This is a genomic window from Arthrobacter sp. R1-13 (assembly GCF_054161475.1).
Map to the genome: position 1 here is coordinate 4349820 of NZ_CP096420.1, position 113229 is coordinate 4463048.

Annotated in this window: 108 protein-coding genes and 2 pseudogenes (1 of these 110 cut by a window edge); 47 read left to right on the plus strand and 63 right to left on the minus strand. The window is 62.3% G+C overall.

Annotated features, from left to right (window positions below; all coding sequences use genetic code 11):
- The first annotated feature begins 59 nt into the window (after positions 1-59).
- From M1D88_RS20095 to M1D88_RS20105, 3 genes are all read left to right on the plus strand, one after another.
- A complete protein-coding gene (locus M1D88_RS20095; protein WP_458112466.1) occupies positions 60-1730 on the plus strand; it encodes an MDR family MFS transporter in 1671 nt (556 codons plus the stop codon).
- Positions 1731-1857: 127 nt separating this feature from the next.
- A complete protein-coding gene (locus M1D88_RS20100; RefSeq protein ID WP_458112467.1) occupies positions 1858-2847 on the plus strand; it encodes an IS481 family transposase in 990 nt (329 codons plus the stop codon).
- A 396-nt stretch (positions 2848-3243) separates the two neighbouring features.
- Positions 3244-4674, plus strand: coding sequence for a sugar porter family MFS transporter (locus M1D88_RS20105; protein ID WP_458112468.1), 1431 nt, complete (start codon positions 3244-3246; stop codon positions 4672-4674).
- A gap of 136 nt (positions 4675-4810) precedes the next feature.
- On the opposite strand, the gene M1D88_RS20110 is transcribed toward M1D88_RS20105, so the two are convergent.
- From M1D88_RS20110 to M1D88_RS20120, 3 genes are read right to left on the minus strand one after another with little or no spacing between them, the layout of a single operon-like run.
- A complete protein-coding gene (locus M1D88_RS20110; RefSeq protein ID WP_458112469.1) occupies positions 4811-5974 on the minus strand; it encodes a mannitol-1-phosphate 5-dehydrogenase in 1164 nt (387 codons plus the stop codon).
- Positions 5974-8004: a PTS mannitol transporter subunit IICBA gene (locus M1D88_RS20115; RefSeq protein WP_458112470.1), complete on the minus strand. Its 2031-nt coding sequence runs from the start codon at positions 8002-8004 to the stop codon at positions 5974-5976. The genes M1D88_RS20110 and M1D88_RS20115 overlap by 1 nt, the downstream gene beginning before the upstream one ends.
- Positions 8005-8061: 57 nt before the next feature.
- Positions 8062-8781 (minus strand): TetR/AcrR family transcriptional regulator, encoded by a 720-nt coding sequence (locus M1D88_RS20120; protein ID WP_458112471.1) that lies wholly within the window; start codon positions 8779-8781, stop codon positions 8062-8064.
- 160 nt (positions 8782-8941) lie between these two features.
- Here M1D88_RS20120 and ptsP point away from each other — a divergent pair, with 160 nt between their 5' ends.
- The 3 genes from ptsP to M1D88_RS20135 all read left to right on the plus strand — a co-directional run bounded on the left by ptsP (position 8942) and on the right by M1D88_RS20135 (position 12525).
- A complete protein-coding gene (ptsP, locus tag M1D88_RS20125) occupies positions 8942-10627 on the plus strand; it encodes a phosphoenolpyruvate--protein phosphotransferase (protein ID WP_458112472.1) in 1686 nt (561 codons plus the stop codon).
- Positions 10628-10730: 103 nt separating this feature from the next.
- Entirely contained in the window at positions 10731-11150 is a 420-nt protein-coding gene (locus tag M1D88_RS20130) for a helix-turn-helix domain-containing protein (RefSeq protein WP_458112473.1), read from the plus strand.
- Positions 11151-11250: 100 nt separating this feature from the next.
- A complete protein-coding gene (locus M1D88_RS20135; RefSeq protein ID WP_458112474.1) occupies positions 11251-12525 on the plus strand; it encodes an FAD-binding protein in 1275 nt (424 codons plus the stop codon).
- Between the two features lie 36 nt (positions 12526-12561).
- Here the strand turns inward: M1D88_RS20135 and M1D88_RS20140 are convergent, their stop codons facing one another.
- Positions 12562-13782 carry a PucR family transcriptional regulator gene (locus M1D88_RS20140; RefSeq protein WP_458112475.1) on the minus strand — a complete coding sequence of 407 codons (1221 nt, stop codon included), beginning with the start codon at positions 13780-13782 and terminating at the stop codon, positions 12562-12564.
- A gap of 246 nt (positions 13783-14028) precedes the next feature.
- On the opposite strand from M1D88_RS20140, the gene ald reads away from it, so the two are divergent.
- Positions 14029-15147 carry an alanine dehydrogenase gene (gene ald, locus M1D88_RS20145; protein ID WP_458112476.1) on the plus strand — a complete coding sequence of 373 codons (1119 nt, stop codon included), beginning with the start codon at positions 14029-14031 and terminating at the stop codon, positions 15145-15147.
- 92 nt (positions 15148-15239) lie between these two features.
- On the opposite strand, the gene M1D88_RS20150 is transcribed toward ald, so the two are convergent.
- Together M1D88_RS20150 and M1D88_RS20155 are read right to left on the minus strand one after the other, a co-directional pair.
- The gene (locus M1D88_RS20150) at positions 15240-16325 is read right to left on the minus strand and encodes a Gfo/Idh/MocA family protein (RefSeq protein WP_458112477.1); all 1086 of its coding nucleotides are present in this window, start codon (positions 16323-16325) and stop codon (positions 15240-15242) included.
- Positions 16326-16541: 216 nt separating this feature from the next.
- The gene (locus M1D88_RS20155) at positions 16542-17147 is read right to left on the minus strand and encodes a TetR/AcrR family transcriptional regulator (protein WP_458112478.1); all 606 of its coding nucleotides are present in this window, start codon (positions 17145-17147) and stop codon (positions 16542-16544) included.
- Between the two features lie 123 nt (positions 17148-17270).
- Between M1D88_RS20155 and M1D88_RS20160 the strand changes: the two genes are divergently transcribed.
- The 4 genes from M1D88_RS20160 (at position 17271) to M1D88_RS20175 (ending at position 20729) form a co-directional block, all read left to right on the plus strand.
- Complete coding sequence (locus tag M1D88_RS20160; RefSeq protein WP_458112479.1) at positions 17271-17834, plus strand: NAD(P)H-dependent oxidoreductase; 564 nt, start codon at positions 17271-17273, stop codon at positions 17832-17834.
- A gap of 207 nt (positions 17835-18041) precedes the next feature.
- The gene (locus tag M1D88_RS20165) at positions 18042-18857 is read left to right on the plus strand and encodes a GerMN domain-containing protein (protein ID WP_458112480.1); all 816 of its coding nucleotides are present in this window, start codon (positions 18042-18044) and stop codon (positions 18855-18857) included.
- 92 nt (positions 18858-18949) lie between these two features.
- Entirely contained in the window at positions 18950-20242 is a 1293-nt protein-coding gene (locus M1D88_RS20170) for an aminotransferase-like domain-containing protein (RefSeq protein WP_458112481.1), read from the plus strand.
- A gap of 55 nt (positions 20243-20297) precedes the next feature.
- The gene (locus tag M1D88_RS20175; RefSeq protein WP_458112482.1) at positions 20298-20729 is read left to right on the plus strand and encodes a universal stress protein; all 432 of its coding nucleotides are present in this window, start codon (positions 20298-20300) and stop codon (positions 20727-20729) included.
- A 50-nt stretch (positions 20730-20779) separates the two neighbouring features.
- On the opposite strand, the pseudogene M1D88_RS20180 reads toward M1D88_RS20175, so the two are convergent.
- The 5 genes and pseudogenes from M1D88_RS20180 to hisC form a co-directional block, all read right to left on the minus strand.
- Positions 20780-20908 (minus strand): annotated as a pseudogene (locus M1D88_RS20180) (phosphatase PAP2 family protein); the annotation flags it as partial.
- Between the two features lie 105 nt (positions 20909-21013).
- A complete protein-coding gene (locus M1D88_RS20185) occupies positions 21014-22540 on the minus strand; it encodes a 2-oxo acid dehydrogenase subunit E2 (RefSeq protein ID WP_458114589.1) in 1527 nt (508 codons plus the stop codon).
- A gap of 61 nt (positions 22541-22601) precedes the next feature.
- A complete protein-coding gene (locus tag M1D88_RS20190; RefSeq protein ID WP_458112483.1) occupies positions 22602-23582 on the minus strand; it encodes an alpha-ketoacid dehydrogenase subunit beta in 981 nt (326 codons plus the stop codon).
- A complete protein-coding gene (pdhA, locus tag M1D88_RS20195; protein WP_458112484.1) occupies positions 23582-24799 on the minus strand; it encodes a pyruvate dehydrogenase (acetyl-transferring) E1 component subunit alpha in 1218 nt (405 codons plus the stop codon). The genes M1D88_RS20190 and pdhA overlap by 1 nt, the downstream gene beginning before the upstream one ends.
- A 149-nt stretch (positions 24800-24948) precedes the next feature.
- A complete protein-coding gene (gene hisC / locus M1D88_RS20200) occupies positions 24949-26067 on the minus strand; it encodes a histidinol-phosphate transaminase (RefSeq protein ID WP_458112485.1) in 1119 nt (372 codons plus the stop codon).
- A gap of 56 nt (positions 26068-26123) precedes the next feature.
- Between hisC and M1D88_RS20205 the strand changes: the two genes are divergently transcribed.
- Positions 26124-26552, plus strand: coding sequence for a phage holin family protein (locus M1D88_RS20205; RefSeq protein WP_458112486.1), 429 nt, complete (start codon positions 26124-26126; stop codon positions 26550-26552).
- 36 nt (positions 26553-26588) lie between these two features.
- Here the strand turns inward: M1D88_RS20205 and M1D88_RS20210 are convergent, their stop codons facing one another.
- Complete coding sequence (locus tag M1D88_RS20210) at positions 26589-28031, minus strand: hypothetical protein (RefSeq protein WP_458112487.1); 1443 nt, start codon at positions 28029-28031, stop codon at positions 26589-26591.
- Complete coding sequence (locus tag M1D88_RS20215) at positions 28031-28336, minus strand: hypothetical protein (protein WP_458112488.1); 306 nt, start codon at positions 28334-28336, stop codon at positions 28031-28033. Before M1D88_RS20215 ends, M1D88_RS20210 begins: the two co-directional genes overlap by 1 nt.
- A gap of 232 nt (positions 28337-28568) precedes the next feature.
- Here M1D88_RS20215 and purB point away from each other — a divergent pair, with 232 nt between their 5' ends.
- The 3 genes from purB to M1D88_RS20230 all read left to right on the plus strand — a co-directional run bounded on the left by purB (position 28569) and on the right by M1D88_RS20230 (position 31322).
- Positions 28569-30011, plus strand: a complete 1443-nt coding sequence (gene purB, locus M1D88_RS20220; protein ID WP_458112489.1) for an adenylosuccinate lyase — start codon at positions 28569-28571, stop codon at positions 30009-30011.
- Complete coding sequence (locus M1D88_RS20225) at positions 30008-30685, plus strand: histidine phosphatase family protein (RefSeq protein WP_458112490.1); 678 nt, start codon at positions 30008-30010, stop codon at positions 30683-30685. The genes purB and M1D88_RS20225 overlap by 4 nt, the downstream gene beginning before the upstream one ends.
- A gap of 133 nt (positions 30686-30818) precedes the next feature.
- Complete coding sequence (locus tag M1D88_RS20230) at positions 30819-31322, plus strand: GNAT family N-acetyltransferase (RefSeq protein ID WP_458114590.1); 504 nt, start codon at positions 30819-30821, stop codon at positions 31320-31322.
- A 5-nt stretch (positions 31323-31327) separates the two neighbouring features.
- Here M1D88_RS20230 and M1D88_RS20235 read toward each other — a convergent pair whose 3' ends face one another.
- Positions 31328-32404 (minus strand): FAD-dependent monooxygenase, encoded by a 1077-nt coding sequence (locus M1D88_RS20235; RefSeq protein ID WP_458112491.1) that lies wholly within the window; start codon positions 32402-32404, stop codon positions 31328-31330.
- 230 nt (positions 32405-32634) lie between these two features.
- Between M1D88_RS20235 and M1D88_RS20240 the strand changes: the two genes are divergently transcribed.
- The 3 genes from M1D88_RS20240 (at position 32635) to M1D88_RS20250 (ending at position 36729) form a co-directional block, all read left to right on the plus strand.
- Positions 32635-33720, plus strand: coding sequence for an extracellular solute-binding protein (locus M1D88_RS20240; protein ID WP_458112492.1), 1086 nt, complete (start codon positions 32635-32637; stop codon positions 33718-33720).
- A gap of 85 nt (positions 33721-33805) precedes the next feature.
- Positions 33806-34945, plus strand: coding sequence for an ABC transporter ATP-binding protein (locus tag M1D88_RS20245; RefSeq protein WP_458112493.1), 1140 nt, complete (start codon positions 33806-33808; stop codon positions 34943-34945).
- Positions 34942-36729 carry an ABC transporter permease gene (locus M1D88_RS20250; RefSeq protein ID WP_458112494.1) on the plus strand — a complete coding sequence of 596 codons (1788 nt, stop codon included), beginning with the start codon at positions 34942-34944 and terminating at the stop codon, positions 36727-36729. The genes M1D88_RS20245 and M1D88_RS20250 overlap by 4 nt, the downstream gene beginning before the upstream one ends.
- 54 nt (positions 36730-36783) lie before the next feature.
- On the opposite strand, the pseudogene M1D88_RS20255 reads toward M1D88_RS20250, so the two are convergent.
- From M1D88_RS20255 to M1D88_RS20270, 4 genes and pseudogenes are all read right to left on the minus strand, one after another.
- Positions 36784-37341 (minus strand): annotated as a pseudogene (locus M1D88_RS20255) (FAD-dependent monooxygenase); the annotation flags it as partial.
- An 18-nt stretch (positions 37342-37359) separates the two neighbouring features.
- Complete coding sequence (locus tag M1D88_RS20260) at positions 37360-38538, minus strand: ABC transporter permease (RefSeq protein ID WP_458112495.1); 1179 nt, start codon at positions 38536-38538, stop codon at positions 37360-37362.
- Entirely contained in the window at positions 38535-39689 is a 1155-nt protein-coding gene (locus M1D88_RS20265) for an ABC transporter permease (protein WP_458112496.1), read from the minus strand. The genes M1D88_RS20260 and M1D88_RS20265 overlap by 4 nt, the downstream gene beginning before the upstream one ends.
- A gap of 19 nt (positions 39690-39708) precedes the next feature.
- Positions 39709-40692: an ABC transporter ATP-binding protein gene (locus M1D88_RS20270; RefSeq protein WP_458112497.1), complete on the minus strand. Its 984-nt coding sequence runs from the start codon at positions 40690-40692 to the stop codon at positions 39709-39711.
- 125 nt (positions 40693-40817) lie between these two features.
- Between M1D88_RS20270 and M1D88_RS20275 the strand changes: the two genes are divergently transcribed.
- The 4 genes from M1D88_RS20275 to M1D88_RS20290 all read left to right on the plus strand — a co-directional run bounded on the left by M1D88_RS20275 (position 40818) and on the right by M1D88_RS20290 (position 43497).
- Positions 40818-41330: a glutathione peroxidase gene (locus tag M1D88_RS20275; protein ID WP_458112498.1), complete on the plus strand. Its 513-nt coding sequence runs from the start codon at positions 40818-40820 to the stop codon at positions 41328-41330.
- Between the two features lie 136 nt (positions 41331-41466).
- Entirely contained in the window at positions 41467-41898 is a 432-nt protein-coding gene (mscL, locus tag M1D88_RS20280) for a large conductance mechanosensitive channel protein MscL (RefSeq protein WP_458112499.1), read from the plus strand.
- A gap of 105 nt (positions 41899-42003) precedes the next feature.
- A complete protein-coding gene (locus tag M1D88_RS20285; RefSeq protein WP_458112500.1) occupies positions 42004-42888 on the plus strand; it encodes an ACT domain-containing protein in 885 nt (294 codons plus the stop codon).
- 150 nt (positions 42889-43038) lie between these two features.
- A complete protein-coding gene (locus M1D88_RS20290; RefSeq protein ID WP_458112501.1) occupies positions 43039-43497 on the plus strand; it encodes a DUF4383 domain-containing protein in 459 nt (152 codons plus the stop codon).
- A 93-nt stretch (positions 43498-43590) separates the two neighbouring features.
- Here the strand turns inward: M1D88_RS20290 and M1D88_RS20295 are convergent, their stop codons facing one another.
- Together M1D88_RS20295 and M1D88_RS20300 are read right to left on the minus strand one after the other, a co-directional pair.
- Complete coding sequence (locus tag M1D88_RS20295) at positions 43591-44970, minus strand: EAL domain-containing protein (RefSeq protein WP_458112502.1); 1380 nt, start codon at positions 44968-44970, stop codon at positions 43591-43593.
- Positions 44971-45219: 249 nt separating this feature from the next.
- Positions 45220-46146, minus strand: coding sequence for a diacylglycerol/lipid kinase family protein (locus M1D88_RS20300; RefSeq protein WP_458112503.1), 927 nt, complete (start codon positions 46144-46146; stop codon positions 45220-45222).
- A gap of 211 nt (positions 46147-46357) precedes the next feature.
- Between M1D88_RS20300 and M1D88_RS20305 the strand changes: the two genes are divergently transcribed.
- Positions 46358-46603 (plus strand): hypothetical protein, encoded by a 246-nt coding sequence (locus M1D88_RS20305; RefSeq protein ID WP_458112504.1) that lies wholly within the window; start codon positions 46358-46360, stop codon positions 46601-46603.
- A gap of 43 nt (positions 46604-46646) precedes the next feature.
- Here M1D88_RS20305 and M1D88_RS20310 read toward each other — a convergent pair whose 3' ends face one another.
- From M1D88_RS20310 to M1D88_RS20320, 3 genes are read right to left on the minus strand one after another with little or no spacing between them, the layout of a single operon-like run.
- Positions 46647-48020, minus strand: a complete 1374-nt coding sequence (locus M1D88_RS20310; protein ID WP_458112505.1) for an NAD(P)(+) transhydrogenase (Re/Si-specific) subunit beta — start codon at positions 48018-48020, stop codon at positions 46647-46649.
- A complete protein-coding gene (locus M1D88_RS20315) occupies positions 48017-48343 on the minus strand; it encodes an NAD(P) transhydrogenase subunit alpha (RefSeq protein WP_458112506.1) in 327 nt (108 codons plus the stop codon). Before M1D88_RS20315 ends, M1D88_RS20310 begins: the two co-directional genes overlap by 4 nt.
- Positions 48343-49584: a Re/Si-specific NAD(P)(+) transhydrogenase subunit alpha gene (locus tag M1D88_RS20320; RefSeq protein WP_458112507.1), complete on the minus strand. Its 1242-nt coding sequence runs from the start codon at positions 49582-49584 to the stop codon at positions 48343-48345. The genes M1D88_RS20315 and M1D88_RS20320 overlap by 1 nt, the downstream gene beginning before the upstream one ends.
- A gap of 358 nt (positions 49585-49942) precedes the next feature.
- On the opposite strand from M1D88_RS20320, the gene M1D88_RS20325 reads away from it, so the two are divergent.
- The 7 genes from M1D88_RS20325 (at position 49943) to M1D88_RS20355 (ending at position 57909) form a co-directional block, all read left to right on the plus strand.
- A complete protein-coding gene (locus tag M1D88_RS20325; protein WP_458112508.1) occupies positions 49943-51220 on the plus strand; it encodes an ABC transporter substrate-binding protein in 1278 nt (425 codons plus the stop codon).
- A 67-nt stretch (positions 51221-51287) separates the two neighbouring features.
- On the plus strand, positions 51288-52175 hold the full coding sequence (locus M1D88_RS20330; protein ID WP_458112509.1) for a carbohydrate ABC transporter permease: 888 nt from the start codon (positions 51288-51290) through the stop codon (positions 52173-52175).
- Positions 52175-53152: a carbohydrate ABC transporter permease gene (locus M1D88_RS20335; RefSeq protein ID WP_458112510.1), complete on the plus strand. Its 978-nt coding sequence runs from the start codon at positions 52175-52177 to the stop codon at positions 53150-53152. Before M1D88_RS20330 ends, M1D88_RS20335 begins: the two co-directional genes overlap by 1 nt.
- Before the next feature lie 27 nt (positions 53153-53179).
- Entirely contained in the window at positions 53180-54568 is a 1389-nt protein-coding gene (locus M1D88_RS20340; RefSeq protein WP_458112511.1) for a right-handed parallel beta-helix repeat-containing protein, read from the plus strand.
- Positions 54569-54583: 15 nt separating this feature from the next.
- Positions 54584-55630, plus strand: coding sequence for a LacI family DNA-binding transcriptional regulator (locus M1D88_RS20345; RefSeq protein ID WP_458112512.1), 1047 nt, complete (start codon positions 54584-54586; stop codon positions 55628-55630).
- 126 nt (positions 55631-55756) lie between these two features.
- Positions 55757-57193, plus strand: a complete 1437-nt coding sequence (locus M1D88_RS20350; protein WP_458112513.1) for a glycoside hydrolase family 32 protein — start codon at positions 55757-55759, stop codon at positions 57191-57193.
- A 56-nt stretch (positions 57194-57249) separates the two neighbouring features.
- On the plus strand, positions 57250-57909 hold the full coding sequence (locus M1D88_RS20355) for a hypothetical protein (RefSeq protein WP_458112514.1): 660 nt from the start codon (positions 57250-57252) through the stop codon (positions 57907-57909).
- 35 nt (positions 57910-57944) lie between these two features.
- Here M1D88_RS20355 and M1D88_RS20360 read toward each other — a convergent pair whose 3' ends face one another.
- From M1D88_RS20360 to M1D88_RS20415, 12 genes are all read right to left on the minus strand, one after another.
- The gene (locus M1D88_RS20360) at positions 57945-58745 is read right to left on the minus strand and encodes an IclR family transcriptional regulator domain-containing protein (RefSeq protein ID WP_458112515.1); all 801 of its coding nucleotides are present in this window, start codon (positions 58743-58745) and stop codon (positions 57945-57947) included.
- A gap of 28 nt (positions 58746-58773) precedes the next feature.
- Entirely contained in the window at positions 58774-59469 is a 696-nt protein-coding gene (locus tag M1D88_RS20365) for a 3-oxoacid CoA-transferase subunit B (protein WP_458112516.1), read from the minus strand.
- 1 nt (position 59470) lies between these two features.
- Entirely contained in the window at positions 59471-60130 is a 660-nt protein-coding gene (locus tag M1D88_RS20370) for a 3-oxoacid CoA-transferase subunit A (RefSeq protein WP_458112517.1), read from the minus strand.
- A 3-nt stretch (positions 60131-60133) separates the two neighbouring features.
- On the minus strand, positions 60134-61348 hold the full coding sequence (locus M1D88_RS20375; RefSeq protein WP_458112518.1) for a thiolase family protein: 1215 nt from the start codon (positions 61346-61348) through the stop codon (positions 60134-60136).
- Positions 61345-61815: a 4-carboxymuconolactone decarboxylase gene (gene pcaC, locus M1D88_RS20380; RefSeq protein WP_458112519.1), complete on the minus strand. Its 471-nt coding sequence runs from the start codon at positions 61813-61815 to the stop codon at positions 61345-61347. Before pcaC ends, M1D88_RS20375 begins: the two co-directional genes overlap by 4 nt.
- Positions 61808-62617, minus strand: a complete 810-nt coding sequence (locus M1D88_RS20385; protein WP_458112520.1) for an alpha/beta fold hydrolase — start codon at positions 62615-62617, stop codon at positions 61808-61810. Before M1D88_RS20385 ends, pcaC begins: the two co-directional genes overlap by 8 nt.
- The gene (locus tag M1D88_RS20390; RefSeq protein ID WP_458112521.1) at positions 62614-64107 is read right to left on the minus strand and encodes a class-II fumarase/aspartase family protein; all 1494 of its coding nucleotides are present in this window, start codon (positions 64105-64107) and stop codon (positions 62614-62616) included. Before M1D88_RS20390 ends, M1D88_RS20385 begins: the two co-directional genes overlap by 4 nt.
- Entirely contained in the window at positions 64104-64694 is a 591-nt protein-coding gene (gene pcaG / locus M1D88_RS20395; RefSeq protein WP_458112522.1) for a protocatechuate 3,4-dioxygenase subunit alpha, read from the minus strand. Before pcaG ends, M1D88_RS20390 begins: the two co-directional genes overlap by 4 nt.
- The gene (gene pcaH / locus M1D88_RS20400) at positions 64687-65517 is read right to left on the minus strand and encodes a protocatechuate 3,4-dioxygenase subunit beta (protein ID WP_458114591.1); all 831 of its coding nucleotides are present in this window, start codon (positions 65515-65517) and stop codon (positions 64687-64689) included. The genes pcaG and pcaH overlap by 8 nt, the downstream gene beginning before the upstream one ends.
- Positions 65518-65615: 98 nt before the next feature.
- Complete coding sequence (locus M1D88_RS20405; protein ID WP_458112523.1) at positions 65616-67610, minus strand: bifunctional sugar phosphate isomerase/epimerase/4-hydroxyphenylpyruvate dioxygenase family protein; 1995 nt, start codon at positions 67608-67610, stop codon at positions 65616-65618.
- Positions 67610-68491 (minus strand): shikimate dehydrogenase, encoded by an 882-nt coding sequence (locus M1D88_RS20410; RefSeq protein ID WP_458112524.1) that lies wholly within the window; start codon positions 68489-68491, stop codon positions 67610-67612. Before M1D88_RS20410 ends, M1D88_RS20405 begins: the two co-directional genes overlap by 1 nt.
- Positions 68492-68618: 127 nt before the next feature.
- Positions 68619-69470 (minus strand): IclR family transcriptional regulator, encoded by an 852-nt coding sequence (locus tag M1D88_RS20415; protein ID WP_458112525.1) that lies wholly within the window; start codon positions 69468-69470, stop codon positions 68619-68621.
- Positions 69471-69687: 217 nt separating this feature from the next.
- Here M1D88_RS20415 and M1D88_RS20420 point away from each other — a divergent pair, with 217 nt between their 5' ends.
- On the plus strand, positions 69688-71007 hold the full coding sequence (locus M1D88_RS20420; protein WP_458112526.1) for an MFS transporter: 1320 nt from the start codon (positions 69688-69690) through the stop codon (positions 71005-71007).
- A 73-nt stretch (positions 71008-71080) separates the two neighbouring features.
- On the opposite strand, the gene M1D88_RS20425 is transcribed toward M1D88_RS20420, so the two are convergent.
- A complete protein-coding gene (locus M1D88_RS20425; protein WP_458112527.1) occupies positions 71081-72154 on the minus strand; it encodes an ATP-dependent DNA ligase in 1074 nt (357 codons plus the stop codon).
- A 128-nt stretch (positions 72155-72282) separates the two neighbouring features.
- Here M1D88_RS20425 and M1D88_RS20430 point away from each other — a divergent pair, with 128 nt between their 5' ends.
- Together M1D88_RS20430 and M1D88_RS20435 are read left to right on the plus strand one after the other, a co-directional pair.
- Complete coding sequence (locus M1D88_RS20430) at positions 72283-73311, plus strand: TIGR03885 family FMN-dependent LLM class oxidoreductase (RefSeq protein ID WP_458112528.1); 1029 nt, start codon at positions 72283-72285, stop codon at positions 73309-73311.
- Positions 73308-75002: an alpha-amylase family protein gene (locus M1D88_RS20435; protein ID WP_458112529.1), complete on the plus strand. Its 1695-nt coding sequence runs from the start codon at positions 73308-73310 to the stop codon at positions 75000-75002. Before M1D88_RS20430 ends, M1D88_RS20435 begins: the two co-directional genes overlap by 4 nt.
- A 13-nt stretch (positions 75003-75015) precedes the next feature.
- On the opposite strand, the gene M1D88_RS20440 is transcribed toward M1D88_RS20435, so the two are convergent.
- Complete coding sequence (locus M1D88_RS20440) at positions 75016-75753, minus strand: hypothetical protein (RefSeq protein WP_458112530.1); 738 nt, start codon at positions 75751-75753, stop codon at positions 75016-75018.
- A 175-nt stretch (positions 75754-75928) separates the two neighbouring features.
- Between M1D88_RS20440 and M1D88_RS20445 the strand changes: the two genes are divergently transcribed.
- A complete protein-coding gene (locus tag M1D88_RS20445; protein ID WP_458112531.1) occupies positions 75929-76165 on the plus strand; it encodes a hypothetical protein in 237 nt (78 codons plus the stop codon).
- A 46-nt stretch (positions 76166-76211) separates the two neighbouring features.
- Here M1D88_RS20445 and M1D88_RS20450 read toward each other — a convergent pair whose 3' ends face one another.
- Genes M1D88_RS20450 through M1D88_RS20460 form a run of 3 tightly spaced genes read right to left on the minus strand, consistent with a single transcriptional unit; the run spans position 76212 to position 77894 of the window.
- Entirely contained in the window at positions 76212-76499 is a 288-nt protein-coding gene (locus tag M1D88_RS20450) for a MoaD/ThiS family protein (protein WP_458112532.1), read from the minus strand.
- A gap of 30 nt (positions 76500-76529) precedes the next feature.
- The gene (locus tag M1D88_RS20455) at positions 76530-77639 is read right to left on the minus strand and encodes a WD40/YVTN/BNR-like repeat-containing protein (RefSeq protein WP_458112533.1); all 1110 of its coding nucleotides are present in this window, start codon (positions 77637-77639) and stop codon (positions 76530-76532) included.
- A 54-nt stretch (positions 77640-77693) separates the two neighbouring features.
- Positions 77694-77894, minus strand: coding sequence for a hypothetical protein (locus M1D88_RS20460; protein WP_247048544.1), 201 nt, complete (start codon positions 77892-77894; stop codon positions 77694-77696).
- Positions 77895-78314: 420 nt separating this feature from the next.
- Here M1D88_RS20460 and M1D88_RS20465 point away from each other — a divergent pair, with 420 nt between their 5' ends.
- The 4 genes from M1D88_RS20465 (at position 78315) to M1D88_RS20480 (ending at position 82209) form a co-directional block, all read left to right on the plus strand.
- Entirely contained in the window at positions 78315-78821 is a 507-nt protein-coding gene (locus tag M1D88_RS20465; RefSeq protein ID WP_458112534.1) for a universal stress protein, read from the plus strand.
- Positions 78822-79122: 301 nt separating this feature from the next.
- Positions 79123-79470, plus strand: coding sequence for a metal-sensitive transcriptional regulator (locus M1D88_RS20470; protein WP_458112535.1), 348 nt, complete (start codon positions 79123-79125; stop codon positions 79468-79470).
- A gap of 76 nt (positions 79471-79546) precedes the next feature.
- Positions 79547-79777, plus strand: coding sequence for a heavy-metal-associated domain-containing protein (locus M1D88_RS20475; RefSeq protein WP_458112536.1), 231 nt, complete (start codon positions 79547-79549; stop codon positions 79775-79777).
- Positions 79778-79845: 68 nt separating this feature from the next.
- Entirely contained in the window at positions 79846-82209 is a 2364-nt protein-coding gene (locus M1D88_RS20480; protein WP_458112537.1) for a heavy metal translocating P-type ATPase, read from the plus strand.
- A gap of 18 nt (positions 82210-82227) precedes the next feature.
- Here M1D88_RS20480 and M1D88_RS20485 read toward each other — a convergent pair whose 3' ends face one another.
- Positions 82228-82500 (minus strand): DUF2277 domain-containing protein, encoded by a 273-nt coding sequence (locus M1D88_RS20485; protein ID WP_247048560.1) that lies wholly within the window; start codon positions 82498-82500, stop codon positions 82228-82230.
- Between the two features lie 245 nt (positions 82501-82745).
- On the opposite strand from M1D88_RS20485, the gene M1D88_RS20490 reads away from it, so the two are divergent.
- A complete protein-coding gene (locus tag M1D88_RS20490; protein WP_458112538.1) occupies positions 82746-83015 on the plus strand; it encodes a WXG100 family type VII secretion target in 270 nt (89 codons plus the stop codon).
- 54 nt (positions 83016-83069) lie between these two features.
- Here M1D88_RS20490 and M1D88_RS20495 read toward each other — a convergent pair whose 3' ends face one another.
- A complete protein-coding gene (locus M1D88_RS20495) occupies positions 83070-84155 on the minus strand; it encodes an EamA family transporter (protein ID WP_458112539.1) in 1086 nt (361 codons plus the stop codon).
- A gap of 72 nt (positions 84156-84227) precedes the next feature.
- On the opposite strand from M1D88_RS20495, the gene M1D88_RS20500 reads away from it, so the two are divergent.
- The gene (locus tag M1D88_RS20500; protein WP_458112540.1) at positions 84228-84776 is read left to right on the plus strand and encodes a CGNR zinc finger domain-containing protein; all 549 of its coding nucleotides are present in this window, start codon (positions 84228-84230) and stop codon (positions 84774-84776) included.
- Positions 84777-84798: 22 nt separating this feature from the next.
- Here M1D88_RS20500 and M1D88_RS20505 read toward each other — a convergent pair whose 3' ends face one another.
- From M1D88_RS20505 to M1D88_RS20515, 3 genes are all read right to left on the minus strand, one after another.
- Complete coding sequence (locus M1D88_RS20505; protein WP_458112541.1) at positions 84799-85173, minus strand: hypothetical protein; 375 nt, start codon at positions 85171-85173, stop codon at positions 84799-84801.
- 68 nt (positions 85174-85241) lie between these two features.
- Positions 85242-85832 (minus strand): hypothetical protein, encoded by a 591-nt coding sequence (locus M1D88_RS20510; protein ID WP_458112542.1) that lies wholly within the window; start codon positions 85830-85832, stop codon positions 85242-85244.
- A gap of 55 nt (positions 85833-85887) precedes the next feature.
- Positions 85888-87240 carry an MATE family efflux transporter gene (locus M1D88_RS20515; RefSeq protein ID WP_458112543.1) on the minus strand — a complete coding sequence of 451 codons (1353 nt, stop codon included), beginning with the start codon at positions 87238-87240 and terminating at the stop codon, positions 85888-85890.
- Between the two features lie 152 nt (positions 87241-87392).
- Between M1D88_RS20515 and M1D88_RS20520 the strand changes: the two genes are divergently transcribed.
- Together M1D88_RS20520 and M1D88_RS20525 are read left to right on the plus strand one after the other, a co-directional pair.
- Positions 87393-87827: a DoxX family protein gene (locus M1D88_RS20520; protein WP_458112544.1), complete on the plus strand. Its 435-nt coding sequence runs from the start codon at positions 87393-87395 to the stop codon at positions 87825-87827.
- 397 nt (positions 87828-88224) lie between these two features.
- The gene (locus M1D88_RS20525) at positions 88225-92700 is read left to right on the plus strand and encodes a rhamnogalacturonan lyase family protein (protein ID WP_458112545.1); all 4476 of its coding nucleotides are present in this window, start codon (positions 88225-88227) and stop codon (positions 92698-92700) included.
- A 122-nt stretch (positions 92701-92822) separates the two neighbouring features.
- On the opposite strand, the gene dnaB is transcribed toward M1D88_RS20525, so the two are convergent.
- Positions 92823-94202: a replicative DNA helicase gene (gene dnaB, locus M1D88_RS20530; RefSeq protein WP_247041818.1), complete on the minus strand. Its 1380-nt coding sequence runs from the start codon at positions 94200-94202 to the stop codon at positions 92823-92825.
- A 705-nt stretch (positions 94203-94907) separates the two neighbouring features.
- On the opposite strand from dnaB, the gene M1D88_RS20535 reads away from it, so the two are divergent.
- Both M1D88_RS20535 and M1D88_RS20540 read left to right on the plus strand, forming a co-directional pair.
- Positions 94908-95363: a hypothetical protein gene (locus M1D88_RS20535; protein ID WP_458112546.1), complete on the plus strand. Its 456-nt coding sequence runs from the start codon at positions 94908-94910 to the stop codon at positions 95361-95363.
- Between the two features lie 3 nt (positions 95364-95366).
- Positions 95367-95936 carry a hypothetical protein gene (locus M1D88_RS20540; protein WP_458112547.1) on the plus strand — a complete coding sequence of 190 codons (570 nt, stop codon included), beginning with the start codon at positions 95367-95369 and terminating at the stop codon, positions 95934-95936.
- 2 nt (positions 95937-95938) lie between these two features.
- Here the strand turns inward: M1D88_RS20540 and M1D88_RS20545 are convergent, their stop codons facing one another.
- Together M1D88_RS20545 and M1D88_RS20550 are read right to left on the minus strand one after the other, a co-directional pair.
- Positions 95939-96283, minus strand: coding sequence for a TFIIB-type zinc ribbon-containing protein (locus M1D88_RS20545; protein ID WP_458112548.1), 345 nt, complete (start codon positions 96281-96283; stop codon positions 95939-95941).
- A gap of 101 nt (positions 96284-96384) precedes the next feature.
- Positions 96385-97032 carry a CE1759 family FMN reductase gene (locus M1D88_RS20550; protein WP_458112549.1) on the minus strand — a complete coding sequence of 216 codons (648 nt, stop codon included), beginning with the start codon at positions 97030-97032 and terminating at the stop codon, positions 96385-96387.
- A gap of 166 nt (positions 97033-97198) precedes the next feature.
- Between M1D88_RS20550 and M1D88_RS20555 the strand changes: the two genes are divergently transcribed.
- Positions 97199-97621: a DUF1801 domain-containing protein gene (locus M1D88_RS20555; protein WP_458112550.1), complete on the plus strand. Its 423-nt coding sequence runs from the start codon at positions 97199-97201 to the stop codon at positions 97619-97621.
- 180 nt (positions 97622-97801) lie between these two features.
- Here the strand turns inward: M1D88_RS20555 and rplI are convergent, their stop codons facing one another.
- The 4 genes from rplI to rpsF form a co-directional block, all read right to left on the minus strand.
- On the minus strand, positions 97802-98254 hold the full coding sequence (rplI, locus tag M1D88_RS20560; RefSeq protein ID WP_066288679.1) for a 50S ribosomal protein L9: 453 nt from the start codon (positions 98252-98254) through the stop codon (positions 97802-97804).
- A gap of 18 nt (positions 98255-98272) precedes the next feature.
- Entirely contained in the window at positions 98273-98512 is a 240-nt protein-coding gene (rpsR, locus tag M1D88_RS20565; RefSeq protein ID WP_003800144.1) for a 30S ribosomal protein S18, read from the minus strand.
- A gap of 126 nt (positions 98513-98638) precedes the next feature.
- The gene (locus M1D88_RS20570) at positions 98639-99211 is read right to left on the minus strand and encodes a single-stranded DNA-binding protein (RefSeq protein WP_309106433.1); all 573 of its coding nucleotides are present in this window, start codon (positions 99209-99211) and stop codon (positions 98639-98641) included.
- 53 nt (positions 99212-99264) lie between these two features.
- Positions 99265-99570 carry a 30S ribosomal protein S6 gene (rpsF, locus tag M1D88_RS20575; protein ID WP_050683795.1) on the minus strand — a complete coding sequence of 102 codons (306 nt, stop codon included), beginning with the start codon at positions 99568-99570 and terminating at the stop codon, positions 99265-99267.
- 286 nt (positions 99571-99856) lie between these two features.
- Here rpsF and M1D88_RS20580 point away from each other — a divergent pair, with 286 nt between their 5' ends.
- Positions 99857-100540, plus strand: coding sequence for a DUF1345 domain-containing protein (locus tag M1D88_RS20580; protein WP_458112551.1), 684 nt, complete (start codon positions 99857-99859; stop codon positions 100538-100540).
- Between the two features lie 47 nt (positions 100541-100587).
- On the opposite strand, the gene M1D88_RS20585 is transcribed toward M1D88_RS20580, so the two are convergent.
- The 9 genes from M1D88_RS20585 to M1D88_RS20625 form a co-directional block, all read right to left on the minus strand.
- Positions 100588-101448: a prephenate dehydratase gene (locus M1D88_RS20585; RefSeq protein WP_458112552.1), complete on the minus strand. Its 861-nt coding sequence runs from the start codon at positions 101446-101448 to the stop codon at positions 100588-100590.
- 121 nt (positions 101449-101569) lie between these two features.
- Positions 101570-102994, minus strand: a complete 1425-nt coding sequence (locus M1D88_RS20590) for an amino acid permease (RefSeq protein ID WP_458112553.1) — start codon at positions 102992-102994, stop codon at positions 101570-101572.
- Between the two features lie 256 nt (positions 102995-103250).
- Entirely contained in the window at positions 103251-104594 is a 1344-nt protein-coding gene (locus M1D88_RS20595; protein WP_458112554.1) for a M18 family aminopeptidase, read from the minus strand.
- Positions 104595-104626: 32 nt separating this feature from the next.
- Positions 104627-105520 carry an intradiol ring-cleavage dioxygenase gene (locus tag M1D88_RS20600; protein WP_458112555.1) on the minus strand — a complete coding sequence of 298 codons (894 nt, stop codon included), beginning with the start codon at positions 105518-105520 and terminating at the stop codon, positions 104627-104629.
- Between the two features lie 103 nt (positions 105521-105623).
- A complete protein-coding gene (locus tag M1D88_RS20605) occupies positions 105624-106331 on the minus strand; it encodes a response regulator (RefSeq protein WP_458114592.1) in 708 nt (235 codons plus the stop codon).
- Positions 106332-106336: 5 nt separating this feature from the next.
- Entirely contained in the window at positions 106337-107659 is a 1323-nt protein-coding gene (locus M1D88_RS20610) for a sensor histidine kinase (RefSeq protein WP_458112556.1), read from the minus strand.
- An 18-nt stretch (positions 107660-107677) separates the two neighbouring features.
- Positions 107678-108574, minus strand: a complete 897-nt coding sequence (locus M1D88_RS20615; protein WP_458112557.1) for an ABC transporter permease — start codon at positions 108572-108574, stop codon at positions 107678-107680.
- A 3-nt stretch (positions 108575-108577) separates the two neighbouring features.
- A complete protein-coding gene (locus M1D88_RS20620) occupies positions 108578-109522 on the minus strand; it encodes an ABC transporter ATP-binding protein (protein ID WP_458112558.1) in 945 nt (314 codons plus the stop codon).
- Positions 109523-109658: 136 nt separating this feature from the next.
- Positions 109659-111155, minus strand: coding sequence for a phosphatase PAP2 family protein (locus M1D88_RS20625; protein WP_458112559.1), 1497 nt, complete (start codon positions 111153-111155; stop codon positions 109659-109661).
- Positions 111156-111291: 136 nt separating this feature from the next.
- On the opposite strand from M1D88_RS20625, the gene M1D88_RS20630 reads away from it, so the two are divergent.
- Complete coding sequence (locus tag M1D88_RS20630; RefSeq protein ID WP_458112560.1) at positions 111292-112008, plus strand: phosphatase PAP2 family protein; 717 nt, start codon at positions 111292-111294, stop codon at positions 112006-112008.
- Here the strand turns inward: M1D88_RS20630 and M1D88_RS20635 are convergent.
- Both M1D88_RS20635 and M1D88_RS20640 read right to left on the minus strand, forming a co-directional pair.
- Positions 111941-113131, minus strand: a complete 1191-nt coding sequence (locus M1D88_RS20635; RefSeq protein ID WP_458112561.1) for an MFS transporter — start codon at positions 113129-113131, stop codon at positions 111941-111943. The two genes, M1D88_RS20630 and M1D88_RS20635, sit on opposite strands and share 68 nt — an antisense overlap.
- Positions 113128-113229, minus strand: partial view of a DeoR/GlpR family DNA-binding transcription regulator gene (locus M1D88_RS20640; protein ID WP_458112562.1) — the 3' end only. 672 nt of this gene lie beyond the right edge of the window; the window shows 102 of its 774 coding nt (coding positions 673-774); its start codon lies beyond the right edge, outside the window; the stop codon is at positions 113128-113130. Before M1D88_RS20640 ends, M1D88_RS20635 begins: the two co-directional genes overlap by 4 nt.

The window sequence follows — 113229 nt, forward strand, 5'->3', positions numbered from 1 at the left end:
TAAGATAGTTACTGAAAGCAACTATCCTGCTTAATTCCAGTCGTCCCCTTGGAGAAACCATGTCCAAAAGCACTGCCGTGCGGGCACCGGGTGAAACCCTTACTCACCGCCAAACCCTGACAGTCATGGTGGGACTCATGCTTGGCATGTTCCTGTCGTCGCTGGACCAGACCATCGTCTCGACCTCTATCTACACCATCGCCAATGACCTCGACGGCTTGTCATTGCAGGCCTGGGCCACCACCGCTTACCTGATCACCTCCACTGTGAGCACTCCGCTTTACGGCAAGCTCAGCGACATCTTCGGCCGCCGTCCGTTGTATCTCGCCGCCATTGTGATCTTCCTGTTGGGATCCCTGTACGCCGGGTCTGTGCATTCGATGATGGAGCTGGCCATTGCCCGCGGCATCCAGGGCCTCGGTGCCGGTGGCCTGCTGGCGTTGGCCCTGACCATCATCGGTGACATCGTTGCGCTCAAGGACCGGGCCAAGTACCAGGGCTACTTCATGTCGGTTTTCGGCATCTCCTCGGTCCTTGGACCTGTGATCGGCGGTGCCTTCGCCGGGTCTGCCAACATCCTGGGCTTCGACGGCTGGCGCTGGGTGTTCTTCATCAACCTTCCCATCGGCCTGGCTGCCCTCGCCGTCGTCTTCCTCTACCTTCACCTGCCCGTGAAGCACGTCCGGCAAAAAATCGACTACTGGGGAGCGGCGGCCATCACCCTGGCGATCGTTCCCCTGCTCCTTGTGGCTGAACAAGGCCGCGTCTGGGGCTGGACGTCGGTCAGCTCGTTCCTCTGCTACGGACTGGGTGTTGTGGGAATCGTCGCTTTCCTGCTCGCCGAAAAGCGCGCCGGCGACTACGCCCTGATCCCCCTGCGCCTTTTCCAGAACATCACGTTCGGCCTGTCCTCGATGCTGAACTTCATCATCGGCATCGGAATGTTCGGCGCCATCGCGATGCTGCCCATGTACCTGCAGCTGGTCAAGGGGCTCACTCCCACCCAGGCCGGGCTCATGATGATCACGTTCACGCTGGGCATCCTCACGGGTTCCATTACTGCCGGCCGCACCATCTCGGCGTCGGGAACCTACCGGATTTTTCCGATCCTCGGCACAGCGATCCTGACGGGGGCCGCCGTCGTGATGGGCCTTTCGCTGGGTGTCGACACGGAACTTTGGGTCCCGGGCCTGATTGCGGTGTTCTTCGGCATGGGGCTGGGCTTCTGCATGCAACCACTGACCTTGGCCATGCAGGTTTCCGTCCCGCCCAGGGACATGGGGGTGGGAACCTCCTCCGCGGCCTTCTTCCGTTCCATGGGCGGTGCTGTGGGCACTGCCGTCTTCATCTCGATGCTGTTCAGCATGGCTGCGGACAGGATCGCCAGTGGCATGAAAGCTGCCATGCAGAACGCCGACTACCTGGCCGTCCTTAACGATCCCGCAGTAGCCGCGGATCCCGCCAACACCAAGCTCTACGAGTTCTTCAAACAGGGCGCCACCAACGATTCCCTCAACGACACCAGTTGGCTGCACACCGCCAATGCCACGCTCACCAGGCCCATCACCGAGGGCTTCGCCCAATCAATCGACATCGTGATGCTCACTGCTGCAGCCCTGACCGGCATCGCCTTCCTGATCAGCTTCGCCCTCCCGAACAAGAAGCTCACGGACGCCAAGCCTGCTGCTGCCAAGGAGCCAATCGGCGCAGAGGCAGTACCGGCCCACTAGTTGTACTGCCCAGGGACGTTGGTTGGGTGAATGTGATGACTTGCTGGAGTCGTTGACTCATGGGTGAGGACCTCCGGTTGCACAGTGGAGTTGCTTAGACAACCGCTGAAGCGACCAGGAGGTCCTCGTGTCCCACGCTAATGCTGCTTTGACGCCACGCCAACGGTTACGCGTCGCGCGTTTGATCATTGACCACGGATGGCCGGTGTCCCGGGCTGCCGAACAGTTCAATTGCTCCTGGCCCACGGCCAGGCGGTGGGCTGAGCGGTACGCCGCGATGGGTGAGGCGGGCATGATTGACCGGTCCTCACGCCCGCACCGGGTGGCGAACCGTACCCCGCAGCATCTGGTTCGCAAGGTCGTGCACCTGCGCTGGAAGCAAAGGCTGGGGCCCATCGCGATTGGAGCGAAGCTGGCTATGCCTGCCTCCACGGTCCACGCGGTCCTGGTCCGTTGCCGGCTGAACCGGTTGCATCACGTGGATAAGCGCACCGGAGAGGTCATCCGCCGCTACGAGCACGACAAACCGGGCGCGATGATCCACGTCGACGTAAAGAAACTCGGAAATATCCCGGACGGGGGCGGCTGGCGCTACGTCGGCAAGCAGCGGGGCCATCGGAACCGTGCAGCGACACCAGTCAGAACCGGCAGCCGCCGCCACCCCATCATCGGCACAGCCTACGTGCACACGGTGATCGATGACCATTCCCGGGTCGCCTACGCCGAGATCCACGGTGACGAAACAGCTGCCACCGCAGTCGAAGTGCTGAGACGGGCCGTATCCTGGTTCGCCCTCCGCGGCGTCACCGTCGAGCGGGTCCTCTCCGACAACGGCTCAGCCTACAAATCGAACCTCTGGCGGGACACCTGCCGGGAACTGAACATTAAGGCCAAGAAAACCCGCCCTTACCGCCCGCAAACAAACGGCAAGATCGAGCGGTTCCACCGAACCCTCGCTGATGGATGGGCATTCAAACGCTTCTACGCGACCGAATCAGCCCGCAGAAACGCCCTCCCGGCATGGCTGCACCATTACAATCACCACAGGCCCCACACCGCAATCGGAGGCCGACCGCCCATCAGCCGCTTAACCAACGTCCCTGGGCAGTACAACTAGTGGGCCCGGAGTGCCTGCGGGTGCTCCTTGCGCAGGGTACTTTCGACGACGGCGGGAGCCTCCCGCCGTCGTCTTCCCGCCAACAGACCCTCCTGCACCTTTCGCCGGTATTTTGGCAACCCTCCTTCACCTTCCGCAGGTATTTTGGCAACCCTCCTTCACCTTCCGCAGGTATTTTGGGGAACCCTCTCTCACCTTCCGCAGGTTTTTGGGGAACCCTCCTTCACCTTCCGCCCGCTTCCCCCAAAAGGATGGGCCTTCCGGGTAGGGCAAACTGGAACCTCCCAGCGGGGCATGGCACACTGTTGAGCGCGCATGCGCCGGCCTGTAGGGCTGGATCCGGAGCCAACGATGTCTGCAGCGCTTAAATCCGATGCCAGATCCAAGGGGAGATCCATGTCCACATCCAGTACTGAAGTGCGCCCTGGCGTCCCGCGCAAGGTGATCGGCCTTGCGGTCGCGGGCGCAGTGGGGGGATTCCTCTTCGGCTTCGATTCGTCTGTGGTCAACGGGGCAGTTGACGCCATCAAGGACGAGTTCGCTTTGTCCGAAGCCGTCACCGGATTCGCCGTGGCCGTGGCTCTCCTTGGGTGTGCGGCAGGCGCCTACCTGGCCGGAAAAGTGGCCGACAAGTACGGGCGTATTCCCGCCATGAAGCTGGGCGCACTCCTGTTCCTCGTCAGCGCGGCCGGGACGGGCTTCGCTATTGGCGTCTGGGACCTGATCTTCTGGCGACTGGTGGGTGGACTCGGCATTGGCCTGGCGTCTGTCATCGCCCCGGCGTACATCTCTGAGATTTCTCCCCGCCATGTCCGGGGACGCCTCGCGTCGCTCCAGCAACTGGCCATCACTACCGGCATTTTCGCGGCTCTCCTGTCCGACGCAATCTTTGCAACGAGCGCCGGCGGTGCGGACCAGCAGCTATGGCTCGGGATAGAAGCCTGGCGATGGATGTTCCTCGCCGCCGCCCTACCTGCCGTCGTTTATGGTTGGATCGCCTACAGACTGCCCGAATCGCCCCGCTTCCTGGTCTTTAGAGGCAAGGAGGACGAGGCCCGCAGGGTGTTCGAGACCATCGCCCCGGGCGAGGATACTGACCGCAGCATCCGCGAGATCCAGTCGGCCATCGAGGAAGACAAGCTGGCAGGGCAGAAGGGCTCCCTCCGCGGAAAAGTCTTCGGACTGCAGGCAGTGGTGTGGATCGGCATCACGCTCTCGGTGCTGCAGCAGTTCGTCGGCATCAACGTGATCTTCTACTACTCCACCACTCTTTGGAAGGCCGTGGGCTTTCAGGAGAAGGATTCGCTCACCATCTCAGTAGCCACTTCCATCACCAACATCCTGGTCACGCTGGTGGCGATCGCACTGGTGGACCGCATTGGCCGGCGGCCCATCCTGCTGGCTGGCTCGATCGGCATGGCTGTATCCCTGGGCGCTATGGCCGTGGCCTTCTCTTCCGCTACTGGCTCCGGATCGGAAATCTCCCTGCCGGGCGGCTGGGGACCGGTTGCCCTGGTGGCGGCGAACGTCTTCGTGGTGAGCTTCGGCGCCTCTTGGGGGCCACTGGTGTGGGTGCTGCTGGGCGAGATTTTCCCTTCAAGGATCCGTGCCCGTGCTTTGGGTTTGGCAGCGGCGGCCCAGTGGATTGCCAACTTCGCCATCACCTTGAGTTTTCCGGTCATGGCTGCGGCTTCATTGCCGCTGACGTACGCCATGTACGCGCTGTTCGCGGCGGCGTCGTTCTTCTTTGTCATGTTCAAGGTGCCGGAAACCAACGGCATGTCCCTTGAGCAGGCCGAAACCCTGTTCGTCTCCCCACCGAAATAGCGGGGGCCTGAAAAACCCTCCCTCACCTTTGGCGCTACCTGCGCAAACCCTCCCTCAGGAACTGAAGGAGGGTTCGCCAAAAACCTGCGAAAGGTGAGAGAGGGTTTGCGAAAAACCCGCGAAAGGTGAGGGAGCGTCAGGCGGGGGCAGGGACCTCCCCGGCTTTGGCCTCCTCCACCAACGCAGCGACGCCCGGGAAGAGGGGGTGGTCGGGTCCCAGCCCGGTGATCCGTTCAGTGGCCGCTTCGGGTGTAGAAGTGGCGATGATCTCTGCGAGTTCGAGCGATTCTGCATCAGCCGGATCGCGGAACTGCAGGGCAGCCCCGATTGCTCCTAGAAGTGCTTCGGGCACGATTCCACGTTCAGCCAACTCCGCAGCCGGACCGATGAAGCGCTCGTTGCGGCTGAGCTTGCGGAGCGGTGCCCTGCCAACCCTCGTCACGGTATCGGGCAGATGCGGGTTGGAGAAGCGCTTGAGGATCTTCTGGACATAGGCTTCCTGTTCGTCGTGGTTGAAGCCGTGCTTCGCCACCAGCAACTGCTTTGTCTCCTCAAGGACTGCCCGTACGTCCTCGGCCACATCCTGGTCAGCCATCGCATCGGAGATCTTTTCCAGACCTGCCTCGTAGCCGAAATATGCGGCGGAGGCATGCCCTGTGTTCACGGTAAAGAGTTTCCGTTCGATGTACGGCGCCAGATTATCCACAAATGTGGCCCTCGGAATGGCAGGCTCGGATCCAGCGAAAGGTGTGCGGTCAATAACCCACTCGTAGAAGGTTTCGACCGTCACATCCAGGCCTTGGCCTGGTTCCTGGTTGGGCACAATCCTGTCCACGGCGGTGTTGGCAAACACGGCGGAGGCGTCCAGGCCTCCTTGAGCGGAATCCCAAACACGCGCCACCTCATCCCTGAGAACATCCGTGGCATTGATCGCGTTCTCGCACGCCATCACCTGCAGCGGAGCCAGCCCGTCAGCGCGGGCGGCTATTCCCTTGGCAATCACCGGAGCAACAAACTTCAGGATGTGCGGCCCTACTGCCGTGGTGACGATGTCTGCCGTCGCGATCTCGGCAATGACGTCCTGTTCCTGGGTCCCCGAGTCGAGTGCACGGAAGTTATCCACTGTCCGTACGGTTGGGTTCTCCCCTACTTCGTGGACGTCGTAACTCCCGGCCGCGGCCAGTTGGGATATGAGGTCCCCGGCAACGTCCGCAAATACCACTTCATAGCCTGCTTCGTGAAGCAGCAGCCCCACGAAGCCCCTGCCGATATTCCCCGCGCCGAAATGGACAGCTTTCACTAGGAGTTAACCTTCCCGAAGAGTTCCAGCACTTCATCCACGGTGGTGGCCGCTTCCAGCTGCGCCACCTGGGCCTTGCTGGTGAACACCTTCGCAATGGAGGACAGAATGTGCAGGTGCTCATTGTTGAGGCCTGCAACGCCGACGACGAACTTCACCTGCTTGCCGTTCCAGTCAATGCCGTTGGGGTAGCGGATCACTGACACTGCAGACTTCCGGATGTGGTCCTTGGCCGCGTTGGTGCCGTGCGGAATTGCCAGGTAACTGCCCATGTAGGTGGAAACGGACTCCTCACGCTCATGCATGGCCGTGATGTAGCCTTCGTCCACCGCGCCGCGCTCCAACAACAACCTGCCGGCCTCGTCAATCGCAGCGTCACGGGTGGTCGCCGTTCCGTTAAGGATCACGCTGTCAGGTACCAGAATGTCCGACGGCGGCGCCGTGGCGGCTTTCGCTTCGGCGGCCTGTCCCGTTCCGGCCCCCTGCGCCGTCCCGGCCACTGGTGTTTCGCCGTCGTCCGTTGCTTGCGCGTTGCTGCTCTTGACCAGCTCCACAATCTCTTCATACCGGGGGCTGCTCATGAAGTTGTCCACTGAGAAGTGAGCAGCGCTCGAGGTGACGGGTTTGGCGCGTTCGGTGAGGTCCTGGTGTGTGATGACTACATCGTAGTTGTCGGTGAGATTGGCGATCGAAGCGTTGGTTACCTTTACATCGGGGAACCCTGCCGCCTTGATTTTGTTGCGCAACACAGAGGCTCCCATGGCGCTTGAGCCCATACCGGCGTCGCACGCGAAAACGATGTTCTTGATGGGCCCGGCCATGACGGCAGTGCCACCGCCCGCAGCCGCTGCGCCGCCTGTCAGGACGGAGGACACGGAGCTCTTTTTGCCCTTCATGGTTTCCATGCGGGACGTGGCTGCGCTCAGGCTGTCCTCCTCGGTTTCGCCCACGGGTGTCTTGCTCGCCTTGAGGATCACCGAGGCGATGAGGAAGGACACCGTTGCTGCCAGGACAACCGAGAGGATCACGCCAAAGTAGCTGTCACGGGACGTCTGGGCGATCACTGCGATGATGGAACCTGGAGCCGCAGGAGCTACCAGGCCTGAGTTAGTGAGGGCCAGCGTCGCGATCCCGGTCATGCCGCCACCGATCGCGGCGAGGATGAGAATCGGCTTCATCAAAACATACGGGAAGTAGATCTCGTGGATGCCACCGAAAAAGTGGATGATGGCTGCACCCGGAGCGGATGCTTTGGCCAGGCCCTTGCCGAAGAACATGTAAGCCAGGAGGATTCCTAGGCCCGGCCCAGGATTGGCCTCCAGCAGGAACAGGATGGACTTGCCCTGTTCAAGCGACTGCTGGACGCCAAGCGGGGTCAGCACACCGTGGTTGATGGCGTTGTTCAGGAACAGGACCTTCGCGGGTTCAATAAAAATGCTGGTGAGCGGCAGCAACCCGTTGTTGACCAGGAACTGGACAACATTGCCCGCCCCGGTACTGAAGGCCTGAACCAGCGGGGAGATGCCGTAGAAGCCAAGCATGGCCAGCAGTGCACCCCAGATGCCGGCGGAGAAGTTGTTCACCAGCATTTCGAAGCCGGGCCGGATCTTCCCCTCCCAGATCGAATCGAGCTTCTTCATGGTCCAGCCACCGAGGGGACCCATGATCATTGCCCCGATAAACATGGGAATGCCGGCACCTACGATCACGCCCATTGTGCCGATCGCACCGACGACGCCGCCGCGGACGTCGTGGACCATCTTGCCACCGGTATAACCGATAAGGAGCGGCAGCAGGTAGGTGATCATTGGGCCAACAAGACCCACGTTCGGCTTACCCTCGGCGTTGGTGCCGAAGCCGCCGAGCTCAGCGACGGGAAACCAGCCCTTCTCGATGAAGAGCGCTGTGATGAGGCCCCAGGCAATAAAGGCGCCGATGTTCGGCATGATCATCCCGGAAAGGAATGTTCCAAACTTCTGGACGCCTACGCGCATGCTTGTGCGAGGTTTTGCAACTGACTGTGTTGCCATGTGATTTCCTAACCGTGATTCCTGCAGCATTGCAGGATGGTCCGATAGTGCGACGAGTTAGCTGTTAGAGATGCGGTGAAGCCATTCGAGAAAGAGCTTGAGTTCTGAGCTTGAGAGCTGATCCGAGTGCGAGGCCTGGAGCGCGGCATTAAGGGCAATGGCGGCCACTACCACTGATGATTTGCCGGAATCATCCGGTGCCGCCTCTTTGGCCTCATCCGTGGACACCGCGAAGATCATTGCGTCCCGGGTCATGGTGGAAAGTTCCAGGTTGCGATCTGCAACCGGCTCCGCAATGAGCATGAGAGTGACACCGACGTTGGCGGCCAGAATGCTTCTGGCCGCTTCCCGCGGAGGCACGTTGAGCTGGCCCGCTACGGCCGCCTTGTTCAGCATCTCCTCCATCAAAGCTTCGGCATCGGCCACAATGGAGGGCCGTCTTTCCGGCCGGATGTTGCCGAACATAACGAGGTACAGCTCAGGTTGGTTGAGCCCGAACTCGACGTGGTTGTCCCACATCCGCCGGATATCCTCCAGCGGTTTGCCGGATGGGGCAAAGTCGCGTTCACCCTTTACGTATTCTTCAAAGCCAGCTGTAACAACCGCGTCGAACAACCCTTCCTTATCACCAAAGTGGTGATACAGCGTGGGTGCCGTAACCCCTGCCAGTTGGGTGATCTGCCGGGTGGATACGGGCGCGCCCGCTGATTTGGCGAGCAGCTCAGCCGCCGCACGCAGCAGTCTCGCCTTAGGCGGTAACTGGCCATAGAAACTCATAGCCGCTACCCTAGCACCTATAGCGTTGCTATATGAAGTGCATCACATACAATTTTTTCAGAACTTTTTTCAGACAAAGCAGCTACCGTCGGACGTAGCAGTACCGACCTCCAGCATCCGACGACGCAGCCTGGTTACCGGCAGAGAATGAGGACCTTCAGTGCAGAACTTCCCAGGAGTAGGCGTAAGCCCCGGCCGCATTATTGGCACCATCCGCCAAATGCCCAAACCGATCAGCGAACCCCCTGCCGGCGAGCGGCTGCCGGAGGCGATCTCCGCAGAGGACGCGACGGCGCAACTCAAAGCGGCGGCCAAGGCGGTCCATGATGAGCTCAAGGAGCGAGCCGTCAAAGCCACCGGGGATGGCAAGGCCGTCCTGGAAGCCACTGCGCTTATGGCTACGGATACCATGCTCATCAAGGGCGCCGGCAAACTCATAGCCCGGGGAACGTCAGCTGAACGCGCCATCTGGGAATCAGGGGCGTCTGTCTCGGAAATGCTGCTCAATCTGGGCGGCTACATGGCCGAGCGCGCCACCGACGTCCTGGATGTCCGGGCCAGGATCGTGGCTGAACTGCGCGGAGTACCCGCGCCCGGCATCCCGGAATCGGACACTGCGTTCATCCTGGTCGCCGAGGACCTGGCACCTGCCGATACCGCAACGCTGGACCCCAACAAGATCCTGGCGCTGGTCACTGCAGGCGGCGGACCCCAGTCCCACACAGCCATCATTGCCCGTTCCCTCGGATTGCCGGCCGTCGTTGCCGCCGTTGGCGTCGATGAGCTGCCGGATGGCACCGAAGTATTTGTCGACGGTGCAGCTGGAGCCATCACCGCAGACCCCGATGAGTCGCTGCGTTCTTCCGCCGAGGCCTGGGCGGCAACCGCTTCACTTCTGGCAGAGTTCAGCGGTACGGGCTCGACGGCGGACGGCCACCTGGTCCCGCTTCTCGCCAATGTGGGAGGCGCCAAGGATGCTGTGGCTGCTGCTGCCTTGGGCGCCGAGGGAGTGGGGCTCTTCCGCACAGAATTCTGCTTCCTCGAACGCGATACCGAGCCCAGCGTTGAAGAGCAGGCGGCGGCCTACAAGGGCGTTTTTGATGCGTTCCCGGGCAAGAAGGTTGTGCTCAGGACCCTCGACGCCGGCGCCGACAAGCCCCTCCCGTTCCTCACCGACGCAACAGAGCCGAACCCGGCCCTCGGTGTCCGCGGCTACCGGACTGACTTCACCACTCCCGGCGTCCTGGACCGCCAGCTTGAGGCCATCGGTTTGGCGGCCAAGGATTCCGCAGCCGATGTGTGGGTGATGGCACCCATGATCTCGACGGCAGAAGAGGCTGCGCGTTTCGCCTCCATGTGCGCCGACGCGGGAATCAGCACACCTGGCGTGATGGTGGAGGTTCCGTCGGCCGCGCTGACGGCAGAAGCGATCCTGCGGGAAGTTGGGTTTGCCAGCCTTGGCACCAACGACCTTACGCAGTACGCAATGGCGGCCGACCGGCAGCTTGGCCCGCTCGCAGGCCTCAACACACCCTGGCAGCCGGCAGTCCTGCGGCTGGTAGGACTTACCGTTGAAGGGTCGGTGGCAGAAGGCCACAACAAACCCGTTGGCGTCTGCGGCGAAGCGGCAGCGGACCCCGCCCTGGCCGTTGTCCTCACAGGCCTGGGTGTCTCCACACTCTCCATGACTGCCCGTTCCCTGGCCGCAGTCGCCGCTGTGCTGAAGACCGTCACCCTGGCAGAGGCCCAGGAACTGGCCAAGCTGGCCCTTTCCGCTCCCAGCGCTACCGAAGCCAGGGCATGGGTCCGCGCCAAGCTGCCTGTACTGGAGGAACTGGGGCTGTAGGCCCATCCCGTGTGGGGCGGGGCGGGCTGCGGGGCACGCGCGGCTGTCCCCGCGTGGGTGGATTCGGGCTGGGGTTGGGATTCAGCCGGGTTAGTATTCAGCCATGGCACTGATAGCCCCACGGGTCACCGGCGCACTGCCCGCTGACGATGCCCGCAAGCTCAAGCGAGCCCTCGAGGGCAGCCACGACATCACAGTCTTTGTTGACGGCACAGTCCACCGGCTGCCCCCGCAGGCGAGGGACGCCGTCGTCGACCTCCTGACGCGTTTCGGCGCAGGCGACGCCGTGACCGTCAGCAGCGTGGAGGAAATGCTCACCACCTCCCGGGCCGCCGAGCTGGCAGGAATCTCGCACACGTATCTGCGCAACATGACAGACCGTGGAGAGATCCCGGTGCAGTACAGGGGCACCCACCGGCGGATCCGGCTCACGGATATCATGACCTGGCTGGAGACGCAGAAGAAGTCAGCGGCACCGCAGGAATCGGACGCGGCGAAAGACCCGGGAAACTCCGAGGCCTGACTGCACCTTGGTCTGCCATTGACAGCCTGCTCGATGCCTGACAAGTATTGTGAGCGATAACATTTTGTCGGAGCCAGAAGCTCCGGCGCGAAGGGGAGCTATGCGCACGGAGCTTGATGAACTGAACTGGGCCGGCAACTACCGCTATGGAGCCCCCGTGATCCACCGGCCTGGTTCGTTGCAGGAAGCGCAGGAGCTCGTCGCCAGTGCCCGGAAGATCAGAGCTCTCGGCTCCCGCCACTCCTTTAACTCCATCGCCGATTCCTACGGGGCCCTGCTCTCACTGGAGGCCTTGGACCCCGCCATCAGTATTGACCCTGCAGCACGGACGGTAAGGGTTTCCGGCGGAACGCGGTATGGAACCCTTGCTGAGGAGCTCGAGCGGAACGGCTTTGCGCTGCCCAACCTCGCCTCGCTGCCGCACATCTCCATAGCAGGGGCCATTTCCACGGCCACCCACGGGTCCGGCGATGCCAACGGCAATCTCGCGACGTCCGTGGCTGAACTCGAGCTGATTGGAGCCGATGGGGCCCTTCGTACCCTGCGCCGCGGAGACCCGGACTTCGACGGCTCCGTGGTGGCACTCGGCGCCTTGGGTATCGTCACGCGGGTGACCCTGGACATCGAGCCCACCTTTTCTGTTCGACAGGACGTTTTCGAAGCACTCTCCTGGGAGCAGGTGCTCGTGGATTTCGACGCCGTCACCGCCAGCGCCTACAGCGTCAGCCTGTTCACGGACTGGCAGGGGGAGATGGTGGCCCAGTCCTGGTTGAAGACCCGCGGCTACGACGGCAGCGTGCCACCGGCCGCTGTCCGGGAGAGCTTTTACGGCGGAGCCCCGGCCCTTCGAGCCATGCACCCCTTGCCTGGCTTCTCCGGGGAGGACTGCACCCAGCAACTGGGCGTTCCCGGGCCCTGGTCCGAGCGCCTGGCACACTTTCGGATGGCCTTCACGCCAAGCAGCGGCGCCGAGCTGCAAAGCGAATTCTTTGTGCCACGCGAGTATGCCACGGAGGCCATCGCTGCAATCCGGGGACTCTCTGAGCACATCACTCCCCTGCTGCAGGTCTCGGAAATCCGCACCATCGCCGCTGATCACCTATGGCTCAGCCCCGCCTACGGTCAGTCCTCGGTAGGCCTCCACTTCACCTGGAAACCTGAGCAGGCGGCTGTTGAGAAGGTCCTTCCACTGTTGGAGGAGAGGCTGGCTCCGCTGGGCGCCCGGCCGCATTGGGGCAAGCTCTTCCAGGCAGATGCATCTGCCCTCGCACCCCTGTATCCCCGCTTCGCAGACTTCATTTCGCTGGCCGAGCGGGTTGACCCTGAGCACAAATTCCGCAACAGCTTCCTGGAGAACAAGGTGTTCGGCGGCTAGCTGCGCTCCAGGCCGGATTCACGCCGCAGGCCGGGCTCAGATGCGTGGGCGGGAAGCCCAGCGCCGCGCCTTGAGCGCCGCGTGGAGTTCCAGCCGCACCATTCCCTTGAGCGGATCAACCCCCAGCACCTGCCGGATCCTGCCCAGCCTGTTGTAGATACTGCTCCGGTGAAGATGCAGTTTGTCAGCAACGTCCTGAACCGAGCCGTCATTGTCGTAGAGCAGCTCAAGCACGGGGAGAAGCTCGCCGTTGCGGTCGTGGTCCTCCAGGAGATGGAAGTACACGGAACCTGCATCTGCCCATGCTCCTGTCCCGCCGCCGGCTGAGGCCAGCAGCTGGTACATTCCGGTATCACGGCAGTCCACCAGCTCGCCGAGCTGCGGATCAACTGCTGCTGCCTGCGCCGCCTGCTTCGACTGACTGTAGGCATGGCTCAGCTCCCGCGGCTTGCTGAAACCTTCACTGCATCCAAGGATGATGCGCTGAACGGGCCGCCCGGAACGCTTGGCCAGCTCCAACTGGTAATGCACCAGGACCTGGGCGTGGCTGGCCCGGCCAATGGACTCCCGGAACAGCACCACCGCGTGGGTTTCGGTGCCGGCACTGAACAGGGTGGAATCCACTCCGATGGTTGCCTGCAGCGCGGCAGACCTGTGGATGAGCGTGGAGGCGATGGGATCCGGGCCTTCAGTCCAGCCATCGGCATCGATGATGGTCACGAGCTGCCAAGGCCCCTTGCCCTGAACTTCCTTCCAACCGGCGACGGCCGCCACAGCGTTGCTTTCCCCGGCACACGCCTTAAGGAACTCCTGCTCGCGGCGGCGGCGGAACTCCGATTCTGCTGTGTTGGACTCGAGCAGGAGGCCGGACAGCACCTCCAACTCCTCCCGGACGCCTGGCAGCTGACTCAGGATCGCCGTCGCGCTTTCGTCTTCAAGATCCTGTTGGACCCATAGGTACCCCACGCGGAAACCGCGCACCAGCAGCGGGACGCAGACGCGGCCCAGCATCCCCAGGTCCTCGTTGGCAGGCACGACGACGGGACGCACCGCCGTCGCGATCCCGTGCGAAAGCTGCCAGGCGCTGACATCCGCCGGGACCCGCTTGCTCAGCAGGAAGTTCACCCGCACGCGGTCGGCATGGGATTGGTTGGAGCTGTAGGCGAGCAGGACGCCGTCGAGGTCCTCAAGCGAAAGCCCCCGCCCCAACTTGAGTGCCACGTGCTCGACGAGCTGTTCCACATCCTGTTGTTGCATGCTGCAACAGTACTGCTCATGCGGCCGGCGTTGACCTCACCTTTCCGTACCAACACCAGGCGACAGTTGACGCTAGAGAATTCGACAAATGTCGAGGCCAATCTGGGGAAAACCGCGAAAACAGGCGGAAGTTGGATTCTGTTCTGAGGGCCTTGATGTCGTGTGCCTCACAACCGGATTTATTCTGGAATCACACCCGCACTTCCACCCTGGCCCTTACAAAGCCGCCGAACCTGGAGCCCAACAATGATCATCGGTATCCCCAAAGAGATCAAGAACAACGAATTCCGCGTAGCTATCACCGCTGCCGGTGTTCACGAATTCCTCATGCACGGCCACACAGTCCTGGTGGAGCGCGGTGCAGGGCTGGGCTCGGGAATCACCGACGAGGAATACTCCATTGCCGGCGCCGAGATCGTGGCTGATCCCGACGATGTCTGGGGCCGCGCAGACATGGTGATGAAGGTCAAGGAACCCATCAAGGCCGAATACCACCGCTTCCGCAAGGGCCTCATTCTGTTCACTTACCTGCACCTCGCAGCGGAACCGGAGCTGACCCACGAACTGATCAACTCCGGCGTCACTGCCATCGCCTACGAAACAGTGCAGGAAGGCCGCACACTTCCGCTCCTGGCCCCGATGTCTGAGGTGGCAGGCCGCTTGTCGGTCCAGGTAGGAGCCGCTTCGCTGATGGCCCCGGCCGGAGGCAAGGGTGTGCTGTTGGGCGGCGTACCAGGAGTCCGTCCCGCCAAGGTTGTGGTGCTCGGCGCCGGAGTAGCCGGAACCAACGCCGCGGCGATGGCGCTAGGGCTTGGCGCGGACGTCACCATCCTGGACATCAACATTCCCCGCCTGCGGGAACTGGACGCCCAGTACCAGGGCCGCCTCAAGACGGTCACGTCCAACAAGTACGAGATTGAAAAGTCAGTGGTGGACGCTGACCTGGTGATCGGATCCGTGCTGATTCCGGGCGCCAAGGCCCCCAAGCTGGTGACGAACGAGCTCGTTGCACGGATGAAGCCGGGCTCGGTCCTGGTGGACATCGCGGTGGACCAGGGCGGCTGCTTTGAGGACACCCACCCCACAACTCACCAGGAGCCCACGTACAAGGTCCACAACACCATCTTCTACTGCGTGGCCAACATGCCCGGCGCCGTTCCCAACACCTCCACCTATGCGCTCACCAACGTCACCCTGCGCTACGGTGTCGCGTTGGCGAACCTGGGCGTCAAGGCGGCCTTCGAGAAGGATCCCGCGCTGGCCGCTGGCCTCAACATCGCTGCCGGCCATGTGGCCCACCATTCGGTGTCGGAGGCACACAACCTGCCGCTCGTCGCCGATTGGCACCAGTTGGTTAGCGCCTAATCCCCTGGCTGCCAACTGAATGGCAGTCATCCAACGCGTGCTGCTCCTTCGTCGCTTTGACGCACGCTTTCTGGATGGCTGCCATTCAGTCGTTAGGCCCCGTCCCATGCCAACCTCCTAGCCTGCTCTATTAATTTGAGGACGGCGACTGCGTCCTGGGGGTTGACTGGGAGCGGACGCCCCGAGGAGGCCCCGCCGTCGTGGATCTTTTCCCCCAGGAGCCGGTAAAACTCCGGGTAAGCGCCCCGTTCCGTTGGCAGCTTGTCCAGGTGGCCGTTGCGGCCGAGGGTCCCGGCCCACTCAGGGGCTTCGAGGCCGTAGTCGAGGTCCAGCGGGCTTCCACCGGCCACGATGTAGGGTTCCTGGGGGTCCACGCCATGCTTGGTGAACCCGCCCTCGCTACCCAAAAGCCGGAAGCGGGGACCCTGCTGGGCGCACAACATGTTCATCCAGAGGTGGCTGATAACACCCGACTCGTGACGCAAGGCCAGGAAGGCGTCGTCGTCCACGTTTTCGCCGGGCCGCCTGATCTGGAGTTCGGCGTGGGTGACCGTGGCCGGGCCAAAAAGCTGAAGCGCCTGGTCCAGAAGGTGGGTGCCCAGATCAAACAGAACCCCTCCTCCTTGCTCGGCCGTTGCTTCCGCTTTCCAAGCTTTGGATACTTGGGGCGACCAACGCTCGAACCGTGATTCGAACCGGGCCACACCTCCAAGGGCGCTGTCGGCGAGGATGTTCCTGAGAGTAAGGAAATCGCCGTCCCAACGGCGATTATGGAAAACCGTGAGTACGCGCCCAAGGCGTGCGGCCAGTCCGACGAGCTCTTCACCTTCACTGCTGGTCACTACAAAAGGCTTATCGACGACGACGTCGAGGCCCGCTTCCAGCGCGGCCTTCGCAAGCTGAAAGTGGGTTGCCGGAGGGGTGCCCAGGACCAGCAGGTCGAGCTCCCCTGCCAGCCCGAGAATGCCTTCGGGGGTGTCCACGAGCCTCGTCACCGGGTAGCGCTCGGACGCGGCGGACTTCCGGCCGGCGTCGGACGTTGAAATGACCTCGAGGGAGAAAGCAGGATTAGCCGCGATCAGCGGGGCGTGGAAAACGCTGCCCGACAACCCATACCCGGCCACCGCGGTTCGGATGGGGGCTGGCCTGCTGGCATGAACGGAAGAGTCTGTAGTCATGGGGCAACGCTACCCCCGGACCCTCCCTCACATCCCGACCAATTTTCCCCAACCCTCCCTCACATCCCGACGGGTAGCCGCTCCAGGCGGGCCATAGCTGAGGGAGCGTTCCCCAAAAACCCCCGAAACATGAGCGAGCGTTCCCCAAAAACCCGCGAAACGTGAAGGAGCGTCCCCCAAAAACCCGCTAAACGTGAAGGAGCGTCCGTGGGCGGGCTAATCCCGGCGGACCACCCGGGTGGCCAGCTCGCTCCATGCTTCCGCCAGACGTTCCGGTGTCACGCCCTGCACACGCACTGCATAGAGCAGCCGCTCGGGGTCCAGGGCTGCCCCCAGGAATAACGCCATGAGCCAGGGATCCGCCTGCATTCCGGCCGCGCGGAGGAGTAATTCGACGTGGCGGTGCCAGAGCAGCGTGGCGGGAACCTCCAGCTTGGTATAGACCGACTGGTCAGCAGCCCGTGCCAGGTCTCCGAATTCCAGAAGGTAACCAATGCGCGCGTGGCCGAAGGCCACCAACCTCTCCAGTGGCGGCGCACCCGGTCCAAGCGGAGGAGGGCCGAACATAAAACGCCCTTGGAATTCCGCCTCTGCGTCGCTCAGGAGCGTGATCATGAGGCCTGCCTTGCTGCCAAACCGACGGAAGACCGTTCCCTTGCCGACCCCTGCGCGTTTGGCGAGCTTGTCCATTGTGAGAGAGTCAACTCCGCACTCGTCCAGGAGTTCACGTGCCGCCACGAGCAGGCGTTCCCGGTTCCGGGCGGCGTCGCTGCGCTCTGAATCCTCACCCGGGGATCCGGAGCGGATTGGGATAAGGCTCACAAAAAACATTCTAGACCCGGGAATAAGAACCGGACCGCAGTCCGTTTAGATCAGTGAAGGGCCCACAAAGCCTCCCAACCAACCGGCCGCCGCCTTCCGGTGGCCAGACAGAAGGAGTTTTTCATGTCAAAGAGCACCGTACTCGCCCTCGTCGGCAGCCTGCGCGCGGAGTCCACCAACCAGAAGCTTGCCGAGGCCATCCAGGTCAATGCGCCGGAGCAGGTCGATGTCATCATCCACGAAAGCCTGGGAAACATCCCCTTCTACAACGAGGACATCGACGTCGAAGGCCAGGTTCCCGCTGCGGCAGCAGCACTGCGGGCAGCCGCGTCCGACGCCGACGCCCTGCTGCTGGTGACCCCCGAGCACAACGGCACGATCCCCGCCTCCCTTAAGAACGCCATCGACTGGCTGTCCCGTCCGTTCGGTGCAGGCGCTCTCACCGGAAAGCCCACCGGCGTTGTCGGAACCGCTTACGGTCAGTTCGGCGGAGTCTGGGCCCAGGATGAGACCCGCAAGGCTGTCGGCATCGCCGGCGCCCAGGTCATTGAGGGCGTCAAGCTCGCCGTGCCGGGTTCCGTGGTGCGCTTTGCTGAAATCCACCCGAAGGACGACGCCGAGATCGTCGGGCAGATCAAGGATGTCTTCGATGCCATTGCTGAGAGCAGCCCTGTCGCCGCTGCCTGATCTTTCCAGCTGATGTACGACGCCTCCCGGCCGCCGATTCAGGCAGCCGGGAGGCGTTCTGCATTTCGACCCTGATCCCTGAGGGCCGCACGTATCAAACCGTGACACAGCTGTCGCCGAACCGTCATCTGAAACATATTCCGCCCTTCCCCGCTGAGCCGTAACGTTGATATACGGATTGCAGCGGGGCTGGAGGTGCGGGTTGTCATGAGGACCTCGCAGGGTTTCACGAGGGTAGCGGGATTGGCCTGCTGCCTGGCAATTCCCCTGTGGCTGGGAGGCTGCACAACGTCCGACGCGCGCTCCACCAGCGACGCCACGGAAGGTTCAGCGGCGAGCCAACTGACACCGGGACCCGCGCTTGCCGCACCCGAGCCGGAAGCCCAACGGGCACCAACGCCTGCAACGGAGCCTGCTGAAGCGGGCAAGGCTCAGTTGGCACCCCGCGGAACCAGTGAGCCTTACCAGGAGCCTGCAGCTGAAACGCCGCCGCCGGACGCCATGCCAGGAGAGTCTCCGTCGACCGCTTCGTCGCCAGTCCCGGCACTTACGCCTGATCCCTCCCCCGCACAAGGGGCCGCGCTTCCTGCGGGTAATCCTCCAGCTCCCAGTGCCCAGCAGTCCGGAACGGCCTACTTCGTTATGCTCGACGACGGCGGCAGTGGCGGAGTCCGCTTCGGCTGCAACGACAGTCTGGTGTCCGTACCTCTTGCCGCCCCGCTCGCAAACGAACCACTTCAATCTGCTCTTCAGGCCCTGCTGCCCGGGAGCAGCGGCGGCGGATCCGCCCCTGACGGGCTCTACAACTCCCTGGCCTCTTCCACTCTCAGCTTCGTCTCGGGCTACTTCGACGGATCCACAGTGGTGGTGAACCTGAGTGGCACTGTGAGTCCTGGGGGCACCTGCGACATTCCCAGGATTGAGGCCCAGCTGACCCAGACGGCCGTCACGGCAGTAGGGGCAACCCGGGCGGAAATCTACATTAACGGACGGCGACTGGCGGAGGTCCTCAGCCTTCGCTAGATCTGGGCAGGCGGAGGAGCTGGCATCCGAGTCCGCGCCCATGGGCAACAGAGGTTGCATAATCAGCAACTGATGGTTGTATCCTGAGGAATGTGAGCCACGAGACACTGGATGCCGCAGCACAGTTGCTGCCCGCTGAAGCCGTTGAAGCAATCGAACGAGCGGCTACGTCCGCCCACCGCCACGAGGAACTCTTCTCGGAGCGGGCCGCCAACATCAAGCAATCAGCCGTACGCGATGTTTTTGACATTTCCATGCGCCCGGGGCTCGTGTCGTTGGCGGGAGGCAACCCGTACCTGCAGTCACTACCGCTGGACCGGCTCGCAGAAACAGCTGCCGCGATCATCGCCGAACAGGGAATGATCGCGCTGCAGTACGGCAGCGGCCAGGGCACGCTGGAGTTACGGACACAGATCTGTGAGGTCATGGCCGAGGAGGGAATCCTTGACGCCCTGCCGGAGAACGTCGTGGTCACGGCCGGTTCGCAGTCGGCCCAGGACATCGCAGCAAAGGTCTTCTGCAATCCCGGTGACGTCGTCCTCGTGGAGAATCCAACATATGTGGGTGCCCTGAATGCCTTTGAGGCGTACCAGGTGCAGGTGGAGACCGTTCCCATGGACGAAGATGGCCTCGTCCCTGAATTGCTGGAAGCGAAAATCGCTGCTCTCCAAGGTGCTGGGAAGAAGATCAAATTCCTCTACACCATCCCCAGCTTCAACAACCCTTCAGGCATTACTCTTGCCCAGGAGCGCCGCCAAGAGATAGTTGATATATGCCGCGACGCAAATATCTTGATCCTGGAAGATAACCCCTACGGTCTTCTTCGCTTCGACGGGCAGCCCCTGGCCCCGCTGAGGACGGACAACCCCGACGACGTAATTTACCTCGGCTCGTTCTCCAAGATCTTCGCCCCAGGGTTGCGGGTGGGTTGGGCACTGGTCCCGGCACACCTTCAGCGCCGCTACTATCTGGCCTCCGAATCCGTAATGCTGTGCCCCCCTGCCTTCAACCAGATGCTGGTTTCTGCCTACCTGCGGGACTTTGACTGGAAGGGGCAGATCCGCACGTACCGCAGGCTCTACGAGGAGCGGTGCCAGGCTATGCTGGCTGCCCTCGAGCAGCACATGCCCGAGGGTATGAGCTGGACGCGGCCGGAGGGTGGCTTTTTTGTCTGGGTCACACTTCCCCTTGGAGTGGATACCTATCCGCTGCTTCACAAGGCCATCGAGGCTGGCGTTGTTTTCATTCCTGGGGCAGCATTCACCCATTCGACTGAACTCTCCAACAAGCTCAGGCTTGCCTTCAGCGCGGTTCCACCCGAATCCATAGACGAAGGTGTCCGCAGGTTGGCACCCGTGATGCGGGAAGCAATTGCAGCACTGTAGCCTGAAAACATCCCGGGCTTAGCCCGGAGATGCATCGACTTAAAGGAGCAGGAATATGACCGGAATTATTGTTGTCGGCGTAGATGGCAGTGAAACGGCGATGAAGGCTGCCGAGACGGCCGCAGGTCTCGCCGCTTCCATGGGAGCCACCCTCCACGTGGTGAGTGCGTTCGACAGTGACCGCACTGAAGTCTTCGGAAGCGGGAGCGACCAGTGGATCGTCTCTGACGCCGGCGCAGCGGAGAAAGTCGCCCGCGGCGTCGCCGATCGCCTGCGGACGCCGGAGTTGTCCGTAACGTATTCCGCGGCGCGCGGAAAGCCGGCCGAGGCACTGATCAATGAAGCCGAGCGGAATGACGCCCGGATGATCGTGGTGGGCAATCGTCGTATGCGGGGAATTGGCCGGGTGCTGGGCAGCGTGGCCAACAGCGTTGCTCACAGCGCTCCTTGCGATGTCTACATTGCCAAGACGGACGACGTCGCCTGAGGCTGCCGCTCTTCCTCACCTTCGTGTGAAGCTCCTCCGGTTGCCATCAATCACCGGAGGAGCGACCACGCTCCGGCCATGACTATTCCGCCGAACAGCGAACCGGCAACTACTTGGCCAACGGTATGGGCACCAAGCGCCGCTCGGGCCCATCCAACCACCGGAATCAGCAGCAGCAGCAAGAGACCCGCCGAGCGGACCTGCGGGCTTACGTCTGAAGTCACTGTCACGCGGTCCGCGTACAGCATTCGCTGGCCGTCACCATCAGCTCATTAGGCCCTCGCTCAGTCAAGCAGCAGGGCAGGCTCTTCGAGAATCGCTGCGACGTCCGCCATGAACCGCGCCGACAGATCCCCATCCACCACGCGGTGGTCAAAGGAGCCACCCAGAGTAGTGATCCAGCGCGGGATGACCTCTCCGTCCAGCACCCATGGCTTCTGCTTGATGGTACCGAAGGCGACAATGGCTACCTCGCCCGGGTTGATGATGGGGGTGCCGGTATCAATTCCCAGCGCGCCAATGTTCGTCACAGTGAGCGTGCCACCCTGCATCTGCGCGGGCTGCGTCTTGCCTGCACGTGCTGTGGTTGCCAGGTCATTGAGGGCCAGGGCCAGCTCCTTGAGGGAGAGATCCTGGGCATTCTTGATGTTGGGCACCATGAGGCCCCGCGGTGTAGCGGCGGCAATACCCAGGTTCATATAGTGCTTGACGTGGATTTCAGCTGTGTCGCTGCCGTCGGTGCTGTCCACCCAGGTGGCATTGACGCTGGGATTACGCGCCGCGGCCCAGATGACTGCCTTTGCGAGGATCAGGAGGGGGGAGACCCGGATGCCCTCAAAATCACGTGATACCTTGAGCCGCTTCACGAATTCCATGGTCCGGCTTGCATCAACATCCACAAAGATGCTGACGTGCGGGGCCGAGAACGCCGACTCCACCATCGCCTTGGCCGTCGCCTTGCGGACACCCTTGACCGGGATGCGCTCGATGCGCTGGTCCTGCGGCTTGCCGGACTTCCCCCAGAACGAATCGGCCTTATCCAATTCGGCGTCGCGCTGCGATTGGTAGCTCACCAGGTCCTCCCGGGTAACTTCCCCACGGGCGCCTGTAGGAACGACGTCGGAGAGGTCGATGCCAAGATCCCGGGCAATTTTGCGGACAGGGGGCTTCGCCAAGACTTTGTTCACCAGCCCGCTGATGGTGCCGCCCAGGGTCTGGCGGTCGGCGTCGGGGATGGCGTCAGCCGTGGCTGTTGCGTCCGGAGTTTCCATTCGCTGGACCTGAGGAGGCGCGACGGCGGCCGGCACGTCAGCGGGAGGAACAGGCGTTACGGATGCACCTGCCGGGATGCCCATGCCCGAGGCTTTCCGCGGCCGGCGTTTCACGGCGTCGGCCTTGGGACCGGATCCGACCAGCGGTCCGCCCGCCTCCGGACCCGTGCCGGGAGTATCCTCCGGCAGCTTGCCGTACAGCGGCAGGGCCGGCGTCGAAGCGGCGGGCGTCGAAGCGGCGGGTTCTGCACTCCGAAGGGCAGGGGCCGGTACGTCCGCGGGAGTTGGGTCCCCAGCGACGGCGTCGCTGACGCTGATGATGGGGGTGCCGACGTCGATGGTCACGCCTTCGGGGACCAGCAGTTCGGTGACGGTACCGGCAAAAGGCGACGGCAGTTCGACGAGCGACTTAGCGGTTTCAATCTCGCAAAGGACGTCGTTGATAGCCACGGTGTCGCCGGCCTTGACCTTCCAGGAGACGATTTCAGCCTCGGTCAGCCCTTCGCCCACGTCGGGAAGGTTGAACTTGTTCAGAGTCATGGGGTCCTCGGTTTCGAAACGATCAAGGGCGGCGTTGGGACGTGCTGCAGACAGGCTGGATTCAGTAGGCCAGGGCGCGGTCCAGCGCCTCAAGAATCCTGTCGATGTCCGGCAAGTAGTCCTCTTCCACCTTGGCAACGGGATAAGGCATGTGGAAGCCTCCCACCCGGATCACCGGAGCCTCCAGCGACAGGAACGCCCGCTCACTGATACGTGCGGCAATCTCGCCGCCGATTCCACCAAAGGTGGGAGCCTCGTGGGCCACGATCAGCCGGCCGGTCTTTTTTACGGACTCCGTGACGGTATCGAAGTCGATGGGGGAAATGGAACGGAGGTCGATGACTTCGACACTGCGGCCGTCTTCCTCCGCCGCGTTTGCCGCCGCCAGGGCCACCGGAACGAGAGGCCCGTACGCAACGACGGTGGCGTCCTGGCCTTCCCGGATCACGTGGGCCTTGAAAGGATCATCGGCGAGGCCGGGGGCCTGGATGTCAACGTCACCCTTGAGCCAGTACCGGCGCTTGGGCTCGAAGACAATAACAGGGTCCTGGCACTCCACCGCCTGCTGGATCATCCAGTACGCGTCGTGGGCGTTGGACGGGGTGATGATGCGAAGGCCTGCGGTGTGCGCGAACAGTGCCTCGGGTGATTCCGAGTGGTGTTCCACCGAACCGATGCCGCCACCATACGGAATGCGGATCACCACAGGAACGGTGAGGTTGCCGTGGCTGCGCGCATGCATTTTGGCCAACTGGGTGGTGATCTGGTTGAACCCCGGGAACACGAAGCCGTCGAACTGGATCTCGCAGACCGGGCTGTAGCCGCGCAGGGCCAGCCCGATTGCTGTACCGATAATGCCGGACTCAGCGAGGGGTGTGTCCACGACTCGGTCGGCGCCGAATTCCCCGATCAGCCCATCGGTGACGCGGTAGACGCCGCCGAGGGGTCCGATGTCCTCGCCCATGAGCAAGGACTTGGGGTTGTTGGCCAATACAGCCCGGAGGCCCTCATTGATCGCCTTCGCGATGGTCATGGTGGTCATCAGTGCGCCGCCCCTTCAGCTGCCTCTTCAAATCCTGCGCTGTACTGCTCGAACCAGGCGAGCTCCTCCGCCACCAGCGGGTGCGATTCCACGTAGGCGTTCGCGAAGGCGGCCCGGATGTCCGGGGTCTCAAGATCGTGGGTGGTGCGCCGCACATACGAGGCGAGTTCATCGCCGTCGGCCTTGACCTGCTCAAAGAAGGCATCATCTGCCAGGCCAGCGGTGCGCAGGTAGACTTCAAGCCTCGCGAGAGGATCCTTCGCCCGCCAGGCGTCTTCCTCACCGGAGAGCCTGTATTTGGTGGGATCATCAGCGGTGGTGTGCGCGCCCAACCGGTAGGTGAAGGCCTCAATCAAAACAGGCCCCTTGCCCGAACGTGCGTGCTCAAGCGCCCACTCCGTCACAGCATGTACGGCGATGACATCATTGCCGTCCACGCGAATACCGGGGAAGCCGTAGCCCTTGGCCCGGTTGGAGAGGGGAATGCGGGTCTGCACGGCGCTTGGGACCGAGATAGCCCAATGGTTGTTCTGGCAGAAGAACACCACGGGAGCGTTGTACGAGGAGGCAAAGACCATGGATTCATGCACGTCGCCCTCGGAGCTGGCACCGTCCCCGAAGTAGGCAACGACAGCGGCAGCCGGCTCCGTTCCCGCCGGGTCCGAGGCCGCAGCGAGCTTCTGGTCGCGCTGGATCCCCATCGCGTAGCCCACGGCATGAAGGGTCTGCGCGGCAAGAACCAGGGTGTACAGATGGAAATTGGTGTCCTTGGGATTCCATCCACCGTTGGAGACACCGCGGAACTGCCGTAGGAGTTCGGACAGGTCAACGTTCCTGGTCAGGGCCACGCCGTGCTCGCGATAGGTGGGGAAGATATAGTCCTGGGGCTGGCTGGCCCGGCCTGAGCCGATCTGGGCTGCCTCCTGCCCAGTCAGCGGGACCCAGAGCGCCAGCTGTCCCTGCCGCTGAAGGGCTGTGGCCTCCTGGTCGAACCGCCTGATCGCAGCCATGTCCGCATAAAAGCTGCGGAGTTTGCCGGCGTCGAGGTTGTTGGCGTACTCCGAGAAAACAGGATCGCTGCCCAAGGTTCCGTCCGGTCCCAGCAGCTGCACCATCTGGGCATCGGGTTCCCCCATGGCCGCCTCGGCTTCCGCCTCGAGCTGGTCGTCTACCTCGGTTCCGTCGAACTCGGTGGAGGGCAGATGTGTGGCGCCCATACCGTCTCCTTGCTTGCCGCATAAGAATGCGCTGCAATGTCGCTGGGATATATGCTTTTCGGGGAATACATTCCTGTCGGAGCATATATTGTGGCTTACTGATCCTTACTTTATCCGCAGTAAGGTAGCGGGAGGCGCCTCGTTAAGCGCTAGGAACGCTGTGGGGCTTTTGTATAGTTCGCACAGAGTTCCAAGAACCGGGTGTTCGCCTCTGTTTCTCCAATGGTGACGCGAATACCCTCGTCCCCGAAGGCCCTGACGGAAAGTCCTGCTTCTTCTGCCTTACACGAGAAATCCGAGCTGTTTTCGCCCAGGTTCAGCCAGACAAAATTTCCCTGGGCCTCAGGAACGAACCAGCCCAGTTCCTTGAGGCCCGCGGTTACCCGGTCACGTTCGTCCACCAGCCCTTGTACCCTTTCTACAACCTGGCTGAAGTTCTGCAGGGAGGTCACAGCTGCAGTTTCCGCTATCTGCGAGACGGCGAAGGGTGTGGCGGCAACCCGGAGGTGCTGCGTGAGATGTGGCTGGGAGATGCTGTAGCCCACCCGAAGGCCTGCCAACCCATGGGCTTTCGAGAAGGTCCGAAGCACCACTACATTGGGGTACTTCCGGTACAGGTTGATGCCCTCGACCGCATGACGGTCGCGTACGAATTCCTGATAGGCCTCGTCTATTACCACAATCACGTCTGACGGGACGGTGTTGATGAAGCGCTCCGTCTCCTCGGCGCCCAGGCTCGGTCCGGTGGGGTTGTTGGGCGTGCAAAGAAGAATAACTTTGGTTCGCGCCGAAACTGCCGCGGCCATCGCCTCCAGGTCATGGCGCCCTTCCGGGGTCAGGGGGATCCTGATGCCCTCGGCGCCTGCGAGTCCTACACAAATGGGATATGCCTCAAATGAGCGCCATGCGTAGATCACCTCGTCTGCTTTGCCGTCGTCGTTCTGGCCGGCGAATGCGGCAAGAAGCTGGTTCAGGGCACCAAGGCTTCCCGTGCCTGTGACAATGTCGTCCGCCGGAACAGACAAAAACCCCGCCAGGGCCGTCCGCAGCCTGGTACTCAACGGATCAGGGTAGCGATTGAAATCTGTCTGCGCCGCGATGGCTTCCACGACGGCGGGGATTGGCGGCAGCGGATTCTCGTTCGAAGACAGCTTGTAACTCGTGATGCCCTCGACGGCGAGGGGCGGCTTTCCGGCGGCGTAGCGCGGGAGCCTGTCTACCACTGGCCGCGGCCTGATACCAGCGGCAGTCTTTTCTGGTGTCGTCATGTGAACTAGCCTACTTCCACGTATCTGCCGCCTGCCCGCGTGTGAAAACATGGGGGATGGGTTCTTTCATTGTGCGGGTTGTAATCAACGGGCTGGCTTTGTGGATTGCGAGCTGGATCCTTCCGGGGCTGGAGATTTCCACGTCAGCCGCTTCTGAGGCCGTTGCCAGGACAGGCGTCACCGAAGGAACCGACACCATCGGGCTCATCCTCGCTTATTTGTTCATTGGATTGATCTTTGGACTGGTCAACGCTTTTGTGCGTCCCCTGGTCAGCCTGCTCTCCTTGCCAATCACTATTCTCACGCTTGGGCTGTTCACCATCATCATCAACGCAGCCATGCTCTACCTGACTTCCTGGCTCAGCAGCTTTACCCCGGTTGACTTCACCATCGACAGCTTTTTCTGGACAGCTATCCTGGCCGCCATCATTATCACCATCATTTCCCTGGTTGCCAGCCGGATTCCGGGAGCACGCCGCGGCTAACGGCCTTCCGGGACAGCCAGCCGCCGCCAGACACGGCTACCGGCCGCCATACGGAAAGCCCGGATGCCGTTCTTTCCGGGCATCCGAAACGCGACCGGCTTCCTTCGGGACCTGAGGTTCGCGGACCATGCGGAAGCGGGTAGCCGTGGCGGCACCACCGGCACCCACCACCCCGGCCAGAGCGGCGGTCGAGGCTATCAGCGAGGGGTCATCGCTGGCTGAAACCGCCCTGGCCCCTTCTTCATAGTTGGTAAGTCTGTGCCCTGGTCCCAGCCCGGCTTCCTCCCCTGAGGGGGTCAGCACAGGACTGCTCAGCGTCACCGTGACCCGGTCGCTGGTATCCGGGCTGGGAACGCCGTCGCTCCCTGGTACCCAGTCCTGCCGGTGCTCCAGATGCAGGCTGCTGATTCCAGGCTGCGGAGTTATTCCGCCGACCGGGGAGCCGGCGGTCAGCACATACTTCAGGTCGTACTCCGCAAGAAATGCCTGATCGTTGCTGAGGTTCATGGCATGGACGCCTCCCTGGCTGTAGCCCACGGCCACCACCTGGTCCTGCGCTGCTGCTCCGGCCTGTTGGAGGGCAGCACGGATAGCCGCGCCGGTGAAGTGCGAGTCGTAGCCAAGCCCTTCAGCGATACCGGCTTCATCAAAGGGATTGTCACCGCCCCTGGGGTCACCTGGCTGGGTCCCCGGAATGATCACGATGAAAGCCTTTCGTCCGTCATGGACGGTTTGGATGATTTCGATGCGGCCGTGTCCTTGGGCATCGACGCTCCGGGCCCTGGCCAGCAGACCGGCGGGCGAACCATCCAGATCAGTATCCGACGTCGCTTCCTCTACTGCTTTGACGGGACGGGGCTTGAGGTCCGGGATTCCCCCCTCTGCCAGGATCCGGATAATGGACGGGACACCAAATCCCCTGGAACCAGCACCAAGAGCCTTCGCTGCCGCCAAAGCCAGATCCGGCCGCACTCCGAGGAGGAGGCCCAGGCTCAGAGGCAAATTTCGGGCGAGGGCTTCTGTTGTTTCCCGGTTCATGAATCCGGTGAGTCGGCTATCTGTGATCTGGGCAGAGAACAGTTCAAAGGACCCCGTTCCCATGCGGAGATTCTGGCCACTCTGGCTCTCGGCTGCCTCATACTCACGCTGACAGGCACGCACCTGGTTGCCGATGTCCTGCAGTTCCTGCCGAACCGCCCCGACCGCTCGGCGACCCTCCCCCACGGCATCGAGGGCCGCCACTCCGCTGGACCTAGGCTCGTCCGCGTAATTGCACAGTTCCTGCCAGACACTGTGCGTTGCGACCTCGACCGACGTGAGGGTGCCGGCGAGGACGTCAAGTGCCGCCGCGCCCGCTGCAAGCTCGGAAAGCTGGAAGCTGATGCCGCCAACTCCGCCCCTGATCGACAAGTCACCATCAGGCGGTGGCAGCTGAGGGCGGAACGGCCCGCCTGCACCTCCGGGGGAGATCTCAGCCATCAATAGCCGCCCGCCCCAGTCCGTGTGGACGACTCCGCCACATTCTGGGCGTGGTGTCGCACCGCTGCAGTCGCCTGGTTCAGCTTCTCGATTGCCCTACGCAAGGAAGCTGCCTGCAGCCCTACACTCAGGCGGTAGGCCCTGCCGGCCGGCGACTCCCAGCTTTCGAGCTCTAGTTGGGAAAGCCGGCGATGAACCGCCTCGACTTCAGTTATCCCCGCCTCTACCCGTCCAGCCAGCAGCTGGACCTCATAGCTCCGCGAAGCGCACTGGTTAAGTTCCGCCGGTGATATGGCGCTGCTCATTGTTTTGGACCCCCCAAAAAGTGGATATGTGGCAGGAACCCCGGGATTAGGGTCGTCTAGGGGAAGTTCACGGCTGTCACTGAACTTTGACTGTAAAGAACCTCCCTTCCGGCGTGAACAGACCAGGGCGGCTATGTGCATAAGCGGGCATGACAACCCGTGCTGCTGCTGGTGCGAAGTCACATGCTCCCCCGGGCTTAGGCAGACTCGAAGTTCATGAAAGAATTGCCGCATGCCTCAAACTGCCGCCACAGCTGACACCCGTACGCCCTCCGGACGCATCGCGCTTGCCGCTTCCCCGGTCCAGATCGCGCTCGGCCCGCTGGACGGCCGCTACCAGTCCGCCGTCGCGCCGCTCGTTGACTACCTGTCAGAAGCAGCCCTGAACCGCGACCGCGTTGCTGTGGAGGTCGAGTGGCTGATTCACCTCACAGGCAACAACGTCCTCCCCGGAGCCGGTCCCCTCACGCAGGAGCAGCAGGAGCGGCTCCGAGCCATCGTCACTGAATTCGATGCCGCCGGCGTTCAGGAACTGGCGGAGATCGAGGCCGTAACTGTCCACGACGTCAAGGCTGTGGAGTACTACATCGGCCGCAGGCTGCAGGGAATCGGCATCGAAAACCTCACCGCTCTGGTGCACTTCGGCTGCACGTCCGAGGACATCAACAACCTCTCCTACGCGCTCGGTGTGAAGGGTGCCGTGGAGGACGTGTGGCTGCCGGCTGCAAGGTCCCTGGTGGCGCAGATCGAGAGGATGGCGGAAGACAACCGTGCCGTCCCCATGCTCTCACGCACGCACGGCCAGCCCGCCACACCCACCACGCTGGGCAAGGAGCTGGCCGTCGTTGCGCACCGCCTGAACCGCCAGCTGGAGCGGATCGCAAAGACCGAATATCTCGGAAAAATCAACGGTGCCACGGGAACCTACGCCGCCCACGTCGCATCGGTGCCCGGCGCTGACTGGCAGCAGGTCTCCAAGTCCTTCGTTGAAGGGCTCGGCCTCACCTGGAACCCGCTGACCACGCAGATCGAAAGCCACGACTGGCAGGCAGAGCTGTACGCCGACGTCGCCCGCTTCAACCGGATCCTGCACAACGTCTGCACGGACATCTGGAGCTACATTTCCATCGGCTATTTCGCGCAGGTTCCGGTAGCGGGAGCCACGGGTTCCTCCACCATGCCTCACAAGGTCAACCCCATCCGTTTCGAGAACGCCGAGGCAAACCTGGAGATCTCCTCCGGGCTGCTGGACGTACTGGGCTCCACGTTGGTGACCTCCCGCTGGCAGCGTGACCTGACGGACTCCTCTTCCCAGCGCAATATCGGCGTTGCATTCGGACATTCGCTCCTCGCCATCTCCAATGTGGCCAAGGGGCTGGAGCGCCTTGATGTGGCTGAGGACGTCCTCGCCAGGGACCTGGACACCAACTGGGAAGTCCTGGGTGAAGCCATCCAGATGGTGATGCGCGCAGAGGCAATCGCAGGCGTCGAAGGCATGGAGAACCCGTACGAACGACTCAAGGACCTCACGCGGGGCCAGCGCGTGGACGCAGCCCGCATGCGGGAGTTCGTCCAGAGCCTGGGCCTCTCTCCAGAAGCGGAATCCCGGCTGCTGGCACTGACCCCGGCCAAGTACACGGGGATCGCTGATCAGCTGGTCGATCATCTGAAATGAGGCTCCTGCTCATTCGCCACGGCCAGACGCCCGGGAACGTCCTCGGGCAGCTGGATACTGCGCACCCAGGCCCTGGCCTGACCGAGCTCGGTCAGCGGCAGGCGGCGGCGCTGGCCAGGGCCTTGGCGAATGAGCAGATCGACGCCCTTTATGCCTCCAGGCTGTTCCGGACCCAGGTTACCGCCACCCCGTTGGCCCGGGCCCGCGGCCTGGAGATCCAGGTGATGGACGGGTTGCACGAGATTGAGGCCGGCGCACTGGAGAAACTGACGGACCACGAATCGCACATGCGCTACATGCGTACGGCATTCGCCTGGACCTCCGGCGATCTGGACCGCCGAATGCCTGATGGCCCGAACGGCCACGATTTTTTCGGCCGTTACGACGCCGCCATCGCCACCATTGCGGCGGCGGCAGCGCCAGGTGGAGCAGACGGCTCCGGATCGGTTGCAGTGGTCAGCCACGGCGCTGCCATCCGCGTCTGGGCTGCCGCCCGCACCCACAACATCGACATCGACTTCGCCGCAAGGCACATCCTGGCGAACACTGGCATCGTTGCACTGGAGGGAGATCCCGACGGCGGCTGGAGCCTTCTCCACTGGGACGGCAGCCCGGTGGGCGGGCTGGCCTTGGCAGACCCGACGGCGGAAGACCCCACCGGCGACTCCTACTGATTTTTAGCCGGATTAAGCCAGCCCCGGAAAAGTTCTCCCGGCCCTTACCGCCGCGAAACACTGCGGTAACCGCTGGTTTCTAGTCTTGAGTTGCATACCCCTTCGGCGAATGCGATCTCGAATCGAGGCAGTTATGCAGACCAACCCGCGTCTCAACATCCGTCAGGTCACCTGGGCGAACCCCGTTGGTGCCGATCTTCGAGCAGCCCAGCAGGCGGAACTGGATGCCCGCTTCGGAACAGCCGATCACGAGCCCGGCCCGCCGCCGTCGGAAGCTGATACTGCCGTGTTCCTGGTGGCCTACGAGAAGAGCTCCGGACAGCCGGTAGGCTGCGGCGGATTGCGGATGCTGGATGACCGTACTGTCGAGATCAAACGTCTTTATGTCATTCCGTACATGCGCGGCTCCGGAGTCGCCAGCTCCATCCTGGCGGCGCTGGAAGGGCATGCCCACCAGCAGGGTTTCACCACGGTGACTGCCGAGGCGGGATCGGCGCAGCCCGATGGGCGGCATTTCTACGAGCACAGCGGATTTGCGGAAGTGCCGAGCTTCGGCCCCTACATCGGCCAGGAGCATTCGCACTGCTATGCAAAGACAATCGATTCGCACAGCGCAGCCCACACGGCCATGGCCTAGCAGCCTTAGCTCGACGGCGGTGGAGACTTGCGCCGTCGGCCGCTGGCTGACCGCAGTACCAGGTCGCGGACGGGCTGCAGGCGTCCCGCCAGCGCGAGGCGCATCATAGCGGCCGAGCCAAGGCGCAAGGCCTGGGTACGCAGGAGTCTCTGACGGCCATAGGCCCGGAGCGCGGCGTCAACCGGACGGGAGTTGAGGTGGTCGGCCAGGGTCACGGCGTCGATCACCGCCTCGCAGGCTCCCCGCCCCAGATTGGGTGTCATGGCATGGGCTGCATCTCCCACCAGCGCCACGCGGCCCCGCACGTACCCGGCCAGCGGCGGCGTGGTCCAGATCCGCTGCGCCAGCGTCGACTCGGTTTCGGCGGTAGCGAGAACTTCGCGAATGGCGGTTGCATGGCGGTCAAAGCGGAAGCGGGCCAGCTCAAGGACCCTTTCGACATCGATCCCGCCCGGTTCCAGTTCAGGCCGGAAGCCGGAGTGGAAGGAGGCGTACCAGTTGGTGCCTCCGGCGGCGGGACCAATGCCGAACAGATCCCCTCGCCCCCAGTACTCCCCCGAGTGATCCGCCCAGAGCCTCCCCGGCACAACACCGCGGACTGCCACATAGGGAGTCAGGCGGGCTCGCGTGGACTCGCCCCAGACGCTGCGGCGAACAACGCTGCCCACTCCATCTGCTCCAACCAATACTTCTGATCCCTTTGGGCTGTGGTTCTTTGGGCTGACGCCCTCAAAGCGTCCGGTTTCACGGCGGACGGAATCCGGTACAGCCGACTCGAGCAGCCGGATGAGTTCCGGCCGGGACACAGCGATGGTCCCGCCGGCGGGGACCACCAGCCATGGGTCACCCCCAGCGCTGCGGAGGGACCCGACAGCCAAGGCCGGGCTGGAAGCCCTGACAGCATCGAGAACCCCCACCGCAGCAAGTGCCTCCTGCGCCTTCGGCCACATCATCAGGGATGTGCCTACGGTGGGCAGCTGCGTCCGCTGCTCGTGAAGCGTTACCTGGAAGCGCCGGGGATCCAGGCGCGCTGCAAGGGCCAGGCCGGCTATTCCGCCACCAACGATTGTGATCTCCTGCACGGGCTGAGTGTACGCGCTCGACGGCGGCCCGGTGGCCCCGTCACCGGGTGGCCGTGTGGCTCGGACGGCCCTCCCCCGCATAACCGTTGCTGGCCAGAGCCGTCTGTGCGGGGCCGGGCCGCCCATGCGGGGAAATGAGATTGACGGTGATTCGTCATCCCGGGGCGCCGATCTTGGCTATAGGCTTGCGGGACATTGCTGATTCCATTTGGGGGAAATGAGTCATTATCATGCATAAATTTAAAGCTCTTGCTGCAGGCGTTGTCGCTGTTCTTGCTTTGGCCGGTTGTGGGGGTGCGCCAGGGACGGCGTCCCCATCTGGTTCCTCCACGCAGGCTTCGGGCGGATCAAGCGGCGAAACGTTGATTGTCTATACGAATTCGAACGGCGAAGGCCGGGGTGAGTGGCTCACCGAGAAGGCAGCAGCTGCAGGTTTCAAGATCGAAATCGTTGGCGCAGGCGGCGCGGATGCCACCAACAAGCTCATCGCAGAGAAGAACAACCCCATCGCCGATGTCGCCTTCGGGCTGAACAACATGTACTTCGAGCAGGTCAAGGCCGGCGGCGCAATCGAGCCCTACACACCATCCTGGGCAGACGAAGTTGATTCTGAGCTGGGCGATAAAAGCGAAGACAAAGCCTATTGGCCGCTGGTAAAGCAGGCAATTCTGCTCGGCTATAACTCCGATAAATTCAGCGCCGACAAAGCACCAAAGGATTGGACGGATTTGTGGACGAAGGACGAGTTCAAGGACCGCTATGAGCGGGTCACAGGCCTGGGGACTGCCACGTCCCAGTTGGTATTCGCCAGTATTCTCACCCGCTACAAAGACGATTCCGGTGACCTGGGAATTTCCGATGAAGGCTGGAGCCAGATCGAGCAATACTTCAAGCATGGCAGCCCCGCTGTACCAAAGACCGATCTCTTTGCCCGGATAGCAGGCGGTGAAGTGGACATGGGCCAGATGCCGTCGTCCATCATCCCCGAACGCGAGAAGACCTTCAAAGTGAATGTCGACGTCGTCAAGCCGTCCGTGGGCGTGCCCTTTGCGGTGGAGCAGGTGGCGCTTGTGAAGGGGACGGACAAGAAGGAGGAGGCGCTGAAGTTCATCGACTGGTTCGGCGGAGCGGAATTCCAAGGCGAGTGGGCCCAGCAGTTCAACTCCATGCCCGTCAATGAGAAAGCCGTCGCCGCGGCGAAGCCTGAAGTGGTGGAGTTCGTGAATTCGCTGAAGCAGCAGGACATCGACTGGACGTTCGTCCAAGAGAACATCGGAGCCTGGGTGGAGAAGATCGAGCTCGAGTACATGACGTAGAACGGACGGCGGGCGGAGCCCGACCCGGCGCTGCCCGTCCCCGGTTTCTACGTCCTCGAACACACTCCTTCCAGACAGGCTTGGCATGATCCGCTTGGACAATATCGAAGTTACCTTTGGAGATTTCGTCGCCATCCCCGGTTTGACGCTGGACGTGAAACAAGGGGAATTCTTTACCTTGCTGGGGCCCTCCGGTTGCGGAAAAACGACGGCGTTGCGTACCTTGGCGGGGTTCATCGAACCGTCTGCGGGAGATGTCTACGTCGACGGCAAGGCGGTGACCCGCCTGCCAAGCGACAAACGCCAGGTGGGCATGGTGTTCCAGAACTATGCGTTGTTTCCCAGCATGAGCGTGTGGGAGAACATCGCCTTTGGCCTTCGTGTACGCAAGGAAAAGCCGGCGGACAGCGACCGGATGGTGCGCGAAATCGCCCGGCGGGTTGACCTGTCAGATGCCCAGCTGAGTAAGAACGTCGCGGAACTGTCAGGCGGACAACAGCAGCGTGTGGCGGTGGCCCGGGCGCTGGTGCTCCAGCCCAAGATCCTGCTGCTGGACGAGCCCTTGTCCAACCTCGATGCCAAGCTCAGGCATCAGTTGCGGCAACAGCTCAAGGACCTGCAAAGCGAATTCGGCATCACCACCGTCTATGTCACCCACGATCAGGACGAAGCCCTGGCCATGAGTGACCGGGTTGCAGTGTTCAACAAGGGCAAGGTGGAACAAGTGGGCACGCCGCAGACCATTTACGACGAGTCCGCCACAGAATTCGTTTGCAACTTCATCGGCGACAGTTCTGCGCTGACGCCTGGATTCATCGGCGAACTCAACCGGCAGTCCAGCACCCGGTTGGATCCTGATGCCCGCTCGTACGTCCGGGTGGAGAAGGCTTCGCTGGCACCGGGCACACGCCGTGATTCGGGCTCGGGCGCCGATGCATACGCAGACTTGGGCACGGATTTTGGCGCAGCCGTTCCCGAAGGAGCGGTTGCGCTCGAAGGGACCGTGGTCTCCCGGACGTACCACGGGCTTCACAGCAGATACCGCGTGACATCCCACGGTTCGGAATTGAGCATCATTGTCCGGGAGGACGGGACCAGGCGGCCTGAGTCCGGGGCCAGGGTAACTGTCCATCTCAGGCCTGAACACATCCTCCAATATCACCCGGAAACGGGGAGCAGGATCGAAAATCCAGTCCTGGCAACGTCGGCAACCTCGCAGCCATGAGCGGAACATCCGCGAGGTCGATGCTGAGATCGCCCTTCGTGATTGTGGTGGGCGTGGTGCTCACCTGGTTCATCGCCGCATTCCTTGTCTGGCCAAATGCGAACGTGCTGATTGCAACATTCTTCCCCGACGGAAGCTTTTCCGGCCGGGCGGCTGAGAAGCTCCTGTCCTCCGAGCGCGCCATGAAATCCCTCGGCAACAGCTTCATGTTGGCGGTGGCGCTCTCCATCACAACGAACATTGTGGGGATCTTCATTGTGCTGGTGACGCACTACTTCAAGATCCGCGGGTCCCGGATCCTGTTCCTGGGCTACGCCACCACCTTCATCTACGGCGGCATTGTGCTCGCTGCCGGCTATAAGTTCATCTACGGCGAGAAGGGCATTGTCACGGTTCTCCTCGCCGGCATGTTCCCCGGGATGGACGCGGGCTGGTTCTCCGGCTTCTTTGCCGTCCTGGTAGTCATGACTTTTGCCACCACCACCAACCACATGCTCTTTGTTGCCAACGCGTTGAAAGGCGTGGATTTCCAGACCATTGAAGCCGCCAGGAACATGGGCGCTTCAACCTGGACCATCCTCCGCCGGATCGTCCTGCCAATGCTCAAGCCCACATTGTTTGCTGCTACCATCCTGTCCTTCCTGACCGGATTGGGCGCCCTGAGCGCACCTCAGGTCCTGGGTGGCCGGGAGTTCCAGACCATCACGCCGATGATCCTGACCTTCACCAACAGCCCCACGTCCCGGGACCTCGCCGCCTTGCTCGCCGTGATCCTTGGTGTGGCCACTATTCTGATGCTTGCCGTGATGACCCGCCTGGAAAAGGGCGGCACCTACTTCTCACTATCCAAGGTGTCCTCACGGCTTGAGAAGCAGGCCATCACCAACCCGTTGGCCAACGTCCTGGTACACGTGGCCGCTTATCTGCTCTTTGCCGTCTACACCCTGCCGGTTGTCCTGATCGTGCTTTATTCATTCGCCGACAGTGCAGCAATCCAAACCGGCCAACTGACCCTGTCCAGCCTCACGTTGGAGAACTATGTCAGGGTGCTCACCCAGCCTTCCGGCCTTCGTCCGTTCATAATCAGCATTGTCTACAGCGCCGTGGCCGCCGTCATCACGGTGGGAGGGCTTCTGTTCGTCGCGCGGCTGATCCAGAAGCACCAGAACTGGCTCACCTCGCTCTTCGAATACCTTCTGCACATCCCGTGGATCCTGCCGTCAGCCCTCCTCGCCCTGGGCCTGATCATCAGCTACGACCATCCGAATCCCCTGGTCGGCGGAGCCGTCCTGACCGGAACCACAGTCATCCTGCTGATCGCCTTCGTCACCGTCAAGATCCCTTTTACGCTCAGGATGCTCAAGGCAACTTTCACCACGGTGAACTCATCGCTGGAGGAGGCCGCCGCCATCATGGGAGCCAGGACGCTGTACATCTTCCGCCGTATCCTGTTGCCGATTGTCCTGCCCACGGCCGCGGCCATCGCTGCACTGAACTTCAACAGCATGCTGGACGACTATGACACCGCCATTTTCCTGGCCCACCCGCTCTTCCAGCCGCTTGGACTGATCATTAAGGCCAACACAGACGGGGCCGAAGGGGTGGACGGGGTCTCGAACACCTTCGTCTATACGGTGCTCCTCATGGTCATCACAGGGCTCACGATGTACCTCGTGTACGGGCGGGCACGCCGACGGGCCGGCCGTACGCCGCAGGAACTTCCGCCGTCGCCAGCAACGTCCGAGAGCCCCCTTCCAGCCACCGTTTCCAGCGCTGCTCCCTAGCCAGACCGCCCGTCCGCGCGGGAGGAAGGGAAAAACGCCGACGGCGGTGCCTCCCTACGCTGCTCCCGGCCAGCCGGTGTAAGCCTCAGCCAGGTACGCCTGGCCGTGGCGGGAGGAAACCACCGAGTTAAGCTCCCCCAGTTGGCGGGCGCGCGAAAAGTCGTCAGCGTCCGCCGGGGTATGGAGGATCGAAGTCATCCAGTACGAGAATTGCTGGGCTTTCCACACACGGTCCAGGACGCGGCTGCTGTACGAGTCCAACAGCTCTGTGGAGCCACGGGAGTAATAGCTGTCCAGCCCCTCGAACAACATCTTCACGTCGTGGATCGCCAGGTTGAGGCCCTTCGCCCCGGTAGGGGGAACGGTGTGGGCGGCATCCCCGGCCAGGAAGAGGTTGCCATGGCGTATGGGCGTGTGCACGAAACTGCGGAATTTCAGCACCATTTTGTCGATGACCGGGCCCTCCTTGAGCGTGAACCCGTTGCCATTCACCCGGTTGCGGAAGGTCTCCCAGATGCGGTCATCGTTCCACTCGGCCACATTTTCGTCTGGGTCGCACTGAAAGTACATGCGCTGAACGGTGGGAGTGCGCTGGCTGATCAGGGCGAACCCTACCCTGCCTCACGAGAGTCAGAGGGATCTGTTGAGGCTCCGGCGCAACAGCCAGGAACCCAGCAGCAACAGCGCAACCGCCATGGCCGCAAGCACTCCGAGTTGAGGCAGGATGTCCCCTAATCCGCCTTCATGCCGCTGGATCTCAGCAAACGCGTCATACGCATACCGGTGTGGAGTGATGTAGGAGACCGTCCTGAGGGTTTCAGGGAACAGTTCAGGAGGCACCATACAGCCGCCCAAACCGGCCAGAACCAAGCCCGCTCCGACCCCCACTCCGGAAGCAGCGCCGTCGTTGTCCATCACGGATCCGATCACCATGGCCGCCGCCGCTGAAACAGTGCAGAACAACGCCAAAACCAGCACTGACAGTGCAATGCTGCCCCACTGGACACCGAAGAGCAGTGCAGTGCCCAGCATGATGTAGCCGCCCTGCACCAGCGCAATAGCGAACCTGCCCAGAGCCTGCCCGGCTATGGCTTGCCCGCTTGAAACAGGTGCTGCCAACATCCGCGGGATCACGCCAAGTCTCCTTGCCTGGATCAGGGTGGTGGCGCCTGTCAGTGAACTCAAGAACACAAAAAGCAGCAGCTGCTGGGCTGCTCCAAGGTCGAACTGGCCCAGGCCCCGGAACTCCTGAGCGATTTCACTGGTATCCACCACCTCCACTTTCGGGGCCGAGAGCCTCTGCGAGGCGGCAGCCAGCGCATCACGCGCCTGCGCAGCCGGCAGGCCTGCGTGGGTCAGGGCTGCGAGCTGGCCGCGCTCCACGTTGACCGATTGAATGGCCGTACGCACCTGTTGCATTACTGCCTGCGCGCCGGACTGCGACCCCATCACCACCTCAACCTCAGCGGGCCGCCCGACTACGGACCCGCGGGCATCAAACTCTGCAGCGGCCGCCTCTGAGATGAACAGCCCGACGTCGGTGCTGCCGCGGCTCAGCTCCTGCCGCACGGCATCCGCGCCCGCGAAGGTGACGTCGACGTCGGCTGCTTCGAGTTTCGTCTTGATGGCTTCCGCCAGCGAGGTTCCGGAACCCGAAATGGCTACGCGAGACTGCCCTGCACCCGCTCCGAACTGTGAGCCGATCAGCAGGATCAGCATGAGCGGAAAGATGAACACAAAGAAGATGTTTGACCTGTCCCGCAGGAACCGTTTCAGCTCCACACCCGCGAGCGCCAGCACTGCCGTCATGCCCGCGCCCCCCGGTCCGGAATGATCCTGGCTATGACCAGACAGATCCCGGCGAACACCAGCATCACAGCGATGGGAGTACTAACCTCTGCCAAACCGCCCCCGCCGGCGGAAATCCCCAGACCGCGGATGAACGCGCCAACCGGGTTGATGTCCAAAAGCGTCTGGGCAAAGCCGGAGCCTTGGATGGGAAAGAATGCCCCGCCTGCTATACCCAGCACCATGGCCAGGATGGACTGCGCCACATTCGCCTGTTCGGCAGTCCTGACCATGCGGGCCACGATGAAGGTGAGGCTTGTTGCCGCGGCCACCACGCTGAGAATCAGCGCACCAACCACCAGAGGGGATCCGAAATCCACTCCGAACAGCAGCGATCCGGTCACCAGCAACACTCCGGTGGCCGCCACGCCGAGGATAAACCCGACGGCGGCCTTGGACGCCACGATGGTTCCGTGGCCGAGGGGCATGGACTTCAGACGCGCCAGGGTGCCTTGCTCGCGCTCCGCCAGCAGTCCCAGGACTCCGAAACCGACGGTAAACATCAGGAAGAGGCCGGCCTGGCCGGCAACCAGTGTTCCCTGGAAAGAAAGCTGCTCGTCCGAGGCCTGCCCTTCCTTAAGGGTCAGAGCAGGGGCTCCCGCCGCCGCCTGGTTCCCGATTGCGGGAATTGCTTCAGGGGGAAGTCCGGCAGAACCCGCCGCGGCCGCTGCTACGGAAGCGGCATGCAACTGGTCCACAACTCCAACCACCACGGAGATGAGGACGTCCGTTTCCAGCCCGGCGCCGTCGCCCTGAACCACCTGCACCGTGGGTGATGACCCCGATCCGAGCGAGCCACCGAAGTCATCAGGGATGATGATTGCCACGTCGGCTGCCCCTGACCGGGCGGCCGCACGGGCGTCGTCGGCCGACATCCTATTGAGAGTAACGTCCACTACCTCCTGGGACTCAACGGTGTCCAGAACGGTTTTAGCCAACTGGTCATCTTTGACGGCGCTTGCGGCAACCGTCACAGGCTCCAGCCCGGGGTCGTCGCTGCCGAAACCGCCAGTGACGAGGCTCAGCACACCCATCAAGGCGAGCGGAACAACGAGTGAAAAAACGAAGACTGACCTATCGCGGACGCGTTGCCTCAGGTCTTTGAGAATCATGATCCACAGCTGGCGCATATCAGTCCCGGAGCGCCTTTCCGGTGAGATGGAGAAACACGGATTCCAGGTCCGGACGGGTGATTTCCACCGACGTCACCGACATCCCGGCGTTACCTGCACCAGTGACGATTCCAGCCAGGACGCTCGGGCCATCCTGCACGGTCAGCGAGAGGGCTGAGCCGTCGCCGTCCACGTGCTGCACTCCCGGAACGAGCCGCAAGGCAGCGGCGGCGGCCGGGGAATTCCCGCTGCCATGAAGGTTGATGCGGTCCACCCCGCCGGTCAGCTTGATCAGCTCGTCACGCGTCCCCTCTGCCTGGATGCTGCCCTCGTCAATGATGGCTATCCGGTCGCAGAGCCGCTCGGCTTCCTCCATGTAGTGCGTCGTGTACAGGACAGCCATTCCCTCTGAAGACAACGCCTCCACCGCTTCCAGTATGGAATTGCGGGATTGGGGGTCGACGCCGACAGTCGGCTCATCGAGGATCAGCAGCGTGGGGCGGTGCAGTAGGCCGATGCCGATGTTGAGCCGGCGCTTCATCCCGCCAGAGTAGTTCTTGGTGAGGTCGCCGGCCCGATCGGCCAGGCCGATGAGTTCCAGCACCTCCTGCGTACGCCTGGAGAGGTCCCTGCCGTTCAAACCCTGGAGCCGGCCGAAGAAGTTCAGGTTCTCCTTCCCGGTCAGGTCGGGATAGATCGCCAGCTCCTGGGGGACCAGGCCGAGATGCCGCTTGGCAGAAGTTTTGGTTGGGCCCATCCCCTTTCCGGCGACCGTGACGGTACCGGCGTCGGCCGCAATCAGGCCGGCAATCATGGAGATGGTGGTTGTTTTACCTGCACCGTTCGGGCCCAGGAGGCCGAAGGTTTCGCCCGGAGCGATGGTGAAGGAGACACCGTCGACGGCGGCCAGGTCCCCATAGCGCTTGGCCAACCCTTGGACGGTGAGGACCTCGGTCGCTTGCGGTTCAGTTTGTCCTGCATCAGTTGTTCCTGCGACGCCCACTCCGGCGGCCCCCTTTAATCGACGTTCCCAGCATCCAGTATCTGGCAGGAAACCCCCAGTCTGAGCCCTTAGGCTGATGGTGGCAACGAATTTCCGGTAAGACCCACTTTGCGAGGACCCAGACCGTGACATCCCTGTACTCCACTCCCCTCACCCTGAACGACGGAACCCAGACAGACTTCGGCCGTTTCGAGGGAAACGTGGTGATGGTGGTCAACGTGGCCTCCAACTGCGGATTTACGCCCCAATACACGGGGTTGGAGACGCTCTACGAAAAGTTCAAGGACCGTGGCTTTGAGGTCCTCGGGGTCCCCTGCAACCAGTTCGCCGGCCAGGAGCCTGGCAACGACAGCGAAATCGCCGAGTTCTGCCAGCGGAATTTCGGCGTGACCTTCCCATTGACCGTGAAGTCGAATGTCCGGGGCAAGGACCAGCATCCGCTCTACGCGGAGCTGACCAAGTTCAAGAGCGGTGTGCTCCCCGGCCTGGTGAAGTGGAACTTCGAGAAGTTCCTGGTAAACCGCGACGGCGACGTAGTGGCCCGCTTTGCTCCAACCGTTGAGCCCGACTCAGCTGAGGTCATCGACGCCATCGAGACTGCCCTCGCAGAGGATGACTGCAGGCACCAGCCCCGATGAGCCTAAAAGCACCCGGCAATGCGTTCACAGACTCCGCTGAAGGATTTCGGATGAGCCCCGAAGCCGAGCAAACCTTCCTCGCAGTGGTATCTTCTATCGGTTGATTCCGAGGTATTTACGCACAACTGGAGGTCCCGTGTTCAAAGGGTTCAAAGACTTTATTCTTCGCGGCAATGTCATCGAACTGTCGATCGCCGTCGTCGTCGGTACAGCGTTCACAGCGCTGGTTGCGGCCTTCACCACCAACATTGTTAACCCGATCATTGCAGCGGCCGGCGGGGTGGAGACAGAAGGGCTGGGCTTCACTATCTGGCCCGGAAACGACAAGACGTTCGTCAACATTGGCGGGGTCCTCACAGCGTTAGTGACTTTCCTGATTACGGCGGCCGTGGTCTATTTCATCTTTGTGGCGCCCATGAACAGGATCAACTCCCTCGTCAAGCAACGCCTCGCCACTGAGGAACCCGAAGAGGAACCGATCCCGGCAGACACCGCTCTTCTGGCCGAGATCCGCGATCTGCTGACGAAAATGGCGGAAGCTGACCGCAGCAGCGAGAACTCCCGCTAACCGGTGTCCATAGACGCCGGCGGCGGAAGCAAGGGCTGCGAAACCTTCCGCTGATCCTTACGCGGGGGCAATACAGCCGAAACAGCCAGCGGACAGTATGGGCTTATGAAGCCAAAGGTGAACATCCCGCTCCCGGCTGACCTGAGCTGCGAGGTCTGCGGCCAGATGCCTGAACCTACTAGAGCCCGGCTGACCCTGGCCAACATCGCAGTGATGCTCCCCATCGAGCTCCTGGTGCACGCTGCCGTTGTGGAAACCCATCTGCCATACGTTGCCAAGGTCCTGGTCCTGACCTTCACAGCTACTTTCCTGGTGATCTGGGTAGCTGAGCCTTCGGCCGCCCGGCTCCTGAAGAAGTGGCTTCACGCCCCCGCCCTCCGCCACCGCAGCCGGCTGGTGGAGGCACCGGCTCTGTGGCGGGCACGAACCGTACTTCGTGACCAGCCGGGCTCGCTCCAGAAGGTCACCCGTGCCCTGGCCAGACTGGACACGAACATCCTCAGCATTCACGTCCATCCCGTCGCTGGCGGAGTGCTCGATGAATTTGTGCTGGCAGCGCCGGGAAACCTGGGAGAAACCGAGATTTTGGCGGCTTTGAGGGAGGCCGGCGGGCGACACCCGCATATTTGGCGCACCACCGCACTGGCTATGGCTGATGGCCAGACCAAAGCCCTCAGCCTCGCCTCGCGAATCGCTGCAAACCCGGCCGAGCTTCCTTTGGCAGTTGCCGAACTGCTACGGGCACATGTGGTCAGTACGGACGGCCCTCCCGGAGGAAACACACCACCTGCAGAACCTGGAACCGGGCGTGCAGCATCCGGATCACGGGTTGTCGGCACTGCTTTGAAGATCCCGACGGCGTGGCATGGGCCGCTTATCTTCTCCAGGCCTGGCGAACCCTTCACCCCCGCGGAATCCGCCCGCGCCCACCGGCTGGCTGAACTGGCGGAAATCCTGGCCCATGGCCCTGACAGATCGCCCGTCAAGTAGAGCTAAAAACGTTACTCCAAACACTTCCGTAATTTGATAAGCATACTTATGATGTATCTCAAGGATGCGACGTAGATCGGCCGAACCGGAGCGTGGCACCCTGCAACGCAACATCTGTTAAACAGTTGCCGTATAAGGCAGGAGAACATCATGGTAAATACCAACCAGACAGGTCGCCGGACAACCATCCAGACGGCAGCAATGGTGGTAGGAGCAGTGTTCTTGCTGGTGGGCATCTTGGGATTCATCCCCGGTGTTACCAGCAACTACGCGGCCCTCGGAGCAGCGGGACCCGGCTCAGAGGCTCTGCTTCTGGGCATCTTCCAGGTTTCCATTCTCCATAACATCGTCCATCTGCTGTTCGGTGTGGCAGGAATCGTTATGGCACGGAGCGCCACCCAAGCCCGGAACTACCTGATCGGCGGCGGCGCTCTTTACCTGGTCCTCTGGCTCTACGGCCTGGTAGTGCCGCATGATTCAAACGCCAACTTCGTTCCGTTTAATGACGCCGACGACTGGCTGCACCTCATCTTGGGTCTGGCCATGGTCGCCTTGGGCGTTGTCCTGGCGCGCAGCGTGACAGCAACCCGCACCTCAGCCCGCGGCTAAGAACACGTGCACCATTGAATGTACATTGCCAGCCTTGGTGGCCGGGGAACCGGCCACCAAGGCTTTTTACTGCCCCAGACGGGAAGGGACGCTTCAGGCCGTGTCCCGTCCTTGCACAGCTTCCCAGGTGACCCATTTCTGAGGATCGGCTGTGGGCCGACCCAACACGTACCCTTGACCGGCGTACATCCCCAGCCCTGTCACCGCGGCCAACTCAGCTTCGCTCTCGATGCCCTCAGCGATGAGGTGCGCCCGGATCCGTTGTGCGAATTCCACCATTGCCGCGCCGAGGGCGCGCTGGCCGGGGTCCTGATCGATTCCGGCGATGAGGCTCCTGTCGAGTTTGATGATGTCCGGGTGCAGGTGGAGGATATGGCGCATGGAGGCGAAACCCGCGCCGGCGTCGTCGACCGCTATCCGCAAACCGCGCGAGCGGAGCGGTGCCAGCGCCGCGACAAGCGGGGCATAAGCTGCTACGGCCAGGTTTTCGGTCAGTTCCAGCACCAACCGGTCCGCACTGATACCTGATCTGGCGAGAAACCCCGGCAGCCGCGGATCCAGGCAGGTCTCCGGTGAAAGATTAAGTGCCACATACAGGTGGGATGGCAGCCCGGTCGCGGCGGCAAGCGCTGATTCCAGGGCTGCGAACTCCAGATCGGCGGCCAGACCCACCGTCGCAGCCTCGGAAAACCAGCGCTCCGGGCTGCCGCCCTCATCGTCCACGAAGCGCGCCAACGCCTCGACTCCGACGACCCTACCCGTGGCGAGTTCGTGAATGGGTTGGAAGGCCGTGAGGAACGTCCGTTCCCTTAGCACCTGCTCGATCCGTCCCCTGGTGCGCTCCAGAGCCAGCACCCGCTCGGTTTGCGGGCGCAGAGGCCTGCATGCGCCTTCGAATCCTGTGTTGGCGCCGTGGATTGTCGGGCGGGTGTGTCCTGATACCTCCATCCATAACGGGGTCCCGTCCCGGTGCCGGCACCTTACAACGACTCCGGACCAGCTGGAACCATCAGGTGCCAGGGCAGCGGCGACGGATTGGCGGGCCTTGGCCAGATCGTCCAGGTCGATCACAATGCTCGCCGGTTGCCCTTCCAGCTCAAAAGGAGCGTAGCCCAGGAGATCCAGCGAGGCGCTGCTGGAGAAAGTGAACGTTCCGGCCTCATCCATAGCCCACCACCATTCCCGGCGGGGGTGCAGCACGGAGTCCATAAGATCCGAAAGACCCTCGGCCCTGGATCTCTCACCATGCCGGGCCCTCCTGTCGCGCCACGCGGCATGGAGTGCCAAAAGGATCAGCAATCCCGCCACGGAACCCAGAAGCCCCCGCAGCGCAGGAGAATCCAGCGAAACCAAATGTCCAGAGCCCAGCAAGGTCAGAATCGCGACAGTGAACGCGACCTGAACGCATAAAACGCTCACCAGCAAGTGGCTGCCGACAAAGGACAGAAACCTGTTACTGCGCGACGCCAGCATGTTTACCCCCTTGCACAGGATAAACCCACGACGACAAATAATAGGGAAGGAAAATGCCCTGCCCCGAACATCCGCTCTGCCCGCCATCATCTCGGATGCCGAAGCTATCTAGCAGGACAGCCGTCCGCATGCTGGGCAAAAACGTCCTCACAAGTCCTCATTGCGGCGACCGAAGCTCATCCCGCGACTCCGAAGTCCTGGACATCACCAGCCCTAGTACCTGGACACCTTCGCAAGCACCGCTGTCCCTCAGTCGTTCATCATCCTGATCTTGAGCGCCGCAGGCTCGAGGGCCACTGCGAGGTGCTTACCCGTGCCGACGTGGTCCCCGTCGAGCTGGAATTCCTGTTCGTGCTCCAAGGTGATTTCGGCAGACTTGCCCTGGAAGTATTCCACCGAGGTGTTCGTGCGCTTGTTCCGGCCGAAGATGCCCGTCACCACACCCAGCCAACCCAGGCGGCCGCGTGGCGCGAGGATCAGGAGGTCCAGGGCGCCGTCGTCCACCTTGGCCTCGGGGAATATCTCCACACCGCCCATAATCCTTCCGCAATTGCCGATCATCACACTGCGGATGCGGCGCCGCACGGGATGCTTTCCGTCCATGCTGATCCTGGCGCGCACAGGCTTTCCGGGAAGCTTCCGGATGCCGGCTTCTACATAGGCGAGCCAGCCCATCCTGTCCTTCAAAACATCGATGGTGTCCGCCATAATCGCTGCGTCATAGCCCAGGCCGCCCATCACCAGGAAAACCTGCCGGTCGGCGGAGCCGTCCAGGTTGGTTCGGATCACGTCCACCGTTCGCTCGGTGCCGTTCAGCACATCGTAGGCGGCGGCTACCGGATCCGTGATGTTGATGCCCAGGTTCCGTGCCAGCAGGTTCCCGGTGCCCAGCGGCACCAGTCCCAGCGGAATCCCGCTGCCTGCAAGGATCTCGGCCACACAGCGGACGGTACCATCACCACCTGCGGCAATAACGACGTCGACTCCTGCTTCCAGCGCTTCCCGCGTCTGGCCTTCCCCGGGGTCCTCGACGGTGGTTTCCAGCCATAGCGGCTCGGCCCATCCCTGGGTCTCGCACAGCCTGAAAATGGAACCGCGTAACTCCGGGCCGACAGATTTTGCAGGGTTGATGACGACGGCTGCCCGCAGAGTGGGGATGGCGTTAGTGGCTGTCATAGCGTCCTTGAAAGAGTGGCGTCTTCGCCGCATGGCGACGGGAAAGCCCCGAACTGAAATCGTATCGGGGATTGGCCGGGATAGGCAGCAGCGGCGCGGGGTCGTGGACGCTCCACCCCTTCGACCCATAGGCTGGCTACGTTATGGAAGACTCCGGCCTGTCCGGGATACTCCTGGGGGGCCGTGAAAGCAATGCGGAAGGCGGCGGAGCATGACCGAAGCGGAGAACATTTCAGCAGAGGCCGAGGCGAACAGCAGGGACCCGCATGATTGGGGCCGGGCCATGGCCCGGGCAGTAACGAGGCTTGCTGAGCAGCTCGCTCCGGAGGGAAGCGAAGACATCCACGCCTCGGTGGTGGACAGGGAACTGTGCCTCACCATCAGGGACGATCCCGACGGCGTTCTAATCACGGTGTCCACACAGTTCTCGGGGGATCGAGCCAACCACCAGGACTGAAACGCGGTCACTCCGGCGAAGGCCACATAAAGCGTCGTGACTTTTAGAGCCCCTTGACTGCGCCGAGCACCTTGGTGAGGGATTCCTTGGCGTCCCCGAACAGCAGGGTTGTCTGCGGTTCGAACATGAGGTCATTTTCGATGCCGGCAAAGCCGGGGCGCATGGAGCGCTTGAGGAAGACCACCTGCCGCGCGTCGGCGACTTCGAGGATGGGCATGCCGTAGATCGGCGAGCCCGAGGAAGTCTTGGCTGCCGGGTTGACTACATCGTTCGCTCCCACCACCAAAGCGACATCGGCAGTCCTGAACTCGGAGTTGATCTCGCCCATTTCCTTGAGCGACTCGTACGGAACGTTGGCCTCGGCGAGGAGGACGTTCATGTGTCCGGGCATGCGTCCTGCCACGGGGTGGATGGCGAAGTCCACTTGGATGCCGCGGGCCTCAAGGGCTTGGGCCAGTTCCGCTGCCGTGTGCTGCCCCTGGGCAACGGCCAGGCCGTACCCGGGAACGATGATCACGCGTTGCGCGTAGCCCAGCAGCACAGCGACGTCCTCGGCACTGGAGGACCGGACCGGCCGGTCACTCGCCGTCGTCGAACCCGCCGTCGAGCCTCCGCGGAATGCCCCGAAGAGGATGCCTGCTACGCTCCTGCCCATCGCTGCGGCCATGGCCCGGGTGAGGATGGTACCCGAGGCGCCCACCAGCGTACCGGCGACGAGGAGAAGAACGTTGCCCAGCACCAGTCCGCTGGCCGCGACGGCGAGGCCGGTGAAGGCGTTCAGCAGCGAAATGACGATGGGGACGTCCGCCCCACCCACCGGAAGCACCAGCAGAACACCTGCAGCCAGTCCCAGCACCATCAGTATCAACGCCAGCGCCAACGAACCGGTCAGTACAACGGCGGTAGCGGCGCCCAGCGCTGCGATCAGCACAGCGGCCATCAGCACCGGCAGGCCCGGGAACACAATCGGCCGGGTGGTCATTAGCTCCTGCAACTTGGCAAACGTAATGGCCGAGCCGGCGAAGGAGACGGCACCCACCAGCAAAGTGAAGGCAACCGCCAGGCGCACCCAGGATTCCCCGGCATGTCCCAGTTCCAGAAGCGCAACGAGCGCCGCGGCACCGCCTCCCACCCCGTTGAAGAGGGCCACGAGCTGAGGCATCTGGGTCATTTGCACGCGACGGGCAACTGGCGCGGCCACAGCTGTGCCGACGGCAATGGCACCAAGGATCCAGGGAACGTTGTCCAGTCTTGCCGAGAGGAATACGGTGATGACCGCCACCAGCGCCCCGAAGGCGCCGAGGAGGTTTCCCTGGCGGGCAGTGCGGGGGGAGTTGAGGCCCTTGAGCGCGAGGATAAAGAAAACAGCAGCAGCCAGATACAGCAGCGCCGTCCATACAGGATCGAGCAGAATCACTTCTGGACCTCCCGGTTTGCTGTACCGGGTTTCTCCAGGCCCGCCTTCTTACGTCCCCGGAACATTTCCAGCATGCGGTCCGTCACCACAAAGCCGCCCACCAGGTTGGCTGTGGCCAGGACTACTGCGAGCAGGGCCACCGCGAGCACCCAAGGGTCGGCGGCCTGGCCGGCAACGATGATGGCGCCCACCAGGATGATGCCGTGGATGGCGTTGGCCCCCGACATCAGCGGGGTATGCAGGGTGCTGGAAACCTTGGAAACCACTTCGAAGCCCACAAAAACCGCCAACACCGTGATGGTGAGCAAACTGATCGGATCCATCAGGACACCCCCTCATTTCGCGAAGTGGCGTTTTGCGAAGCGACATTCGGCGAGGCTGCGTTTGGCGAAGGGACGTTGGGTGCGGGGGCGCTCTCCAAGGCGAGCAGATGCAGCGCTTGGGCGGTCGGCTCGTGCCGCACAACGCCGTCGTGCGTCAGGCAGGAAGCTGCCAGGACCTCATCCTCAAAGTGCGGCGCCACAACGCCGTCCTTCGTCATCAGGGCCAGCAGGTTCGCCACATTCTTGGCGTAGAGCCGTGACGCATCTGCCGGCATTGCGGACGCCGCATCCTTCATGCCCACCACAATGACAGCTCCCTGGCCATCTGCGGTGGGAACCTGGAGATCCTCTCCGGGAACGGAGCCCTCCACGTTTCCGCCAGACTCAGCCGCGAGGTCGACGACGACGGAGCCGGGGCGCATGCCCTGCACCATTTCCCGGGTCACCAGGAGAGGGGCACGCCGTCCGGGGACTGCCGCCGTCGTGATCAGTACATCTGACTGGGCCACGTGCGGGGCCAACAACTGGCGTTGCAGGGCGCCGCGATCGGCGCTGAGCTCCCGGGCGTAGCCCCCGGACGCCTCCGCAGTTTCAAGATCCAGTTTGATGAACGTGCCTCCCATGGACGTGACTTCCTCCGCAGAGGAAGGCCTGATGTCGTTGGCCGAAACGCGGGCACCCAGGCGCTTTGCGGTGCCGATGGCCTGGAGTCCGGCCACCCCGACGCCGAGCACCAGCACGCGGGCCGGAGGGATTGTTCCGGCCGCGGTCATGTACAGCGGAAAAAAGCGGGGAAGGCGCATCGCCGCCTCAAGAACGCAGCGGTAACCGGCCACCAGGGCCTGGGAAGAGAGGGCGTCCATGGATTGGGCGCGCGAGATGCGCGGCACCAGTTCAAGCGCGAAGGAGGTCACCCCGGCTGCCGCGAGCGCCTGGACTGTGGGAAGCTCCGACGACGGCGAGGCAAGACCAACCGTGATTGCTCCAGGTTTGAGGCTCTGCGCCGTTGCCGATCCCAGCGGGCGCACGTGGGCGTAGACATCCACTTCGGCAAGGCCCAGCTCGGGGATGATGTGGGCTCCGGACTGGCGGTAATCGTCGTCGCTGTGTCCGGCAGCCATTCCGGCCCCCGCCTCTACCAACACGTCGAGACCAAGGCCCGTCAGCTGCTTCACCGTTTCCGGCGTCGCCGCCACCCGCCGCTCTCCATCCCGGCGTTCCCGCGGTATTCCTAGCTTCACCCGCCACACCCCTTCCGACGAGTGCAGCGGCGGACCTCCTGGCTCTTCGCCTTGGGGCGGACGCCTTGCGGAGCAACACTGCTGCACGTGGTTGGCACGAGTCTATGGCCCCTTGGGTCCGCTTGGCGCGAAGAGAAAGGTAATTCCCTCAAATTGGGGATTTGCGGGAAGGTACTGCCGGTTCCTTCAGGGGGCCCGGGCTCATCAGCTTTGACAGGGCAGTGCCAAATGTGACCCTTGACACTCTCCGGAAGCGACGCTTACTCTTAGTGCCAAGTCGTTTTACCAAAACGATTTGTCAGCGTTCCTCCCTCCTCTTCTGAATTTTCCGTTCCCCAGAGAAAGTGAGTCGACAGCGATGTCCACTCGAAAAACCATCAACAGGTTTGCCACTATTGGCGGCCTCTGCACCGCCGTCGCACTTACAGCCGCCGGCTGCGGCGCTGGGGGCCCGACGTCGTCGGGCAGCGCCGCCAGCACCGTGAACGTCCTGGTGGAGGCCGGCGGCCACGCCGAACTGACCGGTGTCGCCGAGCAGTGCAAGAAGGACGCCGGGATAGACGTCAACTTCGTCGAACTCCCCTACGACGGCATGTTCAACAGGCTTTCCAGCGAGTTCTCCTCCGGCAACGTCTCCTTTGACGTCGCCGCCCTGGACTCCGTCTGGCTGCCCAGCTTCAAGGACGCGGTCCAGCCCATCGACGAACTCTTCACCGACGAGGCCAAAAAGGACATCTTCCCGGCCCTCGTCAAGGAAGCGAATGTTGATGGCCACTTCATTGGCATGCCCGCCTGGACCAACGCCGAAATCATCCTCTACCGGAAGGACCTGTTCGAGGACCCGCAGAACCAGGCCGGTTTCAAGGCCAGGTACGGCTACGATCTGGCCGCGCCCACCACATGGAAGCAGTACCAGGAAGTCTCGGAGTTCTTCACCAAGGACGGGATGTATGGAACCGACGTGAAGGGCGGGGTGGAGACCGAATGGCTGGCCCACGTCCTCCAGGCGGGTTCCCCCATGGTGCTGGACGAAAACAACAACGTCGTCATAGACAACGCAGCACACAAGGAAGCCCTGGACTTCTACACCAGCCTTGCGTCGTCCGCCCCTCCGGGCGCAGCACAGGTTGACTGGGCAGCCGCCCAGAACCTGTTCAACCAGGGCAAGACGGCCATGACGCGCTTCTGGGCCCACGCCTACCGGCAGATCCCCAAGGACTCCCCGGTGGCCGGCAAGGTTGGTACAGCTCCGATGATCGGCGGCAGCGCTGGTGTAGCAGGTGTTCCCGGCCCGTGGTACCTGACGGTTCCCAAGGCCACCAAGAACACGGACAACGCCAAGAAGTTCATCAAGTGCGCCTACGACCACAACGACCTCGGCATTCAGTCCAGCCTTGGCTTGGCCTCGCGCATCTCAGCCTTCGAGAAGTACCAGGACCAGCCCGGTTATGAAAGCTTCGGCCCTTTGATCGAGACCCTCAACGGGAAGGCCACTGCCACCCGTCCGGCGACTGAAAAGTGGCAGCAGATCGTTGACACCGTTCTGGTGCCCCTCCTGCAAAAAGCTGTAGCCGGCGGGGACTCCACAGCCCTCCTGGCCGATGCCAAGAAGCAGATCCAGGACCTCCTTAAGTAAGACCCCGCGGCCGGCACCTGGCTTCCGCCAGTGCCGGCCGCGGCCCCAACCAGCGGAAGAGAAAACCGTGCGCATCTCCGATCGCCGCTTCGCAATGTTCCTCATGGCCCCGGCGGCTGTGTTCCTCGCAGTATTCGTGGCCTACCCGCTGTTCCGTCTTGTGACAGACAGCTTCTTCAAAATCTCGCCCATGGCTGGCGGATCCCGTGATTTCGTGGGGCTGGACAACTACTTCCGTGCCTTCGCCTCAGAGGCATTCATGGGAGCCGGCTGGCGCACGCTCGCCTACACCCTCATAGTGGTTACCCTCGAATTCGCCCTCGGTCTGGGTATGGCCCTGCTGTTCACCATGCTCGGCCGCAATTCCCAGATCTGGCGGACCGTCTTCCTGTACCCCCTGATGATTGCCCCGATCGTGGCAGGCCTGCTCTGGAAGTTCCTCATGATCGACAACTTCGGACTGATCGGGACGCTCCTGCACCAGGCCGGAATACTGCAGAACCCCAACCAGATCGGCTGGCTCTCGGACCCGAATATCGTGCTCTTCTCGGTGGCGATTCCGGACATCTGGCTGACGACGTCGTTCATGTGCCTTGTGCTGTTTGCGGGACTGCAGAACATCCCCGGAGACCTCATCGAGGCGGCCCGGCTGGACGGGGCGCGGGCACCGGCCTTGCTCTTCCGTATCATCCTTCCCCTGCTCCGGCCCGTCATCGCCGTCGCCCTTGTGGTGCGCGGCATTGATGCCGCCAGGGCCTTCGACACCATCCTCATTCAAACCAACGGCGGTCCGCAGTCCGCCTCGGAAACCATGAGCCTGCTGATCTACCGCACCATGATCCGCTTCGGCGATCCGGGGCTGGCAAGCGCCATGGGCACCATCTACCTGCTGGCCATGCTCGGCGTCGCCTTCTTCGCCGTCGCCACCATCTGGCGGCCAGGAAAGGACAACTGATGAGCATCGCAGACTCACGCCTTGGCGGCACCCGCGCACTGGAAACCGCTCTGCCACCGGCATCCATCGCTTCCCGGAAGGGTCACGGAAACCAAACAGAGGCAGGGGGAGGCAAGGCGCGCCGCCCGCGCCACCACGCGGAGGGCCTCGAAGCGGGCAAGCGCAGCACCAGGACCTTGCTCTGGATTCTCCTCGCGATAGCCATGGTGCTGTATGGGTTCCCGTTCCTCTATCTGCTGTTCACCTCCTTCAAGACTCCGATCGACACCATTGCTGTGCCGCCGACCATCCTGCCCAAGGACTGGACGCTGGAGAACTACACCAACGCTCTGGGACGCAGCGGGGTGCTCGCTTCTTTCATCAACAGCACCCAGACGGCCATCATCAGCACGGCACTGTCCCTGGTCCTGGCGGTGCCGGCGGCCTATGGGATCACCAGGTACAAGACCCCGAGTGGCCGGGTGTTCATCATGGCTGCGCTGGTGACCCGTATGGTGCCGCCGGTTGCCATCGGTATCCCGCTGGCTTCCATGATGGCGACGGCGGGACTTGCGGATACGCCCATCGCGCTGTCGATCGCGCACACCACCATCTCCCTCCCGCTCTCGATCTGGCTTATGTCCAGCTTCTTTGAGGCCGTGCCGCAGGACCTTGAAGAGGCGGCCACCGTGGACGGTTGCAGCCGGCTTGGCGCGCTGTGGCGGGTGGTCATTCCGGTGGTGTCCGGGGGCATTGCGGTCACGGCGATCTTCGCTTTCCTCGCGTCCTGGAACGAGTTCCTGTTCGCACTCCTGATGACAGCCATCAGGTCCCAGACAACCCCGGTGGTCATCGCGAACTTCCAGACCCAGTTCGGGCTGGACTGGGGATCCATGACGGCCCTGGCTGCCGTCTATTCGATCCCCGTCATCCTTCTCACGCTTCTCTTGCAGCGCAAGATCGTCGCCGGCATGACACTCGGCGCCGTCAAGGGCTAAGAAACCACAACACAAGGGGAAGTACCTATGTCAAGCAACAACTACTACGACGTAACTACGTGGCCAGTCGGCAATCCGTTCGAGGACGTCGGCGAAGTAATCAACAGCATCATCGCTGACATCAAGGACCGGCAGACGGTCACTGCTGCGAAGGATGGAGGAAAGCCAGGCGCGGTAATCTACATTCCGCCCGGGGACTACCGCCTCCGGACGCAGGTGGTGATCGACATCAGCTTCCTGAGGATCCATGGCTCGGGACACGGCTTTACGTCCTCGAGCATCCGGTTCAACGTTCCCGAAGACCAATGGCCCGACTTGCATGAGCTGTGGCCGGGAGGGAGTCGCATTCTCGTCGACATTCCCCTCGACAGAGACGGGGATGAATCCAAGGGAGCCGCCTTCTATGTTGAGCGAAGCGGGAGCCCGCGGATCAGCTCGGTCGAGTTCTCCAACTTCTGCGTCGACGGGTTGCACTTCAACCCGGATGGATCCGGGATGCATCCGGAGAACACGTACGTCAACGGCAAGACCGGCATCTTTGTGGCGAACGCCAATGACTCATTCCGCATAACCGGCATGGGGTTCGTCTACCTTGAGAATGCTCTCACTATCTACCACGCGGACGCGCTTTCCATTCATGACAACTTCATCGCTGAATGCGGAAGCTGTATCGAACTGCGCGGGTGGGGACAGGCATCAAAGATCACCGACAACTTAATCGGAGCTGGCTTCAAGGGTCACTCAATCTACGCCGAGAAGCATGGCGGGCTCCTGATAACCGCGAACAACGTCTTCCCCCGTGGTGCGAGCAGCGTCCATTTCGACGGCGTCACGCGTTCAAGCGTCGCCAACAACCGTTTTCATTCGTTCTACCCCGGGATGCTGATTCTCGCAGCAAACAGTTCAGAGAACCTTGTGGCCACGAATCACTTCTTGCGTGACCACGAGCCCTGGACGCCCTTCCTGGGAGTCGACAACGGGCTGAACGACCTCTACGGACTTCTCTGTGTCAACGGCAGCAACAACTCAGTCGTCGGCAACCACTTCTCGCAGATCCTGGACTCCCAAAGCATCCGGCCCACAGGGGCGACGCCTGTCATCATCCGGCTGAGGGCGGGGGTTGGCAACTTCGTCTCCAACAACCACGTGGTGGCGATGGACGTTCAATCCAAGTCAAGTGACTCCTGCTTCTCGGCGCAGGTAGACGCTCTTTTGACGACCGAGGCTTCGGACGGCCTCGCCGTTACCGCCGTCATGGTCGATTCCGAATCAGCTCGGAATACGATCCTCGATTCCGGAAGTGAGGCCCAAGTTATCGCAGACAGGACTGTTAACGCCTTCAGGGCAACACCCACTGTCGGTTTCGAGGCGGCACATGCGGATAAGCCGACCGTAGGATCAGTACCAACACTATGAGGACGTGGGAGACCAATGACCAATAGATCAGTCGGTATCAAGGATGTGGCAGCCGCGGCCGGGGTCTCTGTAACCACCGTCTCCCACGTGCTCAATGACGTTGGCTACGCCCGCGTCAGCCCGCTAACCCGTGAACGGGTAAAAGCGGTTGCGGGAGAACTCGGGTACGACCCAAACCGCATGGCGCAGGCGCTGCGTACCCAGCGCTCCGGCATGCTCGGATTCATCAGCGAAGAAATCGCCACCACACCCCACGCCGGACGGATAATTCTGGGTGCGGAGGAGACTGCCCGGCGGCGCGGCTACAACCTCATGATCATCAATACCTCCAGCACTGCCACAGACGAATCCCGCCAGGCTGACGTAGCAGCAATGCTGAAGGGACAAGTGGATGGGGTCCTGTATGCCACCATGTACCACCGCAAACTGGCAGTACCGGACAACCTGCGTGGCGTCCCCGCGATCCTTGTGGACTCCGAGGACATCAACCGCTCAATCTCCTCAGTTATCCCGGACGAATTCGGAGGAGCCACAGCAGCCGTCAGGACGCTGATCGAGGCCGGCCACGAGCGGATCGGAATGATCATCAACACCGACGACGTCCCCGCCACCCACTCGCGTTTGGAGGCCTTCCAGAGCACGCTCTCGGAGGCCGGCCTGACCTTCCATCCCGATCTTGTTGAGGCCGAAGAGTCGGAAGTGCCCGGCGGCTACCAGGCGACCCTGAGGCTGCTGAAACGGAAGGACCGGCCCACCGCGATCTTCTGCTACAACGACCGCATGGCCATGGGAGCCTATCGGGCAGCAGGAGAACTTGGCCTGAAAATTCCTGACGACCTTTCCCTTGTCGGCTTCGACAACCAGGCGCTCATCGCCGAAAACCTCCATCCAGCCCTGACCACGGTCGCGCTCCCGCATTACGAAATGGGGGCATGGGCAACTGGAAACCTCATTGATGCCATCGAAGGCAAAACAGACCTGGCCTTATTCGCAGCCCACCCGACCGTGCTGGGATGCCCGCTGGTAGTACGGAAATCCGTAGCGGGGCCACCGCTCCGCTAACAGCACTCAGCAGTTAGCAGTCAGCAAGACCCTTCGGACGGACCTCCTCGGACGCCCGACTATCTCTGCATGTCTACGAGCCGGGGCCAAAGATGCCGCCGGAGACCAGAAACAAGAAGGAACGCCATGATCGAGCAAGATCCCCGTCCCCAATTCCACTTCACCACCGACGCAGGCTGGATCAATGACCCGCTGGGCCTGACCTGGAAGGACGGAAAATACCACCTCTTCTATCAGTACGTCCCCGGCCGGACCACGTGGGCGTCCAACTGCCACTGGGGCCACGCCACTTCGCCCGACCTAGTCATTTGGACTGAGGAAGGAATAGCCCTGGCGCCCGGGGACGGCGATGACGGAATCTGGTCCGGATCCATCGCCACCGACGCCTCGGGCCGTTCGAAGCTCTTCTACACCTCAGTACAGGAGCCGGGAATAGGGATCGGGACTATCCGCTCAGCCATCCCCGACGACGACAGCTGGAACCACTGGACGAAGGGCCCAGCAGTCATCAAGGCTCCGGATATGGGCCTCGTGGCATACCGGGATCCGTTCGTGTTCAGGGACGGGAACAAGTGGCGGATGTTTGTAGGGGCCGGGCTCGAAGGCGGAATCGGAGCGGCGATCTCCTACAGCTCGCACGACTTGGACAAGTGGGAACTCGACGGCATCGCCGCCCAACGGCCCGGCTCAGAAAGGCCCGGTTCAGAACGGGATCAGACCTCAGAAACGGACCAGGCCTGGACCGGAACCATGTGGGAGTGCCCGCAGCTGTTTGAAATTGACGGCGTCCACGTCCTGGTGACATCGGTGTGGGAGGACGACGTCCTTCACTACGTGGCCTACGGCGTGGGGTCCTACAGTGACGGCGTCTTCACGGCACGCACCTGGAAACAGCTGACGTACGGTCCCGGGTACTACGCTCCCTCGTTTTTCCGCGACAAGGAAGGAAAACCAGCCCTGATCTTCTGGATCCGAGGGGTCATCAGCCAGGACGGGAAGTGGGCCAGCGCGCTGAGTATCCCCCACACACTTACGCTGGAGGACGACACGCTGATTGCAACCCCGCATCAGGATCTGGAAGCCTACGCGGTCTCAGTGCACCAAGCCGGCAATGATCCTGAATCCTCGGACGCACTGTTGGCCGGTGGAGCGGATTTCACCTGGATCTCCGGAGAACGGACCGCCATTGAATTCAAGGCCGGCGAAAAGACGGTTGCAACCATCAGGCATGCAGGAAACTCGCTCATCCTCAATGTCCCGGACAATGCTGCCTTCAGGGATGTGCGTATCCCCCTTCCCGATGGAAACCACATAAGAGCCATCATCGACCAAGGTCTGCTCGAGGTATCGACGCATAGTGGATTGGTGGCTGTGCCGCTGCCGTTCCTCGAAGGCCCCCTCCTGCTCTCGGCAACCGGGCTCCTTCAGCCCCCACAACTCAAGATCCTGAAACGGCCGTCCGATGCGTCCTTTGCCCCTTCCACAAGGCCCCAGCATGCAACCGTCCCCCGAGTTGGCGCGTCACAATCCGTTGGTTCCAGACTGCCCATCGCCAAGTCCTAAATCGCGTGGAACAATGAGCGGAATTTGTTGAGGTAACACCGAAATTTGGGGGATTCATGCAAGAGCGGGCGGACTTCGAAGCGACCAAACCGGAACAGGGATCCGGTCACACACCGCCACGCCCGCAGTATGGACAAAGGCTGCCTCAAGACCCTGCTACAGCTGAACACTCCTCCGGTTTCCAAAACGAGCAGACTGCCGGTCTCCAGAACTATGGGGAGTACCAGCAGGGAGTCATTCCAGGCAGGACCGCACCGCCCGCCCCCCAGGCACCCAGGGAAGACGTGGTCCGTGGGACGTTGTTTTCGCTTGTCGCCATTCCTGCCGGCGTCATCCTTTGGCTGATCCTGTGGAACGTAGGCCTTATGGCCTCGATCGTCGGTTTTGTGGCAGCCGCAGGTGCAGCCCGTATGTACGTGCTGGGCAGCGGAAGCTTCAGTCGGAATGGTGTCTGGGTTGTTGCAGCCGTAACACTGATTACTGTCCTGGTCTCGTTCGTGGGAGGTATGTGGTTGGACATGGCTCAGTTCATGGGCGGCGCATCTCCCTTTGCCATGCTCCTGGATCCTCAGGCTTGGGAGCTCCTCGGATACAACCTGACGACAAACGCTGACCTGGTGGAAACCTACAAGCTGGACTTCCTTGTGGCTGTGCTCCTCGGTGCCCTCGGATGCTTTTTCACGCTTCGAAGGATGTTCGCGGAGACCAGGAAGTAGTCCCGTGAGCCGCCCCTCAGGGCGGCAGCAGGTGGCTAGTGCTTGGCCGAAAGGTCAGCCGAGATGAGCTTGGCGGTCTCCACGATCTCCTGGCGCACAGAATCCAGGTAAGCGTCGGGGTCGGGTTGGGCCGCCACGGCCTGTGCCTGCAGGGAAACGTTGACGGCGGCCACTACCTTGCCTGGTCCGTCATACACAGGCGCTGCGACAGACATCAGGCCCATTTCAAGCTCCTGGTCCAGAAGGCACCACCCCTGGGCCCGGACCGTGTCAAGCACCCCCAGCAGTTCCTGCTTGGTGCCGACTCCCCGAGGCGTCAATGGCCGGATTTCGGCCGCCGCCAGGTACTCCTGCAACTTGGCCGGCGGCAGGGCAGCCAGGAGGACGCGGCCCATCGACGTCGCGTAGGCGGGGAAGCGGGTGCCCACGGTGATGCCCACGTTCATGATCCGGCGGGTGGTGACCCGCGCGATGTAGGCGATGTCCGTCCCGTCAAGGACGGCAGCCGACGTCGACTCCCCCAGTTTGAGCGACAACTCCTCCAGATGGGGCTGGGCAAGTTGCGGCAGGGACAGGCCTGACAGGTAGGCATAGCCGAGCTGCAGCACCTGAGCCGTGAGCCCGAATGTCTTGCCGTCGGTACGCACGTATCCGAGCTCCACCAGGGTGTGCAGGAACCTGCGGGCCGTAGCGCGTGTCAGATCGGTGCGCGCTGCCACCTCGGTGAGGGTCATCAGCGGATGGTCGGTGTCGAACGCACGGATGACGGCCAGCCCGCGTGCGAGCGACTGCACGTACTGGTCGCTGGCCGGTGGGGGCGCTGCTGGGTCGGTCATGGTTAGCAATCCTATTGGCTTGGCGGAGTTAGGGCTCGACGGCGGGCGCAGCCTTAACCGGGACCGGCACCAGCGGGACGGGCACCAGCGCCTGGAGCTCCTCGAAGGTGCAGCCAAAGGTCTCCTGCACCTGAACGCCGTCGGGTCCGGTGAGGAATACGGCCATATCGGTATACACGCGGGTCACGCAGCCAACCCCCGTGAGCGGATATGTACAGGTCTCCACGAGCTTGGACGCTCCCTCCCGGGTCAGCAGCGTCATCATCACGAAGACATCCTTTGCCCCGGTCGCCAAGTCCATGGCTCCGCCGACCGCCGGAATCGCATCCGGGGCGCCCGTGTGCCAGTTCGCAAGATCCCCCGCGGCAGAGACCTGGAATGCCCCCAGAACGCAGATGTCCAGATGCCCGCCCCGCATCATGGCGAACGAGTCGGCATGGTGGAAGTAGGAGGCCCCGGGCAGTTCTGTAACGGGGATTTTGCCGGCATTAATGAGGTCCCCGTCAATCTGGTCACCGGTGGCTTCCGGACCCATGCCCAGCATGCCGTTCTCGGTATGGAGCGTGATGTCCTGCTCAGGCTGGAGGTAGTTGGATACCAGCGTTGGCTGGCCGATTCCCAGGTTTACGAAGGACCCGGGCTTTATGTCACGTGCCACCAGACGCGCGAGGTCGTCGCGGCCCAGCGGCTTTTCCGCCGTCCGAATGGAAGCTTCAACACTCATCTCAAGCCACCTTCACAATGCTGTTCACGTAGATGCCGGGCGTCACAACGTTCTCCGGGTCCAGCCCGCCCACCGGAACGATCTCGGATACTTGCACCACCGTGTGCTTGGCGGCCGCCGCCATAATGGGCCCGAAGTTGCGGGCAGTTTTGCGGTACACGAGGTTTCCCTTCCCGTCAGCCTTGAGGGCTTTGATGAGGGCGACGTCGGCGTGGATGGGCGTCTCGAAAACCTGTCCCCTTCCATCGATTATCCGGGTTTCCTTACCTTCAGCCAGGATGGTGCCGTAGCCGGTGGGGGTGAAGAAACCGCCGATCCCGGCACCTGCGGCACGGATACGTTCGGCCAGGTTCCCTTGCGGTACCAGTTCCAACTCGATCTCGCCGGCCTTGTACTTGGCGTCGAAATGCCAGGAGTCAGACTGCCGGGGGAAGGAACAGATCATCTTGCGGACCCGGCCCTCCCTGATCAACAGAGCCAGCCCTTGATCCCCCTGGCCTGCGTTGTTGTTGACCACGGTCAGCTCCTTCGCGCCGCAACCCATCAAGGCGTCGATCAGCTCGAAGGGCTGCCCGGCGTTGCCGAACCCGCCAATCATCACCGTAGAGCCGTCCTTGATTCCGGCAACGGCCTCCTCCACAGTGTCCATGAAATTCAGCATGTCCTAGGCCTTCCTGTGATCCGGCTCAGAATCAGCAGTGACGTTTTCCAGCACCACCGCCAGCCCCTGTCCCACACCGATGCAGATCGCTGCCACGCCCCACCGCTGACCGGATGCCTGCAGGCTCCGCGCCAGATTGCCCAGGATCCGCGTACCGGAGGCACCGAGCGGATGTCCCATTGCGATCGCCCCGCCGTGCCGGTTCACGATGGAAGGATCCACACCCCAGGCGTTGATGCAGGCAACAGACTGCGCGGCAAACGCTTCGTTAAGTTCGACGGCGCCCACCTGATCCCAGCCGATCCCCGCCTTCGCGAGGGCCTTGTTCGCGGCTTCCACGGGAGCGTAGCCAAAGTACTGGGGGTCGTTCGCGTGGGCTCCGCGGCCGGCAATACGGGCCAGGGGGTTCATGCCGAGAAGCCCGGCGGCACGTTCGCTGCCGATCCAGGCTGCGGAGGCGCCGTCGGACAGCGGGGAAGAGTTTCCAGCTGTGACGGTGCCGTTCTCGGTGCGGAAAACGGTTTTGAGCCCTCCCAGTTTTTCCGCCGAAGAACCGGCCCGGATGCCCTCATCCCGCGTCAGATCGGTTCCGGGCACCACTGAGACGAGGCTGTCATAAAACCCCTCGTCCCATGCCTTGGCGGAAAGATTGTGCGAGTCCGCGGCGAATTCATCCTGCTGTTGGCGCGTCACACCGTACTTTTCGCGGAGCCGCTCCGTGGCTTCGCCAAGGGAAATGGTCCATTTGGAGGGCATTGCTTTGTTCGCTAGGCGCCAGCCCAGCGTGGTCGAGGCCAGCGTGAGATCACCGGCGGGGTAGGGCTTCTCCGTCTTGGGCAGCACCCACGGCGCGCGGCTCATGGATTCGGCGCCACCCACCAGCATGAGCTCGGCGTCGCCGGCGTTGATCTGGCGGGAGGCAATGATCGCCGCGTCGAGAGAGGAGCCGCACAGGCGGTTGACCGTTGTGCCGGGGATGGAGACCGGCAGGTCTGCGAGCAGGGTACCCATGCGGGCGATGTTCCGGTTTTCTTCGCCCGCGCCGTTGGCATTGCCGAACACAACCTCATCGATGCGCTCTACGTCGAGCTGGGGTGCACGCTTAACTGACTCAGCGATCACATGGGCGGCCAGATCGTCGGGCCGGATGGAGGCAAGCCCGGAACCGAATTTACCGAAAGGCGTGCGGACGGCGTCGTAAATGTATGCCTGGTTCATGAAGTACGGTCCATTCCTGTGTCGTCCATTGCTGTGTTGTCCATTGCTGCGTTGTCCATTTCATGGAAGACCTGTTGGGCGGTCTTAAAAGCCGTGTTGGCGGAGGGAACCCCGCAATAGATGGCTGTCTGCAGCAGGATTTCCTTGATCTCATCCCGGCTCAGGCCGTTGGTGACGGCCGCGCGGATATGCATGGCCAGTTCTTCCCAGTGCCCGTGCGCAACCATCGCTGTGATGGTGACGGCGGACCGCATCTGCCGGGAAAGTCCTGGCCTGGTCCAGATTCCACCCCACGCGATCCGCGTGATCATGTCCTGGAAGTCCTCCGTAAACGAGTCCTTGTTCGCGTTGGCGCGGTCCACATGCGGATCGCCCAGCACCTCGCGGCGGACCACCATGCCGCCGTCGTAAATTTCCTGGCTCGTCGCGTCGGGGCGGACCACACCATGTCGTTCAGGCTCAGTCATTGTCGATTCCTCCCATAAATTCCTGCAGCAGTTCGGCCACCTTGTCCGGCGCCTCCGCAGGTGCCAAGTGGGCAACGCCATCCAAGGCAACGGCCCTTGCTGAGCCCCCTCCGGCCCGAATGCCGGCCACCAGTTCTTCAGCGAACGACGGCGGGGCCACCCCGTCCTCCACACCGGCCACTGCGAGGGTAGGGACGCGGATGCTGCCGAGTTCTTCACGGACGTCGAAGGTCGCGAGTGCCTCGCAGCAGAAGGCGTAGCTGAAGCGGTCGGCGTCGCGCAGGGAGTGAAGCAACCGGCTGCTCAAGCCCGGTTCGCGGTCCATGAAGCCCGGCGCGAACCAGCGCTGCGCTGACCCCTGGATCATCACCGGCGTGCCTTGGTTCCGGACTGTTTCGGCACGCTCCAGCCAGCCTTCAGAGATGCCGAGTTTGGCTCCGCTGCACTGAACACTGAGGCTTGCGAGGCACTCACCGTGCTTGATGCCCAGCTGCAGTCCCGTTGCGCCGCCCAGGGATACCCCGGCGTAATGGAAAGTGGCGCCCGGGGAGATGGAATCGACAAGGTCGACGACGGCGTCGGCCAGTTCGCCGACGTCGAACGTCCTTTGCGCTGCAGGTGAGACACCGTGTCCGGGCAGGTCCCAGGCCACGACTTCGTAGTCATTGCCCAGGAGGGCAGCAGTCTGGGCCCACAGCACTGCGCCGGACGTGCCGAGGGAGGGGCCCACCACCAGCAGTGGCTTTTCGCCGAGTTCCCGCGGAGGCGAAAGCAGCGATGCCTTGAGTTCAGGCCTGGTCATCCCGGCACCCCTTCGGTTCCCTGTACTGGCTTTCCTGAAAATTCGGGAAAGCCAGCGAAAATGCGGCGCACGATTTCATGGCTCTGGCCCAGATAGTTGGCCGGGTCCAGGAGTTCCTCGAGGCGCTGGTCCGAAAGCTTGTCCGCCGTCACGGTTTCGCGCAGTAAGCGGCGGTAGGTGGCTCTCTGCTCCGCTGCCGGCGCCAGAAGCGTCCCGTCCACCGCGGACTGCAGCTGCTTCCTGCCATCCTCACCCAGGAGCGGAGCGACGGCACTGGCTACGGCTTCGCTCAGCAGCAGGGGGCCCGAAAGATCCAGGTTGCGGCGCATCGCTTCCGGGAAGACCTGCAGGCCTTCGACGAGTTCCCGGGCCAGGCCGGCGGCGCCGAGGGCCAGCCGCAACAATTCGCGGAAGGCCTGCCATTCGCTGTGCCATGCGCCGTCGGGGCGTTCGTCGTTGAAGTTAGCGGCGGCCTGATGCAACTGTCCCGCCAGGTTGGGGGCCTGGAGGGCTGCGCTGCGGACCAGGACGGACAGGACGGGGTTTTGCTTTTGCGGCATCGCCGAGGACACACCCCGCCCTGCCGCCCGGGGTTCGGCCACTTCAGCAACTTCCGGCCGGCTGAGGAAGAGAATATCGGCGGCGATTTTGCCCAAGGCGTCGGTCACGCCAGCCAGCGCGTCTCCGAGAGTGGTCACTGCGGACCGGTTGGTGTGCCAGGGAGCGGGCGTTGGGGAGAGGCCCAGCTGCGCGGCGAGCCGGTCGGAGAGTTCCAGCGCTGTCACGGCTTTTCGCGGTGTGCGCCCGGTTTCCCTCCCAGGGCCGGCCTCAGCAGGGATGGTTTCAGCAAGCAGGGTTCCGGACGCCAGGGTTCCGGCCGCACCACCCATCTGCACAGGCAACGGGACTGACTCGAGCTTCCGGGCAGCGGCAGCCAGTCCATGGAACCACTGTGCCGTCCTCAGGCCAAAGGTCACGGGAAGGGAATGCTGGGTCAGGCTGCGGCCCACGCACAGCGTGTCCGCATGCTGTTCGGCGAGGGACGCAAGCGCCGTCGTCGTGCTGTGGACGTCTGCCAGCAGCGCAGCAACGGCGTTGCGGGCCAGCAGCATAAGGGCCGAATCCAGGACGTCCTGGCTGGTCAGCGAGGTGTGAACCGCGCGAATGGCCCCGATATTGCCGGTGTCCAGTTTCTTGACCTCCGCGCGGAGATCGGCGAGCAAAGGTATGACCGGATTTCCGCCGCCTTGGGCACGCACAGCGATGTCCCCTGCGTCGTAGCGGCTGACGTCAGCGGCCGCGGTGACGACGGCGGCCGACCCTGCCGGTGCCAAACCTGCCTTCTCCAGGACCAAGGCCCAGGCTGCCTCGACGGCCAGGATCGCCGCCAGTACCGCCCGGTCGCCCGTCAGGATCGCTACAAGGGGCGACGCCGAAACGGGAGCCAGCAGGCCGACGTCGCCGTCGAAGCGGGGCTCGGGACCGGTCATTGACGGTCCTTGCCACCAGCGGACCCGCCATCGAAATCAAGGAAAACCGTCTCGCCCTCACCCTGCAGCCGGACATCCCACGTCAGTCCGCCGTCCGGATCACGCCGGGCAATCAGGGTCTGCCGGCGATCGGGATCGAGGGAGCTCAGCAGCGGGTCCCCGGCAAGTGCCTGCTGGTTCTCCGGCAGATAAATACGGGTGAACAGGCGGTTCATCAGGCCCCTGGCGAACACCGCCACGGCAATGAACGGGGCAGCGCCCGGTTCGGTGGGGCCCGGGTTGACTGTGGTGAACGTATAGACGCCGGAATAGCCCACCGATCTGCGGCCCCAGCCGGTGAAGGTGTAGCCGTCACGGACAAGGGAGCCTGTCTGGTGCACGATCTTCCCGTCAGCGTCAGGCTGCCAGATTTCCAGGATGGCGTCCGGAACGGGGTGACCCGCGCCGTCGTACACGGTGCCTTGGAGGCGGATGGATCCGGGCGACCCGGGCGCAAGGAGCTCGCAGTCCTTCTCATAGGGCAGGGCGTAACCATAGAACGGGCCAACCGTCTGGCCTGCTGTCGCGGTGAGTATGGAGTCACTCATGGTGGTCACCTTCCGCCCCGAGGGCCTCATTTTCGGTCCAGGTCCGCTTCGACCCCGTCAGCACGATGTCCCAGTTGTAGCCCAGAGCCCATTCGGGTTCGGTCAGCTCGTGGTCATAGTTGGCCACGAGACGGTCGCGGGCGTCCTGGTCAACGATCGACTGGTAGATCGGGTCCAGAGGGAACAACTGATCGCCCGGGAAGTACATCTGGGTGACGATTCGCTGCGTGAACTCATTGCCGAACAGCGAGAAGTGAATGTGCGCAGGACGCCAGGCGTTGAGATGGTTCTTCCACGGATAGGCGCCAGGCTTGATGGTGATGAATCGGTAGGATCCATCCGGCCCGGTGATGCAGCGCCCTACACCGGTGAAGTGGGGATCGATCGGGGCGGGATGCTGGTCCCGCTTGTGGATGTAGCGGCCGGAGGCATTGGCCTGCCAGATCTCCACGAGCTGCCCGGCGACAGGGCGGCCATCGCCGTCGAGCACCCGGCCGGCGACGATGATGCGTTCGCCCTGGGGTTCGCCGTCGTGCTGGATGGTGAGGTCGGATTCCAGCGCGTGCACGTCCTGGTGCCCAAAAGCCGGCGAGTAGAGCTCGATGGTTTCAGGATCCGCATGGTGCAGGCTTTTGGTGGGGTGGCGGAGGATGCTGCTGCGGTAGGGGGCGAAGTCCAGCCGTGGCTGGGTCTCCGGCTCGCCGCCGCTGCTGAGCTTGGCGGCATAGGCATCGCCGATGGCCTTCAGCTCGGCGCTCAAATCCGCTTGCGTCTCCACTTTTGGTGTTGCCGCTTTCGGGGGAACTTCGGCTGCATCGGACAGATCCTCGGTGAGGGAATCAGCTTTGTACGTTTCGGCCTTGAAATTCTCTGGCACAGCAACCTCCTTCGGGTTATCGGTGTTGGCTCGGACAAGGGGGTTTAGCGGGAAGGCTTCATTTGGTGCAGATGGTCGTACTGGACGGCATGCCTCACAGGTGCGTTGGGCGCGCCGTAGCCGTCATAGGCGCCGCGGCGTTCCACCATTTCGAAGAACACGCTCCCGACGGTGGCCGTGTAGAAGTGGAGGAACTCCCCGTCAGCATCCCGGTCGTAGAGGAGGTTGAGCTCCCGCAGAGTGGCAACGAAATCCGGCTCGAGCGCGAACCTTGCGTCCAGGTCCTCGTAGTAGTTGTCCGGGATACGAAGGAACTCCAGGCCGCGGTCACGGCATTTCTTCGCGGTGGCGACGAGGTCGGCGACAGCGAAGGCAATGTGCTCCTGGTACGTCCGCCGAAAGCGACTGCCGCCGTCGTACCTGCTGTCCTGCTGCCCGCCGTCCTGCTGGAGAAGCGGGGCAAGGTTCAGCACAAGGCGCACTGCACGGTCCTCAGTAAGCATCACCTGCGAACGGACCAGGCCTGTAGGGCTGGGAACCTCTGCATACGGCTGGGGCTGCAAGGCCAGCGCGCTGGTGTAGAAAAGAACGGCTTCATCGAAGTGCTGCCACGGCTGCGCCAGGTTCACATGGTCAATCACGGCACCTGTTGTGGGGGATCCGGATCCTCCACCTGACGCTCCTAAAGCAACCGGGAACTGCTGAGTTGCCTGCTCATCGCCGAATTCGGAAGTCCACGCCGCCGTTCCATCAGGGTTGCCCTGGCAGAGGAAGATCTCCGTGGAGTCCGGCGCCGCGAACCCCTGGAACACCTCCTCATTGGCCTGGCTCTTACGCGGCACGGCCGGGGCCTTGAGCTGCTGGGCGCGGGCGGAGGCAAGCAAGGGTGAATCGACGTCGAATCCCAGAGCGGCAATGGTCGGCCCGACGCTCAGTGGCCCCGATGCACCCGACGCGGGTTCTTCGTTGATGATCACGCGTGCGTGCCCCATAGTCCACAGTTGCACAGCCTTTGTGCGGTGGCGTCCGTTGAACTCGAAACCCAGCTGGCCCAGGACCTTTTCCAGCCCGGCCGCGTCCCCTGCCCTGACTTCGGCAAAGTTGAAGCCCGCAGGTTCAGCCACCTTCGGGAGGGTTGCCAACTCCATGGGATAACGACGGCGGACAGCGGCCCCGCTCACTGCAGGTGTGCCGCTGCTGTTGCCAACCCGTGGGTGGATATCAAGCCACTGGGCACTTTGCTCTTCCAGCCAAATGAGGGAGCGCATGGCATCAACAGCGGTACGCTCGACGTCGGACTGGCGGAAGACGTCGTTGAAGACTTCGAGCGAGACAGGGCCCGCGTATCCTGCCCGGACAACATGACCCATGAATTTGGCGAGCTCAAACTGACCCTCTCCGGGGAAGACACGGTAGTGCCGGCTCCAAGAGAGTACGTCCAGGGAGAGCTTGGGCGCGTCGGCTACCTGGACGAAGAAGATTTTTGCGGGGTTGATGCCTTCAATCGGAGCCGTATCCCAGTCGCGGGAGAGGATGTGGAAAGAGTCCAGGCACGTCCCCAGGTTCGGATGGTCCACCGCCTCGACCAGCCGGTGGGCATGCTCGTAGTCGTTGACATACTTGCCCCAGGCCAATGCCTCATAAGCCACTTTGACGCCGTAGTTTCCCGCAAGCTCCGCAAGGCGCGACAGCTGCTCTGCCCGGAGGTCGTCGTCGTCGATGGTGGCTGTGGCGACGTTGGTGCAGGCCAGCATGGTGTCCATGCCCAAGCGGGACATGAGCTTGAACTTGGCCTCAGCGCGGCGCAGGTTCCCCGGAAGCAGGTCCTCGTTGACGCTGTCGAAATCCCGGAACGGCTGATAAAGGTCCAGCGTCAGTCCGAGGTCTGCGGCCATGGTCCTGACGTCCTCAGGGCTCAGCGGCGAGGTCACCAGGTCCTGTTCGAAGATTTCAATGCCGTCGAAACCGGCAATTGCACACGCCTGCATCTTCTCCTTCAGCGTCCCGGACAGGCACACTGTAGCGATCCCCGTGCGCATCAGACGGTCACCCCTTCTGCGGCCACAAGCTCCAGGAAGTGGGCACGCATCCGTTCCACATCGGCTTCAAGTCCGGTGAAGATTCGGAAGGAATCTGCTGCCTGACCCACCGCCATCCGCCCGCCGTCGAGGACATCGCAGCCCTTGGCCTTGGCTTCACGTACGAGTTCGGTTTCGATCGGGCGGTACACGATGTCTGCCACCCAGTGGCGGGATTCCAGGAGTGACGGCTCCAACGGCGTGCCGGGATGGCCGGCCATGCCGGTGGGAGTGCAGTGGACCAGGCCGTCCGCCAGCGGCATCAGCCGCGGCAGCTCCGCCGTCGTTCGGGCAGTGATGGTCCGGTCCGGGAAGAGACCGGAAAGCTCGACAGCGCGTTCAGCGCACCGCACGGTGTCCACGTCCACGAGGTCCAGCGTCTTGGTGCCGGCCGTCAGCAGTGCATAGGCGACAGCGGAACCAGCCCCGCCGGCTCCCAACTGGACCACCCGGCTGAGTTTGGCATCCGGAAGGCCTGAGGAAAGGGCTGCACCGAAGCCCGAAGAGTCTGTGTTGTGACCGATGAAGCGGCCGTCCCGGATCACCACGGTGTTCACGGCGCCCAGCTCCCGCGCATCCGACGAAACTTCGTCCAGATGCTTCAAAACCAGTTGCTTGCAGGGATGGGTGATGTTGAGGCCGTTGAAGCCGAGGCGGAAAGCCGCCTTTAGCAATTCGCCGACTGCCGCGGCCGGGACGTCGATTTCGCCCAAATCGATGGGGCGGTAGAGATAGCGGAGGCCTTGCCGGTCACCTTCACGTTCATGCATGAGGGGCGTCAGCGAGGGCATCACACCGTCCCCTATGAGTCCTACGAGAAAGGACTCTGCTCGATTGCTCATCCGGTTAGCTCCTTTGACAACACCACGCGGCCGCTTTGACGCCGCAGCGTCGGCTCACGCCGGGTGGTACGAGTTACAGTACAGGAAATGTTCATATGATGCACTCTTGTTCTTATGCCGAACAAAGTTAACGTTCGGGCAGGCGGGCCGCGAGTTCAGCGGCTGCTTCCTGAAGCACAGGCACAAGGGCCACCAAGGCTTCCTGGCTGAGCCGGAACACCGGAACGGCTGTGGCCAGCGCCGCAAAAGCGTGGCCTTGGGAATTGAAAACCGGAACGGCGACGGCGCGCATCCCGAGCTCGTTCTCCTGGTCCATGGTGGCGTAGCCGCGGTTTCGGACCAGATCAATTTCCGCTCGAAAAGCATCGCGGTCGGTGATGGAGAACTCCGTCAGCGGCGCCAGCTCCAGGCTTTCAACAAGTTCCCCGCGGGTGGCCTCGTCAGCAAAGGCCACCAGGGCTTTGCCTACGGCCGTGGTGTGAAGCGATCCGAGATGTCCGGGGTCGCTCGTAACCCGGAACGTTTGGGGACCGTCCACCTTGTTCACCGTCAAGTGATGGTTTCCATCGCGGACCGAAAGGATGGTGGCCTCGGCCGTCAATTCGGTAACTCTGCGCAGGATGGGCAGGGCGGTGCCGGCGAAGCCGTGATGATTGGAGACCCGCTGGCCCAACTGGAAGACCCGAAGACCCAGATGGTAGCGGCGGCCATCCGGTTCATAGTCCACAAACCCATCCCGCGTGAGCGATCCGAGCAAACGGTAAGTGGTGCTGAACGGGAGCTCGGCACGGCGGGAAATCTCGGCAGCACTGGCTCCTCTTGGCTCATCCCCGAGCAGTACCAGCAGGCCGAGCGCCTTCCCGACCATATCCGTGCGCGAATCATCCTTCCCGCCCTTCAATGCCCTGACAGCATCACTCTCCTTGGCGTCGGCGGTTCCATTGGAGGCATCATGGCCTGTGTTTTGACTCACACTCATATCTCGATGTTGCCACATAGTGAGAGCTATTGCTAGATAATGAAAGTTTTTCTTGACAGGTGACTGTGATCACATTCATGCTTGCTGTATCGCAACAGTAGCTCTCACCATGTGGCTACGGGTCTTCCCAAGGACCTCGCGGCGCCCCACACTGAACCGGTAGCCGTTGAGAAGCGCATGATTCATCCGCGACATTGTCGTCACGCAAAGGAACACCATGAGCCAGACCCTCCCGTCCAGCACGCCGGACGTCTCAGCACCGGCCGGGACCCCCAAGAAAGCAGCCATTGCAAGTTTCCTGGGCAGCGCCGTCGAGTACTACGACTTCTTCATCTTCGGTTCTGCCGCCGCCCTGATTTTTCCCATCGTGTTCTTCCCCGATGCCGACGCCAACGCGGCCATCATGTCCTTCGCCACCTTCGGCTTTGCCTATGTGGCACGGCCGGTAGGTGCCGTCATCCTGGGTCACTTCGGCGACCGCGTAGGCCGGCGGAAAGTACTCATGTTCACCCTCCTGCTGATGGGTGCCTCCACGTTCCTGATTGGATGCCTGCCGGACTTCAACACCGTGGGCTGGTGGGCCCCGGCCCTGCTGGTGGTGGCACGTCTCTGCCAGGGGCTCTCCGCAGCAGGTGAGCAGGCCGGCGCTTCCTCCATGACACTGGAGCATGCACCTGACAACCGCCGCTCCTTCTTCACGTCGTGGACTCTCACCGGTACCCAGGGCGGCCAGATCCTTGCGGCCCTCGTCTTTATCCCGGTCCTCGCCCTTCCTGATGAGATCAAGTACGGCATCGGCTGGCGGATTCCGTTCTGGCTCAGCGCAGTAGTGGTTGTGGTGGCCTTCTTTATCCGCCGCACGCTGCACGAGCCGCCGGCCTTCGAGGAAGCCCAAAAGAATGCCGAGATATCCAAGCTTCCTGTGGCTGACCTTCTCAAGTCACACTGGCGCGACGTCCTCCGGGTTGTTGCCTGTGCCTTCATCGCCGCAGTATCCACGGTGTTCGGTACCCTTGCGATCAGCTATGCCAAGACCGTCGCCGGCGTAGACGGGACCACCACACTGTGGCTCGTGGTCGGCGCCAACCTGGTGGCCCTCGGCACCCAGCCCCTGTTCGGGCAGCTTGCCGACAGAATCGGCCGGAAGCCGGTCTTTATCTATGGCGCACTGGCCAGCGCGGTGCTGACGCCCGTGTTCCTGCTCAGCCTCGAATCCGGCAGCGTGCCTCTGATGTTCCTTGCAGCCATCGGCTTCTTCTCCTTTGGCTACGCGGCCTCCAACGCCGTCTGGCCCTCCTTCTACGCCGAAATGTTCAGCACCAAAGTAAGGTTCTCCGGCTTAGCTATCGGAACCCAGCTCGGCTTCCTCATGGCAGGCTTTGCTCCGGCGATTGTCGCGGCTTTGGGCGGCATCCAGCCCGGCGGCTGGGTGCAGATCAGCATCTTCACTGCCGTCATCTGCGTCATAGCGGCCACCTCGGCGCTCACTGCCAAGGAAACCTTCCGGGTGCCCACAAAGGAACTCGGCCTCAAGTAAGGTCAGCTTCAAAAAAGGTCACGACGGCGGTCCTCCCCTCGCGCTGGGCAGGGAGGGCCGCTGGGGTTTGGTGCTAGGGCTTGGTGGCCAGCACCTCGGCCAGATCATAATTAACGGGTTCTTCGAGCTGGTCATAGGTGCAGGACCGGGGGTCCCTGTCCGGGCGCCAGCGCACGAACTGCGCCACGTGGCGGAAACGCTCGCCTTCCATGTGGTCATAGGCAACCTCGAGGACGCGTTCCGGCCGGAGCGGCGTGAACGACAGGTCCTTGCCTGCACTCCACCGGCTGCCCTCAGCGTTGCGCGGGGTGCGTTTGCCTTCCTCCTGCTTCGCCCAGGCCCAGGGGTGGTCATCGAAGTCGGTGACCAGGGGCTGCAGTTCCTCGAAAAGTTCTTTGCGGCGCTTCATGGGAAAAGCGCCCACCACCCCCACACTGGCGAGCACGCCGTCGTCGTTATAAAGCCCCAGCAGCAGGGAGCCGATCAGGTCCGTTCCGCTGGTATGCACCCGATAGCCGGCCAGGACGCAATCAGCTGTGCGGGCGTGCTTGACTTTGAACATTGTCCGTTTATCCGGCTGGTACTTGCCGTCCATTGGTTTGGCGATGATGCCATCCAGTCCTGCACCCTCAAACTGATGGAACCATTGCTCGGCCCTCGTCCTGTCGTGGGTGACGGCGGTGAGATGGATCGGGGCGTCGGCACCGGAAAGCGCCTCTTCCAGGGCACTGCGCCGTTGGGAGAACGGCTGGCTGGTGAAGTCCTGGTCCTCCAGGGCCAGCAGGTCAAAGGCCACAAACTTCACGGGCGTCTGCTCGGACAGCAACTTTACCCGGCTCGCGGCCGGGTGGATCCGCTGCTGGAGGGCATCAAAGTCGAGGCGGTCCCCGGATGGTCCAACCAGGATGATTTCGCCGTCGAGCACGCAGCGCGTTGGCAGGTTGGCTTTCAGTGCTTCCACCAGCTCAGGGAAATAGCGGGTCATTGGCTTGCCGTTGCGGCTGCCGATTTCCACTTCCTCTCCGTCGCGGAAGATGATGGACCGGAATCCGTCCCACTTCGGCTCGTAGCTCAGGTTGCCGTCCGGGATGGCGGTGACGGATTTGGCGAGCATGGGGGCGACAGGGGGCATGACAGGCAGCTGCATGAGGCCCATTCTTGCCCGGACACCCGCTCAGCGCTACCCCCGTTGCCTCATCTGGACGCAGCAACAAAGCCTGCAATAGAGCGCAGAAATCCTCGACATCCGGAGGGCAGCAACGGTAGACGTTAACGATGGCTACCTTCGGATTTCACGCGTCGCATGAACAGATCAGTCCAGGCCAGCTGCTGAAGGACGTCCAGCTGGCAGAGCAAGCGGGGTTCGACGCCGCAATGTGCTCCGACCACATCGAGCCCTGGTCAGCAAGCCAAGGCCACTCCGGCTTTGCGTGGTCTTGGCTGGGGGCAGCACTCGCCACCACATCCCTTCGCTTCGGTGTCGTCACAGCACCTGGCCAGCGCTATCACCCCACGATCATTGCCCATGCCTCAGCAACCCTCGCGGACATGTTTCCCGGCAGGTTCTGGCTGGCCCCCGGATCCGGCGAAAACATGAACGAGCACGTCACCGGTGATCCCTGGCCCCCGAAAGAGATCCGCCAGCAACGGTTGGAGGAGTGCGTTGAGATCATTCGTCGCCTGCATGCGGGTGAGGAAGTCACGCACCACGGGGTGGTCACGGTGCAACAGGCAAGGCTCTGGGATGTTCCGGAGATCAAGCCCTTGCTGATCGCGCCTGCCGTGAGTGTGGACACTGCGCGTCGTTCCGCGGCGTGGGCTGACGGGCTGGTCACCGTCAACCAGCCCGCTGAAAAGCTCCGGGAAATGCTTGCGGCTTACCGGGACAACGGCGGCCAAGGTAAGGCAGTGCTTCAGGTGCATCTGTCCTGGGCGGAGCGGGAAGAAGATGCCGTGGCCATCGCCCTGGACCAGTGGCACTCGAACGTCTTCTCGCCGCCGGTGATCTGGGACCTGCCTACAGCAGCGCATTTCGACGGCGTCAGCGCGGCCGTGGGAGAGGAACAGATCCGCAAGGTGGTGAACGTCTCGGCGGACACAGCCCAGCATGCAGCCTGGCTGCAGGAATACGTGGACCTTGGCTTTGACGAGTTGTATCTGCACTTCGTCGGCCAGCATCAGGAACCGTTCATCAACACCTTCGCCGAACGGGTCCTGCCCGAACTCCGGGGATCCAACGCCGGTCCCCTGAATTCAGTCACTCTTGACGGCTCTGTCACCCTGGACCAGGAGGTTTCGCCGTGAGACTCGCTCAAACTTCTGATCTCTGGTGGAAGAACGCCGTGATCTACTGCGTGGACCCCGAAACTTTCTTCGACAACGACGGCGACGGCATCGGCGATTTCGGCGGCCTCACGCAGCGTGTGGACTATCTGGCCGCTTTGGGTGTGAGCTGCCTCTGGCTCATGCCCTTCTATCCCTCCCCCGACCGGGATGACGGCTATGACGTCACGGGCTTTTATGGCGTGGATCCGCGCCTGGGAACGCTGGGGGACGTGGTGGAGTTCATCAGGGCAGCCAAGGACAGGGGAATGCGGGTCATTGCCGACTTCGTCATCAACCACACCTCTGACCAGCACCCCTGGTTCAAGGAAGCCCGCAAGTCGGTGGACAACCCATACCGCGACTACTACGTCTGGCGCAGCGATACTCCGCCTGACACTTCTGACCAGGTGGTCTTCCCCGGAGAGGAAACCGCCATCTGGACTCAGGACTCAGCCACGGGTGAGTGGTACCTGCACATGTTCGCCAAGCACCAGCCGGATCTCAACGTGGCAAATCCCAAGGTCAGGGACGAAATCGCCAAGTCCATGGGCTTCTGGCTGCAGGTTGGACTGGACGGTTTCCGGCTGGACGCAGTTCCGTTTTTCCTCGAGCTGCGCGGAGAACCGGAGGACGAGGCCGCAAGGACCGATCCCCACGACTACCTGAGCGCCCTGCGCAGCTTCCTCAACAGGCGCAACGGGAGCGCAGTACTGCTGGGAGAGGTCAATCTGCCCTACAAGGAGCAGCTGAAATACTTCGGCGGGCCCGAGGGCAATGAACTGAATATGCAGTTCGACTTTCTGACAATGCAGAACATGTACCTCTCCCTGGCACGGGAAGACGCACGTCCCTTAGCGAAATCGCTGGCTGGCCGGCCTGCCATCCATCCGGACAACCAATGGGCCATGTTTGTGCGCAATCATGACGAGCTGACCCTGGATAAGCTCAGCGATACCGAACGCGCAGAGGTGTTTGCGGCCTTCGGACCGGACGAGGACATGCAGATGTACGGGCGGGGACTTCGTCGCCGTCTGCCCACCATGCTGAACGGTGATCCGGCCAGGATCCGCATGGTCTATTCTCTGCTGTTCTCCTTGCCCGGCACCCCCGTGCTCTTCTACGGTGAGGAAATCGGCATGGGCGAAAACCTCGAGATCAAGGGGCGGGGCGCAGTCCGTTCCCCTATGCAATGGAACGACACACGAAACGGCGGCTTCTCTACTGCCCCCGCGGACCAGCTGGTGGCACCGCTCGTCGAAGGCTACTTTGGGCCAAAGAACGTCAATGCGGCCGGCGCCAAACGCGATCCCGGCTCGCTGTGGAACTTCATGGCCACACTCATCCAGCGCTACCGGGAAAGTCCCGAGTTGGGCTGGGGCCGCTTCGAGGTGATCGAGCAGCCGCATCCACGGGTTCTGCTCCACCGCTGCACCAGCGATGGTTCCACCCTGGTTCTGGCCCACAACATGGGCTCCCAACCTGCGGCCCTGATAGCCAGCGTGGCATCACCTAATGAGCCCGAACGAAGCTACGGGGGGACGGTCCTGCTGGACCTGCTGGACGGGGAGGACATCGAGGTGGAGGACGACGGCGGGTTCGAACTCCAGTTGGACCGTTACGGCTTCCGGTGGTTCAGGCTCCAGCACCCGGAGGACCGCCGGATTCTGTAACCGCGGCGGGTTCCTAGACGGCGATCAGGTCGCCACCAGGCAGCGCCCGGGAGATGGGCCCCGTCTTCTGAGCTCGCAGAAGGGGCCACACGACGTCGTGTCCTTCAACCTGCAGAATCAGGCCCTGGGGACTGACTGGACGGTACAACACCTGCCCAGTCGGCCTTCCGGCCTCCGGGTTTTCTATCGCGACGTCGACACGTTCGTTCGGTTCACCCTCTCCGGCAGGAGCCAGATAGGCCACTACCGAGCTGCCTTCAGGGAAGGCCCGGCCATAAGACGAAAGATCGCTCTGGACGGGTTGAAAGAACTCAATGTAGGCCCGCCCGTCGGTTCCCGGCTGCAGTTTACCCTTCACCGCCTCGGTGACGTTCACTATCAGTACGATGGACGTCGTCCCCTCCGCCTGGTCATTTTGCGGGTAGTAGAGGGTTCGGCCCTCCCGGACGCCCGCGACCGTTCCGGAAATTGCCAACTCGCTGACCGTTGCCAGTTCATCCGGAGATTGATAAGGATCATAGTCACCAGTTGGGCCGTTGCCTGCGAAAGCGTTGAGCGTATCCTCCTCGACGTATGCTTCCCGACCGTCGGTACCGGACGAGCCTGAATCCGGCAGGACAGCAGTTGGCGTGTCCGACGGCGCACATCCGGCGAGCAGCAGTGCCGCAGCAACCAGCCCGGCCATTAGGCGCCTGCCCCGATCTTTGAACCCGATCACCGTTTCCCCCTGCTGGTCCCGTTCCAGTGCCATTGCCCTGAAGTGTCCGGCAACACCAAAAAGGTTTCAAGCGGGCAGAAACCCAAGAAACAAGTGAGGCGCAGAAACCTAACCCAGCGCTTACCGTCGTGAAACGCCTTGGCAATAATGGGGCGGCACACTGGAAGTGCCGGAACAGCCGGCGCCAGCTCCAACCAGGAGGCCAGCAATGTTAAAGGAAGCCAAAGCCCACATAACCCGCGTTCGTGCCCTCGACCAGTTGCATCGTGGCGACGAGATTGAAGCCCGCCTCTCAATAGGTCCCGGCTATGACGACGTCGTAATCCGCCGAGGGAGGGTTCAGGAGACAGCGCCGGGTATCGGCGTCGTGTGGATCATGGACCACGTCAGCGGAATGCGTAAGGCAATCAGCGCAGATGAATGCAGTGTGTGGCGGGTTGCTTGAGGCACTTTGCGGCTTCCGTTGACAGCTCAACCCTTCCGCCGGCAGTTCAGCCGCCGGCCACGGACTGGATGACCAGCACTTCCTGTCCAGCAGCCACCTTTGTATCGAGACCCTGCAGACGCCGGACCTCATCCCCGTTCACGTAAATATTCACGTAGCGGCGGAGGGCACCGGTTTCATCCCGCAGCCGCCTTCCGAGCACCGGATAATCCCCGGTCACCGCGTCCAGCAACGACGCCACAGTAACCGCTTCGTCTACGGGCGCAGTCAGTACGGACTGCCCGCCGGCGAGTGGCTGCAGAACGCTGGGCAACAACACGCTGATCTCACTCATTGACTCACCTCAGGAATCCTGCCTGGATCCTTACCCCGCCTGGGCAACTACCGCGGCCCGAACGCACAACACGTCGGGCAAATGCGATGCGACCTCGCTGAACGTTTCGCCCTCATCGGCGCTGGCATAGACCGAACCGCCGCGGGTTCCGAAGTACACCCCGGCGGGTTCCGCGGAATCCACGGAGGCAGCGTCACGGAGCACCGCGTTGTATTCACCGTGCGGCAACCCGGAATCCAAACGCTTCCAGGAATCGCCGGCGTCGTCGGTTCGGTGCACGGCGAGATTCCCGTCCGGCGGAATTCTCTCGCCGTCGGCCTTGAGGGGAACCACCCAGGCGGTACCCTCCCTTCGCGGATGCGTCAGCATCACGAATCCGAAGTCGGCCGGGAGCCCGTCCGCGATGGATTCCCACGTGTCTCCGTTGTTATCCGTTCGGTAGACGCCGTGGTGGTTCTGCGCGTACAAGCGGCCCTCGACGGCGGGATCAGCAGCTATCTTATGGACGCATTGACCGAATTCCGGATTGGGATCAGGCATGAAATAGGCGGAAATTCCCTTGTTCCGGGGCTTCCAGGAGCTTCCGCCGTCGAGTGAGCGGTAAACACCGCCTGTACTCATGGCGACATGAACGTTGTCTCCGGACGGATTGACCACGATGGAGTGGGCGGCCGCGCCCCCGTAGCCGGCTCCCCATTCTCCACGATGGGGATGGTCCCACAGCCCCCGGTTCAGCTCGAAGTGCTCGCCACCGTCGATAGATTTCCACACCGAAATGGGCTCGGCGCCAGCCCAGACCACACCCGGGCGGGATTCTGCATCAGGGTAGATCTGCCATATACGCTCCAAGGCCGCGTCGGTGCCTTCGGGAAACTTTATGGCGCCTTGCTCGGGCTCGGTCCAGTTTTCACCAAGATCATCGGAGTGGGCGACAGTTGGCCCCCAGTGCTCTGAACGAACGCCCACCATGATCCTGGTTCTGCCGTCCCGGGTGTCGATTCCGATGCTGGGAATCTCACTCATCAGGAAATGGGGGCCGGAAAGGGACCATTGCTTCCGGTCCTGGCTGTTCGCCAGCCAAAGGCCCTTTTTGGTTCCGATCGCCAAGATATAACGCTCTGCGGTTGCCATGCCCACCATGCAACCACTCCGGCCGGAAGGAGGCAATGGTTTCCAAGCACCTGCGGCGGTAGATCAGTCGACGAACTCCGATTGCGTCTCGATGAAGTCCCAGTCGGCTTCAGTCAGTACATTCCTGGGCGAGTCGGGGTGCGGTCCGCCTGCTTCGGCAATCCCCTGAAGCACCGGAAGCGGGAGTTCCTCGGCGCGCAGGTTCTCGCGGAGCCACTCTTTGCTGTCAAGATCCAGATCAAGCCACCACATAAAGATTTGCATCAATATCCACCTCTCCTATGCCTCAACGTTAGGCCGGTTGACGGCGGCGGACAATGTCCGGCGAGGACGACGCCTCCGCGTCAGGAATGCAGTCTAGGCTTGCTGTCCGGTGCGGATGTATGGAACCCACTATTGCTCCTCGCAGGACGCCTGGGGTTCCGCTAAACATTGACAATCGTCGATATTGAGGCAAATACTATCCATATTGAAGATCATCAATGTACGGCCAAGCGCAGAGGAGGTGAGCGGGGTGCCCGAGGGATGCTGTGGGGATGGTTGCTGCGATGAGACCGGCTGCTGCCGGTAGGCCAGCCAGTAACGGCCTGCCGCCACACTTCGGCGGCAGGCTTTTCTGTTCCCGCGCCCGGCTGGACTCTCCCGCTGCTGTTCAAGCTGGATCGGCAGGGCCACAATGAGGGTATGTCCCCGGAATCTTCCAACGGCCAGCCTCCCTTGGTGGTCGGCCTCCTTCCCGGACAGCACCCCGAGGTGCTGAGTACGGCTGCCGCCCTGGCCGGGAAGCTCGATGCTCACTTGATCTGCAGCTATGTGGACGAGGCAAGCTACCTGGTGGAATGGGATCCTGCCCGCTCCGCGCACAGACTGTCCTTGCACCCCGACGCCGACGACGCCGAAATCCGCTCTGTGACGGAGGAGCTGCAAACCAGGGTATCCGCGGCCTGTGAGGACAAGGGCATCACGTGGTCCTTGCGCATCCTTGCCGGCGATCCTGCCCGCGCTCTGGGCAGGCTGGCCGCAGAGGCCCATGCTTCCATGATTATCGTGGGAACCAGTGAACGTGGACTCGTTCACAGAATCTCCGAGGTGCTCAATGGTTCGGTGGCCGCCTGGCTCAGCCACCATCAAGATCACCCCGTCCTGGTGGTGCCTCCCCACACTGGGGCGCACAGGGAGATCCCGGACTAACACCCACCACCAACCCACCAACCTAATTTGCACGCACTCCGGCCGCTTGTGTTGGTGCCTCCCGAGGTACCTGAAGCGCATTGTGTAAATAAAGTGAAAGTAGTAATTCCGGGTGCTGGTATGCGCCAGCATCGGACAGTATGCTGGAATTCGCAGGCACAAAGAAGAGCCTGCCCATAGACGGCTCCGGAGTGCGTATCCCCCAATAACGCACTCCGGAGCTCTTTTTTGTCCAGCGATCGGTTCGCATACCCCTAGGGGGTACTTGACCCTATACCCCCTATGGGTATACCTTGGCCATATGAACGCACCTGAAGAAGCTGTCACAGGCCTTGCGGAGGCAGAGCCCCAGCCTCAACACGGCTATACCTCCAACAAGGAGGCGTATTTGCGCCGGCTCAAGCGCATCGAAGGGCAGGTCCGCGGAATCGCGCGGATGGTGGACGAAGACAAGTACTGCATTGACATCCTGACTCAGGTTTCTGCCGTTACGAAGGCCTTGCACGCCGTCAGCCTTGGATTGGTTGAGGAGCATATCGGGCATTGCGTAGTAGGCGCTGCTGGTGAACCTGACGCTGCTTTGCGTGCAGAAGCAATCGAATTCAAGGTCAAGGAGGCCACCGATGCCATCGGGCGCCTGCTGCGGTAGCGGCAATCAAACCCATCACACCGTCCGGCTGATGAACCACAGCGCGCCGGCCGACTCCAACGCGAAGGACCCAACCATGAGCCCTGTTTCCACCATCGTCAACGTATCCGGCATGACCTGCGGCCACTGTGTCTCGGCCGTCAGCGAGGAACTGGAGTCGTTGGACGGCGTGGAAAACGTCGACGTCGACCTCAACGCCGGAGGCATCTCCACCGTCACTGTGACTTCCGAGAGGGAGCTTTCGGCATCGGAGATCGGCGAAGCCGTGGCGGAAGCCGGATACCTGGTGGTTGCTACTAACGCCTGAGAGCCTACTGCTCCCGCGACGGCGCCACGCCCGCTTCAGCCTGAACCACAATCCCCGAGGACACCACCGTGAGTAATGAGCAATTGCTGAACCAACCCGGAGGCCGGGTGATTGAACTTGATATCGAGGGGATGACCTGCGCGTCCTGCGTCAGCCGTGTGGAACGGAAGCTGGGCAAGCTCGACGGCGTAGAAGCCTCAGTCAACCTCCCGCTGGAGTCCGCCCACGTCACAGTCCCGGACGGCATCACAGACGAACAGATCACGGCCCAAGTAGCCTCAGCCGGCTACAAAGCAACCATCCGAAAGCCAACGCGTTCAGGCAGCGTCGAGCCCGAAAGAGACGAGGTTTCGGTTCCGACCGAGCATGCCGAGCATGTGACCGGTGGCGCTGCGGAAGCACTTAGGCCTCGGTTGATCGTCGCAGCCATCCTCACGGTGCCGGTGTTCGTGATTTCGATGTTCCCGGCTTTCCAGTTCGCCAACTGGGGCTGGGTTGTGGGCGTTCTCGCTCTGCCTGTTGTCAGCTGGGCAGCGTGGCCTTTCCATCGCGCCGCCGCTATCAACGCCCGCCACTTCGCCTCCACCATGGACACCCTTGTTTCCATCGGAGTGATTGCCGCCTACGCCTTTTCGGCCTGGCAATTGCTCATGGATCCACTTATGACCGAACACGTCGGCATGGCGGAGATGGAGACAGGTGGGCTCTATTTTGAAGTCGCGTCAGTGGTCACCACCTTCCTCCTGCTCGGCAGGTATCTGGAAGCGAATGCCAAGCAAAGGGCCGGGGATGCCCTCCGGACGCTCCTCAATCTTGGCGCCAAGGATGCAACAGTGCTCGAAGGCGGAGCCGAATACCGCATTCCAGCAAGCCAACTCGTGGTGGGAGACGTTGTCGTCGTCCGGCCGGGCGAGAAAATTGCCACTGACGGCGAGGTGATTGATGGCGTATCTGCCGTTGACGCCTCCTTGGTCACGGGCGAATCGGTGCCGGTGGAGGTGGCTTCCGGCAGCCTGGTTACGGGCGCCACAATCAACACTTCGGGGCGCCTTTTGGTGCGCGCCACCCGGGTGGGCTCTGAAACCACCTTGGCCCAGATGGGACGGCTCGTTTCCCAGGCCCAGACTGGAAAGGCGCCAATCGCACGCCTCGCAGACCGAATCAGTTCCGTGTTTGTACCCGTCGTCCTGGTCATCGCCGCAGTCACGTTCGGGCTGTGGCTGCTGGCTGCGGGGCCCCAAATCTCAGACGACGAGGTGCGGGCAGCCTTCACGGCCGCCGTCGCAGTATTGGTCATCGCATGCCCGTGTGCCCTTGGACTCGCAACGCCGGTCGGACTGCTGACGGGCACAGGCCGCGGGGCTCAGCTGGGCATCCTGATCAGGGGCCCGCAGGTCCTCGAGGACACCCGGACCGTGGACACCATCCTGCTGGACAAAACCGGAACGGTCACCACGGGTCAACTTGCGGTGGACTCAGTCCAGGCATTCGGCGAACATTCTGAAGCAGACGTTCTGCTCCTGGCCGGCGCGGTGGAGGCCGCGTCAGAGCACCCCATCGCCCATGCCATCGCCGCTGCCGCGCGCTCTACTGTTGGAGCCGGACGGCCGGCTGACAGCACTTCACTTCCCACGGGTAACGACGACGCCGGACGGCTGCCCGCCGTCGAGCACTTCGCCTCCGCTCCTGGCGGAGGGGTTCTGGGAACAGTTGACGGACGAAAAGTGGTGGCGGGCCGCACCGGGTGGCTCCAGGAGAACGGCATGCCTGTCACTTCGGAGCAGCGGAACGCCCTCAGGACTGCAGAGGAGTCGGGTGCCACCGTTATCTGGGTGGCGGTGGACGGAGAAGTGGCAGGCATTATCGCCCTTCGCGACACCATCAAGCCTGGTTCCGCCGCTGCCATCGAGCGGCTGCGGAACCTGGGGTTGCGCCCGGTCCTGCTGACCGGCGATAACGCTGCCGTGGCCGCTCAGGTGGCTGCCGACGTCGGGATTCATTCGGAGGATGTGTACGCCGGCGTCACACCGGAGGGCAAAGTGGACGCGGTCCGCCAGCTGCAGGTTGCCGGAGCAACAGTAGCCATGGCCGGCGATGGCGTGAACGACGCCGCTGCACTGGCACAGGCCGATCTTGGCATTGCTATGGGTTCGGGAACTGACGTTGCCATCGAGGCGGCTGATCTCACCGTGATGGGCAACGACCTCGGGCAGGTCGCCCAGGCAATCGAACTCTCCCGCCGCACACTGTCCACCATCAAAACGAACCTGTTCTGGGCGTTTTTCTACAACGCAGTTGGAATTCCGGTAGCCGCTCTAGGCCTTCTTAACCCCATGATCGCGGGTGCCGCCATGGCTGCCAGCTCCGTACTGGTGGTGGCGAACTCGCTGAGGCTGCGTCGGTTCGGCGCAAGGGATCGCCAGCCCAAGTAAGGTCCACGCGCCGCTTGATCAGGCAGTGCCGTAACGGATGGCTGCCTTCGCCCTGGCCTTGGCAGCTTCTTCGGCACGGTCCTTCGCCGGGGCATGCGTCACCAGGGCGTCGAGGAGGTGCTCAGTGATGTGGGCGATCTCGTGCACAGCCCTGTTGAACGCCTCTTCATTGGCTTTGGACGGCTTGGTGCTCCCACTGATCTTGCGCACGTACTGGAGCGCAGCGGCCTGAACCTCATCCGGCGTGGCGTGCGGTTCGAAGTTATGCAGGGTCCTGATATTGCGGCACATAGCTCCATGCTAGGCTCTGGAACGCCTAGGATCGACCCCCCGGAAGCCACGTCCCCGCCCCTCACCCGCCACCCGGATAACACGAAATGCCGGCAAGGGATGGTGGAGCAGTGTATGGGGAGCGGTGCCCATCGACACGCTTTGGGATGCGGGATAGCTTCTAGGTAATGGATCTTCCGGATCAGCCGGAGGCCGCTGGGGATGCCGATTGTTGAATCGAATCCGTTGACAAGAAGGAGATAATCATGGCCATTTGGGGTGCAGATGTACAGTCGCTGCGGGACTTGGGCAGCAAGCTGCAGCGGGGCTCCGAGGAGATCCAGCAGACGAAGTCCACGCTTACCGGCTTGGTCCAGAACGTCGACTGGAAGGGCCCGGACGCCGAAGCTTTCAAGAATGACTGGAACGGGGAGCACACCGCCGCGCTGACCAAGGTCATCAACGCTCTCCAGGAGGCCGGCACCAAGGCCAGGAACAATGCCCAGGCTCAGGAAAGCACTTCCAACGCTCACTAGGCTTCAAAGCAGGATGGCCCGGACGCTCAGCGTCCGGGCCATATTTTTTTCTGCCTACTTTTTTGCCAGCGATTCGGTCGTGGGAGCGGTGCGGCACAAAGGTTCGACGTCGTTCGCGTGGTCGAGAGCCTGGGCAGCCAGCGACGCCGCCGCATCCGGATGCGGCTGGGCGGCGAGCCGGAGCTCGTCCAGGCGAACAAGAATCACGCCGCCAACAATCAGTGCGCCGCCCAGCAGCTGGATGGGACCGGGAAGTTCACCCAGCAGCAGCCAGGCCCAGATAACAGCGAACAGCACTTCCGTCAGCGACACAAACGAAGCAACTTTTGAGCCCAGGGCGCGGGCAGCCATAACGCCCGCAACATACGCCAGCACGGTGGCGAGGACTACCAATCCAGCCACCGACACCCACCATGGTGTGATCCAGGGACCCAGTTTGGTATCGGCGGTACTAAAGGTCATGGGCAAAAGTCCGGTCGCGGCGGCTAGCCACATTACTGCCGCACCCACCATCAGACCGCTGGACGCCAGGACAATGGGGGGCAGGCTGTCGTTCTCCTTGGCGGTGATAAAAAAGTAGATGGCGAGGCAAACAGCTGCAGCCAAGCCCCACAGAACTCCGATGAAGTCGATCTTCACAGCTCCGGTGAGATCCAGGACGAGGACCAGCCCACCCAGGGAGAGCAACGTGCCGGCAATCGTCAGAGGCCGCGGACGCCGGCGGCTGGCGACCCACAGCCACAGCACTATCAGCACTGGTGCCAGGTATTCGAGCAGCAGGGCAACACCCACCGAGAGTCTTTCGACTGCGTTGAAATAGAAGAGCTGGCAGGCGGCGACGCCGATCAGTCCAAACAAGAGAATGGTGACCCAGTTGTCCTTCAGCTGATGCCAGCGGCCATGAAGTGCAGGGATGGCCGGGATTGCGAGGATCAGGGCCGCTCCGGTAAGCCGTGCCGTAACAGCGGCGCCAGGAGTCCATCCGGTTTCAAGCAAAGCCTTGCCGAAGGACCCTGAGAGTCCAAAAACAGCAGAGGAAAACAGGGCAACTCCTAAGCCGGACGCCAAAAAACCCGTAGCCGCCCGAGGCTGGCGTGCATCTTTCGCGGTGGCCGGGATGGAGTTGTTTGCGGCAGGCACAGACTGCCTCCTGTCAGGAGTAAAGTGGGGTAATGGTCATTACATTACGCTCAGCCCGAGTAAGGAGTCAAGGTGATCTTTGCCCCTGACACAGAGGTGGCTCTCCGCACCGTCGTCAACCTCATCAATAGCGCTGCCAACGGCGAGGAGCATCTGGCCACCATTGAGCAGCTGGATGCCTTTCTTGAAGCTGAGGGGTTCAGCGGTTCCAGAACCCGCGACGGGGCCGAACTGGCCAGCATCCACTCACTCCGAACAGAACTGGCAGAGGTGTGGGAGGCAGACGAGAATACCGCCGTCGCCACTGTTAACCGGCTTCTTCGTGACGCCAAGGCCCTCCCCCAACTGATCAAACACGATGGCTGGGACTGGCATCTCCATGCCACCACAAGGGAAGCGCCACTCTCAGACAGGATGAGCACGGAGGCGGCAATGGCCTTGGTGGATATTATCCGCAGCAAGGAAATGGACCGGATGCTGGTCTGCGCTGCCGAGGATTGCGATGCTGTGGTGCTGGACCTGAGCCGTAACCGCTCAAAGCGCTACTGCGATACCGGAAACTGCGCCAACCGGGCGCACGTTGCGGCCTATCGCGCCCGCCAAGCTGCGACATCCAGCTGACAGATCCGTTCGACGGGCAGTGCTACAGGCGGTCAGCTTCCGGCCCATCGGAGGTTTCAGCGCCGGCGGCTCCGGAAGCGCCGCTACCTGAACCTGCGCGGTAACCGCCGTGACCGCCCGGTTTTTTCGAACTGAGATTCACGCCGGATCCTTTACCCAGGTGCTCGGCATTGTCCTTGTAGCTCATGGACAGCATTGCTGCGATGACGAGGGTAACGATGAAAGCAATCCCGGCGCCCGTCAGGGCAAGATCGAAACGGGGCGAGCGTGAGCTTCCCCCCGAGGCGAAGATGAGAACAGCAACAAACGCCACCACAGCCCAGAACGCAGAGAACATCAGCGGTCCCTTCACCGAGGTCCGCAGGTTGCGCGGCTCTCCTGGTTTCTGGTCTGGCACGATGATTCCTCCACTGACTTGTCGTCACGTTCAACACAAAATTTTCTACACGAGGTAGAAGCCTGTTCCTAGTTTACGGCCTTTACGGAAACAGCGCGCGCATCGTAGCGGAGCGTCAGTCCGGCCAGGATCCACAGAACACCGGAAATAATGGCCCCTCCTCCGGCAACTCCCAGCAGGGCGTGCGCGCCGAGGGAAATGAAGAACGGCAGTGCGACGGCGGTGCCCACACCAATGACGCCGGAAATAGCCCAGTCACGCCCTAGTGGATGCCTGCGATAACGGAGGCCGACGTACAGCTCAACCGCTCCCACAACTGTCAGTGCCAGCGCGGCAAATACTCCGAACATCAAGTCCCCGGGCAGGAACAGCAAAGCAACTCCGGCTCCGGTCATGATTGACGGACCTGCCGCAAGGAGCCGGCCCGGCAGTTCGTCCCGCCTGAAACCGGTCTTTCTGACCGACCACAGGAGCGCCAGGCCCGTTGCCACCAGATAGAGCCCTCCGGCACCGCCAAGGACCAGCACTGATGGCTGGGCCCAAAAGATGGTCACCGCACCGAAGGCCAGCGCGACACTTGCCCTCGTGAGAACCGGCTTCCACAGGTCAGCCGACGGGACAGGGGCAGCAGGCTCGGCGGGAGTTGCAGGTACAGTCACGGGTCCAGTTTAGTGCGGCCAGGAGAGCGTCCGGACCGAACGAGTGCCCCGTGCGTCAGTGTGAGCCAAGGACCATCCAGCGGTCGCCGCGGGCGCGCAGTGCGAGCGTGACAGCGCGGGCCAGCATGTAGCCCAGCGCAAAGGCAACCCAGAGCCAAACCAGCCCCGCCACGCTGTCGGCCGCCCAGAACACGACAGCCAGAAGCATCGGCACATAAAAGACCAGATTAACGACGCCGGCAATCGCCAGGTACTTGGCGTCGCCCGCGCCGATGAGGACACCATCGAGAACGAAGACGTATCCCGCCAGCGGCTGCCCCAGGGCGAGGACCCACAAGGCCAGCGTAAGAGCTGAGCGGACATCGTGGTCGGAAGTGAATAATGCGCCCGCCCAGGGAGCCGCGGCAGCTAAAAGGACTCCCGTCAGAACTCCAAAGCCGACACCCCAACGGACCATGGTGGCCGTAAGCTGCCGCGCTTTAGCCGCCCGGGCAGCACCTAGCTCCCTGCCGATCAGGGCCTGTGCGGCGATGGCGAGGGCATCGAGTGCGAAGGCAAAGAAGGTGAAGATGGTCATGGCCAACTGGTGTGCAGCCAGGTTTACGGGTCCTTGGGAAGTCACCACCAAGACGGTCGCCAGGATGGCCACACGAAGGCTGAGAGTCCGCAACATCAACCAGGACCCGATCGTCGTCATGGCTCGAATGCCGGTCCAGCTGGGAAGGAGGGAGATCCCGTGCTCGCGCCCTTTCCGTTCCAGCTTGATCACGTATACGAGAGCCATGGCCCACTGCGCGATGCTTGTACCTACGGCCGAACCCATCACTGACAAGCCGAGACCGTACACCAGCCCAAGGTTCAGGACGATATTCAAACCGAACCCTGCGGTAGCCACAAGTAACGGCGTTCTGGTGTCCTGCAAGCCGCGCAGAACCCCGGTTCCCGCAAAGATGAGCAGCATGGCTACAAGCCCGGGCATGGACCAGCGGAGGTAGTCACCAGCGAAGTCCAGGACTGCACCCCGCGCTCCCATCAATTCCAGAACCGGCGTTGCGAAGACAGACCCTGCGGCAGCCAGTATGGTCCCGAGACCAACAGCAAGCCATACTCCATCACGTCCGGCAGCCAGTGCCTTCGGTAGTTTCCCGTCGCCGATTGCCCGTGCCACCGCCGGAGTCGTGGAGTAGGCAAGAAAAACCATCAAACCTACTGCCGTATGGAGAACTGCCGAAGCCAGTCCCACTCCGGCCAGCTCGGCCACGCCCAGGTGTCCGACGATGGCGGAGTCGGCGAGGAGGAACAGCGGCTCGGCGATCAAAGCTCCAAACGCGGGCACTGCCAACCGCAAGATCTCACGGCGGTGACCAGTGACTGGCTCGGGCCGGGTCACGGAAGGCGTTTTTGGCACGGATTTAGCCTAGCGGCATGCTTTGCGCCACAGGTACCGAAATTTAGTTGACAGTTCAAGTATTGATGCGGAAGACTCGGAGGCTGAACCAACCGCAAGGCTTGGCAGTCAACCAACTGACGGCACGGCCCCTACGAAACGGTGATAAGAATATGAACCAGTCCATCATGACCACAACGGCCCAGACCGCCCTGCGCGTTATTGCAGGTTTTCTCTTCGCTGCCCATGGTTGGCAGAAGTTCAGTGAGTTCACCATTGCTGGAACCCAGGCTTCCTTCGCAAAGATGGGCGTTCCCGCTGCCGACCTCGCCGCCCCCGTTGTGGCCTCCCTGGAACTGGTTGGCGGAATTGCCCTCATCCTTGGGGTTTTGACCCGCGTCTTTGCAGCCCTCCTGGCCCTCGACATGCTCGGTGCGCTCTTCCTGGTACACGCCCCCGCGGGTGTATTTGCCGCTGCTGGCGGCTACGAACTGGTTCTGCTCCTGGCAACCTCCGCCGCTGCTGTTGCCCTGACCGGTGCCGGCAGGCTTTCAGTGGACAATGCCACTTTCGGCCGGAGCCGCAGCAAACTCAGCGTGCTTGCTTAGCCTGCTTTAGCCCGTGCTGGGTTGGCCTCCAGGTAGGCAACCCCATAGGCCAGGACAACGACGACGGCGGGTCCAGTCACCTTTGCGGTGGCGGGCCGCCGTCGCCGGTTAAACGTTCCCGGCAAGCTTCCGATCGAGGGCTCCTGCTTAGCCCTAATCGTGAGATCCGAACAAAAACTAACAGGAATGAACCAAAAAGCCTTGACGTTTGAAACGATCCACTGATAAACCTTGGTTCCAATGCATGGTGGTTCCGCGCCATTCCGATGCCACAGGTCTCCCCCAACCATGCAGCACCTTCAGTTCCTGGAAAAGGACTGACTGCAACACAGATTGAAACGTTCCACAGCCCGACAGTGTGGTTTGGCATATCCACGCGCCATCAAAGGAGATGTTCGTGAACTACCCCTCTCAAGATCCGCCAGGGCAGGATGTTGCACGCCCAACCCGACACAGGCCAGCCAAGCCCGGACAGAGCCCGTTCCGGCCTGACCCTGCCGGGCAGAGTCCGGCACCAGTCCATGCGACCCGTTCCAGGGCTGCCGGGAGCAGCGCCAAGGTTCTCACGGCGGCCGCTGCGGCGGTGGCCATTGCCTTTACAGGTCTTCCCGCCGTCCATGCCGAAACCGGGCTTCCGGCCGCGGGCTCGGGATTCCATTTCGATTTCGGCCCCGGGGCGACGGAAGAGGGCTACACGCAGGTAAATGCCGCCCAAGCCTACAGCCTTGAATCAAAATTCGGGTTCACCAACACCTCCGTCACTACCGGAGAGGACCGCGGCACCCCCGATGCCCTGCGTTCCGACTTTGTGCAGGCACAAGGAAGCAGCTTTCTAGTGGACCTGCCCAACGGGGACTACACCGTAAAGCTCATCGCCGGTGATTCTGCTGCCGCCACCAACATTGCAATTACGGCTGAAAAAATCGCCAAGGTGCAGCTCACGGACAAGCCAGCGGGCCAGTTCCTCGAAATGGAATTCCCTATTTCCCTCGTCGACGGTCAACTGAACCTGGACTTCACCGGAACGGCTGCCAAGATAAACTCCCTGGTCATCTCTGCCCGCCAACCGCGCAGCGCGACTGCCGATCCGGGTGTCTACCTTGCCGGCGACTCCACTGTTCAGACCTACGACCCCGGCTTTGCGCCCCAGGCCGGATGGGGCCAGATGATCGGGCGCTACTTCGACGAAAAAGTGACGTTCTACAACCACGCCATCGGCGGCCGCAGCTCCAAGAACTTCATCAGCCAGGGCCGCCTGGACGAGATCCTGAGAGTCATCAACCCCGGCGACTACCTGATGGTGCAGTTCGGCCACAATGACGCGACAGTAGGCGTCGATGATCGCTACGCCTCACCGGCCGACTATAAGGAGTACCTGCGCACCTATGTCAATGGAGCCCGGCAGCGCAGCGCGACTCCTGTTCTGGTGACCCCGGTGGGCCGCCGGGACTTTGACGAGGCTACAGGCAAATTCAATGTCAGCTTCCCGGAATACGTTGAGAAGATGAAGGAACTGGCCGCCGAGGAAAACGTTGCGCTGGTTGATCTTTCCTCCCTCAGCCGCGCCTACTATGACGAAATCGGCCCGGAAGCCACCAAATCCGTCTTCCTGCACGTTGACGCCGGCGTCTACCCGAACCGCCCCAACGGAACCGTGGACAACACCCATTTCCAGGAGTACGGCGCAATTCACATCGCCCGTCTGGTAGCCGGTGGCGTAAAGGGACTTAACATTCCCCTTGCCTCGAGAGTCAAGGAAATCACACCCCCTTCCGCCGTTCCTGCCAAGCCCGTGGGCCTGGTCGCGGGGAGTGTTTCCAACGCGGGCGCCCTGCTCAAATGGCAGCCCGCTGAAGGCGCTGACATCTACAAGATCTACCGGAAACTGGCAGCAGAACCGGAGTCGGCCTACAAACTCGCCACAACCTCCACCGTCCCCACCACGAATCTTTCAGGGCTGGCCGAAGGTACTTCTTATACGGTTCGCGTCACCGCGACGAACGGAAAGGGAGATTCCGAACCCAGCGACCCCTTGACGGTCACTACCAAAGAGGCCAAGTACCGTTTCGATTTCGGCCCGGTCGGTGCCCCTGTGGAGCCGAACTACACCGAGGTAAACCGCACCATGGCCTACAGCAAGGAGCGGGGCTTCGGTTTCAAGGACCTCTCGGTTCTCTCTGACCGGGACCGCGGCAACGTCACCACTGCGCTGCTCCGCGACTTCGTGCTCAGTGGCACCAGCTTCGAATTCCAGCTCGACGTCCCCAACGGCACCTACGCCCTGAAGACCTACCACAGCGACTGGATCGGCTCGACGCGTACGGACGTCGCGGTCGAAGGAAAGGGTTATGGACAGGTATCCTCCAGCCGTGCCTCTTCCGCCACAAAGATCATCAACCAGGTCCTCGTCACCGACGGCCAGCTCAACCTGACCATCAGCGGGTCCGGCCAGAGGCTGAACGGGCTCGAAGTGACACCGCTGCTCATCGGACCGACGAACTTGCGGGCGACAGGCGTCGACGCTGCAGCGGATCCTCCCGCCGTCGAACTGGCCTGGGACGCGGTAGGGGACGCCGCAAGCTACCGGGTTTTCCGGCAGGCATTTTACGAAAGCCAGCCGACTCTGGTGGCTGAGAACGTCTCCACGCCCGGATTCAAGGACATCACCGCCTTCGCCGGACTCCCCTACAAGTACCACGTCACCGCTGTTGACAACACCGGCCTGGAGTCCGTTCCCTCCAACGTTGCGGACGTTTCCCTCACTGACCCGAACACTCCCCTCCCGGCCGCACCTGCGAAGGTGGACGTGAAGGGTATTGAAAAGACCAGCGTGAGCCTGAAGTGGCAGAAAGTTACTGGCGCGACGGCGTATCACGTGTACCGTTCGACGTCCCCGGAAGGCACTTTCAGCTTTGTGGGACGCTCGAGTGAGGTGGACTTTACTGACCATTCGGTGCTCACCACCATCAGGTACTACTACCGGGTATCAGCCATCAACAAGGGCGGGGAGTCCGCTCCTTCGCTTGTGATCGGCACAGAGAAGGTCACCATTGTGAACCGTCAGATGGAGAATCTGGACCGTGCACCTGTGGCCATGCTGACCGATCAGGGAGTACGGGTGGGCTGGCGAATGCTCGGCCGCGACTCCCAAAGCATCGGCTTCCACGTGATCCGTGACGGCGTCCAGCTAACGGTTGATCCCGTCAAGGACAGCACCACCTATCTGGATGCGGCAGGCACGGCGTCATCCAAATACGTCGTCAAGGCCGTGGGCAACGGATCTGATCAGCTGACAGCGGAGTTCACGCCCCTGGCCCAGGACTATCTGGCCATCAAACTGGACAAGCCAGCCAACGATTACACCAAGGACGGGCAGCCCTACAGCTATTCGGCAGGAGATGCCACGGTGGCGGACCTGGACGGCGACGGCACGTACGAGGTCGTCCAGATGTGGTCCCCGTCCAACTCCAAGGACAACTCCCAGGCAGGCTACACGGGCACCGTCTACATCGACGCCTACAAGATGGATGGCACCAAACTCTGGCGGATCAACATGGGTCCCAACATCCGCGCCGGGGCGCACTACACGCAGCTGCTCGCCTACGACTTCGACGGCGATGGCAAGGCCGAAGTCGCAATGAAGACGGCTGACGGAACTCGGGACGCCGCTGGAACGGTGATCGGAAACCCCAACGTTGATTACCGCAGCAGCGCCGGGTATGTCCTGACTGGCGACGAATTCCTGACCGTCTTCCACGGCCAGACCGGCACCATCATGGACACGGTCAAGTACGATCCGCCGCGAGGTGACGTCGCAGCCTGGGGAGACGGGTACGGCAACCGGGTTGACCGCTTCCTGGGTGCCGTGGCTTACCTCGACGGCGAACGGCCGTCCATGATGTTCAGCCGCGGCTACTACACCCGCACGGTACTTGCCACGTATGACCTGGTGGATGGCAAGATCGTCAAACGCTGGATCTTTGACTCCGACTCCGCCGGCCCGCAGTATGCAGGGCAAGGGAACCACAACCTGTCCGTTGCCGACGTGGACGCGGACGGCAAGGATGAGTTCGTTTTCGGTTCAATGACCATCGACGACGACGGCAAACCGCTCTACTCCACCCGCCTTGGCCACGGGGACGCCATCCACACCAGTGACCTTGACCCGTCCAGGCCCGGCCTGGAGACGTTCGCGGCGCACGAAGACATGCGAGCTAGCGGAAACCGCGGCGCCACCTTCCGTGACTCCGGAACAGGTGAAGTTCTCTGGAGCATCCCCGCGGCCAAGGACACAGGACGGGCCGCTGCAGGCGACGTGGATCCGCGGCATGCCGGTGCCGAAGGCTGGGCAATCGGCGGAGACGCCGCCTGGAACTCACCGGTTGGGCAGTTGCGTTCTGCAAAGGGAGAGCTGCTTTCGGAGAGGATCCCGGCCGCCAACTTCCTTGCCTGGTGGGACGGAGACCTGCTGCGTGAGATTGTGGACCACGACTGGAACGCGACCACTAACAGCGGAACACCCACCATCGCGAAGTGGAACTGGGAGACCCAGGCAAGCGACAGGCTGCTCACGGCCGCCGGGGCGAAATCCAACAACAGCACCAAGGGAACGCCGGCCATCCAGGCTGACCTCCTGGGTGACTGGCGGGAGGAAATCGCCTGGCCGTCAGCGGACAGCACGGAACTCCGGATCTACACCACGTCCGCATCCACGGACGTCCGGCTCCGCACCCTGATGCACGATCCTGTGTACCGGCTCTCTGTTGCAAGGGAGAACATCTCCTACAACCAGCCACCGCATCCCGGGTTCTTTATCGGCATGGGGATGCAAACACCGGCGATGCCGGACATCGTGTATACCGGAACCCGGTAGCCAAGGGTGCCGTAACCAGGCAGAGCGCAACCTGAAAGGGCTGCCCCACCGTTTTGGTGGGGCAGCCCTTTTTGTCAAAACACGTTGGCCTCAAAGCCTGCTGGTGTCAAAACCCGCTGGCGTCAAAACCCGCCACCGGCGTCGGCTGCCATATTCGCAAACCGCGAATAGTGCCCCTGAAAAGCAACCACGATGTCCTTGGTGGGACCGTTACGGTGCTTGGCCACCAGGATGTCTGCTTCCCCTGCGCGCGGGGACTCTTTGTCATAGACGTCTTCGCGGTGCAGCAGAATTACCATGTCGGCATCCTGCTCGATGGATCCTGATTCACGCAGGTCAGAAACCATGGGCCGCTTGTCCTGTCGCTGTTCCGATCCACGGTTCAGCTGGGAGAGGGCAATCACCGGCACTTGAAGTTCCTTCGCCAGGAGTTTCAGCGCACGGGAGAATTCAGATACTTCCTGCTGGCGGGACTCCACTTTTTTGCCCGAGCTCATGAGCTGAAGGTAGTCCAGGATGACCAGCTTGAGATCGTGCTGCTGTTTGAGGCGCCGGCATTTGGCCCGGATCTCCATCAGGGACATGTTGGGACTGTCGTCGATGAACAGGGGAGCATCGTTCATGCGACCCATGGTGGTGGCGATCTTGGACCACTGTTCGTCCTTGATGGTGCCCTTGCGGAGATCCTGGAGGCCGATGGTTGCTTCGGCCGAGAGGAGCCTCATGGCGATTTCGTTCCGGCCCATTTCCAACGAAAACATCACTGTGGCCAGATTGTTCTTGATGGCTGCCGAGCGCGCGAAGTCCAAAGCGAAGGTTGACTTTCCCACTGCAGGGCGGGCAGCGATGACAATCATCTGGCCCGGATGAAGTCCATGGGTCAGCTCGTCGAGCTCGTAAAAGCCTGTGGGCACCCCTGTCATTCCTTCGCCGCGGTGACCCGAGGCCTCGATTTCGTCAACCGTTGACTCCATGACGTCCTTGAGGACCACGTAGTCTTCGGCAGTCCGGCGTTCAGCCACGGCATAAACCTCGGCCTGGGCCTGGTTGACGAGGTCTTCAACCTCACCGTCCTGTCCGTAGCCAAGCTGGACGATCTTGGTACCTGCGTTGACGAGGCGTCGCAGAACGGCGCGTTCGGCAACGATCTCGGCGTAGTAGCCGGCGTTCGCCGCGGTCGGAACCGTCTGGATAAGTTCGTGGAGGTACGCCGGGCCGCCGATGCGGTTGATCTCACCGCGCTTGGTCAGTTCATCGGACACCGTGACGGCATCAGCGGGCTCGCCGCGGCCGTAGAGGTCGATCACTGCTTCATAGATGGTTTCATGGGCCGGCCGGTAGAAGTCCTGGCCGCGGAGGATCTCGACGACGTCGGCGATGGCGTCCTTGGACAGCATCATGCCGCCAAGTACTGATTGCTCAGCCGGAATGTCCTGAGGCGGTTTGCGGCTGCCTTCCGCGCTCCGAGTGCCCTCGATTGAGTCCAGGTGCGTAACTGACAAAGCTGCCGTCCTCCATAGTGCGCTGTGTGCACAGAACTCCAACACAGCCGCGCGTAAACCATCTGCCCTTCGGCGCCACGTCTTTAGCAGACAGTCCTAATCGGACCGCCTTCACCAGACCGTCTCACCTCACGGTGGGCTCTCTGCCAGTGGTATCAGCCGGCTACGACAGTTTTTGCGATCCCGCCCTAGTGCGTTTATCCCCATTTGGCACAGAGTTATCCACAGAACAGCCCACAAAAAGCCAAAATAAGGCCTTCAGTGAGCCGTCCTTTGCATTGGAAGACACTTTTTGGCACCCAAAATTTCGGGTATTCCGCAACGGTAGTCTGCTGTGGAGAAAGCACCAAGCGGGGCTTTGTCCACGCCTGTGGATAACCTGTGTACTACCTGTTCCTGCTTGTGCACAGCCTGTGGGGGAAACTGTGGAAACAAAAAATCTTTGCTCAACCCTAAGGCTCTGACCTGCGCAAACGTCAGACTGCAGCTGTGGATGAAAAGTTTTTTATTCAAAGCTTCATCCACAGCTTGCACCTTGGCCTCTGGGGAAAGACTCCGGCACGGAGGCATAGAAGCGGCAAAACGGCAACCCGGACGATGCCGTCCGTTCTGGCTGCGTTCCATTTCAACAACTGTCGCCGCACTTCCTTTATGCAAGCCGCGGAATATGCTGTGGATAACAGCCATCTGGCATAAGCTCTAAATATGGGCGATGTACTGCAAGTCATACTGCCGGCCGTAATTATGGTGGCAGTTCTATGGGGGCTCTCCACCGCCTTAAGGCCGCGGAACCCCGGCATCTCAGACGCCGAACGCTATCAGCTGGATCTGGCCATGCGCTCCCAAGCCCACTATGCCAAACAGGTTCAAGCTGCAGAGGCCCTAAGGGCACGTGTGGATGCCTCCACCCGTCCAAGTCAGAACGAACAACAACAATCGCAGCAGAGGGATAATGCCCGGGACAGGGCGCAGCATGCGCACGCCTCAACTGGCAGCGGATACCATGCACCGGTCCTCCCAGGAGGCCAACTGAATCCCCACTTCGAGCTCGAGCTGCAAGCCCTGGCACGGAGCGGGCACAAGATTCAAGCCATCAAAATGCTGCGCGAAGCCACCCGCTCAGACCTCCGTACCGCCAAGAATTACATAGATCGGCTGTAGTCCATGGAATCGCTAGTGATCCCCGTCGTTATCTTGCTCATCGTCGGAGCCGGCGTTCTGTTGGCCAGCCGCGCCTGGAACGGCAGGGCCCGTAACGCCTCAAACTCCGGGGGCCAGACCCCTATGACCCAGCTGGAACTGGCGCGGGCTGCGGCAGCCAAGCTTACGGAGGACGAGCACCGCCGGCTGTACGCACTCATTGCGCAGGGGCAGGCCATGGCAGCCATCAAGCTCTACTACGAAGCCGCTGGAGAGGGCCTGCGTGCCTCACGTGACGCCGTCGGCGCCCTGGCTGCCCACCCGCAGCCCTTCCGCGCTCCCGCCGCAGAACAGCCGGAGAGGGACGAGGACGACGACGCGCCGCAGCGCTTCGCCTATCGCTACCGGGCTATCGCCAGCAAAGGCGACGTGACCCGTGAGGTGAGCAGCAACATGCTCAACGACGAAATCTATGGCCGGATCCGGACCCTTGCCAAAAGCGGAGATACTGAGGGGGCTGCCCTGGCCTTAACCCGCCACTCGGATATCACCATCAAGCAGGCCCGGGAATTCATCGACCTCCTGGACGACTAGCTTTAGAAGTCGAAGAGGTCTCCGAGCCAGCCTTCCTTTTTCTTGGGCCGCCGGCGGTCGTAGTCCCGGTCGTACCCTTTTCCGTAGTTGCGGTCGTGGCCGCGGTCATCGTAGCGGGGTTGCTCCGGGCGGTAGCGCTCTGACCTGTCATTCCGGCGGGGATCCATGTTGTAAAGCGGCGGAGGAACGATGCCCGCCGGGGGCATGGGAGCAGGCGGTGCCGCCGGAGCCTGCCCGGTTCCCATCTCGGCGGCGCGGTCAATGATCTTGTCCAGCTCCCCACGGTCCAGCCACACACCGCGGCACTGCGGGCAGTAGTCAATCTCCACACCGCTGCGTTCGCTCATTATCAGGTCAATTGAATCCACAGGACACTTCATGACCCCACAACGATCGGCACCGCGAAATAGTTCAAAGGAGCGTTCAGGACGGAACGGCTTCCCTGACGCTACTCGTTCCGGCTACCGGAAATGCCTGCCAGAAGTTGCTCGAACGGAAGGGACGCCAAGTCCTGAGAGTGTCCATAAGATGATCCCCTCGCCTGACGCGGGGCCGTAAGCATTTCGGCAAACTCCGCCGCCGCCCGCTCGGTCCGGGCAGAAAGCGGCGACCCTCCGCCGTCGGTGTTTCCCCAGTCCTGGGGGCCAGCGAAGACGGCAGTCGGTACAATGCGCGTCCGCAGGTAGCTGAACAGCGGACGCATTGCATAGTCAAGGACCATCTGATGGCGGTCGGAGCCGCCCGTGGCGCCCAGCAGCACCACTTTCCCTTCCAGTGACGCGGGGTCCACCACGTCCATGAAGGACTTGAAGAGGCCGCTGTAGGAGGCACTGAAGACCGGTGATACGGCGATGATGCCATCAGCCGCAGCGACTCCCGCCAAAACACCGGCAAGGCGGGGAGCGGCGTAGCCGGTGACAAAGTTGTTGGCGATATCCACCGCAAGGTCCCGGAGTTCGACGACGTCCACTTCGGCCAGGTAGCCGGCCGCGCTCAATTCCCGGCTGGCCGCAGCAGCTAACTGGTCCGCGAGCAGACGGCTCGACGACGGAACGCCAAGCCCGGCGGAGATAATTGTGATGTGGCGGGTTTCCACGGCTGACTCCTGAAAGGATCGTTGGTCTACATGCATTTGCATCTACCTCAAGAACCGACGCCCACGCTTGTTTATTCCGGAGCAGGTACCCGGCCGTCACGATTTCGTGCACTCCTCAGCGCAACCACTTGCTGACAAGGCAATCAAGGTCTGAAAAACTGCCGTTATGGCTGAAAACAAGACCCAACCAACGCCGGAGTCCGTCGAGGATTTTCTGGAGGGGGTCGAACACCCGGTACGCCGCAGGGACGGATTCCGCCTGCTCACGCTGATGAAAGAGAACACCGGTGAGGCTCCTGTGATGTGGGGTCCGAGCATCGTAGGGTTCGGCAGCTATCACTATCGCTACAAAAGCGGCCGGGAGGGCGACACGGTGGCCGTCGGGTTCTCGCCCCGAAAGGGGAGCCTCTCCCTCTATGGACTTACTTATGCGCCGGAGGCTTCAGCACTGCTGCCCAGGCTGGGAAAGTACACCTTGGGCGCTGCCTGCCTCTATATCAACAGTCTCGAAGATGTCGACGAGGACGTTCTCGTGGAGCTGATCCAGGCCGCCCACCGCCACAACACCACGGTGATGCACCACTCGTAAACGGCCGGAAATGCAGTGCCGAACGTTAAAGCAAAGGCCCCCGCAACCAGAACCTTGGAGGTTATGGTGCGGGGGCCTTCAGCAGTTCAGGACTGCGCAACCGACGGCCCGAAAGCCGGAAGGCTACTTGCCGCGCGTAGCGCCCCTAAAACCTCGCAAGCTCGGTTTCAGGGAACCCTGCTACTTGCTGGCGACTACGTCGAGTTCGATCACAGCAGCAACGTCGTCGTGGAGACGGACGTTGGCCTGGTAGGAACCAACCGACTTGATGTGTGCCGGCAGTTCAACCTTGCGCTTGTCGATTCGGCCAAGGCCAGCGGCCTCAACAGCGTCAGCAACGTCGCCCTGCTTGACGGTGCCGAACAGGCGTCCGGTCTCGCCAGCCTTGACAACGAGCTTGACGGGCTTGGCGGACAGAGCCGCGGCCTGCTTCTGAGCATCTTCCAGGGAAGCGTGCTCGCGGGCGGCGCGGGCAGCCTTGATGGACTCAACCTGCTTCTCGCCTCCCTTCGACCAGGTCAGGGCGAAGTTGCGGGGCAGCAGGTAGTTACGTGCGTAACCGTCCTTGACCTCGACAACGTCGCCAGCAGCACCGAGACCGGTTACTTCGTGGGTCAGAATGAGCTTTGCCATTTTAGTTAATCCCTTTCCTTAACCGCGGCCAGCGCCGGAGTAAGGCAGCAGAGCAACTTCGCGGGCGTTCTTGATTGCCTGGGCGATTTTGCGCTGTTCCTGCACCGTGACGCCAGTGACGCGACGGGCGCGGATCTTCCCGCGGTCGGAGATGAACTTGCGCAGCAATGCTACGTCCTTGTAGTCGATGACAGTGATGTCAGCGGCCTTCAAGGGGTTGGACTTTGGTTTGGGCTTACGGAGTTCAGCCTTAGCCATCGTGGAGCTCCTTATCTATGGAGCCCGTGGATATTGATCCACGGGATGGTGGTGGTCCGACGGCGATGGTCGCCTTGGTGCCGTTGGCATCCTGGCGGGTCTCGACGTCGGCCCTTTAATGAGTGGTTAGAAGGGAGGTTCGGAATCGGGGCCGTTGCCCCAGCCGCCTGCATTGCTGACTCCGGGCGTAGCCCAAGGGTCATCCTGTGCAGCAGGCTGGTTGGCGCCCCAGGTTCCACCGGAGTTGCCACCCTGGCTTGCACCGGGGTTGCCACCGAAGCCGCCGCCCGCGTTTCCGCCGCCGAAGCCACCCTGACCACCTTGAGCGCCGGAGCGCTGGGTGCGGTTGACCTTGGCGTTGGCATAGCGCAGGCTCGGGCCGATTTCATCGACCTCAAGCTCGATAACGGTGCGCTTCTCGCCTTCTTTCGTTTCGTAGGAACGGCTCTTCAGGCGGCCTGAAACGATAACGCGCATGCCCTTGGTCAGGGATTCTGCGACGTTTTCGGCTGCCTCACGCCATACCGATGCGCGAAGGAACAGGGTTTCCCCGTCCTTCCACTCATTGGACTGACGATCGAAGGTACGCGGAGTGGAAGCGATGGTGAAGTTCGCTACTGCCGAGCCTGACGGTGTAAACCTCAGTTCGGGGTCACTGGTGAGGTTACCGATGACCGTGATGGTGGTCTCGCCTGCCATCTACTGCCTCCTTGTTCGTTCCTGCGGGGTAAAGAATAAAAGAGTGAAGCTGATTACTCAGCAACAACCTTCTGCTCTTCGGGGCGGGTGATCTTGGTGCGCATGATGGTCTCATTGAGACTCAGCTGGCGGTCAAGTTCCTTGGCGGTGTCCGGCTTGGCGGTGAAGTTCACCACGGCGTAGATACCTTCGGACTTCTTTTTGATGTCGTAGGCCAGACGGCGACGGCCCCAGATGTCAACCTTTTCGATGGTTCCACCATCGTTGGTGATGACATTCAGGAACTTCTGAAGCGACGGCTCAACGGTACGCTCTTCGACCTCGGGGTCGATGATTACCATCAATTCGTAAGGACGCATATGTGAACCCACCTCCTTTGGGCTAAGCGGTTACGGCATTTCCGTAACAGGAGGTTCATTTGCGGTGTCATGCATGCTCCGCTCCCATAGTGGGGGCAGGGCGCAGCACAGACTTCACTATCTTAGTGCATCCGAACCGGATAGGCGATTTCTCTTGGACTGCGGTCTGGGACTGAAACTGGTACTTAGGTTAGTGCGCTGTTGAAGACCGCGGAAGGCGCGCCGACTGCCATGTGGATAACCGGGGCCCGCCTGCCGGGCCCGGGGCGGGATTAGAGTACAGATCATGGACTTCCCCTCCCCGGAACTGCCGGCCACCATCGTCAGGCGCAGTAGGATCCGCTTCGTGGTGATGGTTCTTGCCGGGCTGGCAGCAACGCTGGCTGCCGGTCTTTCGGGGCGCTGGATCGAAGCCCCGGCCATCGGCTGGGCGGTCACCTCCCTGACCTACATAGTCTGGGTGTGGGTTGTAATCGGAAGGCTTGATCCCGCGGGAACGCGCTCCCATGCCGTGACGGAGGATCCCTCCAGGGGTGTCACTGACCTACTCATTCTTGCCGCAAACCTGGCCAGCCTCGCAGCTGTTGCCGCCGTCGTCGTTGATTCACACCGCGGCACCCCCGGCGGCCGGGAGGTGATGGCCGGCGGTCTGCTCGCCCTGTCATGCGTGGCTCTGTCATGGATGCTCGTTCAAACACTCTTTACCCTGCGTTATGCAGAGTTGTACTACGATCCCGAAAAACGAGGGGAAGAGCCAGGCGGCATCAGCTTCAACCAGGACCGCCCGCCCCAGTACTCAGATTTCGCTTATGTGGCCACGAGCCTGGGGATGACGTACCAGGTTTCCGATACCAACCTGGAGAACCACAGGATACGCGCCGAGGCACTGAAGCACGGGCTCCTGTCCTACCTCTTCGGCACCTTGATCCTGGCAACCACCATCAATCTGGTGATCGGCCTCGCAAGCTGATCCCTTGCGCTCTGATCGGCTTGGCAGGCTAACGGGATGCCGGCCTGCTACGACGCCTCTTGTTTCGACTGCAGCCGGTAAGCATGCGCCCCATAAACTCCAAGGATTCTTACTTCCGACGTGAAGAATTCAAGCTCATTAAGAGCCAAACTCAGGGGGACGTCGTCGGGGTGCCCCTCCACGTCCGCCAGGAACATGGTGGCGGCGAACTCAGCCCCCACCATGTAGCTTTCGAGTCGCGTCATGTTGACTCCGTTGGTGGCGAATCCCCCCAATGCCTTGTAAAGGGCTGAGGGAACGTTCCGGACCCGGAAAACCAGGCTGGTGACCACAGCTTCCGGCAACTCCTCGCGGACCGGAAGGGGACGCTTCTCCCCAAGGACCACGAAGCGGGTGGTATTGGTGGGGTCGTCCTCGACTTCAGTCGCCAGGACATCAAGTCCGTACATTCCGGCGGCCAGCGGAGGTGCCAAAGATACTTTTGTGGGGTCATTCCAGTCCCGCACCTCCCGGGCGGACCCGGCAGTGTCTCCTGCAATGACGGGCTTCAGCCCGCGGGAGCGAATCAGTTTCCGGCACTGGCCCAGGGCGTGCAGGTGGCTGTGCACTTCCTCAGCCTGTTCGATGGTGCTGCCGGGGATACCAAGCAGATCGAAGCGGATCCGGAGGAAATGCTCTCCGACAATCTGGAGGTTGGAGTCCGGAAGGAGGGCGTGGATATCAGCTACCCTGCCTGCGATCGAGTTCTCGATGGGGATCATCGCCAACTCCGCCTCACCGGCCGTGACCAGCCCGAAGGCGTCCTCAAAGCTGGCACAAGGCACGGCAAGCATGTGCGGATACATTTCCATGCAGGCGATGTTTGAGTTGGACCCGGGTTCACCCTGGTATGCAATTTTAGGAACCATAGAGCACATGCTCCCATATGCTCTGTGGGGCATGTACCTGGGTGCGGCATGTGGATGGACGCATGTGCATCGAGCAGCTGCTGCCAGCAGGCCCTGTGAGCCGCTGGCAGCAGCGTTCAAGCTAGGACGACGACGGCCCGGCGCCAACGCTCACATCGTCGGCTTCCGAGGCGGGAGCCGCTGCCTGTGGAGCCGGAGGAGCTGACTTGCGGTAGCGGAACAGGCCGATTCCGACCACTACGGCAGCGAGGGCGAGCGAAAGCAGGAGAGACTCGCGCGTGGATTCGAGGATCACCATTCCGATAAGGAGTGCCACGATGCTGACAATCGCGACCCACGTCAGATAGGGGAAAAGCCACATTTTCAGGGAAAGATCCTTGGCGGCCGCGCCCATGCGGCGGCGCAGGATGAGCTGTGATGCGGAAATGACCAGCCATACGAACAGGGCAATGGCACCGGAGGTGTTGACCAGGAACAGGAACACGGTATCCGGGGCGATGTAGTTCAGGCCGACGGTAACGAATCCCACCACAGTGGAGGCGAGAACTGCCGACGCCGGAACGCCACGGGAGGAGATCTTGGTCCAGGACTTCGGGGCGTCGCCCCGCTTTGACAAGGAGAACAGCATGCGGCTGGCGGTGTACAGGCCTGAGTTAAGGCAGGACAATACCGATGTCAGGACCACGATGTCCATGATGGTGCCCGCGCCGGGAATGCCGAAGAGCTCGATGACGGCAACGTACGGGCTCTTGGCAACGGAGGCATCGTTCCACGGCAAGAGGGTGACCACGACGGCGATGGAGCCAATGTAGAACACCAGGATCCGCCAGACGGTGGAGCGTACGGCCTTCTTGACCGCATCTACGGGGTTTTTGGATTCACCAGCGGCAATAGTGGCAATTTCAGCCCCGAAAAAGGAGAAAACGACGACGAGGATACCGGCGAGCACAGCTCCCGGACCGTTGGGCAGGAAGCCGCCGTTCTTCACAAGGTTGCTCAGCCCTGGTGCGGGTACTCCCGGAACCAGGCCCAGGATTGCAGCTGCACCAAAGAGCAGGAACAGGACAATGGCGGTGACCTTGATGGACGCGAACCAGAATTCGAACTCCCCGAAGGATTTCACCGAGCCAAGGTTGGTCAGGGTGAGGAGGACCATCAGGATCAGGGCCCAGACCCACTGGTCGATTCCCGGAACCCAGCGGTGCATGATGGCCGCACCAGCCGTGGCTTCGATGCCCAAGACGATGATCCAGAACCAGGCGTACAGCCACCCGATGCTGAACCCGGCCCAGCGTCCCAGCGCCTTGTCGGCATAGGTGGAGAACGAACCCGTTTCCGGATTTGCTGCAGCCATTTCACCGAGCATCCGCATCACCAGGATGACCACGAGGCCGGCCGCCATGTAGGCGAGGAGAATGCCTGGGCCTGCCTGCTGGATTGCGGCGCCGGAGCCTACAAACAGGCCGGCGCCGATGACACCTGCAATGGCGATCATGGAAAGATGCCGCGGTTTAAGCGACTTCGAGAGTTGCTGTTCAGCCTGCATGGGCGGTTGTCCTCGTCTTCCTGGGTTCAGTGGAGATTTGTATCATGGATCACATCGCTCCTACCCTAAGCGTCAGACGCCCTCAAGCGATCTGTGCAGTCATACAGTCTGCTGCTGTGCAAAAAGGAGAACTCCACAAGAACCCGGCCAAATAGGCATTCGCTGTTGCCTGTAGAGCAATTCAGAAACGCGCCGGAAACCATGCCAACGCAGGAGTCTGGTGACGACACCACCCAGACCGCTCGCTGAAGCTCTCCTAGTTAAGGGTTGTGGCCGGCGTCCCGAAGAAGGCCTCGGTGACGATGGCGAGGCGCTTCGGGTCCTCCACCCCGCACAGCTCGCGGGCCGAGTGCATGGACAGCAGCGGAACACCGACGTCGACTGTCCGGATGCCCAAGCGTGTTGCCGTCAGAGGCCCGATAGTGGAGCCGCATGGCATCACGTTGTTGGACACGAACTCCTGGTACGGCACATCGGCTTCCGCGCACAGGCGTGCCCACAGCGCCGCTCCGACGGCATCTGTAGCATAGCGCTGGTTGGCGTTGATCTTCAGGAGGGGGCCGCCGTTGAGGACCGGCTTGTTCGCGGGATCATGCCGCTCGGAATAGTTCGGGTGGACGGCGTGCCCGGCGTCGGCAGACACACAGAACGACGCCGCAAAGGCCTGCCGCCGCTGGCTCACCGAGGCGCCAAGGCCATCCGAGATGCGGACAAGGATGTCTTCGAGGACGGGGCCGCAAGCACCTGAACGGGACGCTGACCCGATCTCCTCGTGGTCGAACGCCGCCAGCACGGCGATCGGTACTTGCCCGTCGGTACTGCCTGATGGGGCGGCGTGGTTGATCAGGGCCGTCAATCCGGCGTGGGTCGCGGACAGGTTGTCCAGTCGCCCGGAGGCGAAGAACTCCCCCTTTGCCCCGAAAACCGCTGGTTCCTGCGTATCTGCAACAACAACGTCGTACCCGCCGATCTGCCCCGGATCCACTGTCTTATCGCCAGCCACATTCCCGGCAAGGAGCGCAAGGAGGTCCTCTCCGTTCGGCTCCCCAAGCCCGAAGACAGGATTCATGTGCTGTTGCTTGTCCAGCGTCAGGGCGTCGTTAGCGGAGCGGTCCAGATGGATGGCCAGTTGGGGAAAGCGGAGCAGGGGCCCTGTGGCGGTGAGATGTTGGGTGCCGTCCAGCATGACCAGCCGGCCTGCGAGCCGCAGTTCCCGGTCCAGCCACGAGTTCAGCAGCGGACCCCCATAAATCTCCACTCCTGCCTGCAGCCAGCCGAACTTGCCCGTTGTGGGTTTGGGCTTGAGCTTAAAAGAGGGCGAATCGGTATGGGCGCCCAGGATGTTGAACGGGGTGGTGGGTCCGGCGCCGGCCGGAGTCACCCAGGCGATCAGGGCGCCGTCGCGGATCACGTAGAACTTTCCAATGCCGTTGCTTCCAGCACCCACGGCGTCCCAGGACGCCAGCTCGTCCAGGCCCGTAAACCCGGCTTCGTCCAGGCGCCGGCCCGCTTCATGGACGGCGTGGAAACTCGACGGCGACGCCATGACATACGCCGAAAGGTCCTGGATGTGCTCGGCGGCGCTGGTTTTGGAAGGCATGGCGTCGAGTCTATCCCCGCCAATATGTCCGCCTAAACCGTAACGTTGAGGCCCGCCGTGTAACCCGCTGATGCCGATCCGCCCATGGTGGCCAGTTGGTGGATGCCGCCATCGTCCCCGAAGACCATGTCTGATTGGAGAGTGGTGCTGGGGAAGTTGCTGGCGCTGGTTTCATACCCTGAGGAAGCGTAGACCTCCCGGCAGGCTGCGTCCGTCAGCGCGATCTGCGAAACCGCAAGCACTTGGCCGGCGGCCGTCGCGTTGCTCATGGACTCAAAAACCTCAAAGTGGATGTGGGGCCAGCGTCCCCGGTAGGCGCCGGGGAAGATGGTCTTGAACGTGACCTGTCCGTTCGCGTCGGCCTCCTGGACGCCACGGAGGTAATTTTCGTTTTCCAGCCCGGAATCGTACATGGAGTATTTGCCGTCCCGGTCGCAATGCCAGGCATAAACGGCAGCACCGGCAAGGGGGACGCAGCCGTTGGAGTTGTCCAGGAGGGTCATGGTGACGGTCAGCGGGACGCCGTCCACCTTCGTGGTCGATGTTCCGAAGCTGGAGCTGATGTCCTGCCGCACTACGCCTGAAGCCTCCAGGACATTGGGGCCGTTGGAGCCATCGCCAGGGTAAGGACCTGCCGTTTCCGCCGGAATCTCCACGCCACACTCGGCAATGGCCCTGGTCAAGGTGGGTGAAGCTGTGGCGGTCGCTGTGCCGGCGGGCGCCGTCGTCGTACTGGTGGCGGTCGACGTCGCCGTGCTGGTGCCGCCCCCGGTTGATCCGCCAGGCGTGCATGCCGCCAAAGCTGCCGCCGTACCCGCACCGAGGAAAAGACCCAGCGAACGGCGGCTCATGAGCGTTGAAAGGTCGAATTCCAGGCCGCGGTCGTGGTTGGGGTGCGGTTCGTGGGGCTCAGGGAGGTTGTTCATGGGTCAATAGAACCTCCACCGGCTATGCACTGCATAGACCGTTCCTGTGCATCGGCTGTGCTTGAGTTTCTCGCGCGGCTTCCCGTGCGTCCTCAGGGTGCTCTCAGTAGTCGGGATTGCTGGGCACCACAAGGCCCGTTTCGTAAGCGTAGACCACTGCCTGGACGCGGTCCCGCAGATGGAGCTTGTTGAGGATGCGCCGCACGTGAGTTTTCACTGTGGCCTCCGAAAGGAAGAACTTCCGGGCGATTTCGGCATTGGAAAGTCCCTCCGCCATGGACTCCAGCATTTCCGTCTCGCGGGGTGTGAGGTCATCCAACAACGGATCGCGCTGTGGGGCGGCCGCCTGCTCATTGCTTCCGCTGGCCTGTCTTTCGACTCCGTTGCCCCGGACATACGTCTCCAGCAAGCGCTGTGTTACCCGAGGCGCCACCACCGCGTCGCCGCTGGCCACCACTCTTACTGCGCGGGTCAATTCTGCCGGGGCCACGTCCTTGAGGAGAAAGGCCGAAGCCCCTGCCTGCAATCCGGCGAAGGCGTACTCGTCCAGATCGAAGGTGGTCAGGATAATCACCCGCGCATTTGAACCGGACGTTGAAATTGCACGTGTTGCCTCGATCCCGTCCAGCACCGGCATTCGCACATCCATCAGGACCACGTCGGGATCCAGCATCCGCACCTGCTGGACCGCCTCCGCACCGTCTGAGGCCTCACCCACAACCTCAATGCCATCCTCCCCCTCCAGAATCAGGCGGAACCCCATCCGCAGCAGAGGCTGGTCATCCACCAGCACAATCCGTATAGCACTCATGCCGTTCACTTGATCCCCTCGTCAGTCATGTTCAGCACTGCCCTCACACTCCAGCCGCCGCCTGCCCCGGGACCGGCGTCCACTGTTCCGTTATAGATTCCTGCGCGTTCCTTCATTCCTTCGATTCCCTGGCCGGTCCCGGTCTGGCCCGGTCCGGCCTGAAGGTACTGGACGGTCTGATGGTGCTGGCCGTTCCAGGACTGGCCCGACGGCGCGCTCCCCTTGCCGTCGTCAGTCACATCTATGGTCACCCGGGAGCCGTCCCGGACAATTTTTGCATCCACCCGTCCTAATCCCCGGCCATAGCGGAGCACATTCGTCAGTGATTCCTGCACTATCCGGTAGACGGTGAGCTGGAAGGCTGGGTCAGCCGGAAGCGCCGGCCCGGTGTGCGAGAAATGGAGCGGGAGTCCGGCCGTCCGGAACCCATCGAGAAGTTTGCCCAGCGTGGCACTGCCAGCAAGAGGTTCGCGAGGAGATTCTTCGGGGGCGTCATTCCGCAGGACGCCCAGCACGCGGCGCATGTCTGCCAGAGCCGTCCTGCCGGTTCGGGACAGCTCACCGAGAACCTCACCTGCCTGTTCGGGGCTCCTTTTAACAGCGACGGCGGCACCGTCCGAAAGGGTGACCATCACGGTCAGGGAATGGGCTATGACGTCGTGCATTTCCCGGGCTATCCTGTTGCGCTCATTGACGGATCCCAGCTGGGCTGCCCGCGATGCCCATGCAGCAATTTCCTGTTCGTGAAGGCGCCGCTGACGGACGGAAAAGCCGATGCCTGCAGCAATGACGTTGGAAAGCGCGATGGTGATGCCGGCCACGAGGCTGACCAAATGCAGATCATTTCCCGGCCCTCCGGCGTTTTCGGGAAGGGGTCCCACCAGCATCAGGAAGTAGACCAGGGAAAGCGGCGTCGTTGCCAAGGCCAGCGCCACAAGGGCAAAACGGCGGGTATGGGCAACAGCCAAGGCGTAGAGGGCGAACCATAATCCGGCGGAGACGTTTGGTCCCCAGGGATGGAGCATGGTGATTGCCACCTCAAGAATCGCAACCACTGTCACCACCATGGCCGGCTGATCCCGGCGGGACAGCAGCACCACAGCGAGGGTGCCCATCAGAGCTATCCCTGCCCAGTCGCCGTCGTTCGCCGCCTCAACGATGGTGGGCGTGACCAGCAGCAGGTAGCCCGCAGCAACCAAGAGGTCCACCAAACGGGGCCGCCCATGCAAGTAACGGCGCAGGCGCCCCCGACGGCGGGCGGTAATCTCGGCAAAGGACGCGTCGACGTGTGTGGTCGACGCGCCCTTTACCGGCGCTATTTCACTCACTATCGAACCAGAAGCTGGCTACACGTCCCGTTTCTTCAGCAGCACCATGGCCAGGATCACTGGAACAACAACCCAGGCTCCGAGTACAAGGGCCGCCTGCCAGACTTCGAGGGTGTCCGGCATGTGTTTGACGGCAGTCATTGGCTCCACGGTGTTACCTGGCAGGTATTTCCTGATCTCTTTGGCGACGTCGCCTTGGATGATCTGCAGTGCAATGGGAGCTACGAAGAACAGACCGACAAGGCTCATGATGCCGCCGGCGGAGTTCCGGATGATGCTTCCCAGTGCCAGACCGATGGCTGCCACCGCGGCAACGTAAACGCTGCTGACGAGCAGGAGTTTCACGGACTGGGAAGCCGCCAGATCAAGTTTGAGGTCGTAGGAGTCCAGGATGGGAATGGCAACGAGTCCAGCCAGAAACGAAGATACCGCCGTGAGAAGGAAGGAAGCCACCACCACGACAATCAGCTTGGCGCCGAACGCAGGCAGCCGGTTGGGCACTGCGGCGAAAGTGGATCGAGCCATGCCGGTGGTGAATTCGGAACTCATCAGCAGCACGCCCAGTGAGCCCAGGATCAATTGGGCAAAGGCGATGCCGGAGGTGGGCACGGCAACTGCAAGGTCTCCTCCTTGGGCTGCCAGCGCTGCGGCAGCTTCCGGATCACTCAAGGCCTGCTCGGCGAAAATGCCGGTTGTCCAGGCGGCCAGAGCACCGAAGCCCACCATGACAAGCAGCGTGCAGGCCAACAAAATCAAGGTGGACGTGAGGGTACGGAATTTGATGAATTCGGAATTCAACACCCGGAAAAAGCTGGGTCCGGGGCCAACCACGGCAGCGGTTCCGCGACGGCTCGGTGCCGGTGTGTTCAGGGTTGATGGGTTCACTGACGATGTGTTCAGGTTTGACGTGCTCATGGCTTAGTTGCCTCCGGCCTGAACGGAAGCAGGGGCTCCCGAAGTGATCAGCGAGTGGTATTCGACCTCGTCCTTGGTCAGCTCCATATAGGCTTCCTCGAGGCTTGCCTGCAGCGGCGTGAGTTCGTAGATCATGACGCGGTCTTCGAGTGCAATGCGGGCGATCCGGCGGGGATCAAGTCCGGTGACCTCCAGCAACTCAGGCTCCTGGACCTGGATGGAGACACCATCCCCGGCGAGAATGTTCATCAGGTGCTCTGGCTGGTCCGTCCGCACACGCGCCCGGCTCTGTCCCTTGCCGTTGATGATCTCCTGGATAGGAGCATCCGCAATGATCCTGCCGCGGCCGATGACAATGAGATGGTCCGCAGTGACTGCCATCTCGCTCATCAGGTGGCTCGAGAGGAAAACAGTCCGGCCCTCCGCCGCCAGATATTTGGCGAGGTTCCGGACCCACACGACCCCTTCCGGATCAAGGCCGTTGACGGGCTCATCCAGAATCACCGTTTGCGGGTCGCCCAGGAGGGCAGCGGCAATCCCGAGCCGCTGGCCCATGCCCAGGGAGAATCCCCTGACCTTTTTCCGGGCCACCTCGGAGAGCCCGGTCATTTCGATGACCTCGTTGACCCGCTTCTTCGGGATGCTGTGCGTTGCTGCCATGGCCAGCAGGTGGTTGTAGGCGGTGCGCCCTGTGTGGACGGCTTTGGCGTCCAGCAGGGATCCGATTTCGCGCAGCGGGGCTACGTGCTTGGCGAACGGAACACCGTTCACCGTGACGGATCCCGACGTCGGCCGGTCAAGTCCCATGATCATGCGCATGGTGGTGGACTTGCCTGCACCGTTGGGCCCCAGGAAGCCGGTGACCCGGCCTGCCTCGACCGTGAAGCTGACGGCGTCTACGGCGGTTTTGTCACCGTAGATTTTTGTCAGGCCTTTTGCTTCAATCATGGAAGCTTTCCTTTGGGTAGCAGTGGATGCAAGGTGCGTTGGGGTGCAACCACCACGCTACCCATGCTCCCTAGGAAAATCGCCGGTCTCAGGGATGATTCAGGGGAGAATCAGGGTAGTCCGATCGGATGACCCTTCAGGGCTCGGGGGAGTAATACCTTAAAGCGCCGCGCCGCACGGTGAACTCCACGCTGCGGACCCCGGGGATGGCCTCACCGTCCACGGCGAGAGTCAGCGGGGCGCCGTTTGCCTCGACCCTGATCCTGGTGGCCTCGCGAAGATGGGTGATTTTCGACGTCGCCACGGTCCCGGTGAGAACCGACCACAACAGGCGCAGCCTGGCAAGAGATTCGTCGGCAGTAATGAGGCGGAAGTCCAGGACGCCGTCGTCCATCACCGGGCGCACCAAGGGAGCGTGGTCCCGGGGGAAGTACCTGCCCCGGCCCACGTACAGCATCCAGAGCTTGTGGCGCACTCCATCCACGAACAAGGTTGTGGGGGTGCCGGCCGCGAATGTGCCAAGCATTGCGACTACTCCTGCAAGGGGCTTGCCCATGCTGCGCTGAAGATGATCCCTGCGCCTGACCATGTCGGGATACAAACCGATGCTGGCAGTGTTCAACATCGTCAGTTCAAGGCGCTCGGGTTTGTCGGGCAAGCCACGCTCCACCACAATATGGCCAACATCTGCCAGTGCTGCTTCGCCCTGTTCAGCAGCATTCAGTGCCAATGTGAGGGTGGACGTGCCTGCATCGCGGGCGAAGTGATTGAGGGTCCCGCCAGGGAGCACGAGCAGGGGCAGTTTTTCTGCCACGGCGTATGCAGCGGCAGCGCCCACGGTCCCGTCCCCGCCCCAGACCCCTAAGGCTTCCGTTCCGGGGTGGGTGGCAACAGCCCGGATTGCAGCTACCAGATCGTCATCCTGACTAACCTGCTGTATATACGCTGACGGGAATACTTTCTGCAGGGCGGCTACTGTTTCCGGGCCGTAGGATCCACCCAGCGTGTTCACCGCGATGCTTAACCCGCGTCCACCCGCTATCTCGGGAGCATGGGTCCGATTTCGCCGTGTGTCAGGAAAGGGCGGCCCGACCGGCCACCACTTTCGGGTGACCAGAGCGGCTCCCGCTCCGATGGCAGATCCGAAGATCACATCAGATGGCCAGTGGGCTCCTGTATGCACTCTTGAGTATGCAACTCCGGCAGCGACAGGAGCGAGTGCTGCTCCGATCACGGGGTGGACGAAACCAGCTCCCACAGCGAACGCCGCTGCCGAAGCCGAGTGCCCGGACGGCATAGAAGAACTGGTGGGCTGCGGATGAACGAAACGGAACACCGGCAGGTGCTCCGGCAGAGGGCGGGCGCGCGGCAGCAGGGTTTTGAAGCCGAGGTTGGTTACACCAGAAGCCAAGCCTTGGGCAATAAGGCCGTGAAGGGCCGCACGACGCGGCCTGCCCTTGAAGATGGCAAGGACAGCAGCTATGGCAAACCACAACTTGCCTTTGTTGGCAACGGCGGACAGCCGACGGAAGAAGTCGTCGTGTTCACCTCCGGGGAAACCCGAAACGGCCCTGACGAGTGCCCTGTCCAGACGCGCAATCCTTCCTGGGCCCCTCCTCAGCATCCTTCGCATTTCCCCACCCTACAACCGAAGGCCCGCCGGGGATTTGACCAGCTTTGGTTGGGCATGGCGTGGGGGAAGGCACGCCCATTGGATCATCGGTTCGATTTCCCGGTTGCTTGACGGGACGAATCGTTAGGATGAATCAATGACGCGTGTCCTCGACCCGCAGCGGTATTCCCCAGGCCCGGTGATCGCGGCCAGCACGGCCCTGCTCGCATCGATGACCGTTCTGGGGGGCCTGTTATTGGCCAATAAGGTGGATCCACCCTTCCTGGCCCTGGACAGCGGATGGCACCAGTTTGTCGAGACGCTGCGCAGCCCTGCGTGGGACGGCATCAACGAGTTCCTTAACGTGGCCGGCTACCGCGGAATCTATGCGCTGCACGCCTGCCTCGTCATCATTCTGCTGGTGCGGCGAAGGCCCCAGACTGCCGTTTTCTCCGTTGTCGCCGCTGCCTCTGTGGCACTGCTTACCCAGCTGATCAAGACAGGGATTGGCCGCGGCCGTCCGTCCAACACCATCGTCCTCACCGATACGGGTTCTTTTCCCTCCGGCCATGTATCCGCCACGGCCGCATTTCTGCTGGTGGTTGCACTCCTGATCGGACGGCTGTGGATGTGGCTGATGGCCGCTCTGGGAACACTCGCCATGATGGTCAGCCGGACGTACCTTGGCGCGCACTGGCTGATTGACACCCTGGGTGGTGCGCTGCTTGCCGCCGCCGTAGTGCCCCTGGTCTGGCTGATGTTTCAAAGCGCCTGTGTACGGGAGAACACGGACGCCCGCAGGTTGCTTACTTGGCGTGCAAGGGCTTCGCGGCGCCAGCGAGCAGCAAGGCAACCAGGATCGGGGCGAGGATAGCAAGGAGTGCGAAGTGGATTCCCGTGATGTCCCCGAGGTATCCGAGCAAGGGCGGGCCGGCCAGGAACGACATGTAGCCTATCGTCGACACGACGGACACCCGTGCCGCGGCGTGGCGGGGGTCATCTGCAGCGGCTGACATCCCCATGGGGAAGGCCAGTGCGGCTCCCACTCCCCAAAGAGCGGCCCCCGCCACGGCCAACCACACATTTCCTGCCAGGACGAAGAGACCCAGACCGGCGGCTGCCGCTGCCATGCTGGCTCGCAGGACCGCGACTCGGCCATAGCGATCGATGACCATTCCGCCTGCAAACCGCATAGCAGTCATGGCGAGGACAAAGACGGCAAAGAGCAAAGCGCCCGTGGACTCGGTTGTGCCAAGTCCGTCAACTGATGCCTTGGCGATCCAGTCATTGCCTGCGCCCTCGGTCAGGGTAGCGCCGAGGACCACCACGCCGATCAAAAGGGTCCGCCCGTCGCGCCAGGCAGAGGGTCCCTTGGCAGGCTTGGGTTCCCCGTCTGCTGGCCGCTCTGCCGCGATATGGGGAAGGAAGTAGCGGGGCACCACAAGGGTCAGGACGGCAACCAGACCGGCGATGACCAGCAGGTGCACGGGCAGGCTCACACCAAGGTTGGACAGGGCGGAGCCAATCAGGGCTCCCACAAAAGCACCGCCGCTGAAAGCCGCGTGGAACTGGGGCATGATGGTCCGTCTAAGCCGGTGTTCGACGTCGGCCCCTTCAATGTTCTGGGCGACGTCCCAAAGACCGATGCCCATTCCGAAGAAGAACAGGGCCAGGGCCGTAGCCGGAACGGATTCCGCCAACAGTGACAACGCAACAGCTGCGCCAGCCAGTGCTGCGAGGACCCCGCTGGCGCGAACAGTGTTCGCTGTCCCGATCCGGCCGACAACCCACCCTGCTGTGGGCAGGGCGATCAGCGAGCCAATGGCCGTGCACAGGAGCAACGTGCCCATCTGGCCCGACGTCAGATGCAGGATTTCGGTGACAGCGGGGATCCGTGCCGCCCAGCTGGCAAAGACCAGCCCGTTCACCCCGAAAATCAGGAAAGTAGCGACGGAGGCCGCTTTCAGGCTGGGGCCGGTCGCGATGCTGACGCTCATACAGTCACTACTTTCACCGAGTACGTTTCGAGTTGTGCAAGTTCTTCAGGAGTGAGGAATCTGTCCGTCACCAGGACATCAACGGCCGGCAGGGCGGC

Excerpts from the sequence above, each read along its gene's own strand:
- M1D88_RS20590 (WP_458112553.1), bottom strand. The coding sequence starts at position 102,994 with ATGCAGGCTGAACAGCAACTCTCGAAGTCGCTTAAACCGCGGCATCTT.
- M1D88_RS20440 (WP_458112530.1), bottom strand. The coding sequence starts at position 75,753 with ATGGCACTGGAACGGGACCAGCAGGGGGAAACGGTGATCGGGTTCAAA.
- M1D88_RS20615 (WP_458112557.1), bottom strand. The coding sequence starts at position 108,574 with ATGAGCACGTCAAACCTGAACACATCGTCAGTGAACCCATCAACCCTG.
- M1D88_RS20585 (WP_458112552.1), bottom strand. The coding sequence starts at position 101,448 with ATGGTTCCTAAAATTGCATACCAGGGTGAACCCGGGTCCAACTCAAAC.
- M1D88_RS20350 (WP_458112513.1), top strand. The coding sequence starts at position 55,757 with ATGATCGAGCAAGATCCCCGTCCCCAATTCCACTTCACCACCGACGCA.
- M1D88_RS20250 (WP_458112494.1), top strand. The coding sequence starts at position 34,942 with ATGAGCGGAACATCCGCGAGGTCGATGCTGAGATCGCCCTTCGTGATT.
- M1D88_RS20285 (WP_458112500.1), top strand. The coding sequence starts at position 42,004 with ATGAAGCCAAAGGTGAACATCCCGCTCCCGGCTGACCTGAGCTGCGAG.
- M1D88_RS20405 (WP_458112523.1), bottom strand. The coding sequence starts at position 67,610 with ATGCGCACGGGGATCGCTACAGTGTGCCTGTCCGGGACGCTGAAGGAG.
- M1D88_RS20595 (WP_458112554.1), bottom strand. The coding sequence starts at position 104,594 with ATGCCTTCCAAAACCAGCGCCGCCGAGCACATCCAGGACCTTTCGGCG.
- M1D88_RS20490 (WP_458112538.1), top strand. The coding sequence starts at position 82,746 with ATGGCCATTTGGGGTGCAGATGTACAGTCGCTGCGGGACTTGGGCAGC.
- pdhA (WP_458112484.1), bottom strand. The coding sequence starts at position 24,799 with ATGGGCGCCACACATCTGCCCTCCACCGAGTTCGACGGAACCGAGGTA.
- M1D88_RS20470 (WP_458112535.1), top strand. The coding sequence starts at position 79,123 with ATGAACGCACCTGAAGAAGCTGTCACAGGCCTTGCGGAGGCAGAGCCC.
- M1D88_RS20555 (WP_458112550.1), top strand. The coding sequence starts at position 97,199 with ATGGCTGAAAACAAGACCCAACCAACGCCGGAGTCCGTCGAGGATTTT.
- M1D88_RS20485 (WP_247048560.1), bottom strand. The coding sequence starts at position 82,500 with ATGTGCCGCAATATCAGGACCCTGCATAACTTCGAACCGCACGCCACG.
- M1D88_RS20600 (WP_458112555.1), bottom strand. The coding sequence starts at position 105,520 with ATGAACAACCTCCCTGAGCCCCACGAACCGCACCCCAACCACGACCGC.
- hisC (WP_458112485.1), bottom strand. The coding sequence starts at position 26,067 with ATGACGACACCAGAAAAGACTGCCGCTGGTATCAGGCCGCGGCCAGTG.
- M1D88_RS20315 (WP_458112506.1), bottom strand. The coding sequence starts at position 48,343 with ATGGATCCGATCAGTTTGCTCACCATCACGGTGTTGGCGGTTTTTGTG.
- pcaC (WP_458112519.1), bottom strand. The coding sequence starts at position 61,815 with ATGACTGAGCCTGAACGACATGGTGTGGTCCGCCCCGACGCGACGAGC.
- M1D88_RS20385 (WP_458112520.1), bottom strand. The coding sequence starts at position 62,617 with ATGACCAGGCCTGAACTCAAGGCATCGCTGCTTTCGCCTCCGCGGGAA.
- M1D88_RS20240 (WP_458112492.1), top strand. The coding sequence starts at position 32,635 with ATGCATAAATTTAAAGCTCTTGCTGCAGGCGTTGTCGCTGTTCTTGCT.
- M1D88_RS20190 (WP_458112483.1), bottom strand. The coding sequence starts at position 23,582 with ATGACCACCATGACCATCGCGAAGGCGATCAATGAGGGCCTCCGGGCT.
- M1D88_RS20335 (WP_458112510.1), top strand. The coding sequence starts at position 52,175 with ATGAGCATCGCAGACTCACGCCTTGGCGGCACCCGCGCACTGGAAACC.
- M1D88_RS20445 (WP_458112531.1), top strand. The coding sequence starts at position 75,929 with ATGTTAAAGGAAGCCAAAGCCCACATAACCCGCGTTCGTGCCCTCGAC.
- M1D88_RS20375 (WP_458112518.1), bottom strand. The coding sequence starts at position 61,348 with ATGAACCAGGCATACATTTACGACGCCGTCCGCACGCCTTTCGGTAAA.
- M1D88_RS20625 (WP_458112559.1), bottom strand. The coding sequence starts at position 111,155 with ATGCGAAGGATGCTGAGGAGGGGCCCAGGAAGGATTGCGCGTCTGGAC.
- M1D88_RS20150 (WP_458112477.1), bottom strand. The coding sequence starts at position 16,325 with ATGACTACAGACTCTTCCGTTCATGCCAGCAGGCCAGCCCCCATCCGA.
- M1D88_RS20245 (WP_458112493.1), top strand. The coding sequence starts at position 33,806 with ATGATCCGCTTGGACAATATCGAAGTTACCTTTGGAGATTTCGTCGCC.
- M1D88_RS20620 (WP_458112558.1), bottom strand. The coding sequence starts at position 109,522 with ATGATTGAAGCAAAAGGCCTGACAAAAATCTACGGTGACAAAACCGCC.
- M1D88_RS20605 (WP_458114592.1), bottom strand. The coding sequence starts at position 106,331 with ATGAGTGCTATACGGATTGTGCTGGTGGATGACCAGCCTCTGCTGCGG.
- M1D88_RS20105 (WP_458112468.1), top strand. The coding sequence starts at position 3,244 with ATGTCCACATCCAGTACTGAAGTGCGCCCTGGCGTCCCGCGCAAGGTG.
- M1D88_RS20160 (WP_458112479.1), top strand. The coding sequence starts at position 17,271 with ATGTCAAAGAGCACCGTACTCGCCCTCGTCGGCAGCCTGCGCGCGGAG.
- M1D88_RS20265 (WP_458112496.1), bottom strand. The coding sequence starts at position 39,689 with ATGATTCTCAAAGACCTGAGGCAACGCGTCCGCGATAGGTCAGTCTTC.
- M1D88_RS20545 (WP_458112548.1), bottom strand. The coding sequence starts at position 96,283 with ATGAGCGAACGCAGCGGTGTGGAGATTGACTACTGCCCGCAGTGCCGC.
- M1D88_RS20260 (WP_458112495.1), bottom strand. The coding sequence starts at position 38,538 with ATGACGGCAGTGCTGGCGCTCGCGGGTGTGGAGCTGAAACGGTTCCTG.
- M1D88_RS20290 (WP_458112501.1), top strand. The coding sequence starts at position 43,039 with ATGGTAAATACCAACCAGACAGGTCGCCGGACAACCATCCAGACGGCA.
- M1D88_RS20300 (WP_458112503.1), bottom strand. The coding sequence starts at position 46,146 with ATGACAGCCACTAACGCCATCCCCACTCTGCGGGCAGCCGTCGTCATC.
- M1D88_RS20520 (WP_458112544.1), top strand. The coding sequence starts at position 87,393 with ATGAACCAGTCCATCATGACCACAACGGCCCAGACCGCCCTGCGCGTT.
- M1D88_RS20340 (WP_458112511.1), top strand. The coding sequence starts at position 53,180 with ATGTCAAGCAACAACTACTACGACGTAACTACGTGGCCAGTCGGCAAT.
- M1D88_RS20455 (WP_458112533.1), bottom strand. The coding sequence starts at position 77,639 with ATGGTGGGCATGGCAACCGCAGAGCGTTATATCTTGGCGATCGGAACC.
- M1D88_RS20230 (WP_458114590.1), top strand. The coding sequence starts at position 30,819 with ATGCAGACCAACCCGCGTCTCAACATCCGTCAGGTCACCTGGGCGAAC.
- M1D88_RS20580 (WP_458112551.1), top strand. The coding sequence starts at position 99,857 with ATGGACTTCCCCTCCCCGGAACTGCCGGCCACCATCGTCAGGCGCAGT.
- M1D88_RS20475 (WP_458112536.1), top strand. The coding sequence starts at position 79,547 with ATGAGCCCTGTTTCCACCATCGTCAACGTATCCGGCATGACCTGCGGC.
- M1D88_RS20365 (WP_458112516.1), bottom strand. The coding sequence starts at position 59,469 with ATGAGTGTTGAAGCTTCCATTCGGACGGCGGAAAAGCCGCTGGGCCGC.
- M1D88_RS20225 (WP_458112490.1), top strand. The coding sequence starts at position 30,008 with ATGAGGCTCCTGCTCATTCGCCACGGCCAGACGCCCGGGAACGTCCTC.
- M1D88_RS20205 (WP_458112486.1), top strand. The coding sequence starts at position 26,124 with ATGGGTTCTTTCATTGTGCGGGTTGTAATCAACGGGCTGGCTTTGTGG.
- M1D88_RS20095 (WP_458112466.1), top strand. The coding sequence starts at position 60 with ATGTCCAAAAGCACTGCCGTGCGGGCACCGGGTGAAACCCTTACTCAC.
- M1D88_RS20115 (WP_458112470.1), bottom strand. The coding sequence starts at position 8,004 with ATGGCAACACAGTCAGTTGCAAAACCTCGCACAAGCATGCGCGTAGGC.
- M1D88_RS20185 (WP_458114589.1), bottom strand. The coding sequence starts at position 22,540 with ATGACTCTGAACAAGTTCAACCTTCCCGACGTGGGCGAAGGGCTGACC.
- M1D88_RS20630 (WP_458112560.1), top strand. The coding sequence starts at position 111,292 with ATGACGCGTGTCCTCGACCCGCAGCGGTATTCCCCAGGCCCGGTGATC.
- M1D88_RS20325 (WP_458112508.1), top strand. The coding sequence starts at position 49,943 with ATGTCCACTCGAAAAACCATCAACAGGTTTGCCACTATTGGCGGCCTC.
- rplI (WP_066288679.1), bottom strand. The coding sequence starts at position 98,254 with ATGGCAAAGCTCATTCTGACCCACGAAGTAACCGGTCTCGGTGCTGCT.
- M1D88_RS20430 (WP_458112528.1), top strand. The coding sequence starts at position 72,283 with ATGGCTACCTTCGGATTTCACGCGTCGCATGAACAGATCAGTCCAGGC.
- M1D88_RS20215 (WP_458112488.1), bottom strand. The coding sequence starts at position 28,336 with ATGAGCAGCGCCATATCACCGGCGGAACTTAACCAGTGCGCTTCGCGG.
- M1D88_RS20295 (WP_458112502.1), bottom strand. The coding sequence starts at position 44,970 with ATGCTGGCGTCGCGCAGTAACAGGTTTCTGTCCTTTGTCGGCAGCCAC.
- M1D88_RS20210 (WP_458112487.1), bottom strand. The coding sequence starts at position 28,031 with ATGGCTGAGATCTCCCCCGGAGGTGCAGGCGGGCCGTTCCGCCCTCAG.
- rpsR (WP_003800144.1), bottom strand. The coding sequence starts at position 98,512 with ATGGCTAAGGCTGAACTCCGTAAGCCCAAACCAAAGTCCAACCCCTTG.
- pcaG (WP_458112522.1), bottom strand. The coding sequence starts at position 64,694 with ATGAGTGACTCCATACTCACCGCGACAGCAGGCCAGACGGTTGGCCCG.
- M1D88_RS20130 (WP_458112473.1), top strand. The coding sequence starts at position 10,731 with ATGGCACTGATAGCCCCACGGGTCACCGGCGCACTGCCCGCTGACGAT.
- purB (WP_458112489.1), top strand. The coding sequence starts at position 28,569 with ATGCCTCAAACTGCCGCCACAGCTGACACCCGTACGCCCTCCGGACGC.
- M1D88_RS20450 (WP_458112532.1), bottom strand. The coding sequence starts at position 76,499 with ATGAGTGAGATCAGCGTGTTGTTGCCCAGCGTTCTGCAGCCACTCGCC.
- M1D88_RS20535 (WP_458112546.1), top strand. The coding sequence starts at position 94,908 with ATGGGCGATGTACTGCAAGTCATACTGCCGGCCGTAATTATGGTGGCA.
- M1D88_RS20465 (WP_458112534.1), top strand. The coding sequence starts at position 78,315 with ATGTCCCCGGAATCTTCCAACGGCCAGCCTCCCTTGGTGGTCGGCCTC.
- M1D88_RS20410 (WP_458112524.1), bottom strand. The coding sequence starts at position 68,491 with ATGAGCAATCGAGCAGAGTCCTTTCTCGTAGGACTCATAGGGGACGGT.
- M1D88_RS20635 (WP_458112561.1), bottom strand. The coding sequence starts at position 113,131 with ATGAGCGTCAGCATCGCGACCGGCCCCAGCCTGAAAGCGGCCTCCGTC.
- M1D88_RS20425 (WP_458112527.1), bottom strand. The coding sequence starts at position 72,154 with ATGCAGCTGCCTGTCATGCCCCCTGTCGCCCCCATGCTCGCCAAATCC.
- M1D88_RS20135 (WP_458112474.1), top strand. The coding sequence starts at position 11,251 with ATGCGCACGGAGCTTGATGAACTGAACTGGGCCGGCAACTACCGCTAT.
- M1D88_RS20120 (WP_458112471.1), bottom strand. The coding sequence starts at position 8,781 with ATGAGTTTCTATGGCCAGTTACCGCCTAAGGCGAGACTGCTGCGTGCG.
- M1D88_RS20415 (WP_458112525.1), bottom strand. The coding sequence starts at position 69,470 with ATGAGTGTGAGTCAAAACACAGGCCATGATGCCTCCAATGGAACCGCC.
- M1D88_RS20345 (WP_458112512.1), top strand. The coding sequence starts at position 54,584 with ATGACCAATAGATCAGTCGGTATCAAGGATGTGGCAGCCGCGGCCGGG.
- M1D88_RS20175 (WP_458112482.1), top strand. The coding sequence starts at position 20,298 with ATGACCGGAATTATTGTTGTCGGCGTAGATGGCAGTGAAACGGCGATG.
- M1D88_RS20390 (WP_458112521.1), bottom strand. The coding sequence starts at position 64,107 with ATGACCGGTCCCGAGCCCCGCTTCGACGGCGACGTCGGCCTGCTGGCT.
- M1D88_RS20140 (WP_458112475.1), bottom strand. The coding sequence starts at position 13,782 with ATGCAACAACAGGATGTGGAACAGCTCGTCGAGCACGTGGCACTCAAG.
- M1D88_RS20570 (WP_309106433.1), bottom strand. The coding sequence starts at position 99,211 with ATGGCAGGCGAGACCACCATCACGGTCATCGGTAACCTCACCAGTGAC.
- rpsF (WP_050683795.1), bottom strand. The coding sequence starts at position 99,570 with ATGCGTCCTTACGAATTGATGGTAATCATCGACCCCGAGGTCGAAGAG.
- M1D88_RS20420 (WP_458112526.1), top strand. The coding sequence starts at position 69,688 with ATGAGCCAGACCCTCCCGTCCAGCACGCCGGACGTCTCAGCACCGGCC.
- ald (WP_458112476.1), top strand. The coding sequence starts at position 14,029 with ATGATCATCGGTATCCCCAAAGAGATCAAGAACAACGAATTCCGCGTA.
- M1D88_RS20305 (WP_458112504.1), top strand. The coding sequence starts at position 46,358 with ATGACCGAAGCGGAGAACATTTCAGCAGAGGCCGAGGCGAACAGCAGG.
- M1D88_RS20370 (WP_458112517.1), bottom strand. The coding sequence starts at position 60,130 with ATGCTGAATTTCATGGACACTGTGGAGGAGGCCGTTGCCGGAATCAAG.
- M1D88_RS20540 (WP_458112547.1), top strand. The coding sequence starts at position 95,367 with ATGGAATCGCTAGTGATCCCCGTCGTTATCTTGCTCATCGTCGGAGCC.
- M1D88_RS20355 (WP_458112514.1), top strand. The coding sequence starts at position 57,250 with ATGCAAGAGCGGGCGGACTTCGAAGCGACCAAACCGGAACAGGGATCC.
- M1D88_RS20460 (WP_247048544.1), bottom strand. The coding sequence starts at position 77,894 with ATGCAAATCTTTATGTGGTGGCTTGATCTGGATCTTGACAGCAAAGAG.
- M1D88_RS20165 (WP_458112480.1), top strand. The coding sequence starts at position 18,042 with ATGAGGACCTCGCAGGGTTTCACGAGGGTAGCGGGATTGGCCTGCTGC.
- M1D88_RS20360 (WP_458112515.1), bottom strand. The coding sequence starts at position 58,745 with ATGACCGACCCAGCAGCGCCCCCACCGGCCAGCGACCAGTACGTGCAG.